General features: G+C 67.9%; 104 protein-coding genes and 1 tRNA gene (2 of these 105 cut by a window edge). 50 read left to right on the forward strand and 55 right to left on the reverse strand.

The window, feature by feature from the left end; translation table 11 throughout:
* Positions 1 to 629, forward strand: partial view of a sigma-54-dependent Fis family transcriptional regulator gene (locus J2S75_RS11020; protein ID WP_307019903.1) — the end only. 1,210 nt of this gene lie to the left of the window's left edge; only the last 629 of its 1,839 coding nucleotides appear in the window; its start codon lies off the left edge, out of view; it ends in the stop codon at positions 627 to 629.
* An 80-nt stretch (positions 630 to 709) separates the two neighbouring features.
* Positions 710 to 967: a hypothetical protein gene (locus J2S75_RS11025; protein WP_307019904.1), complete on the forward strand. Its 258-nt coding sequence runs from the start codon at positions 710 to 712 to the stop codon at positions 965 to 967.
* Between the two features lie 6 nt (positions 968 to 973).
* On the opposite strand, the gene mnhG is transcribed toward J2S75_RS11025, so the two are convergent.
* Genes mnhG through J2S75_RS11055 form a run of 6 tightly spaced genes read right to left on the reverse strand, consistent with a single transcriptional unit; the run spans position 974 to position 7,037 of the window.
* Entirely contained in the window at positions 974 to 1,336 is a 363-nt protein-coding gene (gene mnhG, locus J2S75_RS11030; protein ID WP_307019905.1) for a monovalent cation/H(+) antiporter subunit G, read from the reverse strand.
* A complete protein-coding gene (locus J2S75_RS11035; RefSeq protein WP_244375772.1) occupies positions 1,333 to 1,614 on the reverse strand; it encodes a K+/H+ antiporter subunit F in 282 nt (93 codons plus the stop codon). Before J2S75_RS11035 ends, mnhG begins: the two co-directional genes overlap by 4 nt.
* Positions 1,611 to 2,108 (reverse strand): Na+/H+ antiporter subunit E, encoded by a 498-nt coding sequence (locus J2S75_RS11040; RefSeq protein WP_307019906.1) that lies wholly within the window; start codon positions 2,106 to 2,108, stop codon positions 1,611 to 1,613. Before J2S75_RS11040 ends, J2S75_RS11035 begins: the two co-directional genes overlap by 4 nt.
* Positions 2,105 to 3,781, reverse strand: coding sequence for a monovalent cation/H+ antiporter subunit D (locus J2S75_RS11045; protein WP_307019907.1), 1,677 nt, complete (start codon positions 3,779 to 3,781; stop codon positions 2,105 to 2,107). Before J2S75_RS11045 ends, J2S75_RS11040 begins: the two co-directional genes overlap by 4 nt.
* Positions 3,781 to 4,128, reverse strand: coding sequence for a Na+/H+ antiporter subunit C (locus J2S75_RS11050; RefSeq protein ID WP_307019908.1), 348 nt, complete (start codon positions 4,126 to 4,128; stop codon positions 3,781 to 3,783). The genes J2S75_RS11045 and J2S75_RS11050 overlap by 1 nt, the downstream gene beginning before the upstream one ends.
* Entirely contained in the window at positions 4,128 to 7,037 is a 2,910-nt protein-coding gene (locus tag J2S75_RS11055; protein ID WP_307019909.1) for a monovalent cation/H+ antiporter subunit A, read from the reverse strand. The genes J2S75_RS11050 and J2S75_RS11055 overlap by 1 nt, the downstream gene beginning before the upstream one ends.
* A 97-nt stretch (positions 7,038 to 7,134) precedes the next feature.
* On the opposite strand from J2S75_RS11055, the gene J2S75_RS11060 reads away from it, so the two are divergent.
* Complete coding sequence (locus J2S75_RS11060; RefSeq protein ID WP_244375782.1) at positions 7,135 to 7,362, forward strand: helix-turn-helix domain-containing protein; 228 nt, start codon at positions 7,135 to 7,137, stop codon at positions 7,360 to 7,362.
* Positions 7,363 to 7,368: 6 nt separating this feature from the next.
* On the opposite strand, the gene J2S75_RS11065 is transcribed toward J2S75_RS11060, so the two are convergent.
* The 9 genes from J2S75_RS11065 to J2S75_RS11105 all read right to left on the reverse strand — a co-directional run bounded on the left by J2S75_RS11065 (position 7,369) and on the right by J2S75_RS11105 (position 16,062).
* Entirely contained in the window at positions 7,369 to 9,441 is a 2,073-nt protein-coding gene (locus J2S75_RS11065) for an ATP-dependent helicase (protein ID WP_307019910.1), read from the reverse strand.
* Between the two features lie 144 nt (positions 9,442 to 9,585).
* Positions 9,586 to 9,921 carry a hypothetical protein gene (locus J2S75_RS11070; RefSeq protein WP_307019911.1) on the reverse strand — a complete coding sequence of 112 codons (336 nt, stop codon included), beginning with the start codon at positions 9,919 to 9,921 and terminating at the stop codon, positions 9,586 to 9,588.
* A 216-nt stretch (positions 9,922 to 10,137) separates the two neighbouring features.
* Entirely contained in the window at positions 10,138 to 10,452 is a 315-nt protein-coding gene (locus J2S75_RS11075; protein ID WP_307019912.1) for an HdeA/HdeB family chaperone, read from the reverse strand.
* A 74-nt stretch (positions 10,453 to 10,526) separates the two neighbouring features.
* Positions 10,527 to 10,832 carry an alkylphosphonate utilization protein gene (locus tag J2S75_RS11080; protein ID WP_307019914.1) on the reverse strand — a complete coding sequence of 102 codons (306 nt, stop codon included), beginning with the start codon at positions 10,830 to 10,832 and terminating at the stop codon, positions 10,527 to 10,529.
* 100 nt (positions 10,833 to 10,932) lie between these two features.
* A complete protein-coding gene (gene ilvD, locus J2S75_RS11085) occupies positions 10,933 to 12,765 on the reverse strand; it encodes a dihydroxy-acid dehydratase (RefSeq protein ID WP_307019915.1) in 1,833 nt (610 codons plus the stop codon).
* Positions 12,766 to 12,863: 98 nt separating this feature from the next.
* On the reverse strand, positions 12,864 to 13,172 hold the full coding sequence (locus J2S75_RS11090; protein WP_307019916.1) for a hypothetical protein: 309 nt from the start codon (positions 13,170 to 13,172) through the stop codon (positions 12,864 to 12,866).
* A gap of 150 nt (positions 13,173 to 13,322) precedes the next feature.
* Positions 13,323 to 14,480: an MFS transporter gene (locus tag J2S75_RS11095; protein ID WP_307019917.1), complete on the reverse strand. Its 1,158-nt coding sequence runs from the start codon at positions 14,478 to 14,480 to the stop codon at positions 13,323 to 13,325.
* The gene (locus J2S75_RS11100; RefSeq protein WP_307019918.1) at positions 14,477 to 15,811 is read right to left on the reverse strand and encodes an HdeD family acid-resistance protein; all 1,335 of its coding nucleotides are present in this window, start codon (positions 15,809 to 15,811) and stop codon (positions 14,477 to 14,479) included. The genes J2S75_RS11095 and J2S75_RS11100 overlap by 4 nt, the downstream gene beginning before the upstream one ends.
* 175 nt (positions 15,812 to 15,986) lie before the next feature.
* Positions 15,987 to 16,062: transfer RNA gene (locus J2S75_RS11105), tRNA-Ile, on the reverse strand.
* Between the two features lie 274 nt (positions 16,063 to 16,336).
* Between J2S75_RS11105 and J2S75_RS11110 the strand changes: the two genes are divergently transcribed.
* Positions 16,337 to 17,074: an SIMPL domain-containing protein gene (locus J2S75_RS11110; RefSeq protein WP_307019919.1), complete on the forward strand. Its 738-nt coding sequence runs from the start codon at positions 16,337 to 16,339 to the stop codon at positions 17,072 to 17,074.
* Here the strand turns inward: J2S75_RS11110 and J2S75_RS11115 are convergent.
* Both J2S75_RS11115 and J2S75_RS11120 read right to left on the reverse strand, forming a co-directional pair.
* Positions 17,053 to 18,024 carry a diacylglycerol/lipid kinase family protein gene (locus J2S75_RS11115; RefSeq protein WP_307019920.1) on the reverse strand — a complete coding sequence of 324 codons (972 nt, stop codon included), beginning with the start codon at positions 18,022 to 18,024 and terminating at the stop codon, positions 17,053 to 17,055. The two genes, J2S75_RS11110 and J2S75_RS11115, sit on opposite strands and share 22 nt — an antisense overlap.
* Before the next feature lie 150 nt (positions 18,025 to 18,174).
* On the reverse strand, positions 18,175 to 19,380 hold the full coding sequence (locus J2S75_RS11120) for a TrbL/VirB6 family protein (RefSeq protein WP_307019921.1): 1,206 nt from the start codon (positions 19,378 to 19,380) through the stop codon (positions 18,175 to 18,177).
* A gap of 385 nt (positions 19,381 to 19,765) precedes the next feature.
* Between J2S75_RS11120 and J2S75_RS11125 the strand changes: the two genes are divergently transcribed.
* Complete coding sequence (locus J2S75_RS11125; RefSeq protein ID WP_307019922.1) at positions 19,766 to 20,131, forward strand: DMT family protein; 366 nt, start codon at positions 19,766 to 19,768, stop codon at positions 20,129 to 20,131.
* Positions 20,132 to 20,134: 3 nt separating this feature from the next.
* On the opposite strand, the gene J2S75_RS11130 is transcribed toward J2S75_RS11125, so the two are convergent.
* From J2S75_RS11130 to J2S75_RS11140, 3 genes are all read right to left on the reverse strand, one after another.
* Positions 20,135 to 21,271 (reverse strand): PQQ-dependent sugar dehydrogenase, encoded by a 1,137-nt coding sequence (locus J2S75_RS11130; RefSeq protein WP_370874123.1) that lies wholly within the window; start codon positions 21,269 to 21,271, stop codon positions 20,135 to 20,137.
* Between the two features lie 195 nt (positions 21,272 to 21,466).
* A complete protein-coding gene (locus J2S75_RS11135; protein ID WP_307019923.1) occupies positions 21,467 to 21,814 on the reverse strand; it encodes a hypothetical protein in 348 nt (115 codons plus the stop codon).
* 129 nt (positions 21,815 to 21,943) lie between these two features.
* Positions 21,944 to 22,597 (reverse strand): glutathione S-transferase family protein, encoded by a 654-nt coding sequence (locus J2S75_RS11140; protein WP_307019924.1) that lies wholly within the window; start codon positions 22,595 to 22,597, stop codon positions 21,944 to 21,946.
* A gap of 143 nt (positions 22,598 to 22,740) precedes the next feature.
* Between J2S75_RS11140 and J2S75_RS11145 the strand changes: the two genes are divergently transcribed.
* The 4 genes from J2S75_RS11145 (at position 22,741) to J2S75_RS11160 (ending at position 26,586) form a co-directional block, all read left to right on the forward strand.
* Positions 22,741 to 23,943, forward strand: coding sequence for a pyridoxal phosphate-dependent aminotransferase (locus J2S75_RS11145; RefSeq protein WP_307019925.1), 1,203 nt, complete (start codon positions 22,741 to 22,743; stop codon positions 23,941 to 23,943).
* Positions 23,944 to 24,051: 108 nt separating this feature from the next.
* Positions 24,052 to 24,543: a DUF992 domain-containing protein gene (locus J2S75_RS11150; RefSeq protein ID WP_244375813.1), complete on the forward strand. Its 492-nt coding sequence runs from the start codon at positions 24,052 to 24,054 to the stop codon at positions 24,541 to 24,543.
* A gap of 185 nt (positions 24,544 to 24,728) precedes the next feature.
* Positions 24,729 to 25,727 (forward strand): protein-methionine-sulfoxide reductase catalytic subunit MsrP, encoded by a 999-nt coding sequence (msrP, locus tag J2S75_RS11155; protein ID WP_307019926.1) that lies wholly within the window; start codon positions 24,729 to 24,731, stop codon positions 25,725 to 25,727.
* A 343-nt stretch (positions 25,728 to 26,070) separates the two neighbouring features.
* Positions 26,071 to 26,586 carry a DUF2380 domain-containing protein gene (locus J2S75_RS11160; protein ID WP_307019927.1) on the forward strand — a complete coding sequence of 172 codons (516 nt, stop codon included), beginning with the start codon at positions 26,071 to 26,073 and terminating at the stop codon, positions 26,584 to 26,586.
* A gap of 18 nt (positions 26,587 to 26,604) precedes the next feature.
* Here J2S75_RS11160 and J2S75_RS11165 read toward each other — a convergent pair whose 3' ends face one another.
* Together J2S75_RS11165 and trxB are read right to left on the reverse strand one after the other, a co-directional pair.
* A complete protein-coding gene (locus tag J2S75_RS11165) occupies positions 26,605 to 27,504 on the reverse strand; it encodes a LysR family transcriptional regulator (RefSeq protein ID WP_162841762.1) in 900 nt (299 codons plus the stop codon).
* A gap of 47 nt (positions 27,505 to 27,551) precedes the next feature.
* Positions 27,552 to 28,532 carry a thioredoxin-disulfide reductase gene (gene trxB, locus J2S75_RS11170; protein WP_307019928.1) on the reverse strand — a complete coding sequence of 327 codons (981 nt, stop codon included), beginning with the start codon at positions 28,530 to 28,532 and terminating at the stop codon, positions 27,552 to 27,554.
* Positions 28,533 to 28,797: 265 nt separating this feature from the next.
* Between trxB and J2S75_RS11175 the strand changes: the two genes are divergently transcribed.
* The 4 genes from J2S75_RS11175 to J2S75_RS11190 are packed head-to-tail and all read left to right on the forward strand — an operon-like array spanning position 28,798 to position 31,863.
* Positions 28,798 to 29,274, forward strand: a complete 477-nt coding sequence (locus J2S75_RS11175) for an Lrp/AsnC family transcriptional regulator (RefSeq protein WP_244375821.1) — start codon at positions 28,798 to 28,800, stop codon at positions 29,272 to 29,274.
* The gene (locus J2S75_RS11180) at positions 29,271 to 30,167 is read left to right on the forward strand and encodes a glycosyltransferase family 8 protein (protein ID WP_307019929.1); all 897 of its coding nucleotides are present in this window, start codon (positions 29,271 to 29,273) and stop codon (positions 30,165 to 30,167) included. Before J2S75_RS11175 ends, J2S75_RS11180 begins: the two co-directional genes overlap by 4 nt.
* A gap of 2 nt (positions 30,168 to 30,169) precedes the next feature.
* Positions 30,170 to 30,808, forward strand: coding sequence for a methyltransferase domain-containing protein (locus J2S75_RS11185; RefSeq protein ID WP_307019930.1), 639 nt, complete (start codon positions 30,170 to 30,172; stop codon positions 30,806 to 30,808).
* A complete protein-coding gene (locus J2S75_RS11190; RefSeq protein WP_307019931.1) occupies positions 30,805 to 31,863 on the forward strand; it encodes an ELM1/GtrOC1 family putative glycosyltransferase in 1,059 nt (352 codons plus the stop codon). Before J2S75_RS11185 ends, J2S75_RS11190 begins: the two co-directional genes overlap by 4 nt.
* Here the strand turns inward: J2S75_RS11190 and J2S75_RS11195 are convergent.
* From J2S75_RS11195 to carA, 7 genes are all read right to left on the reverse strand, one after another.
* Positions 31,836 to 32,912 carry a glycosyltransferase family 4 protein gene (locus tag J2S75_RS11195; protein ID WP_307019932.1) on the reverse strand — a complete coding sequence of 359 codons (1,077 nt, stop codon included), beginning with the start codon at positions 32,910 to 32,912 and terminating at the stop codon, positions 31,836 to 31,838. The genes J2S75_RS11190 and J2S75_RS11195 overlap by 28 nt on opposite strands.
* A gap of 17 nt (positions 32,913 to 32,929) precedes the next feature.
* The gene (greA, locus tag J2S75_RS11200) at positions 32,930 to 33,403 is read right to left on the reverse strand and encodes a transcription elongation factor GreA (protein ID WP_244375831.1); all 474 of its coding nucleotides are present in this window, start codon (positions 33,401 to 33,403) and stop codon (positions 32,930 to 32,932) included.
* Between the two features lie 146 nt (positions 33,404 to 33,549).
* Positions 33,550 to 36,870, reverse strand: coding sequence for a carbamoyl-phosphate synthase large subunit (gene carB, locus J2S75_RS11205; protein WP_307019933.1), 3,321 nt, complete (start codon positions 36,868 to 36,870; stop codon positions 33,550 to 33,552).
* Positions 36,871 to 37,062: 192 nt separating this feature from the next.
* A complete protein-coding gene (locus J2S75_RS11210) occupies positions 37,063 to 37,560 on the reverse strand; it encodes a cupin (protein ID WP_307019935.1) in 498 nt (165 codons plus the stop codon).
* A 55-nt stretch (positions 37,561 to 37,615) separates the two neighbouring features.
* Positions 37,616 to 39,097, reverse strand: a complete 1,482-nt coding sequence (locus tag J2S75_RS11215; protein ID WP_307019936.1) for a UdgX family uracil-DNA binding protein — start codon at positions 39,095 to 39,097, stop codon at positions 37,616 to 37,618.
* Positions 39,094 to 40,308 (reverse strand): putative DNA modification/repair radical SAM protein, encoded by a 1,215-nt coding sequence (locus J2S75_RS11220; protein WP_307019937.1) that lies wholly within the window; start codon positions 40,306 to 40,308, stop codon positions 39,094 to 39,096. The genes J2S75_RS11215 and J2S75_RS11220 overlap by 4 nt, the downstream gene beginning before the upstream one ends.
* A 179-nt stretch (positions 40,309 to 40,487) precedes the next feature.
* The gene (gene carA, locus J2S75_RS11225) at positions 40,488 to 41,690 is read right to left on the reverse strand and encodes a glutamine-hydrolyzing carbamoyl-phosphate synthase small subunit (protein WP_307019938.1); all 1,203 of its coding nucleotides are present in this window, start codon (positions 41,688 to 41,690) and stop codon (positions 40,488 to 40,490) included.
* 253 nt (positions 41,691 to 41,943) lie between these two features.
* Here carA and J2S75_RS11230 point away from each other — a divergent pair, with 253 nt between their 5' ends.
* The 5 genes from J2S75_RS11230 (at position 41,944) to rpoD (ending at position 47,692) form a co-directional block, all read left to right on the forward strand.
* Positions 41,944 to 42,399, forward strand: a complete 456-nt coding sequence (locus tag J2S75_RS11230; protein ID WP_307019940.1) for a GatB/YqeY domain-containing protein — start codon at positions 41,944 to 41,946, stop codon at positions 42,397 to 42,399.
* A 41-nt stretch (positions 42,400 to 42,440) separates the two neighbouring features.
* On the forward strand, positions 42,441 to 43,163 hold the full coding sequence (locus tag J2S75_RS11235; RefSeq protein WP_307019941.1) for an AzlC family ABC transporter permease: 723 nt from the start codon (positions 42,441 to 42,443) through the stop codon (positions 43,161 to 43,163).
* Complete coding sequence (locus tag J2S75_RS11240) at positions 43,160 to 43,468, forward strand: AzlD family protein (protein WP_307019942.1); 309 nt, start codon at positions 43,160 to 43,162, stop codon at positions 43,466 to 43,468. Before J2S75_RS11235 ends, J2S75_RS11240 begins: the two co-directional genes overlap by 4 nt.
* A 107-nt stretch (positions 43,469 to 43,575) precedes the next feature.
* Entirely contained in the window at positions 43,576 to 45,516 is a 1,941-nt protein-coding gene (gene dnaG / locus J2S75_RS11245) for a DNA primase (protein WP_307019943.1), read from the forward strand.
* A gap of 175 nt (positions 45,517 to 45,691) precedes the next feature.
* Positions 45,692 to 47,692: an RNA polymerase sigma factor RpoD gene (rpoD, locus tag J2S75_RS11250; protein ID WP_244375850.1), complete on the forward strand. Its 2,001-nt coding sequence runs from the start codon at positions 45,692 to 45,694 to the stop codon at positions 47,690 to 47,692.
* 71 nt (positions 47,693 to 47,763) lie between these two features.
* On the opposite strand, the gene J2S75_RS11255 is transcribed toward rpoD, so the two are convergent.
* The gene (locus J2S75_RS11255; protein ID WP_370874120.1) at positions 47,764 to 48,027 is read right to left on the reverse strand and encodes a DUF2798 domain-containing protein; all 264 of its coding nucleotides are present in this window, start codon (positions 48,025 to 48,027) and stop codon (positions 47,764 to 47,766) included.
* A gap of 238 nt (positions 48,028 to 48,265) precedes the next feature.
* Here J2S75_RS11255 and J2S75_RS11260 point away from each other — a divergent pair, with 238 nt between their 5' ends.
* Complete coding sequence (locus J2S75_RS11260) at positions 48,266 to 49,519, forward strand: glycosyl hydrolase 108 family protein (protein ID WP_307019945.1); 1,254 nt, start codon at positions 48,266 to 48,268, stop codon at positions 49,517 to 49,519.
* 28 nt (positions 49,520 to 49,547) lie between these two features.
* Here the strand turns inward: J2S75_RS11260 and J2S75_RS11265 are convergent, their stop codons facing one another.
* From J2S75_RS11265 to J2S75_RS11280, 4 genes are all read right to left on the reverse strand, one after another.
* On the reverse strand, positions 49,548 to 49,679 hold the full coding sequence (locus J2S75_RS11265; protein ID WP_307019946.1) for a hypothetical protein: 132 nt from the start codon (positions 49,677 to 49,679) through the stop codon (positions 49,548 to 49,550).
* A gap of 223 nt (positions 49,680 to 49,902) precedes the next feature.
* The gene (locus tag J2S75_RS11270) at positions 49,903 to 50,997 is read right to left on the reverse strand and encodes a hypothetical protein (RefSeq protein ID WP_307019947.1); all 1,095 of its coding nucleotides are present in this window, start codon (positions 50,995 to 50,997) and stop codon (positions 49,903 to 49,905) included.
* Positions 50,998 to 51,234: 237 nt separating this feature from the next.
* A complete protein-coding gene (locus tag J2S75_RS11275; RefSeq protein ID WP_307019948.1) occupies positions 51,235 to 51,414 on the reverse strand; it encodes a DUF1328 family protein in 180 nt (59 codons plus the stop codon).
* 69 nt (positions 51,415 to 51,483) lie between these two features.
* The gene (locus J2S75_RS11280; RefSeq protein WP_307019949.1) at positions 51,484 to 52,911 is read right to left on the reverse strand and encodes an MFS transporter; all 1,428 of its coding nucleotides are present in this window, start codon (positions 52,909 to 52,911) and stop codon (positions 51,484 to 51,486) included.
* Between the two features lie 98 nt (positions 52,912 to 53,009).
* Between J2S75_RS11280 and J2S75_RS11285 the strand changes: the two genes are divergently transcribed.
* Together J2S75_RS11285 and J2S75_RS11290 are read left to right on the forward strand one after the other, a co-directional pair.
* Positions 53,010 to 53,924, forward strand: coding sequence for an aldose 1-epimerase family protein (locus tag J2S75_RS11285; protein WP_307019950.1), 915 nt, complete (start codon positions 53,010 to 53,012; stop codon positions 53,922 to 53,924).
* A gap of 137 nt (positions 53,925 to 54,061) precedes the next feature.
* Positions 54,062 to 55,093, forward strand: a complete 1,032-nt coding sequence (locus tag J2S75_RS11290) for a c-type cytochrome (RefSeq protein WP_370874124.1) — start codon at positions 54,062 to 54,064, stop codon at positions 55,091 to 55,093.
* Positions 55,094 to 55,111: 18 nt separating this feature from the next.
* Here J2S75_RS11290 and otsA read toward each other — a convergent pair whose 3' ends face one another.
* From otsA to otsB, 3 genes are read right to left on the reverse strand one after another with little or no spacing between them, the layout of a single operon-like run.
* Positions 55,112 to 56,533 carry an alpha,alpha-trehalose-phosphate synthase (UDP-forming) gene (gene otsA, locus J2S75_RS11295; RefSeq protein WP_307019952.1) on the reverse strand — a complete coding sequence of 474 codons (1,422 nt, stop codon included), beginning with the start codon at positions 56,531 to 56,533 and terminating at the stop codon, positions 55,112 to 55,114.
* Positions 56,518 to 58,314: a glycoside hydrolase family 15 protein gene (locus tag J2S75_RS11300; protein ID WP_307019953.1), complete on the reverse strand. Its 1,797-nt coding sequence runs from the start codon at positions 58,312 to 58,314 to the stop codon at positions 56,518 to 56,520. Before J2S75_RS11300 ends, otsA begins: the two co-directional genes overlap by 16 nt.
* A complete protein-coding gene (otsB, locus tag J2S75_RS11305) occupies positions 58,311 to 59,081 on the reverse strand; it encodes a trehalose-phosphatase (protein WP_307019954.1) in 771 nt (256 codons plus the stop codon). Before otsB ends, J2S75_RS11300 begins: the two co-directional genes overlap by 4 nt.
* A 284-nt stretch (positions 59,082 to 59,365) precedes the next feature.
* On the opposite strand from otsB, the gene ettA reads away from it, so the two are divergent.
* Both ettA and tam read left to right on the forward strand, forming a co-directional pair.
* Positions 59,366 to 61,018 (forward strand): energy-dependent translational throttle protein EttA, encoded by a 1,653-nt coding sequence (gene ettA / locus J2S75_RS11310; protein WP_307019956.1) that lies wholly within the window; start codon positions 59,366 to 59,368, stop codon positions 61,016 to 61,018.
* A gap of 25 nt (positions 61,019 to 61,043) precedes the next feature.
* The gene (gene tam, locus J2S75_RS11315; RefSeq protein WP_307019957.1) at positions 61,044 to 61,811 is read left to right on the forward strand and encodes a trans-aconitate 2-methyltransferase; all 768 of its coding nucleotides are present in this window, start codon (positions 61,044 to 61,046) and stop codon (positions 61,809 to 61,811) included.
* A 63-nt stretch (positions 61,812 to 61,874) separates the two neighbouring features.
* Here tam and J2S75_RS11320 read toward each other — a convergent pair whose 3' ends face one another.
* The gene (locus J2S75_RS11320; RefSeq protein ID WP_307019958.1) at positions 61,875 to 62,300 is read right to left on the reverse strand and encodes a hypothetical protein; all 426 of its coding nucleotides are present in this window, start codon (positions 62,298 to 62,300) and stop codon (positions 61,875 to 61,877) included.
* 167 nt (positions 62,301 to 62,467) lie between these two features.
* Between J2S75_RS11320 and J2S75_RS11325 the strand changes: the two genes are divergently transcribed.
* Positions 62,468 to 63,706: a lytic murein transglycosylase gene (locus J2S75_RS11325; RefSeq protein ID WP_307019959.1), complete on the forward strand. Its 1,239-nt coding sequence runs from the start codon at positions 62,468 to 62,470 to the stop codon at positions 63,704 to 63,706.
* Between the two features lie 3 nt (positions 63,707 to 63,709).
* Here J2S75_RS11325 and prmB read toward each other — a convergent pair whose 3' ends face one another.
* On the reverse strand, positions 63,710 to 64,651 hold the full coding sequence (gene prmB / locus J2S75_RS11330; RefSeq protein WP_307019960.1) for a 50S ribosomal protein L3 N(5)-glutamine methyltransferase: 942 nt from the start codon (positions 64,649 to 64,651) through the stop codon (positions 63,710 to 63,712).
* A gap of 194 nt (positions 64,652 to 64,845) precedes the next feature.
* Here prmB and J2S75_RS11335 point away from each other — a divergent pair, with 194 nt between their 5' ends.
* Complete coding sequence (locus J2S75_RS11335) at positions 64,846 to 65,130, forward strand: hypothetical protein (protein WP_307019961.1); 285 nt, start codon at positions 64,846 to 64,848, stop codon at positions 65,128 to 65,130.
* Positions 65,131 to 65,160: 30 nt separating this feature from the next.
* Here the strand turns inward: J2S75_RS11335 and J2S75_RS11340 are convergent, their stop codons facing one another.
* From J2S75_RS11340 to J2S75_RS11355, 4 genes are all read right to left on the reverse strand, one after another.
* Entirely contained in the window at positions 65,161 to 66,021 is an 861-nt protein-coding gene (locus J2S75_RS11340) for an SGNH/GDSL hydrolase family protein (protein ID WP_307019962.1), read from the reverse strand.
* A complete protein-coding gene (locus J2S75_RS11345) occupies positions 66,022 to 66,738 on the reverse strand; it encodes an SGNH/GDSL hydrolase family protein (RefSeq protein WP_307019963.1) in 717 nt (238 codons plus the stop codon). It lies immediately after the preceding gene.
* Between the two features lie 71 nt (positions 66,739 to 66,809).
* Entirely contained in the window at positions 66,810 to 68,003 is a 1,194-nt protein-coding gene (locus J2S75_RS11350) for an OpgC family protein (protein WP_307019964.1), read from the reverse strand.
* Between the two features lie 9 nt (positions 68,004 to 68,012).
* Positions 68,013 to 68,591 (reverse strand): HdeD family acid-resistance protein, encoded by a 579-nt coding sequence (locus J2S75_RS11355; RefSeq protein ID WP_244375884.1) that lies wholly within the window; start codon positions 68,589 to 68,591, stop codon positions 68,013 to 68,015.
* A gap of 136 nt (positions 68,592 to 68,727) precedes the next feature.
* Here J2S75_RS11355 and J2S75_RS11360 point away from each other — a divergent pair, with 136 nt between their 5' ends.
* A complete protein-coding gene (locus J2S75_RS11360) occupies positions 68,728 to 69,351 on the forward strand; it encodes an MOSC domain-containing protein (RefSeq protein WP_307019965.1) in 624 nt (207 codons plus the stop codon).
* Between the two features lie 67 nt (positions 69,352 to 69,418).
* Here J2S75_RS11360 and J2S75_RS11365 read toward each other — a convergent pair whose 3' ends face one another.
* On the reverse strand, positions 69,419 to 70,588 hold the full coding sequence (locus tag J2S75_RS11365) for a L,D-transpeptidase family protein (protein WP_307019966.1): 1,170 nt from the start codon (positions 70,586 to 70,588) through the stop codon (positions 69,419 to 69,421).
* A 160-nt stretch (positions 70,589 to 70,748) separates the two neighbouring features.
* Positions 70,749 to 71,285, reverse strand: a complete 537-nt coding sequence (gene tsaA / locus J2S75_RS11370; RefSeq protein ID WP_307020076.1) for a tRNA (N6-threonylcarbamoyladenosine(37)-N6)-methyltransferase TrmO — start codon at positions 71,283 to 71,285, stop codon at positions 70,749 to 70,751.
* A 106-nt stretch (positions 71,286 to 71,391) separates the two neighbouring features.
* On the opposite strand from tsaA, the gene J2S75_RS11375 reads away from it, so the two are divergent.
* The 6 genes from J2S75_RS11375 (at position 71,392) to J2S75_RS11405 (ending at position 78,743) form a co-directional block, all read left to right on the forward strand.
* Positions 71,392 to 72,405: an ArsR/SmtB family transcription factor gene (locus tag J2S75_RS11375; RefSeq protein WP_307019967.1), complete on the forward strand. Its 1,014-nt coding sequence runs from the start codon at positions 71,392 to 71,394 to the stop codon at positions 72,403 to 72,405.
* Positions 72,405 to 73,340, forward strand: coding sequence for a methylenetetrahydrofolate reductase [NAD(P)H] (gene metF / locus J2S75_RS11380; RefSeq protein ID WP_307019968.1), 936 nt, complete (start codon positions 72,405 to 72,407; stop codon positions 73,338 to 73,340). Before J2S75_RS11375 ends, metF begins: the two co-directional genes overlap by 1 nt.
* A 51-nt stretch (positions 73,341 to 73,391) precedes the next feature.
* A complete protein-coding gene (locus tag J2S75_RS11385; protein ID WP_307019969.1) occupies positions 73,392 to 73,643 on the forward strand; it encodes a hypothetical protein in 252 nt (83 codons plus the stop codon).
* Positions 73,644 to 73,852: 209 nt separating this feature from the next.
* A complete protein-coding gene (locus J2S75_RS11395) occupies positions 73,853 to 74,188 on the forward strand; it encodes a DUF559 domain-containing protein (RefSeq protein ID WP_442320030.1) in 336 nt (111 codons plus the stop codon).
* 5 nt (positions 74,189 to 74,193) lie between these two features.
* Positions 74,194 to 77,928, forward strand: a complete 3,735-nt coding sequence (gene metH / locus J2S75_RS11400; RefSeq protein ID WP_307019970.1) for a methionine synthase — start codon at positions 74,194 to 74,196, stop codon at positions 77,926 to 77,928.
* A 5-nt stretch (positions 77,929 to 77,933) separates the two neighbouring features.
* A complete protein-coding gene (locus tag J2S75_RS11405) occupies positions 77,934 to 78,743 on the forward strand; it encodes an LssY C-terminal domain-containing protein (protein ID WP_307019971.1) in 810 nt (269 codons plus the stop codon).
* Between the two features lie 73 nt (positions 78,744 to 78,816).
* Here J2S75_RS11405 and J2S75_RS11410 read toward each other — a convergent pair whose 3' ends face one another.
* Positions 78,817 to 79,581, reverse strand: a complete 765-nt coding sequence (locus tag J2S75_RS11410) for an outer membrane protein (RefSeq protein WP_307019972.1) — start codon at positions 79,579 to 79,581, stop codon at positions 78,817 to 78,819.
* 151 nt (positions 79,582 to 79,732) lie between these two features.
* A complete protein-coding gene (locus tag J2S75_RS11415) occupies positions 79,733 to 81,001 on the reverse strand; it encodes an amidase (RefSeq protein WP_307019973.1) in 1,269 nt (422 codons plus the stop codon).
* A gap of 154 nt (positions 81,002 to 81,155) precedes the next feature.
* Between J2S75_RS11415 and pdxY the strand changes: the two genes are divergently transcribed.
* The 8 genes from pdxY to J2S75_RS11455 all read left to right on the forward strand — a co-directional run bounded on the left by pdxY (position 81,156) and on the right by J2S75_RS11455 (position 90,036).
* Positions 81,156 to 82,004, forward strand: a complete 849-nt coding sequence (pdxY, locus tag J2S75_RS11420) for a pyridoxal kinase PdxY (protein ID WP_307019974.1) — start codon at positions 81,156 to 81,158, stop codon at positions 82,002 to 82,004.
* A gap of 4 nt (positions 82,005 to 82,008) precedes the next feature.
* Positions 82,009 to 82,905 carry a PhzF family phenazine biosynthesis protein gene (locus J2S75_RS11425; protein ID WP_307019975.1) on the forward strand — a complete coding sequence of 299 codons (897 nt, stop codon included), beginning with the start codon at positions 82,009 to 82,011 and terminating at the stop codon, positions 82,903 to 82,905.
* Between the two features lie 33 nt (positions 82,906 to 82,938).
* Complete coding sequence (locus tag J2S75_RS11430; RefSeq protein ID WP_307019976.1) at positions 82,939 to 83,694, forward strand: NUDIX domain-containing protein; 756 nt, start codon at positions 82,939 to 82,941, stop codon at positions 83,692 to 83,694.
* A 119-nt stretch (positions 83,695 to 83,813) separates the two neighbouring features.
* Positions 83,814 to 84,854, forward strand: coding sequence for a BMP family protein (locus J2S75_RS11435; RefSeq protein WP_307019977.1), 1,041 nt, complete (start codon positions 83,814 to 83,816; stop codon positions 84,852 to 84,854).
* A 261-nt stretch (positions 84,855 to 85,115) separates the two neighbouring features.
* Positions 85,116 to 86,678, forward strand: a complete 1,563-nt coding sequence (locus tag J2S75_RS11440; protein ID WP_307019978.1) for an ABC transporter ATP-binding protein — start codon at positions 85,116 to 85,118, stop codon at positions 86,676 to 86,678.
* 37 nt (positions 86,679 to 86,715) lie between these two features.
* On the forward strand, positions 86,716 to 87,783 hold the full coding sequence (locus tag J2S75_RS11445) for an ABC transporter permease (RefSeq protein ID WP_307019979.1): 1,068 nt from the start codon (positions 86,716 to 86,718) through the stop codon (positions 87,781 to 87,783).
* The gene (locus tag J2S75_RS11450) at positions 87,783 to 88,727 is read left to right on the forward strand and encodes an ABC transporter permease (protein ID WP_307019980.1); all 945 of its coding nucleotides are present in this window, start codon (positions 87,783 to 87,785) and stop codon (positions 88,725 to 88,727) included. Before J2S75_RS11445 ends, J2S75_RS11450 begins: the two co-directional genes overlap by 1 nt.
* A 13-nt stretch (positions 88,728 to 88,740) precedes the next feature.
* Complete coding sequence (locus J2S75_RS11455) at positions 88,741 to 90,036, forward strand: amidohydrolase family protein (protein WP_307019981.1); 1,296 nt, start codon at positions 88,741 to 88,743, stop codon at positions 90,034 to 90,036.
* Positions 90,037 to 90,044: 8 nt separating this feature from the next.
* Here the strand turns inward: J2S75_RS11455 and J2S75_RS11460 are convergent, their stop codons facing one another.
* Together J2S75_RS11460 and J2S75_RS11465 are read right to left on the reverse strand one after the other, a co-directional pair.
* Positions 90,045 to 90,881: an MBL fold metallo-hydrolase gene (locus J2S75_RS11460; RefSeq protein ID WP_307019982.1), complete on the reverse strand. Its 837-nt coding sequence runs from the start codon at positions 90,879 to 90,881 to the stop codon at positions 90,045 to 90,047.
* Between the two features lie 117 nt (positions 90,882 to 90,998).
* The gene (locus J2S75_RS11465) at positions 90,999 to 91,634 is read right to left on the reverse strand and encodes an MBL fold metallo-hydrolase (protein WP_307019983.1); all 636 of its coding nucleotides are present in this window, start codon (positions 91,632 to 91,634) and stop codon (positions 90,999 to 91,001) included.
* A 101-nt stretch (positions 91,635 to 91,735) separates the two neighbouring features.
* On the opposite strand from J2S75_RS11465, the gene lepA reads away from it, so the two are divergent.
* Positions 91,736 to 93,541 carry a translation elongation factor 4 gene (gene lepA / locus J2S75_RS11470; RefSeq protein ID WP_307019984.1) on the forward strand — a complete coding sequence of 602 codons (1,806 nt, stop codon included), beginning with the start codon at positions 91,736 to 91,738 and terminating at the stop codon, positions 93,539 to 93,541.
* Between the two features lie 132 nt (positions 93,542 to 93,673).
* Positions 93,674 to 94,123 carry a hypothetical protein gene (locus J2S75_RS11475; RefSeq protein ID WP_307019985.1) on the forward strand — a complete coding sequence of 150 codons (450 nt, stop codon included), beginning with the start codon at positions 93,674 to 93,676 and terminating at the stop codon, positions 94,121 to 94,123.
* An 82-nt stretch (positions 94,124 to 94,205) separates the two neighbouring features.
* On the opposite strand, the gene J2S75_RS11480 is transcribed toward J2S75_RS11475, so the two are convergent.
* Entirely contained in the window at positions 94,206 to 94,589 is a 384-nt protein-coding gene (locus J2S75_RS11480; protein ID WP_307019986.1) for a PRC-barrel domain-containing protein, read from the reverse strand.
* A gap of 165 nt (positions 94,590 to 94,754) precedes the next feature.
* Between J2S75_RS11480 and J2S75_RS11485 the strand changes: the two genes are divergently transcribed.
* Positions 94,755 to 95,768, forward strand: a complete 1,014-nt coding sequence (locus tag J2S75_RS11485) for a L,D-transpeptidase (protein WP_307019987.1) — start codon at positions 94,755 to 94,757, stop codon at positions 95,766 to 95,768.
* Positions 95,768 to 96,664, forward strand: a complete 897-nt coding sequence (gene mepA / locus J2S75_RS11490; RefSeq protein WP_307019988.1) for a penicillin-insensitive murein endopeptidase — start codon at positions 95,768 to 95,770, stop codon at positions 96,662 to 96,664. The genes J2S75_RS11485 and mepA overlap by 1 nt, the downstream gene beginning before the upstream one ends.
* A gap of 184 nt (positions 96,665 to 96,848) precedes the next feature.
* Here the strand turns inward: mepA and J2S75_RS11495 are convergent, their stop codons facing one another.
* The 4 genes from J2S75_RS11495 to J2S75_RS11510 all read right to left on the reverse strand — a co-directional run bounded on the left by J2S75_RS11495 (position 96,849) and on the right by J2S75_RS11510 (position 101,346).
* Positions 96,849 to 98,480, reverse strand: coding sequence for a GMC family oxidoreductase (locus J2S75_RS11495; protein ID WP_307019989.1), 1,632 nt, complete (start codon positions 98,478 to 98,480; stop codon positions 96,849 to 96,851).
* Between the two features lie 111 nt (positions 98,481 to 98,591).
* Positions 98,592 to 99,308, reverse strand: a complete 717-nt coding sequence (locus J2S75_RS11500) for an outer membrane protein (RefSeq protein ID WP_307019990.1) — start codon at positions 99,306 to 99,308, stop codon at positions 98,592 to 98,594.
* Between the two features lie 233 nt (positions 99,309 to 99,541).
* The gene (locus J2S75_RS11505) at positions 99,542 to 100,369 is read right to left on the reverse strand and encodes a lytic murein transglycosylase (RefSeq protein ID WP_307019991.1); all 828 of its coding nucleotides are present in this window, start codon (positions 100,367 to 100,369) and stop codon (positions 99,542 to 99,544) included.
* 233 nt (positions 100,370 to 100,602) lie between these two features.
* Positions 100,603 to 101,346, reverse strand: coding sequence for a DUF3750 domain-containing protein (locus J2S75_RS11510; RefSeq protein ID WP_307019992.1), 744 nt, complete (start codon positions 101,344 to 101,346; stop codon positions 100,603 to 100,605).
* A gap of 173 nt (positions 101,347 to 101,519) precedes the next feature.
* Between J2S75_RS11510 and J2S75_RS11515 the strand changes: the two genes are divergently transcribed.
* From J2S75_RS11515 to J2S75_RS11525, 3 genes are all read left to right on the forward strand, one after another.
* Positions 101,520 to 102,902: a malonyl-CoA decarboxylase gene (locus J2S75_RS11515; protein WP_307019993.1), complete on the forward strand. Its 1,383-nt coding sequence runs from the start codon at positions 101,520 to 101,522 to the stop codon at positions 102,900 to 102,902.
* A gap of 102 nt (positions 102,903 to 103,004) precedes the next feature.
* Positions 103,005 to 104,231, forward strand: a complete 1,227-nt coding sequence (locus tag J2S75_RS11520; RefSeq protein ID WP_307019994.1) for an SAM-dependent methyltransferase — start codon at positions 103,005 to 103,007, stop codon at positions 104,229 to 104,231.
* Positions 104,232 to 104,462: 231 nt separating this feature from the next.
* Entirely contained in the window at positions 104,463 to 107,015 is a 2,553-nt protein-coding gene (locus tag J2S75_RS11525; protein ID WP_307019995.1) for an HWE histidine kinase domain-containing protein, read from the forward strand.
* Positions 107,016 to 107,059: 44 nt separating this feature from the next.
* Here J2S75_RS11525 and J2S75_RS11530 read toward each other — a convergent pair whose 3' ends face one another.
* Positions 107,060 to 107,725 (reverse strand): TetR/AcrR family transcriptional regulator, encoded by a 666-nt coding sequence (locus J2S75_RS11530; protein WP_307019996.1) that lies wholly within the window; start codon positions 107,723 to 107,725, stop codon positions 107,060 to 107,062.
* 126 nt (positions 107,726 to 107,851) lie between these two features.
* On the opposite strand from J2S75_RS11530, the gene J2S75_RS11535 reads away from it, so the two are divergent.
* The 3 genes from J2S75_RS11535 to J2S75_RS11545 form a co-directional block, all read left to right on the forward strand.
* Positions 107,852 to 109,021, forward strand: a complete 1,170-nt coding sequence (locus J2S75_RS11535) for an HlyD family secretion protein (RefSeq protein ID WP_307019997.1) — start codon at positions 107,852 to 107,854, stop codon at positions 109,019 to 109,021.
* 17 nt (positions 109,022 to 109,038) lie between these two features.
* The gene (locus tag J2S75_RS11540) at positions 109,039 to 110,610 is read left to right on the forward strand and encodes a DHA2 family efflux MFS transporter permease subunit (protein ID WP_307019998.1); all 1,572 of its coding nucleotides are present in this window, start codon (positions 109,039 to 109,041) and stop codon (positions 110,608 to 110,610) included.
* A gap of 490 nt (positions 110,611 to 111,100) precedes the next feature.
* Positions 111,101 to 111,879, forward strand: partial view of a 2-isopropylmalate synthase gene (locus J2S75_RS11545; protein ID WP_307019999.1) — the beginning only. It continues 787 nt past the right edge of the window; the window shows 779 of its 1,566 coding nt (coding positions 1–779); the start codon lies at positions 111,101 to 111,103; its stop codon lies off the right edge, out of view.

The raw sequence follows: 111,879 nt of genomic DNA on the forward strand, positions 1-111,879 counted from the left end.
TGCTGCGCGAGGCCGATGGCGGCATTCTGTTTCTCGACGAGATCGGCGACATGCCGCTGGCGCTGCAATCGCGCCTGTTGCGTGTGCTGCAGGAGCGCGAGGTCGCCCCGCTCGGTGGCGGCCGGCCGGTGAAGATCGATGTGGCGCTGCTCTGCGCCACACATCGCGATCTGCGCCTGCTGGTGGAGGCCGGCAGCTTCCGCCAGGACCTGTATTTCCGCATCGCCCATTACACCGTCGAATTGCCGCCGCTGCGCCGCCTGCCGGACCGGGCGGGGATCGTCCGCGCGCTGTGGGGGCGGCTGGTGGCGGATGAACGGCTGACGCTGTCGGAGGCGTGCGAGGCGCGCCTTGCCGCCTATGACTGGCCGGGCAATTTCCGCCAGTTGGCCGGCACGCTCAAGGCGCTGGCGGCGCTGGCCGATCCGTTCCGCCCGGTGGGTGAGGACATGCTGCCGCCGGACATTCTCGCCGCACCCGCCGCGTCGCCGCCCATCGGCACGCTCGACGCGCTCACCGTGGAGGCGATGCGCCAGGCGGTGGAGGCCTGCGGCGGCAATGTCTCGCAGGCCGCGCGCCGGCTGGGCGTCAACCGCTCCACCCTCTACCGGCGGCTGTTCCACGCCTGAGCCGGTATTCGCGGCGGGACTGAAGGGAACCGCAGGCGGCCCCGCTTGTTGCCTCTGGCAACACTCATGGAGGCCCTACGATGGTGCGCGATCCCCGCACGCTCGACCAGAACCCCGTCGTCATCGACCCCGCCAATGTCGATGCCGTGCTCGATGACCGCACCACGGCGGTCTCGAACCCGCTGAACCCGCCGCTGGACGAGGTGGATAACGACAATTCCCCGGTCGATGGCGAGCCGGCCCGGCGCGACGGTGGCCGCTTCGCGCCTGAGACGCTGAACACAATGGATGGCTCGGCGGACGGCACGCCGAAGAAGCCGGACGATGCGCGCCGCTAAAGGCGCTTACGGCTCGGTCGGCGCCGGGTCTTCCTTGGGCGCGGCGTCGTTGCCTTCCACCCGGTCGCGGTAGAGCGAGGCGCTGGCGAGCAGCATCAGCGTGACCGGGGTGGTGATGGTGACGAACAGGCCGATCAGCACTTCGTGGATCAGCGGCCGCTGCTGAAGCACGGAGAAGCAGATGATCGACCCGACCAGCATCGCCCCGGTGCCCAGCGTGGCGCCGAGCGAGGGGGCGTGCAGGCGGGCGTAGAAGTCCGGCAGGCGCCACAGCCCGATGGAGCCGATGAGCGTCACCAGCGCGCCGGTGACGACGAAGAACGAGACGAGAATCGCCGCCCAGAGCGGCAGGTCGGGAGCGGCGCTCATTCGATCACCTCGCCGCGCATGAGGAACTTCGCCAGCGCCACCGTGCCGACGAAGCCGAGCAGGCCGATGACCAGCGCCGCCTCGAAATAGAGCGTGGTGCCGCTGCGGATGCCGAGCGTGACCAGAAGCAGCATGGCGTTCACATAGAAGGTGTCGAGGCCGATGATGCGGTCCTGCGCGCGTGGGCCGCGAATGAAGCGCAACGCGGCGCAGCCCATGGCGAGGGTCAGCAGCACCTGCGCCAGCGTGATCGACCAGCCGAGGATGGCGACGCTCATTCGAAGATCTCCATCAGCAGCCCCTCATAACGCCCCTTGATGGTGCGCACCCACTCCTTGTCGTCGACGAGATCGAGCACATGCAGCAGCAGAAGCCCGGTGGCGGGATCGTAGCGCACCCATTGCGTGCCGGGCGTGCAGGTGAGCACGATGGCGAGGACGGCGAGGCCATAGGGGCTTTTCAAATCCAGCTTCAGGCGCATGAAGCCGGCATGGGTGCGCCGGTCCTCACTGCCGAGAATGATGCTGCCGACCGCGACATTGGAGCGGAACACGTCGACGAACACGCGCCCCGCCAGACGTGCGGCGGCGGCGGGGCGACGCAGCCGGGCCGGCGGCGGATCGAGCGCGGTCATGGCCCAGCAGCCACCGAGCGCTACCACCGCGCCGAGCAGAAGCTGGCCCAGCGACAGGCTCTGCGTCATCAAGAGCCACATGACGAGCAAAGCGAGAAACAGCAGCGGGTAGGGGATGACGCGGCGCAGCCCGTTCATGGCGTGGCTCCCGTCGGGTTGGGCCCGGAGGGGCCGTGGCCGCTGGAGCGGGAATCGCTCGTGCTATGGCCCGCCGGCTGGCTGCCGAGCACATCGCGCGCATATTCGCTCGGCCAATAGAGGATCTGCGCAGTGGCTTCCATATAGCGCATGGTCGGGCCGCCGGCGAAGGTCATCACCGCGCAGAGCAGCAGCAGCACCCCGACCGGAATGGCCTCGATAGCGCGCACGCGCGGAATGTCCGTCTCGGCCGGCACCCACAGGGTGCGGATGCCGTTGCGGGTCATGGCGATGAGGGTTGCGAGGCCGGAGAGCATCAGCAGCGCGACGAACAGCCAGTGGTAGAATGGGATTTCGCCCGCCTCGTTCAGCAGCGCCGACAGCATGGCAAACTTGCCGATGAAGCCGGAGAGCGGCGGCAGGCCGGCCAGCACGGCGGTGCAGGCGACGAAGCCGCCGCCGAGCACGGCGATGGTGGCGGGAATGGCGACGCCGACCTCCTCGTCCTCGTCCTCAATGTCCTCCTCCGGATCGCCGAAAATCTCCAGCGTGACGGCGAGCACGTCGGCACCGGCGGCCTGGCCGCGTTCGATCAACTCCACCAGCAGGAAATAGGCGCTGATGGCGAAGGTGGAGGCGACGAGATAATAGAGCGCGCCGGATATCACCGCGCTGTTGCCGGTGCCGATGGCGGCGAGCAGCGTGCCGGAGGAGATGAGCACGCTATAGCCGCCGAGCCGCTGCATGGATTGCGAGGCGAGCACGCCGATGCCGCCGAACAGCAGCGTCGCCATGCCGCCATAATAGAGCCAGGCGGCGCCGAAATCCTCGGAAGCGCCGGCCTCGTCGCCGAAGCACAGCAGGAACAGCCGCAGGATCACATAGATGCCGACCTTGGTCATGATCGCGAACATGGCGGCGACGGGCGCGCAGGCGGCGGCATAGGTGGTGGGCAGCCAGAAGCTGAGCGGCCACATGCCGGCCTTGACCAGAAAGGCGATGCCAAGCACCGCCGCGCCCGCCTCCATGAGGGTGCGCGACTCCGGCGGCAGCGTCGGCACGATCCGGCTGAGGTCGGCCATGTTGAGCGTGCCGGTCACGCCATAGATCACCGCCACGCCGACGAGGAACAGCGAGGAGGCGACGAGGTTGATCGGGATATAGTGCAGCCCCGCCCGCACCCGCGCCGTGCCCGAGCCGTGCAGCACCAGCCCGTAAGAGGCGGCGAGCAGGATTTCGAAGAACACGAACAGGTTGAACAGATCGCCGGTCAGAAAGGCGCCGTTGAGCCCGGTGAGCAGCAGCAGGAACAGCGTGTGGAAGCGCGGCCCCGCCGTGTGCCAGCGCGCGAGGGCGAAGAGCAGGGTGGTGCAGCCCAGCACGGCGGTCATCAGCAGCATGAGCGCCGCCAGCCGGTCCACCACCAGCACGATGCCGAAGGGCGGCGGCCAGTTGCCGAGCGGGTAGACGATGAGGGTCGACCAGCGATCGCTCGAGGGCAGGCCGACCATCACCACCATCGTCACCGCGATGGCGAGCAGGGCGAAGACCGTGGCGAGGCTGAGCGTCATTTTCAGCCGCCGCCGCCGCTCGTCGAACAGCAGCATGAGGGCGCCGACGGCCAGCGGCAGCACGATCGGAAGAATGGCGAGGTGGTCGAGGGCGGGGGTCATCAGTCCGGCTCCCGCCCGTCGACATGGTCGGTGCCGGTGCGTCCGCGCGCGGCCAGCAGCACGACCAGGAACAGCGCCGTCATGGCGAAGCCGATGACGATGGCGGTGAGCACCAGCGCCTGCGGGATCGGATCGGCGATCTTCGCGGGGTCGCCGACGCCGCCGGGCGCGAGGATGGGCGGCCCGTCGACGCGCAGCCCGCCGCCGGCCATGGCGAAGATGAACAGGTTCACCGCATAGGAGAGAAGCGACAGGCCGATGATGACCTGATAGGTGCGCGGGCGCAGCAGCAGCCACACGCCGGAGGCGGTGAAGAGGCCGATGCCGATGGAGAGGACGATTTCCATCACTCGCCTCCCTCGCTGGCCTGCGCCGCGCGCGAACTGCGCAGCGACTGATGCGCGAGGGCGATGAGGATCAGCACCGTGGCGCCGACCACCAGGGCGAACACGCCAAGATCGAACACCAGTGCGGAGGCCGCCGGCACCTTGCCGATATAGGGCAGCTCCACATACTGGAAATGCGAGGTGAGGAAGGGATAGCCGAACCACCAGGAACCCATGCCGGTGGCGCAGGAGGTGAGCAGGCCCATGCCCATCCAGCGCAGAGGCAGCACCCGCAAATGATCCTCCACCCAGCGGGTGCCGCTGGCCATGTACTGCACCACGAAGGCGATGGAGAGGGTGATGCCGGCGGCGAAGCCGCCGCCCGGCAGGTCATGGCCGCGCATGAACAGATACACCGCCATGACCGCGATCACCGGGAACAGCCAGTGCATGATCAGCCGGGGGATCAGCATGTAGTCCGCCACCGTGTCGCCGGGCGAGCGGTCAGGCGTGGCGACATCGTAGGCGTGCTGGATGCGCTGCTGCTCCGGCTGCTCGATGCTCTCCGGCGCGGGGCGGAAACGGCGCAGCAGGGCGAAGACGGTGAGGCCGGCGAGGCACAGCACGACGATCTCGCCCATCGTGTCGAAGCCGCGGAAATCGACCAGGATGACGTTGATGATGTTGGTGCCGCCGCCTTCGGAATAGGCGCGCTCGACAAAGAAGCGCGAGACGCTCTGGGTCAGCGGACGGGTCATCAGGCAATAGGCGAGGAACGCCATCAGCCCGCCAAGCGCGCAGGCGATGGTGAGGTCGATATAGCGGCGCAGCAGCACTTTCAGCGGCGGGCGGCTGGGATAGACATTCTCGATGCGCTTGGGCAGCCAGCGCAGGCCGAGCAGCAGCAGCACCGTGGTGACGATCTCCACCAGAAGCTGCGTCACCGCGAGGTCCGGCGCCGACAGCCAGGCAAAGGTCACGCAGGTGACGAGGCCGGCCCCGCCGACCAGTACCAGCGCGGCGAAGCGGTGATACTTCGCCTGATAGGCGGCACCGAGCGCGCAGATGCCGCCAACCAGCCAGAGCAGGGCGAAGCCCGGCGGCAGCGGCGTGCCGGGCATGTCGCCCGTGCCCACCGCGCCATTGGCGATGAAGGGCGCCAGCGCCGCCACCACGGCGAGCGTTATGACGATGCGCATCTGCGGCTGCAGGCGCCGCGTGCCGAGCGTCGCCTCGCCGGCGCGCGCCCATTGCCAGGACAGCGTCGCCAGCACCTTCTCGAAAATGCGCTGGCCCTTGAAGTCACGCAGGATCGGCGGGCCCTCGATGCCGCTTTCGAGATAGCGGCGCAGGCCGAGATAGAGCACCACGCCGCCGGCCATGGCGATGAGGCTCATCATCAGCGGCAGGTTGAAGCCGTGCCACAGCGCCAGGCTGTAATAGGGCGGGGTGGCGTCGAGCAGGCCCTTGACGGCGGTAGCGAGGAGCGGGCCGACGGTGAGGCTTGGCACGATGCCGATCAGCAGGCAGATCAGCACCAAAAGCTCGATGGGAAAGCGCATCCAGTGCGCCGGTTCGTGCGGCCGGTGCGGCAGGTTCACCGGCGGCGGGCCGAAGAACACGCCGAGGATGAAGCGCAGCGAATAGGTGACGCTGAACACGCCGGCGAGCGTCGCCCAATAGGGCAGGCTGTCATCGAGCAGCGAGCCCGTATGCTCCGCCACCGCTTCGGCGAAGAACATTTCCTTGGAAATGAAGCCGTTGACGAGAGGCACACCGGCCATGGCGGCGGCGGCGACCATGGCGAGCGTGGCGGTGATCGGCATGTAGCGGTAGAGCCCGCTCAGCTTGCGCAGGTCGCGCGTGCCGGTCTCATGGTCGATGATGCCGGCGGCCATGAACAGCGACGCCTTGAAGATGGCGTGGTTCAGCGTGTGGAAGATCGCCGCCACCGCCGCCAGCGGGCTGCCGAGGCCGAGCAGCAGCGTGATCAGGCCGAGATGGCTGATGGTGGAGTAGGCCAGCAGCCCCTTCAGGTCCTGCTGGAAGATGGCGATGAAGGCGCCGAGCAGCAGCGTCACCAGACCGGCCGGCACGACGAGATAGAACCACGCATCCGTGCCGGACATGACCGGCCACAGCCGCATCAAAAGGAAGATGCCGGCCTTCACCATGGTGGCGGAATGCAGATAGGCCGACACCGGCGTCGGCGCCGTCATGGCGTGCGGCAGCCAGAAATGGAATGGGAACTGCGCGCTTTTGGTGAAGGCGCCGAGCAGGATCAACACCAGCGCCGGCACATAGAGATCGCTCTGGATGATGAGATCGCGCGATTCCAGCACCTGGTCGATGTCGTAGCTGCCGACGATGCGGCCAATCAGCAGCACGCCGACCAGCAGGCACAGCCCGCCCGTGCCGGTGACGGTGAGCGCCATGCGGGCACCGTCGCGCGCACTGGCGGTGTGGTGCCAGTAGCCGATGAGCAGGAAGGAGAACAGGCTGGTCAGTTCCCAGAAGAACACCAGCTGGATGAGATTGCCCGACAGCACGATGCCGACCATCGAGCCCATGAAGGCGAGCAGAAAGGAGAAGAAGCGCGGCACCGGGTCTTCGCGCGACATGTAGTAGCGGGCATAAAGCACGACGAGCGCGCCGATGCCGAAGATCAGCAGGGCGAACAGCCAGGCGAGGCCGTCCAGCCGCAGGGTGAAGTCCAGTCCCAGCATGGGCAGCCAGGACAGCCAGAACTGAACCGGTGCCCCATCGGCAAGCGAGGTGTAGAGCCAGACGCTTATGCCGATCCCCGCCACCGCCACGCTGCCGGCCAGGATCGCGGCAGTGTTGCGCGCGTGGGTCGGCAGAAACCCCGCAGCGAGGCTGCCGATGAACGGCAGAAGCAGCGCGACGAGGAGCAGCGTGCCATGGGACATAGGTAGCGGGGGCCTCCCTGCGGGCGGTTAATCCTCGAGTCTTGCGATATGTCGCCCATTATGGTTGATTTGGCTGTCGTTACGCAAGGCAGAAGCGATGGATTTGGCGCCCGAACAATGCCGCGCCGCACGCGGGCTTCTCGACTGGACGCAGGAACATCTGGCCGAGCGCGCGGGCGTCTCGCGCAGCACGGTGCGCGATTTCGAGCGTCACCGCCATGTGCTCCACCGCGCCACGGAAGCGCTGCTTATCACCACGCTCGAACAGGCCGGGATTATGCTGTTGCCGCCCGGCGAGCATGGGCCGGGCGTGCGGATACGCTAAACCCCGTTATTTCCACATCGCCCGCATCCGCGCCCCGATGTCGATGGGGGCCTGCGGCGCGGCCCGCGTTCCCGCCGGTTCCGCCATCGCCGGCGGCCAGCTCGCCATGGCGAAGCGGGAGAGGATGGTGGGCGGGATGAAGCGGGTACGCGCGGCGTAGACATGCCGGTCGCCGCGCGCGGACTGCCCATGGGTGAAGAAGCGCTGCGGCAGCATCAGATGCAGGCTGTCCTTCGCCCGCGTCATCGCGACATAGAGAAGGCGCCGTTCCTCCTCGATCTCCTCGCGCGTGCCGGTGCCGAGATCGCTGGGGATGCAGCCATCGACCGCGTTGAGCACGAAGACCGATTTCCACTCCTGCCCCTTGGCGGAATGGATGGTGGAGAGGATGAGGTAATCCTCGTCGCGGTGCGGTGGCCCGGCCTCGGCGCTGGTGGCGTCCGGCGGGTCGAGCGTCAATTCGGTGAGGAAGCGGGCGCGGGAGGGGTAGCTCGCCGCGATCTGCGCCAGTTGCACCAGATCGGCCTGCCGGCTGCCCGCATCCTCGTGCAGCCGCTCCAGCAGCGGCTCGTACCAGGCGCGCACAAGGTCAAGCTCGCCCGGCCAGCCCGCATTGTTCGCCTTCAATTCGCGCGCCAGGGCGAGGAAGGCGGGCCATTCCTGCTCGGCGCGGGCCGGGGGCGTCACCGCTTCCAGCGCCGGCAGCAGCATGCCGGCGGCGTCGACCGCGTCAAGAATGCGGCCTGCCGTGGCCGGGCCGAGGCCGGAGAGCAGGCGCAGCACGCGGAAGCCGGCGACGCGGTCGCGCGGGTTCTCGACGAAGCGCAGCACGCCGAGCACGTCCTTCACATGGGCGGAATCGAGGAATTTCAGCCCGCCGAACTTGACGAAGGGTATGTTGCGGCGGGTCAGCTCCACTTCCAGCGGTCCGCTGTGGTGGGCGGCCCGGAACAGCACGGCCTGCTGCTTCAGCGCCATGCCGTCCTCGCGGTTTTCCAGCACGCGGGTGGCGATGAAATTGGCCTGCTCGATCTCGTCGCGCACGCTCACCAGCACCGGCCGTTCGGCAGAGGTGCGCTCGGACCAGAGATTCTTGGCGTAGCGCTCGCTGGCGAAGTCGATCACCGCATTGGCGGCGGCGAGGATGGGCTGGGTGGAGCGGTAATTCTGCTCCAGCATGATGGTGTCGGCGCGGGGCGTGAAGTGGCCTGGGAAGTCGAGAATGTTGCGCACCGTCGCGGCGCGGAAGGAATAGATCGACTGCGCATCGTCGCCGACCACGGTGAGGCCGCGCCCGTCCGGCTTCAGCCCGAGCAGGATGGTGGACTGAAGCCGGTTGGTGTCCTGATATTCGTCCACCAGCACATGATCGAAGCGGCTGGCCACCGTGGCCGCCAGCGTCGGCTCGCTCATCATCTGCGCCCAGTAGAGCAGCAAATCGTCGTAATCGAGCACGTTCTGGCGCTGCTTGGCTTCGACATAGGCGGCGAACAGCGTCTTCAACTCGCTGTTCCACCCCGCGCACCACGGAAACGCGCGGCCGATCACCTCTTCCAGCTTCTGCTCGGCATTCACCGCGCGTGAATAGATGGCGAGCAGCGTGCCCTTGGTGGGAAAGCGCTTTTCGGTGCGGCTGAAACCGAGCTCGTGACGGATGAGATTGATGAGGTCGGCGCTGTCTTCGCGGTCATGGATGGTGAAGGCGGGGTCGAGGCCGATGTCGAGCGCGTGGTCGCGCAGCAGCCGGGCGCCGATGCCGTGGAAGGTGCCCGCCCAGTTCAGCCCCTCGGTCAGTACCCGTGCTTCCGGCCCCAGCACCTTGGCAGCGATGCGCTCGACCCGCCGCGCCATCTCCGCCGCCGCCCGGCGCGAGAAGGTAAGCAGCAGGATGCGGCGTGGATCGGCACGGTTGACGATGAGGTGGGCGACGCGATGGGCCAGCGTGTCGGTCTTGCCCGAGCCGGCACCGGCGATCACCAGAAGCGGCCCGGCAAGGGTGTCGCCGGGTCCCTGGATTCCATGCTCGACCGCCCGCCGCTGCTGCGGATTGAGCGTGTCGAGATAGGCGGCGGGCTGCATGGACGGGCGAATCTCCGGCGCGGATCAGCAAACCAGAGAGCACGTTTCGCGTTTTGTTCGCAACTCGGCGTGTCGCTGCCGCACGCATGAGAAAAGGCCGCCCCGGGGGAGTGGGCGGCCTTTCCCATGTCACGACGGCGCGGGTCAGCAGGGGGTCTGCGTGCTCGAGCAGTCGCGGTTGGACTTGGTGTCGCCCGGCTGGTCGGTGGTGGCGCCGACATTGTCGGTGCTGCTGGTGCCGGTGGTCGTATTCCGACCTTCCGGCGCGTTCATGCCGGAACCCGAGGTCGCGTTGGACGGAGCGCCGGTGCGGCTTTCGGTGCTGTTGGTGCCGGCATCGTTGCCCATGCCCGCGCCGGAATCCGACGCACCCGCGCTCGATGAGGAGCCACCCGTCCCGCTGGACTGGGCAAGGGCGGGGCCGCTGAGGGCGAGCATGGCGGCGAGAACGGCAGCGGAAGCTGTCTTGGCGTTGATCATCGGCTGTATCCTCCTGTTGAGTGAAGGAATAAGCCCGACGATCTCCCAGAGTTCCGCGACATCAACTTGTGCGGCAGCGTAGTGAGCTACCGTTCTACGGTAAATATGGGTGATCTTCCGTCAGAAGAGGTTCATTTTAACCGTCCGATCCGACGATAATACCGGATCGGACCCTGTAGGCCCCTGTCGCTCACGAAGGCGTGACAGCGGCGGCGCTCACTCGCCGAACAATTCATCGGCGGCGGTGATCAGCCCGATGGTGGGGTTGGCCGCGCAATACTCGCCGAGCTTGCCGGCATTCTCGATGAACTTCTCGGTGTCGATGACCGGCGGCGCGTCGACATCCTTGTAATAGGCGTCGAGCCAGGCCAGCGTCAGCATGATCTCGGTCTTGTCGCTTTCCAGGAACTGGCCGCAGGTGGTGGTGGAGAGGTCGATCTTCTCCGCCAGGGCGGCGTGCGGCAGGCCCGCGAGGACGGGCGCGGCGAGGGAGAGGGCGAGAAAGAGCTTTCTCAGGACGGGCTTTCGCATGGAGAACCTGCGCAGTGGAGGGCACGGCGGACGCTACCATGCCACCGTGCCGCGCGCCACGCCGTCCCCCGTGCTCAGCCGCGCTTGCGCACGAATTCCGTGCGCAGCACCAGCCCCTTGATCGCCTCGTGCCGGCAATCGATTTCCTCCGGGTTGTCGGTGAGGCGAATGGTCTTGATGACCGTGCCCTGCTTCAGCGTCTGGCCGGCGCCCTTCACCTTCAGGTCCTTGATCAGCACGACGGAATCACCGTCGGCGAGCCGGTTGCCGGAGGCGTCGCGCACCTCAAGCGCGGCCGCGGCGGCCGCCTTCACCTCGGAGGCCGGACGCCATTCGCCGGTGGCTTCGTCATAGACATAGGAATCGTCGTCATCGGCCATGTCGGCCTCCCTGCGGGATCGTGAAGGGGGATGCAAAAAGGCGGAGCCTGCGGCCCCGCCTCCGTTTCGTCTGCCGGCCTTGTGCCGCGCGATCGGCCGCTCAGGGCACCTGACGCACGGCGCCCTTGGCGGCGCTGGTGGCGAGCGCGGCATAGGCCCTGAGGGCGGTGGTGACGTTGCGCTTGCGCGGCGCCGCCGGCACCCAGCCCTTGGCCTGCTGCTCCTCGCGGCGGGCGGCAAGTTCGGCCTCATCCACGGCGAGGTGGATGCGGCGGTTGGGGATGTCGATCTCGATCACGTCGCCCTCACGCACCAGCCCGACCGTGCCGCCCTCCGCCGCTTCCGGCGAGACATGGCCGATGGACAGGCCCGAGGAGCCGCCGGAGAAGCGGCCATCGGTGACGAGCGCGCAGGCCTTGCCGAGACCCTTCGACTTCAGATAGCTCGTGGGGTAGAGCATTTCCTGCATGCCCGGCCCGCCGCGCGGCCCCTCATAGCGGATGAGCACGATCTGGCCGGGCTTCACCCGGTTGCCGAGAATGGCGGACACCGCGTCGTCCTGGCTCTCAAACACGGTGGCGGTGCCGGTGAATTTGAGGATGCTCTCGTCCACGCCCGCCGTCTTCACGATGCAGCCATCCTCGGCGAGATTGCCGAACAGAACGGCGAGGCCGCCATCCCTGGAATAGGCATGCGCGGCGTCGCGGATGACGCCGGCTTCGCGGTCGAGGTCGAGATCGTCCCAGCGGCGGGACTGGCTGAACGCCACCTGCGTCGGCACCCCGCCCGGTGCCGCACGGTAGAAGGTCTGCACCTGCTCGCTCTTGGTCCGCACCACATCCCAGCGCTCCAGCGCGTCGCCCAGCGTGGGGGCGTGGACGGTCGGCAGATCGGTGTGGATGAGGCCGGCGCGGTCGAGCTCGCCGAGAATGGCCATGATGCCGCCGGCGCGGTGCACGTCTTCCATGTGAATGTTGGCGACCGCCGGGGCCACCTTGCACAGCACCGGCACGCGGCGCGACAGCCGGTCGATATCGGCCATGGTGAAGGGCACCTCGCCCTCATGCGCGGCGGCGAGCAGGTGCAGCACCGTGTTGGTGGAGCCGCCCATGGAGATGTCGAGCGTCATGGCGTTCTCGAACGCCTTGAACGAGGCGACCGCGCGCGGCAGCACGCTGGCGTCCTCCTGCTCGTAATAGCGGCGGGCGAGATCGACGATGAGATGGCCGGCCTCGACGAACAGCCGCTCGCGATCGGCATGGGTGGCGAGCACCGAGCCATTGCCCGGCAAAGCGAGGCCCAGCGCCTCGGTGAGGCAGTTCATGGAATTGGCGGTGAACATGCCGGAGCAGGAGCCGCAGGTCGGGCAGGCCGAACGCTCCATCACCGTCACATCCGCGTCGCTCACCCGGTCGTCGGCGGCGGCGACCATGGCGTCGATGAGGTCCACCTTCTTCTCGCCGGTGGAGAGCAGCACCTTGCCCGCCTCCATCGGCCCGCCGGAAACGAAGACGGCCGGAATATTGAGCCGCAGCGCCGCCATCAGCATGCCGGGCGTGATCTTGTCGCAATTGGAGATGCAGACCATGGCGTCGGCGCAATGGGCGTTGACCATATACTCCACGCTGTCGGCGATGATCTCGCGCGAGGGCAGCGAATAGAGCATGCCGTCATGGCCCATGGCGATGCCGTCATCCACCGCAATGGTGTTGAATTCCTTGGCGACGCCGCCCGCCTTCTCGATCTCCCGCGCCACCAGCTGGCCGAGATCCTTCAGGTGGACATGGCCGGGCACGAACTGGGTGAAGGAGTTGACCACGGCGATGATCGGCTTGCCGAAATCGCCATCCTTCATGCCGGTGGCGCGCCAGAGGCCGCGGGCTCCGGCCATGTTGCGGCCATGGGTGGACGTGCGCGAGCGATAGGCGGGCATGGAATTCCTCCAAACTCTTTGCCGCGCTTATGCCCCCCGTGCGCGTATCGCGCAACCGTCTCGCCGTTGTGGTGGGCCGCGTGGGTCGGTGGCGGGGCTCACCGCCAGCGGATGCGCCGCTCGCGGCATTCCTGACCGACGAGGCATTGCGGATCGTCGCGCGTGGGAATCCAGGCGGGCCTGGAGCGCTGCGATTGGCAATAGCTGGGATTGGTGACGTAGCGGTCGAAAAGGTCCGGCCCGGTCCGGATCACCACCGCCCCCTCGCGCGCGACCAGCGCCCGCGCCTGGGCGCAGCTCATGGTCAGCGAGTTCGGCATCGCCTGCGCGGAGGCGGGAAGCGGGAGGAGCAGGCTGGTAGCGATGGCGGATGCCGAAAGGGCGGGTGTGGCAAACATAGGTTTCATGATCGGGCCTCGGCGGCGCGCTCTCCGGCGGCGGGGCGCTTCGCCCTCGGAAATGACGCGGCCGCGCCGGCGGTCAAGGCCGGAGGGGACCACGACGCCGTGAGGAGCGCCCCGCTGCCATGGCGCCCGCCGCCCGTCGCGAAAAGCCTTTCAGCTGCCGCCCCGGCCCTTGAGCGTCACGAACAGGGTGAAGGCGCCGCAGATGGCGGCGGTGAAGAAGGCGAGGCCGTGCAGGGTGGCGTTCATCGCGAAGCCCGCCAGCAGCGGCCCGAGCAGCGCGCCGAGCCCCCACATCAGCCCCATGGCGGCATAGATGCCGACGAGTTCCGACCCCTTGAAGCGGCTGCCGACCAAAGTGAGCATGATGGTGTAGATGCCGACAAAGGCGCCGCCCCAGAGGAACAGCAGCGTATAGGTGGCGATCTCGTTCTGCAGGGCGAACGGCCAGGCCAGCGCGCCCAGCATGGAGGCGGCGGCGAGCGCGATCACCAGCTTCACCCGGTCCAACTTGTCGCCGAGCCAGCCGATGGGCAGTTGCAGCAGGATGGCGCCGATCATCATGCACGACATCAGCCGTGTGGCCCCGCTCTCCTCCCAGCCGAGATTGACGGCATAGATGGCGAGGAAGGACAGACCGGCGGTCTCGATCGCCGCGTTCAGCATCACCGCGGAAATGGCGACCGGCGCCAGACGGATGAAGCGCAGCGGGCTGCCCGTGGCGGGTTCATCGAACACCGGCGCCTGCACCTTCGGCGAGGCGATGAACCCGGCGGCGACCAGCGAAATGCCGGCGCCGACGAGATAGGGCAGGGCCCCGCCCGAGCCGACGACGGAGAGGATCAGCGGCCCGAGGGCGAAACCGACCGAGAGCGCGGCGGTGTAGGCCGCCATGGCGCGGGCGCGGGTGGATTCGGTGCTCAGGCTGTTGGTCCAGGTCTCTGAGAGCACGAACAGGATCTCCGACGCCATGCCGAGCACGAGGCGCAACGGAAACCACAGCCAGATCAGCGGGATGGCCGGGAAGGCACTCAGCACCAGCGCCGCCACCACCAGGGCGATGATGACCAGCCGGCGTATGCCGAAAAACGCGACGATGCGCGGCAGGATCATCGCGGTGACGAGCACGCCGACCGCGTGCATGGCCGCATTAGCCCCGATCAGGCTCTCGCTCAGGCCGCGCGCGGTCAGGTCGAGCGCGATCAGCGCCGCGCTCAGGCTGTAGGTGAGCCCGAACATCATGGCGGTCATGATGACGGCGCCGCGCGCGAGCAGGCTGGCGGGGTGTTCGGCGGAAACCGGCGTCGTCATGCGGGGCGAACCTCGTTGCCATCCATCGGGCCGTGCCGGCCCCGCTTGAGAAAGCCGAGCAGGCGCGTGCTCCAGGCGACATCGCCCTGTTCGACGATCCGCGCCAGGGTGCGGGCATAGTCCAGCACCAGACCCGGCGTCCAGGTCGCCGAATGGGCCCGGGTGCGGATCATCGCCGCCACCCAGATATCGGGATTGGACAGCAGGCTGAGGAGGCGCAGCCAGGGGAAGCGGCTCGCCAGCGCGCCTTCGAGCGCGGCGTCGAGCGCCTGCGCCACCACCACGGAGCAGTTGCGGTTGGTGAGATTATACGTGTCGTCCTGCTTGTAGCCGGCCCAGAACACCCTCAGGCGGCGCGGGCTGTAAATGCGGAATTCGACATTCTGGTCCGCCGGGCACCACCAGTCCGACTCATAGGCATAGGAAGGCTGGAAGCGGCCCTTGAGGTCGTTTTCGCCGCTGGCGCGCAGCGAGGCGATAAAGTCGCCGCTGGAGCGCTCCACCTCCATGGCGGGGTAATGGCTGATATAGAGGTCCGGCGGCATTTCCAGCGCGGCGTGGCCGGTGGAGATCACCCCGTGCCCATCGACGGCGGCGATGTAGCGGTCGACCAGCAGCCGCCGCTCCGGCGCATAGGCGGAGCCGACCGGCGTCCACACATGCACGATCATCGGCTGTTCCGGCGCCGGCTCGTCGCCGGCGTCGATCATGACAGGGGCGTTGTCGTACCAGCCGCGCCCGCCGAAGATGGGCAGGGCGAGAATGGCCGCTTCGCTTTCCAGCGTGCGGAACATGAAGCCGATGCGCAGCAGCAGCCAGCCCGACAGTGCCAGCAGCAGGGCGATACAGAAGGGGATGTTGCGGTTATGCGGCAGCGGCCATTCCGTGATGATGAGCCCCGCCACCGCGATTTCCAGCGCGCCGATCAGCGCCATCGTCCGCCAGCCGGAAAAACGCACCACCAGCCCGGTGGCGATCCGCCCGATGCCGTCGAGCGCGAAAGCGAGGCCGAACAGCAGGGCGAGCGCCCATTCGGTCGAGACCGGCGGCTGGATGATGAGCACCCCCAGCAGCATCAGCGCGGCGGCCTTCAGGAAGAGCAGCGACCGCGCCGCCCCGCGCATCCGCCCCAGCAGGACCAGCAGCGCCGCCAGCCCGTTGACGATGAAGATGAGGCCCAGAGCCTCGCGCGTGACAAAGGTGACGCCATCCGATGCGTCGATGGCCAGCAGGGTGGCGAGCGTCACGAGGACCCCGCCGAGAATCGCGATGACATACCACCGGGCACGGAACGAGGGCGCACCGATGAGAAGAAAGCACAGTTTGAGCATGGAAGAGGATGTAGACCCAACGCGAAGGCCGGCACAGTGCCATTTTGCCGCCGGCATTGGAAGCGGCGGGTTGGGGAGGGGGTGGGGAGCGAGCGAAGAGCGGCGCGCATTGGGGGTTTCGTTGGGGGGGCACCGACCGGATCGTTGCGCAGCCCCACTAACCTGTTGAGCGATTTGGTGGGCCCGGCAGGACTCGAACCTGCAACCAGACCGTTATGAGCGGTCGGCTCTAACCATTGAGCTACAGGCCCGGCCGGCGGCGCGCGGTGGCGCGGCGGGCGGGGGAAACTAGCAAAGCGTGGCGTCGGCGCCAACCGCCTTGCACCGGTCGTCCACCCCGGCGTCCAGCGGGACGGGTGCCTTCCCCGGCGCGTGGCATGGGCAGCGCCGGGGAAGGCTTCGCCCGCCGCCGCATTCCCGCCGCCTTCGCGCGGTGCTCTGGCGTGCCGCATCGTCAGTCTGCCGGCATGAGGGCGGGCGGGCGCTTAAGCCTCTGTCCCGGCCGGTTTCAGGAAAGAAAACGACATGAAGCTCCTCCGCGCCACCGCGTGCGCCGCCGTTCTCGGCACCGCCGCGCTGTTCGCCAGCCTGTCGCCGCTCGCCGCGCAGGATCTCGCGCCCAATGCCCGGCGGGCGACGCTCGCGGTTTCCGGCGAAGGCACGGCCAGCGCCGTTCCCGACCGGGCGACGCTGACCTCCGGCGTGGTGAGCGAGGGCAAGACCGCGCGCGAGGCGCTCGACGCCAATTCCGCCGCCGTGGCGACGATGATCGCTGCGATCAAGGCCGCCGGTGTCGAGGGGCGCGATGTCTCGACCTCCGGCTTCTCCGTGCAGCCGCAATACGCGCCACAGAAGAAGGACGGCGATCCGCTGCGTATCGCCTCCTATCAGGTGACCAATTCCGTCACCGTGCGGCTGCGTGACCTCGCCAAGCTCGGCGATCTGCTCGACCAGCTGGTGACCAATGGCGCCAACCAGATCAACGGTATCGCCTTCGACCTCGCCGAGCCCGGCAAGCTGGAGGATGCCGCCCGCGCCGAGGCGGTGAAGGACGCCCGCCACCAGGCCGAGATCATCGCCGGCGCCGCGGGCGTGCGGCTGGTGCGGGTGGTGTCGATCTCCAGCGAGGCCGGCCCGCAGCCCATGCCGCGCATGATGATGATGGCCGCGCGGGCGGAGAAGATGGATTCGGTGCCGGTGGAAGCCGGCGAGACGCAGGTGCGCGCCGGCGTCACCGTGGTCTACGAGATTGAGCCGCTCTGAAGCGCCTCGGCGCGCGTCGTGGCCGCCGCGGTGGCCTCGACGACGGCGCTCTCGCCCTTGGCGGCGAGCGGGATGAGGACCTTCAGCCCGCGCGGCACGATCCGGTAGGTGAGCGGCATCTCCTCCCGCCCGAGCTCGCCATCGGTGGATACCCACACGCGGGCGCGGTTGGCGCGGCGCAGCACGATTTCCCGGCCGGTCAGGCTGATGATGCCGGGATTGTCGCGCCAATTGTCGGTGACCATGTCGGCGCCGGCCTTCAGCAGGGCGAGCCCGCCGCGATCTTCCGCCACATGCAGTTCGAGCACGCCTTCGTCCAGCCGGCCACGGCGCCAGCCCGGCCCGGTGAAGCGGTTGATCGAGGCGAGCGCGGCGAAGGCCTGGAAATGATGGTCGTTGCCGTCCACCGTCACATCGAGATCGAAACGGCCGCTGCGGCGCAGGGCGAAGACGGCGGCGATGGCGACCGCGAAAAAGCGCCAGAGCTTCCAGCGCCGGGCGGTTTCGCGGGCGCGGGCCATCTGGCTGAAGAAGCCCATGCCGGAAATGGTGTGGAAGCGGCGCCCGTTCAGTGTCGCCAGGTCGATCTCGCCCACCCGCGCGTCGCTGAGCGCCGCTAAGGCCGCGTCGAGGTCGCGCGGCATGCCGAGATCGGTGGCGAGGAGGTTGAGCGTGCCGAGCGGCAGGATGCCGAGCGTCTTGCCGGAGCCTTCGAGGCTCTGCACCGCCAGGCTGACGCTGCCATCGCCGCCGCCGACGATAACGGTGTCATGCTCGCCGCTGCCGGAGGCGCGGATGGCCTTCACCAGTTCCTTGCCGCGCAGCAGGCGGACCTCGACGGTGCGGCCCCCGCCATCGAGCGCATCGGCGATGTGGCGCCGAACCTCCTCCGCGTCGCGGTCCAGCAGCGTGCCGGCATTGGCGTTGAGAAGGACGAGAAGCTGGGCCATGGGGAAAACCGGATTGGAGGAGCCGCGGAATACTCCTCTGCAATCGCGGCCGCGCGAAGACGTTCCCTATCGAAAAGTGGCGGGCCTCGGGACGGCCCCGGTCAAAAGCGAAGGCCGCCCCGGATCCGGGACGGCCTCCCGTTCCATGGATCAGCCGCCGATGAGGTCGCGGCACAGGGCGACGATGCCGGCATCATAGGCGCGCGGCTCGGAGAGGACGCCGGTGCAGCGGGTCTTCTTCGCCGCCATGTCGGAACGGTTGGCGTTGCCGCCCGTCGCCGACCCGCCGCCCCCGGCGGAGGGGCCGCCGGGCGCGCCCGGACCGCCCGGACCGCCCGGACCACCCGGGCCACCAGGACCGCCGGGGCCTCCGCCGCCGATGCCGATATCCACACCCACCGCCGCGGCCGTCTCGCCGCCGACATCGACATCCGCATTGGCGCGCAGGCCGCGCGGGCCGCCGAGCGTGGTGCGGCTCGCCACATCCACGGCCTGCCGGCCGCCAAGGGTGGCGCGGTTGGTGCTGTTCAACCCGCGCGGACCGAGCGCGCCGACGCGCGCATCGACGCCGAGCGGGCGCTGGCGCGAGGTGCCGACCGCGACATCGGCCTTGACGCCGCGTCGGCCCAGAACATTCGCGTTCACATCCGCAATATTGCCGCTGGTGCTGCGGCCGAAGCCGAGCGGGCGCTGGCCGCGCTTGAACAGCTCGATCTGCAGGCCGACCACATTGGCGGCGACCGGCGCGCGCCCGGTCAGAGAGGTGGTCGCGTCGCCTCTTGAGGGCTGCGGTCCCACCGCGCCGACGCCGCTCGTCGCCGCGCCGAGGCCGGAGCCGAGCCCGCCCACCGCGCCGCCAAGGCCGCTCGTGGCGCCGGAGACGCCGCTGCCGATGCCCGACACCGCGCGACCGGCGCCGCTCACCGCTCTGCCGACCGCACCGCCCAAGCCGGTGCCGCCGCGGCTGGCGCTCGCGGCATCGCCGGCCCGGCTGACGCCGTCACCCACGCCCGACAGCGCGCCGCCGGCCGCCCGGCCGACGCCCGAGACGGCGCCGCCGACGGACCGGCCGACGCCGGACGCCGCGCGCCCGACCGAGCCGCCGAGCCCGCCGCTGCGGCCGCTCGCGCTCTTGCCGCCGCCATCGCTCTTGCCGCCGCCATCGCTCTTGCTGCGGCCGCTTGCGCTCCTGCCGCCGCTATCGCTCTTGCCGCTGGCCGACGAGCCGCCATCACGGCCGCCGCCGAGCCCGCCCAGGCGGGCATCGGCCGGGGCGGTCGCCATCACAAGGCAGACCGCGAGCACGCCGGTGCTGAGCAGGGCCAATCCATGTCGTGCCGTCTCGGTTCGCTTCATAACGCTCTCCCTGTTCAAGAAAGTGGCGTCATGGCGTGGAGCCCGGCGCCGCTAGAAAAAGGCGGCTCTTGGGGCAAAAGTTGCTGAGATGACGGTGCGTAAAGACTGGAATACGGCATTCCATCGACGACGCTCCCGTCGCCGGTAACCTGCGGCCGGCGGTCGGTGTTCCAGTAATATCGGCTGTTTAAATGTAACTTATTTGTGAAGTGCGGCAGAGGCGCGTGGAGTGCCTGTTTCCCGCTGTCCGGCGAGGCGGCAGGCGAGCGGGAGGCGCGGCTCGCGCGAGGCGTGCGGCGGATTGCGCCGCAAGGCATGGCCGGGCGAGCCATTGACGGAAGCGGGCAGCCGGTGATGCTCCGAGCATCGCAACCGGATTCCCCCCATGCCGTTCTTCTCGTCGCTGCTTCCGCCCACGCTGATGCCGATCGTGCTGCTGTTTGCCTCGAACATCTTCATGACCTTCGCCTGGTATGGGCACCTCAAGCACAAATCCTCGCCGCTGCTCATCGCCATTTTGGCGAGCTGGGGCATCGCTTTCTTCGAATATTGCCTCGCCGTGCCGGCCAACCGCTATGGCTCCGCCGTCTATTCGACGGTGGAACTCAAGACCATGCAGGAGGTGATCACGCTGGTGGTGTTCGCCGGATTCTCCGTGCTGTGGCTGAAAGAGCCGTTCCACTGGAACCATCTGATCGGCTTCGCGCTGATCGCGCTCGGAGCGTTCTTCATCTTCCAGAAATGGTCGTGAGCCTCAGTCGGCGGGGGCGACGCGCAGCAGGCGGCCATTGGAGGGATCGTCGGTGAGCAGCCACAGCGCGCCGTCCGGTCCCTGGCGCACATCGCGGATGCGGGCGTTGAGGTCGGTCAGCAGCACTTCCTCCTCGGTCACGCTGCCGCGCGCGGTGTCGAGCCGCAGCCGCACCAGCCGCGTGCCGGCAAGGCCGCCGGCGAACAGGTCGCCCTTCCATTTCGGCATCAGCGTGCCGGTGTAGAAGGCGAGGCCGGACGGGGCGAAAGACGGGTCCCAATATTTCACCGGCTGTTCCATCCCGGCCTTCTCCGTGCCCTCGCCAATGGCGGCGCCGGAATAATCGCGGCCATAGGAGATGACCGGCCAGCCATAATTCTTGCCGGCTTCGGGATGGTTCAACTCGTCGCCGCCGCGCGCACCGTGCTCGATGGTCCACAGCCGGCCGGTGGCGGGGTCGAGCGCGGCGCCCTGCACATTGCGGTGGCCAATGCTCCAGATTTCCGGCCGGGCGCCGTTCTTCTGGCGGAACGGGTTATCGGCCGGCACATCGCCATTGCCGGCGATGCGGACGATCTTGCCGATATGGGTGGAGAGATTCTGCGCCTGCTCGCGCTGGGAGTAGCGGTCGCCGAGGGTGACGAACAGCGTCCCGTCGCGGGCGAAGACGAGCCGCGCGCCATAGTGGTTGCTGCCGCCAGAGGCCGGCGACTGGCGGAAGACGACCTCGACATTCTCCAGCCGCGCATCGCCGTTTTCTTCCATCAGCCGGCCGCGCGCCACCGAGGTGCCGGAGGCGCCTTCGCGCGGCTCGGCATAGGCGAGATAGACGAGCCGGCTGCGGTCGAAATCCGGGGCCAGCGCGACATCGAGCAGACCGCCCTGGCCACGGGCGAAGACCGGCGGCACGCCGGCGACCGGGGCGGAGACGGTGCCGCTCGGGCTGACGAGGCGCAGCGTGCCGGGACGCTCGGTCACCAGCATGCGGCCATCGGGCAGGAAGGCGAGACCCCAGGGGCTGCGCAGGCCGGCGGCGACGGTCTCGACGCTCAGCGGGCCGATAGAGGAGGGGGCCTCGATCGGCGCGCTTTCCGACTGCTGTGCCTGGGCCGCGGTGGCGACGATCAGTGCCGCCAGCAGGCCGGCGAAGGCGGAAGCGGTCCGACGCGACGAGAGGCGCCAGGAGAGGGAAGGGTGAGGCACGGCGCGCTCCGGGGTTCGGTTGCGAGCCGTATGGTTAGAGCACACGGCGCGGCAGGCCAATCGCCTGTCGTGCACGATGCCGTTAGGTCAGAGGCTGCCCCCGCCCACGCCGAAGATGCCCGGCGGGGAAGCTCAGCCCCGGCCCCGCCGCGACTCCTGCGGGCTCGCCTCGCCGGCCGCCTGCAGCGTGCTGCGCAGCATGAAGGTGGTGAGGCCGGAGAGGCCGACAAAGGCGGCCAGCAGCACCGCGCCGATGGCGAGGCGCTCATCCGAGGCGGTGCCCTGCACCAGCTCGAAGGCCGAGGCCCGCTGCAGGCCGAACAGGCACAGAACGGCGACGATGGCCACGGTCAGCGACAGGACGACGCCGGCCTCCAGCGCGGCGCGGCGCAGCCGGCGGACCGCCGTATAGCGCTTGGTCGCCACCATGCCGGTGTGCGGCAGGGCGGCGGGGAACTGGTTCGACATCGGATCGGTCATGACGAACTCCCTTCAATCGGTCCGGGCGGGTGCCCTTGGCTGACGGTAAGTTCGTGCGGGAAGGCGGCCGGGCGGGGACGCCGGTTTGGGCGACCCGGTGCCATTTCGGGGCGATTTCAGGGCAAGGGGTTAAGCCCCGTTAACCTGTTCATTAACCGGCTGAAGAATCGGCGCCGGGCGCCAGTCGATCGTCACATGGCCGGGCTGCGCCTCGACCCGCTTCAGCCATTCGCCTACCGCCGGAAAGGGGCGCAGGTCGAAGTCGCCTTCATGCGCCAGATGGGTATGGGCGTAGAGCGCGATGTCGGCGACGCTGAGCGTGCCGTCGATGAAAAACGGCCGGCGCGCGAGGTGGCGTTCCATCACGCCGAGCGCGGCATAGCCCTCTTCCATCCAGCGGTCGATATCGTGAGTGCGCAGCTCGCGCCCGCCGCGCACCAGCTTCAGCCAGAAGCGCGCATGGCCGATGGAGGAATCGACGCTGTGCTGTTCGAAGAACATCCAGCGCAGCGCCTCCGCCCGCCCCAGAGGATCGTTCGGCAGAAGCGGCGTGCCATCGGCGAGATAGAACAGGATGGCGTTCGATTCCGGCAGATAGCGCCCGCCCGGCAGTTCCAGCAGCGGCACCCGGCCTTCCGGGTTCTTCATCAGGAAATCCGGGGTGCGGTTCTCCCCGCGCAGCAGGTCGACATCGATGAGCTCGAAGGGCAGGCCGAGCCGGGCCAGCAGCAGGCGTACCTTGTAGGAGTTGCCGGAGCTTTGCATGGCGTGGAGCTTCAGCATGCAGGAATTCCCGGCAGAGGGCGCTGGTGGACGGCCGCGTCAGGAAAACGCAGCGCGGGTGCCGCCCGCAGGTAGGGAATCGCTTGCCGGGGCGCAAGGGCTCGACTAGTTGTCGCGCGCAAAACCCTCAAGGGAGACCGGCCATGAGCCTGATATCCGCCGCCCTGAAGCGCATCAATCCCTCCCAGACCATCGCCATTTCCAACAAGGCGCGGGAGCTGAAAGCGGCCGGACGTGACGTGATCGCGCTCGCGGCCGGCGAGCCCGATTTCGAGACGCCCGACAACATCAAGGAAGCCGCGATCAAGGCGATCCGCGATGGCCAGACCCGTTATACCGCCGTGGACGGCATTCCCGAGCTGAAGGCGGCCATCGTCGCCAAGTTCAAGCGCGAGAACGGCCTCACCTACAAGCCGAGCCAGGTCACGGTCGGCACCGGCGGCAAGCAGGTGCTGTTCAACGCGCTCGTCGCCACCGTCGACGCGGGCGACGAGGTGATCATCCCGGCGCCGTACTGGGTCAGCTACCCCGATATCGTCCAGTTCTGCGGCGGCACGCCGGTGCCAGTCGAGACCAAGCTCGAGGACAATTTCAAGCTGAAGCCCGAGGCGCTGGAAGCGGCGATCACCCCGAAGACCAAGTGGCTGATCTTCAACTCGCCGTCCAACCCGACCGGCTCGGCCTATTCGCGCGAGGAGATGAAGGCGCTCACCGACGTGCTGGTGAAGCATCCGCATGTGTGGATCCTCACCGACGACATGTATGAGCACCTCGTCTATGACGACTTCGAGTTCGTCACCCCGGCGCAGGTCGAGCCCGCGCTCTATGACCGCACGCTGACGATGAACGGCGTCTCCAAGGCCTATTGCATGACCGGCTGGCGCATCGGCTACGCCGCCGGGCCGGAGCCGCTGATCAAGGCCATCGGTACGCTGCAGTCGCAGTCGACCTCCAACCCCAACTCCATCGCCCAGTGGGCGGCGGTCGAGGCGCTGAACGGGCCGCAGGACTTCATCGCCGCCAACAACAAGGTGTTCAAGGAGCGCCGCGACCTCGTGGTCTCGATGCTCAACCAGGCGTCGGGCCTCACCTGCCCGAAGCCGGAAGGCGCGTTCTACGTCTATCCCTCCTGCGCCGGGCTGATCGGCAAGTCGACGCCGGCGGGCAAGGTGATCGACACGGACGAGGCCTTCGCCTCCGAACTGCTGGAGGCCGAGGGCGTGGCGGTGGTGCATGGCTCGGCCTTCGGCCTCGGCCCGGCCTTCCGCATCTCCTACGCCACCGCGACCAAGGATCTGGAAGAGGCCTGCCTGCGAATCCAGCGCTTCTGCGGTTCGCTCCGCTGAGGTAGAAGGGTATTGACCGGCCGGGCGGCGCGCCCCGGCCGGCAAGCGCCATAGGGCGGGGGCGCCGGTTCCCGAGAGCCGGCAGCGCGTCATCGTCAGGAGATCTGAATGTTCCGTACTGTTCTGTCGCGCGGCCTGCTCGCCACCGCGCTTGTCGCCGGTGCCGCCACCCTCGTCGCCGCGCCGGCCTCGGCCCAGACCAAGCGCGTCGAGGCTGGCTCGCTGGCCTGCACGGGTTCCAAGTCGGTGAGCTTCATCATCGGCTCCAAGCGGACGCTGGAGTGCACCTTCACCACCGTGCGCGGCAAGAAGTTCGCCTATGAGGGCTCGATCCACCGCTGGGGCCTCGACCTCGGCATCACCGGTCGCAACATCCTGCTGTGGACCGTGCTCGCGCCGTCCAAGGGCGTGCGCTCGTCCGATCTCGACGGCACCTATGTCGGCGTGTCCGGCAGCGTGGCGCTCGGCGTGGGCGTGGCCGGCAACGTGCTGGTCGGCGGCTCCAACAAGACCATCGCCCTTCAGCCGATCAGCGTCGAAGGCCAGACCGGCGTGAACGTCGCGCTCGGCGTGGGCGATCTGCACCTCGTCTCCAAGTGAGCCGCGTCTCCAAGTGAGTTTCGTCTCCAAGTGAGCCGCACGGCGCCGCGGCGCCGTCGAGAGACAGACAAGCCCGGCGGCACCCCGCCGGGCTTTTTTCATATCCGCACGAGAAGTTGACGCGGCAGGTGAAATAAAGGGCGGGCTTCCGGCGTACTCTCCGCAGCATCCAAGAGGAGCCCGCCATGCACATACGCCGTCGTCGGTCCTGGGAACTGCCGGAGAGCGCGGTCACGCCGGAAGCCACCTATCTCTCGCGCCGAAACCTTCTTGGCGCCGGGGTGGGGCTGCTCGGTGTCGCCGGCCTGTCCGCCGCGCTCGCGCCTTTCGCGGACGCTGCCCCGGCCCCGGGCGATCCTGCCAACGACCCCACGCGCGACCTTTACCCCGCGAAGAAGAACACCGCCTTCACCGCCGGTGACCGGCCGATCACCCCGGAGGAGATTTCCGGCAATTACAACAATTTCTACGAGTTCGGCTCGGAGCGCTCCGCCTATCAGATCGCCGATGTGGCCGCGCGCATGCCCCGCCGGCCGTGGATGGTGAAGATCGACGGGCTGGTGGAGCAGCCGCGCGAGGTCGGGATCGACGATCTGATCCGCGCCATGGCGCTGGAAGAGCGCATCTATCGCCACCGCTGCGTCGAGGCCTGGTCGATGACCGTGCCGTGGACCGGCTTCCCGGTGAAGGACCTCGTGGCCTATGCCAAGCCGCTCTCCGGCGCCAAATATGTACGCTTCGAGACCTTCATGAACCCGGAAGTGGCGCTCGGCCAGCGCCGCTTCATCTACCCCTGGCCCTATATTGACGGGTTGACCATGGCCGAGGCGAATAACGACCTCGCCTTCCTCGTCACCGGCATCTACGGCAAGCCGGCGCCGAACCAGTATGGCGCGCCTTTGCGTCTCGCCCTGCCGTGGAAATACGGCTTCAAATCGGTGAAGTCGATCGTGCGCATCTCCTTCGTCGCGGAGCGGCCTGTGGGGCTGTGGGAGCAGGTGCAGGGCCGCGAATATGGCTTCTGGGCCAATGTGAACCCCGAGGTGCCGCACCCGCGCTGGAGCCAGGCTTCGGAGCGCGACATCGGCACCGGCGAGCGGCGGCCGACGCTGCTCTATAACGGCTATGGCGAGCAGGTCGCGGGTCTCTACAAGGGAATGTCGGGCGAGAAGCTGTTCATGTGAGGCGCTGCGGCGCGCCACCGTCTGAAAGAAAAATGGCCGGGTCCCAAAAGGGCCCGGCCAAAGTTTTCGCTGCCGAAGCAGCGAACCTTCCAGAGGGGAACAGCCGAAACGCAAGGCGCCTCGGCGTCTGGTCCTCATATGCTCACATCTCGGGCATTCTGCAATAATGTATGCCTGCATGGCAGGCATGCGTAATTGCATCGGGCGTTTCTTACTGCTGTCACTGCCTGCGAATTGGGCGCAGGCATTACCTCCGTGAGTCGTTTCGCCTGTCTCAAAATGGCGGCGCCGCGTATATTTCCGGCCCATCCGCCGCAGAGCGGATGCCTCACGGAGGAGTGCCATGCCGGTGTCCCGTCGTGCCCCGCGTCTGCCGATTGCCCTTTTGTCGCTCGCTGTCGTCGCGCTCGCCGCGCCCACCGCCCGCGCCGCTGCGCCGGAACTGGTGGCGGTGGCCGATATCGGCTTCACCGATTCCTCCGGAGAGCCCGCCGACCAGCGCGCCGCGCATGAGACGCGGCGGATCGCGCTGACGCAGGAGGTGCGCGGCGGCATCGGGCAGGATGGCAAGCTGCGCAGCCTGCCGCTCGGCTGCGACGGTGCCTGCCGGCTCGATGCGGAGGGGGTGGAGGCGCTGCGCCAGCGGGCGAAGGCGGAAGGCGCGCGATTTCTGCTGGTGGGCAGCGTGCACAAGATGAGCACGCTGGTGCTGTCGATGCGGGTGGCGGTGCTCGACACCGCGACCGGCAAGCTGCTGTTCGAGCGGCTGCTCAGCTTTCGCGGCGACAATGACGCGGGCTGGCAGCATGCCGGCGACTATGTCGCCCGCGAGGTGGCGCAGGCCCTGCCGCCGGCGTGACGCCGGCAGCGCTCCCGCTCAGAAGCTCCAGCGCTGCGCCTTGGCGACCAGGAAGTCGCGGAACACCTGGATGCGCGCCACCGAGCGCATTTCCTGCGGATAGACGAAATAGGCTTCCAGCGTCGGCGTGGTCCGCTCGGGGAAGAGCTGCACCAGCGTGGCGGAATCCTCCAGGAGATAATCCGGCACGATGCCGATGCCGACGCCGCGTTCCACCGCGCGCTTGAGGCCGAGCACGTTGTTGACCGAGAGCGAGGGCACGCGGCCTTCTTGGTCGTCTTCCAGCCCGGCGCGCTCCAGCCAGTTCAGCCCCTGGAAATAGGAGGGGATCGGCCCGCCGAGCAGGATGATGCGGTGCTTGTCCTTGTCGAGCTCGTCGAGCGAGCGCGGATGGCCGTTGCGCTTGAGATATTCCGCCGAGGCGAAGGCGTGGAAATGCACGGTGAACAGCTTGCGCTGGATCAGGTCCGGCTGCACCGGCTGGCGCAGGCGAATGGCCACGTCCGCCTCGCGCATGGCGAGGTCGAGCTCGTCATCGGTGAGGATGAGGGTGATGCGGATATCGGGATAGAGTTCGAGGAACTCGCCGATGCGGGCGGTCAGCCAATGGGTGCCGAGGCCCATGGTGGTGGTGACGCGCAATTCGCCATTCGGCTTCTCGCGCGAATCCGTCAGCTTGGCCCGTGCCGCCTCCAGCTTCATGAACACTTCATGCGCGGTGCGGTACAGTAGGTCGCCCTGTTCGGTCAGGATCAGCCCGCGCGCATGGCGGTGGAACAGCGGGATGTTGAGCTCCTGCTCCAGCGCCGAGACCTGCCGGCTTACCGCCGATTGCGACAGGCCGAGCGCTTCACCCGCATGGGTGAACGAACCCGCCTCAGCCGCGACGTGGAACACTTTCAGCTTGTCCCAGTCCATGTCACGGGCGCGATTGGCCTTGTTGTCCATCCGACGGGTGCCCTCGTTCATTCGGCGGCTTGGGCGAGCGGCTCGCGGGCGGCGAGGAAGCGCTCGGCCTCCAGCGCCGCCATGCAGCCCATGCCGGCGGCGGTCACCGCCTGGCGGAAAATGTCGTCGGCGACATCGCCGGCGGCGAACACGCCTTCCACCGAGGTCTGGGTGGAGTGCGGCGCGGTCCAGACATAGCCGCTGGGCTTCAGCGTCAGCTGGCCCTGCACGAGATCGGTCGCCGGCGCATGGCCGATGGCGATGAACACACCGTCGGCCCGCCGCTCGGACAGCGCGCCGGTGATCACATCCTTCAGCACCACGCCGGTGACGTGCGGCGGTTCCTGCTCGCCCTTCACCTCATGCAGGGCGGCGTTCCACACCACTTCCACCTTGGGATGGGCGAACAGCCGCTCCTGCAGGATCTTCTCGGCGCGGAAGCTGTCGCGCCGGTGCACCACCGTGACCTTGGAGGCGAAATTGGTGAGGAACAGCGCTTCCTCGACCGCGGTGTTGCCGCCGCCGATCACCATCACTTCCTTGCCGCGATAGAAGAAGCCGTCGCAGGTGGCGCAGGCGGAAACGCCGTGGCCGCGATAGGCCTGCTCGGAGTCGAGGTCGAGCCAGCGCGCCTGGGCGCCGGTGGCGAGGATGACGGTCTCGGCGATCCACACCGTGCCGGAATCGGTCTCGGCCCGGAACGGGCGGGAGGAGAGGTCGAGCCGCGTCACCAGATCGTTGACGATGCGGGTGCCCATCTTCTCGGCCTGCGCCTGCATCTGCTCCATCAGCCAGGGGCCCTGGATCGGGTCGGCGAAGCCGGGATAGTTCTCCACATCGGTGGTGATGGTGAGTTGCCCGCCGGGCTGGATGCCCTGGATCAGCACCGGCTCCAGCATCGCGCGTGCGGCATAGACGGCGGCGGTGTAGCCCGCCGGGCCCGAACCGATGATCAGGACCTTGACGTGGTTGGCCGGGCGGGCGGAAGAGGCCGACATGACAAGCTCACTAAAGTTGCGGCAGGGGGAAAGCGCGGCGTGGAACGCGGCCGACACATGAGCACCGTGCACGGGCCGCTGCGTTAGCCATGCGAAAATGTAGGAGCTGACCTTGGCAACCGCAAGGCAGGCGGGTCCTATCCATTAGTTTTCCAGAAGGAAGATTGCGCGGGGCTCGCGCGCAAGATAATTGCTCTGGCCGGCGGCGGCACTCGCGTCGCGGCCGAGGGCGCGCCACGGCGCGCCGCACACGGAGATACCCCTCTTGGTTCGCCGCATCGACGCGATCGACTGGAACATCCTTCGCGAGCTTCAGGGCGATGGCCGCATCACCAATGTGGAGCTTTCCCAGCGGGTCGGCATTTCCGCCCCGCCCTGCCTGCGCCGCGTGCGTGCGCTGGAGGAGGAAGGCATCATCAAGGGCTACCGCGCGCTGCTCGACGAGAAGAAGCTCGGTTTCGACCTGATGGCCTTCGCCATGGTGCATCTGATCAGCCAGGCCGAGGCCGACCTTTCCGCCTTCGCCGCGCAGGTCGAGCGCTGGCCGCTGGTGCGGGCGTGCTGGATGCTTTCCGGCGAGACCGATTTCATTCTGCTCTGCGTCGCGCCGGACCTGCGGACCTTCCAGAACTTCGTGCTGGAACTGACCGGCGCGCCGAATGTGCGCAATGTGAAGACCGCGCTGACGCTGCAACAGTCGAAGGACGCTGCGGTGGTGCCCATGGAAGGGAATGTCCCTTGATCGTCGCCACCGCCACCGACACCGCCTATGTCGAACTGACCGCCGTCCTCCTCGCCTCGATCGCCGACCGGGCGGGGGATGCGGTGAGCGCCGTCTGCGTGTTCTGCGACCGTGTGTCGGACGAGGACAAGCGGCGGATGGCTGCCAGCTATGGCCGACCGGACCTGCGCTTCCTCGATATTGACGACGACATGGTCCGGCATTTCGCCTCCGGCCCGGTGAACAACCATCTCTCGCGCACCGCCTATGCCCGCATACTCATGCCGCTGACGCTGGCCGAAGCGGCGGGGCGGCTGCTCTATGTCGATTGCGACACGCTGATCGCCGCGCCGCTGGCGCCGCTGGCGACCCTGCCGATGCAAGGCTTCGCGGTGGCGGCGGTGGACGATGTCGCCCGGCTGGTGCCGCAGCGCCACATCACCCGCAACCGCGCCATCGGCCTGCCGGACGAGATGCGCTATTTCAACAGCGGCGTGCTGCTGATCGATCTCGACGCCTGGCGGCGGGAGCGGGTGACCGAGCGCACGCTGGAATTCATCGCCTCGCGGCCCTCGCTGCCGATGATGGACCAGGACGCGCTCAACGGCGCGCTGCGGGGCGAGTGGCTTCCGCTCGACGAGAGCTGGAACATGCACCACCGGCTGGAAAAGGGTGTCTACAAGGCCGATCCCGCCGTGTGGGAGGGCGCCCGCATCGTCCACTTCATCGGTCAGGTGAAACCCAATTACACCGACTGCAATCACCCGCGGCGCGACCTGTTCATGGCCTATCGCGCCCGCACGCCCTTCGCCAATGCGCCGCTGAAGACCAAACTCGGCCGCAAGGTGGAGAAGCGCGCGCGCAAGCTGCGGCGTTTCTTCGGCAAGCTCAAGCGTCGCCTTTTCGGAGCCTAGGGATGGCACACAGCCTCGTCGACGAATATGCGAAGCTCCATGCCCGCCACCGCTACGGCGCCACGGCGCGGCATGCGCTGGCGGACATGCTGCCGCACATCATGGCGCTGAAGCCCGCCTCGCTGATCGATTTCGGCTGCGGGCAGAGCAACCTCGCCTATCTCATCGCCGCCAAGGCGGGGATTGGCGAGATCCACCGCTATGACCCCGCCATTCCCGCCATATCCACCCTGCCCAACAAGCGGGTGGAACTGGCGGTCAATGTCGATGTGATGGAGCACATACCGGACGAGGAAATCGACGCGGTGCTGGCCTCCATCGCCGCGACCGCGACGCAGGCCCTGTTCGTCATCGACACCGGCCCGGCCAAGATGCTGCTTTCCGACGGGCGCAACGCCCATGTCTCGCAGCACGGTGCGGCGTGGTGGCTGGCGCGGCTGAAGCCGCATTTCCCCACCATCCGCGAAATGCCGATCCACCGCCGCGCCCGTATCGCCTTCAAGACCTGGGACGGCGAGGTGAGGGGGCTCACCGGCCTTGCCGTGCGGGCGCGCGAGCGGGTGATCTACCGCACGCAGAAGCTGACCCGCACCGCGCATCGCAAGCTGTTCGGCACCAAGCCGCGCGGGGGCGCCCGGTGAAGCTGCTGGTCCTGCGCGACAAGAAGCCGGGGCATTTCAACCAGGCGGAAGGTGTCGCGCTGGCCATCGAACGGCTGGCCCCGACGGAGGTGACGCGGCTCGACATCCGCCCGACATGGTTCGCCCATGATGATGTGCGCAAATTCATCATGCGCCGCTATGGCCGCGACGCCGGCAGATGGCTGCGCTCCATGTATGCCATCGAGGCGTCGACCCTGGAGAAGCCGGATGTCATCGTCGGTTCCGGCCGGCCGACCATCGCCGCCGGCATTCTGCTGAGCCGGTTCTTCGGCGGCGTGCCCTTCGTCTATTCCGGCGGCATCGGCGGCTACGACACGCGCGAGGTCAGCCTGATGATCGTCGCCTCGCCGCGCGCCGCCGGCAATCCGCGTTCGGCTTGGGCGCCGATCCCCTCCATCGTCGATCCCGCCGACTATCCCGCCCCGCGCCGGCTTTCGACGCTTGCCGACCTGAAGGGCGCCGACATCGCGCTGCTGGTCGGCGGCACCGCCTATCGCAAGGAATGGCCGGCGGGTGAGTGGGACGCGCTGCTGCGGCTGGTGCGCGACGTGGCGCGCGAATATGGCGTGCGCTGGCGGGTCACCACCTCGCGCCGCACGCCGGACGAGGTCGGGGCGCGCCTCGCGGCGCTGGCGGGGGAGGGCGTGCTCGCCGAGTTCATCGACTACCGCACCGCCGGGCCGGGCTCGGTGCGGGCGCTGTTCGGCGCCGATGCGGTGGCGGTCACGGAAGATTCGATGAGCATGCTGGTGGAAGGGCTCACGGCGCAGCGGCCGGTGATCGGCCTGCGCTCGGCCAAGGTGCATGACGGCTATGCCAGCGAGGCGATTTCCGCCTGGGCGGCCAAGAGCTGGGCCGCGCCGTCCTTCGCGCCGAGCCTCGCCATCCTGCCGCTCGGCACGGTGAATGCGGACCAGTTCGCCCGCACCCTGGTCACGCTGGAGCCGCCGACGCTGGATGTGCGCGGCGCGATCGCCGCTCTCATCGCTCCGGTGCTCGGGCTGGCTCAGAACCGCGACCACACGTCTTCATAGACGGCGTTGATCCGCCGCGCCTCGGTCTCGATCGAGTGGTTGTCGACGACATGGCGGCGGGAGGCTTCGGCCATCGCCGCGCGGGCGGTCTCGTCCCGCTGCACGAAGGCCGCCACCGCCTCGGCCATGGCCGGGACATCGCCGGGCGGGATGATGGCGCCGGTGTGGCCCTCGACCACCAGTTCCTCGAAGGCGCCGACGCGGGTGGCGACGACCGGCACGGCGCAGGCCATCGCCTCCAGCGGGGTGACGCCAAAACCCTCCCAGCGCTGGGGCGCGACATAGAGGTCGAGCGCCCGGTACCAGCGGGCAATGTCCGAGGTGGCGACCTCGCCGGGGAAGAGGATGCGGTCCGTGAGGCCGGCCTTTTCCACCTTGGCGCGCTGCTCGGCGAAGAAGGCGGTATGCGCCCCCGTCGCCCGCCCCAGCACCACGCCGCCCCAGCCGGGATGGTCGGGCAGCACGCGGATCAGCGCATCGACGAACACGTCGGTGCCCTTCTGCGCGCGGATGCGGCCGAAGCAGCCGATCATATTGAGGTTCTCGGGCAGGCCCACGGCGCGCCGCGCCGCTGGCTTGTCGGGCGCGGGGGCGAAACTGCCCATGTCGATGCCGTGGTGGATGACGGTCGAGGCGCGCTTGAGATAGTCGGCGGTCTTGGCGGAGGTCGATATCACCGCGTCCATGCGGGCGATGAGGAAGCGGCTCCAGCGCGTGTGCCGGCGCTGCGAGGCGGAGGTGAAGACCAGCGCCAGCCGCATCCGCAGCACATCGCGCAGCACCACGCCGCCGAGCATTTCGACATTGCGGCGGGCGTGCCAGATGCGGCAGGGCCGGCGCGCCGGCCGGCCCCAGAAGTGGCGGAACATGCCGAGGCCGATGCGCGGCACATGCGCCGCGAGGCCCGGACCGAAGGCGGCGATGCCGACCTCGCGCGCCTGGTAGGGCAGGACGCGCTCAAGGGTGGAGGTGACACCGGAGAGGCGGCGCTTGAAATTCGGCGCCACGACTTCGAGCCGGGCCGGTTCGATCGCCGCCTTCTCCGTCATGTCAGGCCTTGCCGCGATCAGGCGAAGCGGACGGCGGCGATCTCGTAGGAGCGGGCGCCCTTGGGCGTCACCACTTCCACCGACGAGCCGAGCTTCTTGCCGATCAGCGCACGGGCCATGGGCGAGGAAATGGAGATGCGGCCGGCCTTGGCATCGGCTTCCATGTCGCCGACGATCTGCCACACGCGCTCTTCCTCGGTGTCCTCGTCAATGAGCTTGACGGTGGCGCCGAACATCACGGTGTCGCCGGTGAGCTTGGCGACATCGATGATCTCGGCGCGCGACAGCTTGTCCTCGAGCTCGGCGATGCGGCCCTCATTGAGCGCCTGCTGCTCCTTGGCGGCGTGGTACTCCGCATTCTCGGACAGGTCGCCATGGGCGCGCGCTTCCGAGATCGCCTCGATGATGCGGGGACGATCCACCTGCTGGCGGCGCTTGAGTTCGTCTTCCAGTGCGGCATGGCCGCCGGCGGTCATCGGAATCTTGTCCATTGGTCTGTTCTTGACCTCCCAAAAGCAAAGGAAGCCCCCGCGGGTGTTCCATCGGGGCCATCTGCCTCAACGAAACGCCCGCGCGGGCTTGGTCCGGTCTTCCGTGAACCCGAGGCGCCGTGAGGCGCCGTCGGGCCCGGTCCGGGTTAGAAGTAGTCCTGCAGGGCGCGCACTTCCAGATCGCCGCCAATATAGGCCTTGATTCCGCGCGCCGCCGCGATCGCTCCCGATAGCGTGGTGTAGTACGGCACTTTATGCAAGAGGGCCGCGCGGCGCAGCGAACGCGAGTCCGCGAGCGCCTGCGCGCCCTCGGTCGTGTTGAAGACGAGCTGCACCTCGCCATTCTTGATGGAATCGACGATATGCGGCCGTCCTTCCAGCACCTTGTTGATCTTGGTGCTGGGCACGCCGTTTTCCGCCAGGAAGCGCTGGGTGCCCGAGGTGGCGATCACCTTGAAGCCGAGCGAGACAAGAAGCCGCGCCGTATCCAGAATGCGCGCCTTGTCGGCCTCGCGCACGGAGATGAACACCGTGCCCGAGGTCGGCACCTTGGTGCCGCCGCCGAGCTGGCTCTTGGCGAAGGCGACGGCGAAGGAGCGGTCGAGCCCCATCACCTCGCCGGTGGAGCGCATTTCCGGGCCGAGCACCGTGTCGACGCCGGGGAAGCGGGCGAAGGGGAACACCGCCTCCTTCACCGCCACATGGTCGCCGGCGAAGGGCGTGAGCCCGAAGGAGGCAAGCGCCTCGCCGGCCATGACGCGGGCCGCGATCTTGGCGATCGGCTGGCCCACCACCTTGGCGACGAAAGGCACGGTGCGCGAGGCGCGCGGGTTGACCTCCAGCACGAAGATCTTGCCGTCCTTGATGGCGTACTGAACGTTCATCAGGCCGCCGACTTCCAGCGCCAGCGCCATTTTGCGGGTCTGCGCCTCCAGCTCGGCGATCATCTCCGGGCTGAGCGAATAGGGCGGCAGCGAGCAGGCCGAGTCGCCGGAATGGATGCCGGCTTCCTCGATATGCTCCATGATGCCGCAGATGAAGGTGTCGCGGCCATCGGCCAGGCAGTCGACATCCACCTCAATGGCGTCGGAGAGGTAGCGGTCGAACAGCAGCGGGTTCTTGCCCAGCAGCGTGTTGATCTGCCCGGTCTTGTCGTTGGGGTAGCGCGCCTTGATGTCGTTCGGCACCAGCCCCGGCAGCGTCTCCAGGAGGTAGTCGCCGAGCTGGCTTTCCTCGTGGATGATCTGCATGGCGCGCCCGCCCAGCACATAGGAGGGGCGAACGACAAGGGGATAGCCGAGCTCGGCCGTCACCAGCCTGGCCTGCTCCACGGAATAGGCGATGCCGTTCGCAGGCTGGCGCAGCTTCAGCTTGTCCAGCAGGCTCTTGAAGCGGTCGCGGTCCTCGGCGAGGTCGATCGCGTCCGGCGAGGTGCCCAGAATCGGGATTTCCGCCTCTTCCAGCGCGCGGGCGAGCTTGAGCGGGGTCTGGCCGCCGAACTGCACGATGACGCCGTGCAGCGTGCCGGCGGAGCGCTCGCGCTCCAGGATCTCGATCACGTCTTCCGCGGTCAGCGGCTCGAAATAGAGCCGGTCGGAGGTGTCGTAGTCGGTCGACACGGTCTCCGGGTTGCAGTTGACCATGATGGTCTCATAGCCCGCATCCTTCAGCGCGAAGGCGGCGTGGCAGCAGCAATAGTCGAACTCGATGCCCTGACCGATGCGGTTCGGCCCGCCGCCGAGAATGGCGACCTTTTTGCCGTTCGAGGGCCGTGACTCATCGGCCGGGACGCCGGCGAAGGGCATCTCGTAGGACGAGTACATATAGGCGGTGGGGGCGGCGAACTCGGCGGCGCAGGTGTCGATGCGCTTATAGACCGGGCGCACATCGAGCGCGCGGCGGCGGGCGGCGACTTCCGCCTCGGTGAGGCGGGCGAGACCGGCGAGGCGCGAATCCGAGAAGCCCATGGCCTTCAGCCGGCGGAAGGCGCCTGCCGTCTTCGGCAGGCCGTGCGCCCGCACCTTGGCTTCCGTGTCGACGATCTCGCGGATCTGTTCGAGGAACCACGGGTCGATCTTGCAGCCGGCATGGATGGCGGCGTCGTCGAGGCCGAGGCGCATGGCCTGCGCCACCTTCAGCAGCCGGTCCGGGGTCGGGGTGCCGAGCGCGGCGCGCACCGCATTCTTGTCGTCGCCGAGGCCGAGGCCCTCGATCTCGATTTCGTCGAGGCCGGTGAGGCCGGTCTCCAGCGAGCGCAGCGCCTTCTGCAGCGATTCCTGGAAGGTGCGGCCGATCGCCATCGCCTCGCCCACCGACTTCATCGAGGTGGTCAGAGTCGGCTCGGCGCCGGGGAACTTCTCGAAGGCGAAGCGCGGGATCTTGGTGACGACATAGTCGATGGTCGGCTCGAACGAGGCCGGGGTGGCGCCGCCGGTGATGTCGTTGGCGATCTCGTCCAGCGTGTAGCCGACGGCAAGACGCGCCGCGACCTTGGCGATGGGGAAGCCCGTCGCCTTGGAGGCGAGCGCCGAGGAGCGCGAGACGCGCGGATTCATCTCGATGACGATCATCCGGCCCGTTTCCGGGTCGATGGCGAACTGCACGTTCGAGCCGCCGGTCTCGACGCCGATCTCGCGCAGCACGGCGAGCGAGGCGTCGCGCATGCGCTGATATTCCTTGTCGGTCAGCGTCAGCGCCGGGGCGACGGTGATGGAATCGCCGGTATGGACGCCCATCGGGTCGATATTCTCGATGGAGCAGACGATGATGCAGTTGTCCGCCTTGTCGCGGACGACCTCCATCTCATACTCCTTCCAGCCCAGCACGCTCTCTTCCACCAGCACTTCATTGGTGGGGGAGGCGTCGATGCCGCGCTCGATGATCTCGATATATTCCGACTTGTTGTAGGCGATGCCGCCGCCTAGCCCGCCCATGGTGAAGGAGGGGCGGATGATGGCCGGCAAGCCGACCTCTTCCAGCGCTTCCAGCGCCTGAGGCAGGGTCTTGATCTGGCGCGAGCGCGGCGTGTCGAGGCCGATCTTGGTCATCGCGTCGCGGAACAGCTCGCGATCCTCGGCCTTGTCGATGGCCTCGGCAGTGGCGCCGATCATCTCGACATCATATTCGTCGAGCACGCCCATCTTGCGCAGCGACAGCGCGCAGTTGAGCGCGGTCTGGCCGCCCATGGTGGGCAGCAGGGCGAAACCGCCGGGGATCGCGTGGCGTTCCTTGGCGATGATCTTGGCGACGATCTCCGGGGTGATCGGCTCGATATAGGTGGCGTCGGCCAGGTCCGGGTCCGTCATGATCGTCGCCGGATTGGAGTTGACCAGCACGACGCGATAGCCCTCGGCCTTCAGCGTCTTGCACGCCTGGGTGCCGGAATAATCGAACTCGCAGGCCTGCCCGATAACGATAGGGCCGGCGCCGATGATGAGGATGGTGGAGATATCTGTGCGTTTCGGCATCGGATCCCGTGCGGCTCGCGCATTGGTCCGGGCGCACGAAAAAGGACGCGTTGTGCGACGCGTCCTTGGGCGGACCCGGATTGAACTTTCTGGGCGAGGTCACGCCCCGCAATTGGGGGCTTCCCTTAAACCAGATTCCCTCGGGGGGGAAGAGTTGAGTCGGGAGGTAGCCCTGCGCGCCGCGCGCAGCGCTCATCCCTTCCACAGACGGGTGAGCGCGCCCTGGGCCCCCTCGGCCGGATCACTGACCGGCAGGGGCACCCGCGCGATGGCCTCGCGCGCGCGGCCGAGCGAAGCGGCGTCGGGCTTTTCGATCGCGTAATCCTGCCCGGGCGGGTAGGCGCCGACGATGACAAGATCGGGGCTGGCGGACATCCGTTTATGGCCGGTGCCGGCGGGCAGCACCAGCACATCGCCGGCTGCCAGTTCCAGTTCCGCCCCGCCGTCGCCACCAATGAGAAGACGCGCCGAGCCGCGGGCCAGCGCCAGCGCTTCATGCGCGGTAGAGTGGAAGTGATGGAAATCGAACACGCCGTCCCGCCAGCGGCAGTCCCAGCCATTTTCCGTGAGGCGCCGCTCGATGTCGTCGGCATTGGCAGGCAGGGCGGCGCGGTAGATCAGGACCGGAAGTGTCGGGTTGTTCGGCACGCCGCCGGACGGCGGGAACAGGCGGGCTTCGGGAACGGTCATGGCGATCTCCGGTCTGGCCAGATTCAACCGCCGCCCGGGCGACCCGGTTCCCCGCTCACGCCGCTTCCGCCAGCGCCTTCGCCGCCGCGAGATCGCCGACGAAGGCGGCATAGGCCGCGTTGCGGGCGCTCTCCTCCGGCAGCCGCAGCAGATAGGAGGGGTGGACGGTGAGATAGCCCGCATGCGCGCCCAATTGGCGTGGGCCGCGTTCGCGCGTCACCGCCAGTGCCTTGCCGGTCAGCGCCAGCGCCGCCGTGCCGCCGAGCGCGACGACGAGGCGAGGGCGGACGAAATCCAGCTCCTTTTCCAGCCACCAGCGATAATGTTTCACCTCGCTGGCGGTCGGCTTCTGGTGCAGGCGGCGCGTGCCGCGTGGCACGAATTTGAAGTGCTTGACCGCATTGGTGAGATAGACCGCCTCGCGGCTCAGCCCGGCCTCGGCCATAGCCTTCATCAGCAATTGCCCGGCCGGGCCGACAAAGGGGCGTCCCTCTTCATCCTCCTGGTCGCCCGGCTGCTCGCCCACCAAGGCGAGCCGCGGGTGGAGCGGCCCTTCGCCCAGCACGGCACGGGTGCCGCCGGCGACGAAGGCGGGCGAGGCGGCGATGAGGGCGTTCAATGCCTCAAGGCTGCTTGGTGCCTGCTGCGCCATCGCCGCCACCGCCTTTTGCGGGTCGCGCTTGCGCGGCGCGGCGGCCTCGCGGGCCAGCATCTCGGCGACGCGGGCGGGGGCCTGTTCGAGCAGCGCGGGGATGAGGCGGGCCTCGGGGAGATTCGGCCAGTATTTCCTAGGCATCTCGGTCCTCATCATCGACGGGTTGGCGCGAGCCGGGTTGAAGGCGCTGGCGTAATAGGCGAGCCAGCCTTCCTCGAAGCCGTCGCCTTCCGGCAAGGTGGGCCGGCTTGCGGGCGGGCCGAAGGCGAGAATGTGGTCCTTCCAGCCCACCGTCCCGTGCGGGGTGAGAATCACCCAGTCCATGGCGGGGAAGCGGGTGCGGAAAAACGGCGCGGCGGCTTCCAGGATGAAATGCTCCGGCTCGAACCAGGCGAGGTAGCGCTCGCGCCCGTTCACCGTGCCCAGCGCCTTGAAGCGCACGAAAGCGTGCATCTTGTGGATGTCACGGCGCACCGCCTTCGCCATGCGCCCGAGACGATGCACCAGCGGGTCGGCCGGATTGTCGGCCAGTTGCCGCTCGCCCCGCGTCACGCGCCAGATCAGCGTGTAGAGCAGGGCGAAGCGCGCGGGATCGCTGTGGCAGAGCACGAGATCGGCCAGCGCCGCGACCGCGCGCGGCAGCGCGAGGGCCGGCGCCTCGCCGGACGCGATCCCCGGCCCGGGGCTGCCGAACAGGTCGGCGTTGCCGCCCTCCATAGCCGGCTCGTCCGGGCCGGCCATCCGCCAGACCACGCGCGCCGGCGGCACCTCTGCCGCCACCAGCGCCCGCACGGCGGTGCGGAAACCCGCGCGGTCGGTGCCGTAGCGCAGCGCCACCTCGCGGATGTCGCCCGGCGTGCCGCGCGCCGCCGCCACGCTCACGCGAACAGCTCCAGCTGGCGTGCCGGCGGGGCGAGACGGGCGCGCAGATCGGCACGGTCGGTGAGTTTGAGTGGGTGATTGTCGGCGGTGATAAGGAAGGCGCGCGCCCGCTTCACCCCGGTGCTGAGGCGGGCGATGTCGTCGAGCGTCAGCCTTGTCTGGCGCCGGGCGCGCAGGATGCGCTCCACCGCGCGGGCGCCCAGGCCGGGAACGCGCAGCAGCGCCTCGCGGTCGGCGGCGTTCACATCGACCGGAAACTGCTCGCGGTGCTTCAGCCCCCAGGCGAGCTTGGGGTCGATGTCGAGATCGAGCATGCCGCCCGTGCCGCCAGCGGCGATCTCGTCGACGGAGAAGCCATAGAATCGCAGCAGCCAGTCCGCCTGGTAGAGCCGGTGCTCGCGGCGCAGTGGCGCGGCCTTCACCGGCAGCACGCGGCTCGCCTCGGGAATGGGACTGAAGGCGGAGTAGTAGACGCGCTTCAGACCATAGCCGCCATAGAGACCGGCGCTGGTCTCCAGCACCGCCGCATCGGTGGTGGAATCGGCGCCGACGATCATCTGCGTGCTCTGGCCGGCGGGGGCGAAGCGGCGCTTTTCCGCGCGCGCCTCGGTGATGCGCTCCTGCATCTGGCCCATCGTCGCCTTGATGCTTGGGGCGTCCTTTTCCGGCGCCAGCGCCTTCAGGCTGATATCGGAGGCGAGCTCGACATTTACCGAAAGCCGGTCCGCCCACAGCCCGGCCTGCTCCACCAGCCAGGGGCTGGCCTCGGGAATGGCCTTGAGATGGATATAGCCGGCGAAACCATGCTCCTGCCGCAGCCGCCGGGCGACGAGCATCATCTGCTCCATCGTGTAGTCGGGCGAGCGGATGATGCCGGAAGAGAGGAACAGTCCCTCGATGTAGTTGCGCTTGTAGAAGCCCAGCGTGATCGCCACCACTTCCTCGACGCTGAACCGCGCCCGCCGCACATTGGAGGAGCGCCGGTTGATGCAATAGGCGCAGTCGAACAGGCAGTAATTGGTCAGGAGGATTTTCAGCAGCGACACGCAGCGCCCGTCCGGCGTGTAGGAATGGCAGATGCCCATACCGGTGGTCGAGCCGATGCCGTCCTTCTCCGCCTTGCGGCCGCGCGCGCCGGAAGAGGCGCAGGAGGCATCATATTTGGCGGCGTCGGCGAGAATGCCGAGCTTGGTCCTCAGAGTGTCATCCACGTGGAATTCCTCCCACGTTCACTGTATGTTCTCGGTTTGATCGTATCAACCCGCCAAAAATACCGTCGCCTGTTCCGCCGTTGGTGAACAGCGGCGCATTCCTGATGCGGGCGAGGCCCATGCCCGCGCCATGACCCTCGCCGGCGCGGCGGCCGGCGAGGGTCGGCGCAGGCGGCGCGTCACGCCGCCTTGTTCTTGGCGATCAGCTCGACGAAGCGGTCGAACAGATAGTGGCTGTCCTGCGGGCCGGGGCTGGCTTCCGGGTGGTACTGCACCGAGAACACCGGCTTGTCGGTCAGCGCGATGCCGGCATTGGAGCCGTCGAACAGCGAGACATGGGTTTCGGTGGCGCTGGCCGGCAGGCTGTCGCGGTCGACCGCGAAGCCGTGATTCATCGAGGTGATTTCGACCTTGCCCGTGGTCATGTCCTTGACCGGGTGGTTGGCGCCATGATGCCCTTGGTGCATCTTCACCGTGCGCCCGCCGACGGCGAGGCCGATCATCTGGTGCCCGAGGCAGATGCCGAAGGTCGGCACGCCGCGATCGATGATCTCGCGGATGACCGGCACCGCATATTCCCCCGTCGCCGCCGGGTCGCCGGGGCCGTTGGAGAGGAACACGCCATCGGGCTGCAGCGCCAGGATCTCCTCCGCCGTGGCGGTGGCGGGCACCACCGTCACCTTGCAGCCGGCGCGGGCGAGCAGGCGCAGAATGTTGCGCTTGATGCCGTAATCGACGGCGACGACATGGTGCGCCGGGGCGGTCTGCTGGCCATAGCCCTGCGGCCAGCTCCAGGTGGTCTCGTCCCAGGTGAAGCGCTGGGCGGTGGTCACCATCGGCACCAGGTCCATGCCCTCCAGCCCCGGCCAGGCGGCGGCTTCCGCCTTCAGCGCGGCGAGGTCGAACTGGCCGTTCGGCGCATGGGCGATCACCGCGTTCGGCATGCCGCCGTCGCGGATCAGCGCGGTCAGCGCCCGGGTGTCGATGCCGGAGATGGCGATGATGCCGCGCGCCTTCAGCCAGGCGTCGAAATGCCGGGTGGCGCGGTAGTTCGACGGATCGGTGATGGCGGAATGCAGCACCACGCCGCGCACACCGGAGGCGCCGGCCATGGAGACGGTTTCCACGTCTTCCTCATTGGTGCCGACATTGCCGATATGGGGGAAGGTGAAGGTGATGATCTGCCCGGCATAGGACGGATCGGTCAGCACTTCCTGATAGCCGGTCATGGCGGTGTTGAAGCAAACTTCGCCCACCGCGTGCCCCGTGGCGCCGAGGCCGAAGCCTTCGAGGACCGTGCCATCGGCCAGGACGAGGACGGCGGTCGCGACCGGTTCGGCCCACACGTCATCGCCGGAGTGCTGTTCAGCGCTACCGTTCATTGATCTTGTTCCCTGTCATCGTGTGCCCTAATTAGTCCGTTGCCGCGCCGGATGCCAGTCTCCAGGCTGCGTATCTGGCCCACGAATTGCGGATGGCTGCGCCCGGTTCCGGCGCGCGGCGCCCGTCGCGGAGGGGCGGCAACCGCCGGAGGGGGCTGAAACCCCGCGGGTGAAACATCCATTGGCGCGTGCGGCATGCGGTCCCGAATCGGGCGCAGATGCCGACTCGCGGATTTCAGGAAGGCTGGCCGACGTGCTGCGCGACGACATCAACACCTCGCTGAAAGAGGCCATGAAGGCCCAGGACAAGCGCCGCCTCGGCACGCTGCGCCTCGTCAATGCCGCGATCAAGGACCGCGACATCGAGGCGCGCGGCCATGGCAAGGACCCGCTCTCCGATGAGGAAGTGCTCGGGCTGCTGACCAAGATGATCAAGCAGCGCGAGGAATCGGCGAAGGTCTATGAGGAGGCCGGGCGCGTCGACCTCGCCACGCAGGAGCGTGAGGAGACCGTGATCATCCAGTCCTTCCTGCCGGTGCAGATGACCGAGGCCGAGGCGCAGGCCGCCATCGCCGCCGTCATCGCCGAGATCGGCGCCCATGGCCTCAAGGATATGGGCCGCACCATGGCGGCGCTGAAGGAGCGCCACACCGGGGTGATGGATTTCGGCAAGGCGAGCAGCACGGTGAAGGCGCTGCTCACCGCCTGAGCCGGCCTCCCGGCCGGCTTCCCCTCGCGCGCGTTGGTGCCATGTCTTCAGCCTCCCCTTCGCCCGTGCCGGCCACGCTGACCCTTGCGGGATGCGGGCGCGGGGCACGGGCGATCGTCGCCGTGCTGCCGCCGGTCTTCGTGTTCGGCATCGCCTTCGGCATTGCCGCGCGCGGCGTCGGGCTGGAAGGCTGGATCGCTGCGCTGATGAGCATGGCCGTCTTTGCCGGGGCGGCGCAGTTCGCCGTGCTGGACCTGTGGACCAGCCCGGTGCCGTGGCTGCCGCTGCTGGTGGCGACCTTTGCCATCAATGCCCGCCACATCCTGCTCGGCGCCTCGCTGCGGGCGCTGTGCCGGGGGCTTTCGCCGTGGAAGGTCTATGGCGCGATGACGCTGCTCAGCGATCTCAACTGGGCGGCGCTGATCGCCGCCGAGCGCAAGGGCGAGCGGGACCTCGGCTATCTCGTCGGCGGCGGCCTGCTGATGTGGGTGACCTGGGTGGCGGCGACCATTATCGGCGCCGTCGCCGGCGGGCTCACCCTGGACGATGTGAAGACCTACGCGCTCGATCTGGTGCTGGTGGCGTTCTTCGCCACCACGCTGGTGGGGCTGCGGCGGGGCCGGGTGGACGATCTGCCCTGGCTGGTGGCGGGCGCCGCCGCCATGGGCGCAGTGTGGTTCCTGCCGCCGAACTGGCATGTGATGGTGGGCGGGCTGGCAGGCGGGCTCGCCGGCCTCATCCGCGACGAGCTGAGGCGGTCATGAGCACCTCGCAGGCGCTGCTCGTCGTCTTCGCCATGGCGCTCGTCACCTATGCGACGCGGGCGGGCGGCATCTTCCTCGTCGGCTTCGTGCCGATGTCGGCCCGCACCGAGAATTTCCTGCGCTATCTCGCCGGCGCGGTGCTGGTGGCGCTGGTGGTGCCGGCGACGGTGCGCGGCGGGCCGGAGGGCTATGTCGCGGTCGGCGTCGCCATCCTCGCCCGGCTGGTTTTGCGCCAGGCGCTGCCGGCGATCGCGCTCGGCATCCTCGCGGCGGCGCTGTGGCGCGCCTATATGGGAGCGAGCTGAGGCTGGGGACAGCGGGGACGGCGCCGCCCATGGGCACGGTTCTTGCCGCAGTGCCCGCTGCTCCTGCTAGGCTTTCCGGCCGCCCTAACGGTTGAGTTCACGCCTCCATGCGCTACCCGCCCTCGTTCCTCGACGAGATACGAGCCCGCCTCCCGGTGTCGGAGGTGGTGGGCAAGCGCGTGCAGCTGAAGAAGCAGGGGCGGGAATGGCGCGGCCTGTCGCCGTTCAACCCCGAGAAGACGCCCTCCTTCTATGTCAACGACCAGAAGGGCTTCTATCACTGCTTCTCCTCCGGCAAGCATGGCGACCATTTCGACTTCCTGATGGAGGTCGAGGGCCTGCCCTTTCCGGAGGCGGTGGAGCGGCTCGCCTCCATGGCCGGCGTGCCGATGCCGGTGCAGTCGCGCGAGGAGGAAAAGCGCGAGAGCCGGCGCAAGACGCTGCATGAGGTGATGGAACTCGCCGCGCAGTATTTTGAGGCGACGCTGCAGGGCCGCACCGGCGCCAAGGGGCGCGGCTATCTCGCCGATCGCGGTCTCGGCCCGGCGGTGCAGAAGCGCTTCCGCATTGGCTACGCCCCGCCGGACCGCTTCGCGCTGAAAGAGGCGCTGGGCGGGCGCGGCGTTCCCGTGGAAGATATGGTCGAGGCCGGGCTGCTGATTTCGGCCGAGGACATCGCCATTCCCTATGACCGCTTCCGCGACCGGGTGATGTTCCCCATCACCGATCTGCGCGGGCGCGTCGTCGCTTTTGGCGGGCGGGCGCTGGAAAAGGACGTGCCGGCGAAGTACCTCAACTCGCCGGAAACCCCGCTCTTCCACAAGGGGGCGCTGCTCTACAACGCCTTCAACGCGCGCACGGCGGCGCATAACGGCGCTGCAGTCATTGCGGCGGAAGGCTATGTCGACGTGATCGCCCTGGTCGAGGCCGGCTTTGCCGGGGCGGTGGCCCCCCTCGGCACGGCGCTGACCGAGGAGCAGCTGGCGCTGTTGTGGAAGATGGCGCCCGAGCCGGTGCTGCTATTCGACGGCGACAAGGCCGGGCGGCGCGCCGCCTTCCGGGCGATGGACCTCGCTTTGCCGCACCTCAAGCCCGGCATGAGCCTCTCCTTCGGCCTGCTGCCCGAGGGGCAGGACCCGGACGATCTGGTGCGTGCTGGCGGGCGCGAGGCGGTGGACGCAGTGCTGGCGCAGGCCCGCCCGCTCGCGGACGTGCTGTGGGCGCGCGAGATCGAGGGTGTGAGCGTCGACACGCCGGAGCGCCGGGCGGCGCTGGAGGCGCGGATCGGCGACATCGTGAAAGTGATCGGCGACGAAACCGTGCGCAAGCATTACCGCGCCGAGCTGATGGAGCGCTTCCGCCGGCTGTTCGCCCCGTCCTCGGGGGGCGGGGAGGGCGGGCGGCGCTCGGCCAATGACTATTCCGGCTATTCCGGGCGTGCGGGAGCCAAGGGCGCGCGCCGGCCGGGCAACGGTCGCGGCGGGGCGGGCAGACCGGCGGGCGAAGCCATGCGCCGCTCGGCGCTGGTGCGCGGGGCCGCGGCGGAAATGCCGCGCAACGAGGCGCTGCTGCTGTTCGCACTCATCAACCATTCCTGGCTGATCGACCAATATGCGGAGGAGCTTGCCGGGCTTTCGCTGCAGAACAAGGAGGCGGCGGAACTGCGCCGTGCCTTGCTCGACGCGCATATGGACGGCGATACCGAAGCGCCCGAACGGCTCACCGCGCGGCTCGAAGCGCAGGGGCTGGCGCCGCTGGTCGAACGGCTGGGGCGCATGGCGGTGGCCCGGCACGACTGGCCGGCCTTTTCCGATGCCGGCCGCAGCGATGTGGAGTTGTGGTGGCATCAGCGGCTGGTCTTGCACCGGCGCGGCCATGCCCTATCTAAGGAACTGAAAGAAGCCGAGAAACGCCTGGCGGAAGAGCCCACGGAGATGAATTGGGCGCGCTTTCTCGACGTACAAAGTCAGCTCGCGGCACTTGACGGAACCGAAGCTTTGGTAGAGGGGTTCGGCGCCGCGTCGGGTCGACCGGGGCGGTCGATGTAAGGTCCCTTCGGGCTGCTCGCCCGCGCGTCTTTCGGGCGCGTGGTGCGCGTAGCCCTGTTTGCGTCTCTCGCCTGCCACTGCGCGGGGCGCCGGGTTGAACGATCGAAGGGCGGTGCCGCAAGGACGCCGTCGCACGCCGGGACGCAGGTCTGCGGCGCTTGAGGAGCACAAACGCATGGCGAAGCAGGCAGCGGAAGCGACGGAAGCCCCCGAGAAGGACGGCGACACCCCGGACAGCCCGTTGCTGGACCTTTCGGACGCTGGCGTCCGGAAGATGATCAAGCTCGCCAAGAAGCGCGGTTACGTGACTTATGACGAGCTGAACGAGGTTCTCCCCTCCGAGCAGAACACCTCCGACCAGATCGAAGACATTTACGCGATGCTCAACGAGATGGGCATCAATGTCGTCGAGGCGGAAGAGGCGGAAGCCGAGGCCGAGGGTGAGGAAGCCCCGGCCGAGGCAGCCGAGGAAGAGGAAGAGAGCGGCGGCGAGCTGGCCGAGACCGGCTCGCGCACCGTCATCCGCTCCGAGACCAAGTCCGAGCCGGGCGAGCGCACCGACGACCCCGTGCGGATGTATCTGCGCGAGATGGGCTCGGTGGAACTGCTGTCGCGCGAGGGCGAAATCGCCATCGCCAAGCGCATCGAGGCCGGCCGCGAGGCGATGATCGCCGGCCTGTGCGAAAGCCCGCTGACCTTCCAGGCCATCATCATCTGGCGCGACGAACTCGTCGAAGGCAAGGTGCTGCTGCGCGACATCATCGACCTTGAGGCCACCTATGCCGGCCCCGAGGCGAAGAACGGCCCCATCGTCGAGGGCGGCTCGCTCGCCCCCGAGGCGGAGGAGGAGCGCGAGCCGACCATCGGCGAGACCATCGCCGGCGATGACGATGACGACATGGAGAACTCCCTGTCGCTGGCGGCGATGGAAGCCGAGATCAAGCCGAAGGTGCTGGAAACCTTCGACCGCATCGCCGACGCCTATAAGAAGCTGCGCCGTCTTCAGGACCAGAACGTCGAGTCCAAGCTGAAGAACGAGAGCCTCTCGCCCTCGCAGGACCGCAAATACAAGAGCCTGAAGGACGCGCTGATCCTCGACGTGAAGTCGCTGTCGCTGAACCAGGCGCGCATCGACAACCTCGTCGAGCAGCTCTACGACATCAACAAGCGCCTCGTCTCGCTGGAAGGCCGGCTGATGCGGCTCGCCGAGAGCTTCGGCGTCTCGCGCGAGGACTTCCTGCGCCAGTATCAGGGTTCCGAGCTCGACCCGAAATGGGTCGCCCGGGTGAAGAACCTCACCTCGCGCGGCTGGAAGGGTTTTGTCGGGCAGGAACTCGACGGCATCAAGGATCTGCGCTCGGAAATCCACGCCCTCGCCACCGAGACCGGGCTGGAAATCCAGGAATTCCGCAAGATCGTGCAGATGGTGCAGAAGGGCGAGAAGGAAGCCCGGCAGGCGAAGAAGGAAATGGTGGAGGCGAATCTGCGCCTCGTCATCTCCATCGCCAAGAAGTACACGAACCGCGGCCTGCAGTTCCTCGACCTCATTCAGGAAGGCAATATCGGCCTGATGAAGGCGGTCGACAAGTTCGAGTACCGGCGCGGCTACAAGTTCTCGACCTACGCCACCTGGTGGATCCGGCAGGCGATCACCCGCTCGATCGCCGACCAGGCCCGCACCATCCGCATCCCGGTGCACATGATCGAGACGATCAACAAGATCGTCCGCACCTCGCGCCAGATGCTGCACGAGATCGGCCGCGAGCCGACCCCGGAGGAACTGGCGGAAAAGCTCGGCATGCCGCTGGAGAAGGTGCGCAAGGTGCTGAAGATCGCCAAGGAGCCGATCTCGCTGGAGACGCCCATCGGCGACGAAGAGGACAGCCATCTCGGCGACTTCATCGAGGACAAGAACGCCATCCTGCCGATCGACGCGGCAATCCAGAGCAATCTGCGCGAGACGACCACGCGCGTGCTGGCCTCGCTCACCCCGCGCGAGGAACGCGTGCTGCGCATGCGCTTCGGCATCGGCATGAATACCGACCACACGCTGGAAGAGGTCGGCCAGCAGTTCTCGGTGACGCGCGAGCGTATCCGCCAGATCGAGGCAAAGGCGCTGCGCAAGCTCAAGCACCCCTCGCGCTCGCGCAAGCTGCGCAGCTTCCTCGACAATTGAGGCGCGGGCCTTCCAGGGCTGCAGCGTTCGGAATGCGAAAAGGCGGCCCCTCGGCCGCCTTTTCTTTTGGTTCACCGCCCGGGTGGTTCAACCACGAGGCCGACGATGCGCCGGACAAGCGGTAGCACGAGCAGCAGGGTGGGGAACGCCACCACCCAGGAGAGCGCCCAGGCCGTCGGCCACATCGCGACAAAGGCGGGGCTCGGGCCGAGACTGCGCAGCGTGGCGATGGCCGAGACCACGAAGGTCATCAGCACGGAGAGCACCAGCGGCATGATGAGGCCGGCATAGCGGGCCGGCAGCTTGCGGAAGAGGGGAGAGGCCATGCGGGCCATCCTTCTGGATGGTCGCGGCGGGTCCGGAGCACACGCATCCGGCCGGCCGTGACCGGTTGGACGCGTTGCCTGACGTCGGACGCTTACGGCCGGCACGGGACCGGCGCGCTTCTCTTAACCCCAAGACGGCAGTTGCGCCAGCCCGCCTGCCACCTCCGATCGGCTCCGTAGTCGATTATACAACCTTGACAAGAACAAAGGTATTAAAGCACTCTCAGATTGTGCTGTGGGGGCTGCCATGAATCCCTTGATTGTGCTTGCCGGATCGCTTCTGCCGGACATCCTCAAACTCGCACTCGGATCGAAAGCGGCCCCGGTGGCCGAGGCGGTCGCCAAGGCGTTCGAAAAAGTGACGGGGACCGAAGACCCGGTTGAGGCCGAAGCCAAGATCGAGGCCAATCCCAAGCTTGCTAACAACTTGCGGGTGGAACTGGCGCGGATCGCGGCGGAGGCCGAAGAAAAGCAGCGTCAGGCCGATCTCGAGGCCCAGCGGCTTGCCATTGAGCAAGCGAGCCGCGCTGCGGCGCAGGAACTGGCGCACCGCGAGCGCGACGACAAGGACCGCGAGAGTGCGCGCGGCATGTTCGTGGCGCTGGCCAGCGCGCGCAACCCGCTCGCCTGGGCCCCGATCGTCATCTCGATCATCATCGTCATCGGCTTCTTCTGGGTGCTTTGGTACCTGATCAGTCCGATACCGCAGGGAGCCAACTCACCCTTCACGCGTGATAGCCCGCTGCTGCAGATCATCAACATCGTCATTGGCGGTCTCGTTTCGGCCTTCGCGACGGTGGTGAGCTATTATCTCGGTTCCTCGGCATCCTCGCGCGCCAAGGATACGGCGTCGTTCGAGATTCAGGAGCGGCTCGCTTCACAGACCGGCGAGGTCATCCGCGCGCAGCGGGCGGGCGGTGGCGCCGCAGGGCCGGCGGCTCCGGGCAAGCCGCCGGCGGGGCCATTAAAGGCAGCGAAGTTCCAGCGCTGCGCCGACATCGTGCTCACCGCGGAAGGGGGCTTTGTCGATCATCCCCGGGACCCCGGCGGGGCGACCAATTTCGGCATCACCATCGGCACGCTGCGCGACTGGCGCGGCGAGGAGGTGACCGCCGAGGATGTGCTCAACCTCACCAAGGAAGAGGCGCGCGAAATCTACCGGGTACGCTATTGGAACCCGCTGAACTGCGACGCGCTACCGCCCGGCATCGATCTCGTCGTGTATGATTTCGGGGTCAATGCCGGCCCGGTGCGCGCGGCGAAGATGCTGCAGAAACTGGTCGGCGCGAAGGAGGACGGCGCCATTGGTGCGGTCACCCTCGCGGCGGTCGGCACGCGCGACATTGCCGACCTCATCCGCGCCTTCTCCGCGCGGCGGCTCGACTATTACCGCGCGCTCGACACCTGGGAGACCTTCGGCAAGGGCTGGACCAACCGGACGCTGACCGTGGAGAAGGAAGCCCTGCAGCTCGCCGCTGAGGCGTTCAAGACGGCGGCGTGAGCCGAACAGCCCGCGCCGCCGCTGTGCCTCACTCGCCCGGAAGCGGGTGGTTGTGGCGGCGCACGGCCTTGGTGGACGCTTCCACATAGGCCAGCGTGGCGGCGAAGCCGCTGAAGGCGACGATGGTGGCGGCGACGAAGAACAGGGTTTCGGTCGGCATGGCGTCCTCCTGAGACTTATATCTCCAAGCGTAGGGAGCGCGCGCATCGTCCGCCTTGCGCTAGGTCAAGGTCGATGGGGCCTGCGTGCCGGCGCGGGCCGCGGGAGACGCGGCGGCGGCCGTCGAAAATTCGTGCCATCTTTGCCGGACCGCCGGCATCCATGCGACAGGCTCGGTCGATGCGCGCGGGGGCGGCGCGAGTCAGAGGGCCGGGGCCGGATCTTCACCGTTTCGCCATCAATGCGCTGACATCGAGCCAAAGCCGGCGCGTGGTCTCGTCTGCGCCCTGCCGCAGGTCGATACTGTAGAAAAAGCCGTAGTGATTGGTGTCGACAGACGAGTCCGCTTTGCGCGCTAAATCTAGCCATTCCGCCGGATCGAGCTCCACCGTCCCGGCCAGGCCGTAGCTCGCAAGCCCGGATTTCGCGATCACGATGGCAGGAACCTCCCCGCCGCTCTGGCTCAGGCGCGGATTCGCGGCGGTCCAGATTTCATCTTGACGCTCCTCCGCCCCGGCGGCGCGGGATTCGCGGACGATGCCCGCCCGGATGGCGTCGCGCGGCACGATCATCACCGAACCGGCGACGTTCTCGATGGCAATCTGGTAGTCGAAGGCGAGAACGGTGCGGTCGGCATCGACGCTGACGACCCGTATCACCGGATCGCTCAGGAAATGGATGCGAGATGGCCCGGCTTTCGGCGTCGCCACTTCCTTGAAGGCGGCCGGCACGCTGGCGGAATACGCGCAGAGGGCGAGCATGGCGAAGCAATAGGGCACGATCGCGAGCCATGCGCAGAGGCGCGTCGCCAGACGCCGTTTTCGCAGCGCCCGTCCGGTCCAGCACCACAGGCCCACCGTCGGCATGACGAGAGCGGAGAGCGTGATCGCCAGCGGGCCGAGCAGGAGAAGATTGGCGACCGTCTCGGGCAGGGGCACCGCTTCCAGCCGGAGAATTTCTCTCACCTCCACGCCGAACAGCGCCTTCCCCACGTCGAGCGTAAGGGCGATGACGAAGCCGGAGAGCAGGAGAAGGCATTGGAAGCCGAACAGATAGGCGTTCAGCGCGACGAATTCCTGCCGGCGACGCAGGTCCGGGATCAGGCGTGAGACAAGACCGGTCACCACCGCCGTACAGATCAGAACAGGAAAGGCCGCGAGAAGCAGGCCGCTGACACTGATCGCCTCCTGCCACCTGGCGAGAAGCGCCCGGTTCACCTCCTCGTTGAACCAGATGAGGTTCACCATCCCCAGCAGGCCCTTCGGGTAGACGGAGAGGGTGAGCGCGAAGACAAAGCCGCCGATGGCGAGATAGCTCATCGGACGGACGAAACGGCGGTTGCCGCGTTCGGGCGCCAGCAGCAGGCGCTCGCAGGTAAGCGGGCGAAACAGGATGACGCAGGTCGTTCGCAGGAAGCGGACGACGAAGCGCACGGCGCCTTCGATCGTCTCTTCCACCTTGTCCGACAACGACCGTGACGGATCGACGGACATCGTTGCTCCCCCCGTGGTAGAGGGGTGCAACTTAAGCGAGAAGGTGGCCGGGTGCCACCAAATTTAAGGCGCGGACACCGCGTGGTCGATCAGCACCGCGAAGCCGATGAGCAGCAGGAAGCCGAGAAAGAACAGGCCGAACAGCACCAGCGCGATTTTCCGCGCGAGCTGCGACACGCCGGTCATGCCGATGGCGCCCGCAATCATCGAGATCACCAGGAAGATCACGGCGTATTTGATCATGCGGCGTTTCCCCGGATGGCAGGTGAGGGCGCGGTATCAACGCACGGGCAGCGCCGGAGTTCCGCCGGTTTACGCGCCGTCGGAACGCCCGTCCTGCGCGGTGGGGAAATCGTCATCGCCCTTCATCGGCTGGGGCGCCTGCGGCGGGGGCGGCGTCGTGGCGGCTGCGGGCTTGTCCGAAGCCGGGGGCTTGTCCGAATTCGGCTTGGGTGTGACGGGCTTGGACGTTGGGGGAGACGCGGCCCGGCGCCAGCGGCGCAGACCGGAGAGCGGCGTTTCCGCGCGGCTCTTTTCCGGCCGCGGCACGGTGCCGGTCGCCGCCGAGGCGATGGGTTCGCTCTTGCTGTCGATCTGCCGCCCCTTCTCCTTCAGCAGGATGCGCCAGAGCACGAACAGCAGCAGCAGCGTGTAGGAGCCGGCGGTGAAGAAGAACAGCGCGCCCGGCCCGTAATGCTGCATGCCGAGCGAGGCCAGCGCCGGCCCGACCACCGAGCCGACGCCATAGAGCAGCAGCAGCCCCGCCGCCGTCTCCACCGCCTCGGACGGCGCGGTGCGGTCATAGGCATGCGCCGCCGCCAGCGAATAGGCCGGCAGCGACAGGCCGCCATAGAGCATGCCGAGCAGGCAGAGCCCGAGCAGGTCGAAGGGCAGCGCCCCCAGCGCCAGCCCGGCCAGCAGCGCCCCGACCAGCAGCGCGGCGAGGATGCGCCGACGGTCCATGCGGTCGGAGAGATAGCCCACCGGCCATTGCGCCAAGGCGCCCGCCACCACCACGGCGCTCATGAAGGTCGCGGCGCCGTCGGAAGTGAGGCCGCGCCCGATGCCGAAGATCGGCCCCAGCGACCACAGCGAGCCATTGGTGAGGCCGATGGCGAAGCAGCCGACCATCGCCACCGGCGCCGCCTTGAACAGGCGCGGCAGGCGGATGCGGGCGGTCTCGATCGGCGCCGGCTGGGTGCTGGAGCCGATCGCGACCGGCAGCACCGCCAGCGAGAACAGAATGGCGGCGAGGGCGAACAGATCGAAGGCCCGCACGGGGTAAAGCGTGATCATCATCTGTCCGGCGGTGAGCGCGGCATAGTCGACGATGACATAGGCGCTCATGACGAAGCCGCGCGTCTGGTTGGTGGCGCGGTCGTTGAGCCAGCTTTCGATCACCAGATAGAGCCCGGCGAAGCAGAAGCCGGTGATGGTGCGCAGCGCGAACCAGGTGAAGGGCTCGATGAAAAGCGGATGCGCCATCATCGCTGCCACCACGCCCGAGGTGAGGGCGGCGAAGGCGCGGATATGCCCGGTGCGGCGCACCAGATGAGGCACGGCGAGGCAGCCGACCACGAAGCCGAGATAATAGCTCGACCCCAATATGCCGAGATTGATGGCGCTGAAGCCCTCGAAGGCACCGCGCAGCGGCAGAAGCGTGTTCTGCAGGCCGCTACCGGTTACCAGAAAGAACACGCCGAGCAGGAGCGCGGCGACAGGGCCGAGAGTCTGGGCCATGATGGGAACCGGACGGTGAGGGTGGCGGGCGCGCGGAATCCTTGTTCCGCAAGGTCCGGTTAGACCTGATCTTTGGCGAAGTCGAGACGGGGATTGGTATGAGTGACGGTGCGGTACGGCTGAAGTCGGACTTCCTGGAGGTGGACATTTCGCCTCAGGGCGCGGAGATGGTGGCGCTGAGGGACCGGCACGGGCATGATCTGCTGTGGAATGGCGACCCGGCGTTCTGGACCGGGCGCGCGCCGCTGCTGTTTCCCATCGTCGGGCGCCTGCCCAACGACCAGCTCGTGCATGACGGCAAGGTCTATCCGATGGCGCAGCACGGCTTCGCCCGCCGCCGCGCCTTCACGCTGGAGGAGGCGACGGACCAGGCGGTGCGTCTGGCGCTGCATGACGACGAGGAGACGCGCAAGCAATATCCGTTCGCTTTCTCGCTCACCGTGACCTACCGGCTGGAAGAGGCGACGCTCACCCTCGAGGCGGAGGTGGCGAACACGGGCGCGGGCGTGCTGCCGGCGAGTTTCGGCTTCCACCCGGCCTTCCGCTGGCCGCTGCCCTATGGCGGCACGCGCGCCGACCACCGGCTGGTGTTCGAGAAGGCGGAAGCGGAAGCCATCCACCGGCCGGTGGGTGGGTTGCTTTCCACCGCCACCGAGCCGAACCCGGCGGTGGACGCGATCCTGGAGCCGACCGACGCGCTGTTCGAGCGCGACGCGCTGATCCTTCTCGATCTGCGCTCGCACCATGTGCGCTTCGGCGTGCCGGGCGAGCCGGGGCTGGAAGTGGCCTTCCCCGACATGCCGCATCTCGGCATCTGGTCGAAGCCCGGCGCGCCGTTCCTGTGCATCGAGCCCTGGGCCGGCTATGCCTCGCCCGAGGACGGGCCGGCGGAATTCATCGACAAGCCGGGCCTGTCGCTGCTGGCGCCGGGCGCCTCCAAGCGCTTCGCCATGACGGTGCGCTGGCTGCCCGATGTCGGCCGGCTGATCGGCCCGCATGAGGTGGAGGGCTAGCCATGCGCGGTGCGCCGGTGCGGGCATGGGCCGGGTAAGTCGCCGGCTCCTTCGCGGTGCAGGGCCCCCCTGCGCCGTCATTGCCTCCCACGCGGCGTTCTGAGACCATCGCCGGGCACGAAGGCTCGATGGTGAAGATGGCGCGTCACGGTTTTTCTCGTCTCAGACTGCACGCCTGTCTCGCCGTGGCCCTGGCCGGCTCGGTCCTGCCGGTCCTTGCCCAGGCCGAGCCGCCGCCGGCCGCGCCCACGCCCGTCATCGTCTGGGATGTTCCCGCCTTCAATGCCCTGCCGGACGATGAACAGGGTCGGCTCGCCCGCTATGGCCGCTCGGTCATCGAGGCGACCTATGCCCATATCGGCCCGGCCGTCGCCGATCCCGCCGCCCGCTTCGCCGGCAATAATCTGGCGTGCGCGAACTGCCATTTGCAGGCGGGGCTGAAGAAGTTCGGCCTGCCGCTCGTCGCCGCTTCCGCCGACTACCCCGCCTATAGCAGCCGCTCCGGCGCGGTGAGTTCGCTGTTCGACCGCGTCAACCAGTGCCTGAAGCGCAGCATGAACGGCCGGCCGATGGCAGAAGACGACCGGCCCATGCAGGCGATCCTCGCCTATCTCGACGTTCTCGCGACCAACATCCCGCCCGATGCGACGATTGTCGGCGCCGGGGCCGGGGCGATCCCCGAATTGGACCGCGCGGCCGATCCGGTGCGGGGCGCCGCGATCTATGCCGCCAATTGCGCGGAGTGCCACCGTCGCGACGGGCTCGGCGTGCGGCGCAATGAGGCGCAGCCGGATATGGGCTATGCCTTCCCGCCGCTCTGGGGGCCGGACAGTTTCAATGACGGCGCGGGCACGGCGCGGCTGATCACGCTCGCTAATTTCGTCCATGACAACATGCCGAACGGCACGTCCTGGGTGGCGCCGACGCTCGCGCCGCAAGACGCCTGGGACGTGGCGGCTTTCGTGCTGTCGCAGCCCCGGCCGCAATTGGCCGGCATCGACCGGGATTTTCCCGATCTGCTGTTGAAGCCGGTGGATGCGGCCTATCCGCCCTTCGCCGACAGCTTCCCGGCCGAGCAGCACCGCTACGGCCCCTTCGCCCCGATCCGGGCGGAGATCGCCCGGCTGAAACAGGCGCGCGGGACAATCCCTAACCCGAACACGCCCTGACGCGGCCCGCGCCGGTCGTCAGAGCGGCCGGGCGCCGGCGCGCGGGTCGGACGTCTCGCCAAATGTGTCGCCGATACGGGTCAGCTCGTCGATGAAGCGCTGGCACCAATGGTGGATGGTGTTGGTCTCCACCGTCTCCATATTGCTGCGCCAGCGCTCCTGACGTTCCGCGAGCGGCATGGTCAGCGCCCGGTCCATCGCCGCCGCCATGCCTTCGATGTCATAGGGGTTGACCAGTAGCGACCCCTTCAGTTCGTCCGCCGCGCCGGCGAAGCGTGAGAGCACCAGCACGCCGGGGTTTTCGGGGTCCTGCGCCGCCACATATTCCTTGGCGACGAGGTTCATGCCGTCGCGCAGCGGCGTCACCACACCGACCCGGGCACGGCGGTAGATGGCGGCGAGCGTGGCGCGCTGGAACGGGCGGTTGAGATAGCGCAGCGGCACCCAGTCGAATTCGGCGAACTCGCCATTGATCGCGCCGCCCAGCTCCTCCAGCTCGCGCCGCAGCGCCTGATACTCCGCCACCTCGCTGCGCGAGAGCGGCGCCACCTGCATCATCGTCACCTTGGAGCGGTGCTCGGGATAGCTGCGCAACAATTCGCCGAACGCGGCGAACTTGCCGGGCAGGCCCTTGGAATAGTCCAGCCGATCGACGCCGACGGCCAGCATACGGCCGGCGAGGCTCTCGTTAAGCCGTCGCTCCTCGTCCTTGCCGACCGACTTTTGAGCGTCGCTGACGAAGGCGTCGGCGTCGATGCCGATGGGATAGGCGGCGACGCGGAAGCGCCGGTCCTTCAGCCCCACCGTACCGCCCGGCGCGATCCAGCCGCGAATCTCGGAGGAGATGTAGGTCAGCAGCGCCCGCACGTCGTTCTCGGTCTGCAGGCCGACAAGGTCATAATGCGAGAGGTCGTCCACCAGCGCCGCATGCGAGGGCAGGCTGAGATAGACCTCCGGCGTCGGCCAGGGGATGTGGTGGAAATAGCCGATCCGCCCGCCGAAGCCGAGCTTGCGCAGTTCCGCGGCCAGCGGGATGAAATGGTAGTCATGCACCCAGAGGATGTCGTCGGGCTTCAGCAGCGGCATCAGCGCACGGGCGAAATGCTCATTGACCCGGCGATAGCCCTCCCAGTCCGCCTTGCGGAAGGAGAGGAGGCCGAGCCGGTAATGGCACAGCGGCCACAGCGTGCCATTGGCATAGCCGGCATAGTGGGCGCGCTGGTCTTCGGGATCGAGATTGAGCAGGGCGTAGGTGACGCGGCCGGAGCGGAAGACCTTGGGCGCGTCCGGCGGGTTGACCTCGGTTTCCCCGCTCCAGCCGAACCAGAGACCGCCGCGCTGGCTCAGCGCCTCGCGCAGGGCCACCGCCAGTCCGCCCGCCTTGGCGGCGCGCTCCTTGGGCGACGCCACCCGGTTCGAGACGATTACGAGCCGCGCCAAAAGGCTTCCTCCCATGTCTTCGACAGCCGCATGGCCGTATCGATCAGGCCGACCATGGAATAAGTCTGCGGAATATTGCCCCACAGCTCCAGGGTCTGGTTGTCGATGTCTTCCGATAGCAGCCCGGCCGGGTTGCGCCGGGCCAGCAGGCTGGTGAACATCTCCCGCGCCTCGTCGCGGCGGCCGATCAGGTCGAGCGCGCCAGCATACCAGAACGAGCAGATGGTGAAGGAGGTTTCCGGCAGGCCGAAATCGTCCTCGCCGGCATAGCGCATGAGGTAGCCATTGCGCTTCAGTTCGCGGCCGATGGTTTCCACCGTGGCAACGTAGCGCGGATCGTCTGGCCGGACGAAGCCGAGCTCGGCCAGCAGCAACAGGCTGGCGTCGAGCTGGCCGTCCTCCTCCGCATCGACGAAGCTGCCGCGCGCCTCGTCCCAGGCGAAGGCGAGGATGCGGGTGCGGATCTCGTTGGCGTGCCGGGTCCAGAACGCGGCGCGGTCGGGCAGTTCCAGCACGCGGGCGATGCGGGCCAGCCGGTCGCAGGCGGCCCAGCTCATCACGGCGGAAAAGGTGTGCAGCCGGCGCTTGCCACGCAGCTCCCACAACCCGGCATCCGGTTCGAAGGCGAATTCGACCGCGCGCGCCCCGACCCCCTCAAGCAGCTCGAACAGCGCCTTGTCGCCGCGCTTGGGCAGGCGCTCGTCGAAGAACATCTGCGCGGCGGCCAGTACGACATGGCCATAGCCGTCATTCTGCACCTGCTCGCCGGCCTGGTTGCCGACGCGCACCGGCCCCATGCCCTGGAAACCGGAAAGCGCCGGAGCGAAGCGCTCCTCCAGCGGCGTGCCCGGCACGATGGAATAGACCGGCGCCAGCCGACCCGAGGGCTCGGAGGCGATCACCGTGGTGAGGTAGCGGATATAGTCTTCCATGGTGCGGGTGGCGCCGAGCATGTTCAGCGCCCGCACGGTGAAATAGGAATCGCGCAGCCAGCAGTGGCGATAGTCCCAGTTGCGGATCGAATGCGGCGCCTCGGGAATCGAGGTGGTGAGCGCGGCGACGATGCCGCCGGTCTCCTCGAAGGCGCAGAGCTTGAGCGAAATGGCGGCGCGGATCACCGCGTCCTGCCACTCATAGGGAATGGAGAGGTAGCGCACCCATTCGTGCCAATAGTCGCGCGTCTTCTCCTCGAAGCCGCGCGTGGTGTCGGCGATGCTGGCGGGGAAGGGTTCGTCCGGCCCCAGTACCAGCGTCGCCGCCTTGCTGAGCACGAAGGGGCGCTCTTCCATCACATAGACGATGGGCAGGTCGGTGGTGGCGCGCAGCGTCACGTCGTCGCCGGCAAAGCGCATATGGTTGGAGCCGCGCACCGGCGCCGGGCGCTGTTCGCCCCAGTTGAAATGCGGGCGCAGGCGCAGCGTCACCCGGCACATACCGGAGATCGGCTCGATCCGCCGCACCAGCATGGCCGGGCGGTAGATGCGGTCATAGAGCTTGAAGCGCGGCGCGAAGTCGACGATGCGCAGCTTGGCGCCCTGGTCGTTCTCCAGAATGGTCTCGATGATCGCGGTGTTGGTCTGGTAGCGGCGCGTCGCCTTCACCTGGCCTTCCAGCACCACGTCGAAGAAGCCCGCCTCCGGCTCGGTGCCGCCGAGCAGCGAGGAAAACACCGGGTCGCCGTCGATGCGCGGCCAGCAGCACCAGCCGATGCGCCCGTTGCGGTCGATCAGCGCGGCGATGGTGCCGTTGCCGATGGCGGCCAGGTCGAGATGGGTGCTCACGAATTCACGCGCTCCAGTGCCGTGGGAAGGTCGGTCAGCCAGCGCCGCACCTCGGTGGGCGAGGCCAGCTTGTAATCGGCCTGATCGGTCGGGCGGGGCCCGACGGCGAGGGCGAGGCCACCGGCGGCGCGGACGGCGCGGAAGCCGTCCTCATCCGTCACATCGTCGCCGAGGAACACCGGGCGGCGGCCGGCGAACAGCGCCGAGTTCATCAGTTCCGCCACCGCCGTGCCCTTGTTGCGGCCGGCCTGACGGACTTCGATGACGTATTTGCCCTTGAGGAATTCGACCCCGCCATCGATGCCGGTGCCGAGTGCGATCACCCGGTCCATGATCGCCTCGCCGAACTGCGGCACGGCGCGGAAATGCACGGCCAGCGACAGCGGCTTGTGCTCGACGAACACGCCGGGCCAGGTGGCGAGCACTTCGTCCAGCGCCTGTTCCAGCGGCCGGCGCCATTTCGGCAGCGGGATCGGCACGGAGGGCGCGTCCGGCGCGAGCCGCACCTCCGCCCCGTGCTGGCCGGAGGCGGCGAGGCGGGTGGGGGCGAAGCGGCGGTCCATCCAGTCGATGGTCCGCCCGGAGACCAGCGCCACCGCGCCATCGAGCGCGCCCTGCAGCCGCGCCAGAAGGTCGGGCAGGTCGCGCGGAATATCCACCCCTTCCGGGTGGTCCGCATGCTCGATCAGGGTGCCGTCAATGTCGAGGAAGAGAGCCCAGTCGGGGCGTGGAAGCAGGGGGAGGGGTGCGCTGGGTGCTGTCGCCATGCTGTCGTTTGTTCCGCCTGGATCCGGCATAGTGAGGTCAAAAAGAAGCTTCGGCCGCCGGCACGGTCGCCGGCTGCCATTAACGCGCCAGAGCCGGAGGCGTTCCAATACCTCGGTGAAAAAGCCGCGATGGTCTGCCCCTCGCGGGGGCGGATGGCGGGCGTCCGGCGCGTGACGGCCTTGCCGCTCAACGGCGCGCGGTTTACATAGCGCCCAACCCGCACCTTATGACGCCGCGGCAGCGCGGCATGGTCCCGGCTCGCCCGTACGCGCAGGATTTGGACATGGCTTATCAGTTTATCTACCACATGCACGGCATGACCAAGGCCTATCCGGGCGGCAAGAAGGTGCTCGACAATGTGCACCTGTCCTTCTACCCCGATGCCAAAATCGGCATTCTCGGCCCCAACGGCTCGGGTAAGTCCACGCTGCTCAAGATCATGGCCGGCATGGACAAGGACTTCTCGGGCGAGGCCTGGGTCGCGGAAGGCGCGCGCGTCGGCTATCTGCCGCAGGAGCCGCTGCTCGACCCGACCCTTTCCGTGCGCGAGAACGTGATGCTCGGCGTCGCCAAGCAGAAGGCGATCCTTGAGCGCTACAACGAACTCGCCATGAACTATTCCGAGGAGACGGCGGACGAGATGACCGCGCTCCAGGACGAGATCGAAGGCCAGGGCCTGTGGGACCTCGACAGCAAGATCGACCAGGCCATGGACGCGCTCGGCTGCCCGGAAGAGGGTTCGGACGTTTCCAAGCTCTCGGGCGGTGAGCGCCGCCGCGTGGCGCTGTGCCAGCTGCTGCTCTCGCAGCCGGAACTGCTGCTGCTGGACGAGCCGACCAACCATCTCGACGCCGAGACCACCAACTGGCTGGAAGGCCATCTGCGCAACTATCCCGGCGCGATCCTGATCGTCACCCATGACCGCTACTTCCTCGACAATGTGACGGGGTGGATTCTCGAGCTGGATCGCGGCCGCGGCATTCCCTATGAGGGCAACTATTCCTCCTGGCTGGCGCAGAAGGCCAAGCGCATGGCGCAGGAAAATCGCGAGGACGAGGCCCGCCAGCGTGCGATCGCCTCCGAGGCCGAGTGGATGGGGGCCTCCCCGAAGGCCCGTCAGGCCAAGAACAAGGCGCGTATCCAGCGCTATGACGAGCTGGTGAAGAAGGCGTCCGAGAAGGCGCCGACCACCGCCCAGATCGTCATTCCGGTGTCGGAGCGGCTCGGCAACAACGTCATCGAGTTCAACGGCCTCAGCAAGTCGTTCGGCGACAAGCTGCTGATCGACAACCTTTCCTTCAAGCTGCCGCCGGGCGGCATTGTCGGCGTCATCGGGCCGAACGGCGCCGGCAAGACCACGCTGTTCCGCATGATCAACGGGCTGGAGAAGCCCGATGCCGGCTCCATCACCGTCGGCGACAGCGTCCAGCTCGGCTATGTCGACCAGAACCGCGATGCGCTGGACGACAAGAAGACCGTGTGGGAGGAAATCTCCGGCGGCAACGAGGTGCTCTATCTCGGCAAGCGCGAGATCAACTCGCGCGCCTATTGCGGCGCCTTCAACTTCAAGGGCGGCGACCAGCAGAAGAAGGTCGGGATGCTCTCGGGCGGTGAGCGCAACCGCGTGCATCTCGCCCGTATCCTGCAGCAGGGCGCCAACGTCCTTCTGCTCGACGAACCGACCAACGATCTCGACGTGGAAACCCTGCGCGCGCTGGAAGAGGCGCTGGAGGACTTCGCTGGCTGCGCGGTCATCATCTCGCATGACCGCTTTTTCCTCGACCGTATCGCCACCCACATGCTCGCCTTCGAGGGCGAGGGCCATGTCGAGTGGTTCGAGGGCAACTTCCACGACTATGAGGAAGACAAGAAGCGCCGCCTCGGCGTCGACGAGATCGTCCCGCACCGGATGAAGCACAAGAAGCTGATGCGCTGACGCCATGACCGGACGGAGGGCGGCGATGACCGAAGACTGGAACCCCGCCCTCTATCTCGCCTTCGAGGACGAGCGCACCCGCCCGCCGCGCGATCTACTCGCGCGGGTGCCGCTCCTTAAGCCCCGCCGGGTGATCGATCTCGGCTGCGGGCCGGGCAATTCGACCGAGCTGCTGGCCCAGCGCTGGCCAGAGGCCGAGGTGATCGGCGTCGACAATTCCCCCGCCATGCTCGAACAGGCCCGCGCCCGCTTGCCGGGCGCGCGCTTCGAACTGGCGGACCTCGCATCCTGGACGCCGCCCGAAGACACGGACCTGCTCTTCGCCAATGCCGTATTCCAGTGGGTGCCGGAGCATCTCGACGTGCTGGCGCGGCTGCTCGACAAGCTGCCGCCGGGCGGCGTGCTGGCGGTGCAGATGCCGGACAATGTGAGTGAGCCCTCGCATCTCCTGATGGAGGAAGCCGCCGCCGCCGGGCCCTGGGCGGCCCGCGTCGCCGGCGCGGCGCGCGATGTTCTGCCGGCGGTGGGGGCCTATTACGACCGGCTCGCGCCGCTCGCCCGCCAGGTCGATATCTGGCACACGCTGTACAACCACCCGCTGGCGGGGCCGGCGGCCATTGCCGACTGGTTCCGCTCCACCGGGCTGCGGACCTATCTCGCGCCGCTTGACGAGGCCGAGCGCGCCGCTTTCCTCAAAGACTACACCGCGCGGCTGGCCAGGGCCTATCCCGCGCGCGTCGACGGAAAGGTGCTGCTGCGCTTTCCCCGGCTGTTCATCGTCGCGGTGCGCTGACGCCCGGCGCGGCGCGATGGGCGGACGGCGCGGCGGACCGCCCGCGACGTGCCGGCCGGCCGCTCAGATGCCGGACTTCAGGGTGAAGGTCACGACCGCGTCCGGCGGACGCGACGGCGAGGTGAAATCCTCCCAGAACCGGCCCCTGAGATTGCCCGAGGCGTCGCTGACCATCACGAAGTTGTTCTTGCCATTGGTGGTGAAGCTGAAGCCGCCGCCGGCGTCGCGGTGCACGTTCACTTCGACGCACAAGGTCTTGTAGCAATAGACGATGCGATCGCCGTCGGTGAATTGAAGCCGGCTTATGTTCTTCGGGTCGCGCTTGTCCTTCAACGCGCCCTGCCACACCCAGCGGCCCTGAAAATGTTCCAGGCCGGTTTCGATGGTGGGCTTGGCTTGCGCGGTCGCGCTTTGCAGGCCGGCAATCTGCACGGCGGCCATCATGCCCGCGCCGGCAAGCGCCGCGCACCACAAACTCTTCTTCTTCATGGTCCGATCCCGGTGTGTCGCATGCCCTCGACTGGCAACATGGTAGTGTTAAGAGAGTTCCCGCCTTTTGCAAAGCGCCGCGGTGAGTGCCCGATCAGACGGCTTCACATCGGGTCGGATCGCGCTCCAAGGTTCACAGGCGGGGGCGATACGGGTTATCTCAAGCCATGATGTTTCCCGCGCTTCGCCGTTCCCTTGCCGCCGCCGCCCTGGTGCTGGGCCTCCTCCTCGCCGCGCGCCCGGCCCTCGCCGATGCCGGCTTTGACCGCTGGCTGGCGGCGCAATGGCCGGCGGCGCAGGCCATGGGCATTTCCCGCGCCACCTTCGAGCGCGAGACCGCCGGGCTGGAGCCGGACTATGGGCTGCCTGACCTCGCCCTTCCCGGCAAGCCGAAGGCGCCCGACCGGCAGGCGGAATTCGTCCAGACCCCGGCGGCCTATCTCTCCGACAAGGCGATCGCCACCTATGCCGCGCGCGGACGCAAGCTGGCGGCACAGTACCGCGGGCAGCTTGCCGCGCTGGAGCGGCAGTTCGGCGTGCCGGGGCCGATCCTGCTCGCCATCTGGGCGCGCGAGACCTCCTATGGCGGCGCCAAGCTCAACCATGACGCGCTGCGCGTGCTGGCGACGCAGGCCTATGTCGGGCGGCGCAAGGAGGAGTTCCGCGCCGAATTCCTCGCCGCGCTGAAAATCCTCGACGAAGGCCATGTCACCCGCGCGGCGATGAAGAGTTCCTGGGCCGGGGCGATGGGGCTGACCCAGTTCATGCCCACCGGCTATCTCGAATATGGCGTCGATCTCGACGGCGACGGCACCGCCAATATCTGGACCGATGTGCCGGAGGCGCTGGCCGCCACGGCGAGCCTTTTGAAGGAGAAGGGCTGGCAGGCGGGAAAGCGCTGGGCCTATGAGATCACCGTGCCGCCGGGCTTCGACTGCACGCTGGCCGAGCCGGAGACGCGGCTGCCGATCGGCGAATGGCTGAAGCGCGGCGTCAGAATCGCCGACGGGCGCCGCGTGCCGCCGGCCGCGCTGCGCGACGAAGCCTCCATCATCATGCCGGCGGGGCCCTATGGGCCGGCCTTCCTCACCCCGGCCAACTATTTCGTGCTCAAGAGCTACAATTTCGCCGACCTCTACGTCCTCTATGTCGGCCATCTCGCTGACCGCATCGAGGACGACAGGCCCTTCGCCCGCGACTGGGCGGAGATCGCGTTGGTGAAGACGCGCGATCTCGAATTCATGCAGAAAGTGCTCACCCGCGAGGGCTTCTACGCCGAGAAGATCGACGGCAAGGCGGGGATGAAGACCCGCGCCGCGCTCGGCGCCTATCAGAAGGCCAACGGCCTCGCCGTCGACTGCTGGCCCGACGCCGCCGTGCTGGCGCATATGAAGAAAGGCGGCTGAGCCTCAGCGCGGCATGCGGTTGATCACGCGCAGATCCGCGTTGACCGTCAGATCGGCGGCGGAGAGCCAGAACACCTCGCCCTCGCTTTCCTCGGTGTCGAGCCAGAGAAAGGGCAGATGCGGGTATTCGGCCTGCAAGATTTCCTTGCCGGTGCCGAATTCGCAGATGAGGCCGCCGCCGGGGCTGAGATGGGCCGGCGCGTCGGCCAGGATGCGGCGCACGATGTCGAGCCCGTCCGGTCCGCCGGCAAAGGCGAGGCTCGGCTCGTGGCGGTATTCCGCCGGCAGCGCGGCCATCGCCTCTTCATCGACATAGGGCGGGTTGGTGATGATGAGGTCATAGACCTCGCCCTTGAGCGGGCCGAACAGATCGCCTTCCAGCAGCCGAACCCGGTCTTCGAGCCCGTGCTCGGCGACGTTCTCCGCCGCCAGCGTCAGCGCTTCGGGAGAGAGGTCCACCGCGTCGATCTCGGCATTGGGGAAGGTCATGGCGGCGAGAATGGCGAGGCAGCCCGAACCGGTGCAGAGGTCGAGCACGCGGCCGACCGTCTCCGGTTGCGGCACCAGCGAATAATCGCCGCCGGTGAACAGTTCGCCCGCCATCAATTCGCCGATGAAGGAGCGCGGCACGATGGCGCGCTTGTCGGAGCGGAACGGCACGCCGCCAATATAGGTGCGGCCGAGCAGATAGGCGGCGGGCTGCCGGGTGGTGCAGCGCTGCTCGATGAGGTTGGCAAGGCGCAGGCGCTCCTCATGGGTCAGTCGGGCGTCGAGCCACGGCGCGAGGTCGTCCACCGGCAGGTTCAACCCTTCCAGCACCATGAAGGCGGCCTCGTCCAGCGGTTCGCTGGTGCCATGGCCGAAGGCGATGCCGGCCTTGGCAAAGCGGCTCACCGCATAGCGCACGAAATCCCTGACCGTCTTCAGATCGTCCGCCGCCGTCATCGTGCCTCTCCCCGTTGTCGCGCCAAGGGTCAGCACGGCAGGGCGCCGAATGCAAGCTGCGGGCTCGTCATCGCGGCGTGACAGCCGCGCGAAGCCGGGCTTGTCATCGCGGCGTGACAGCCGCGCGAAGCCGGGCTTGTCATCGCCCTGTGACGGGACGATAGGAAGGAGACACGCTCGCAAGGGGACATGGCATGGCCGAGGCGCCGGACGACGAAATCACCTTGGTCATCGACCGCTCCGTCGCGGTCGTGCTATTCGAGTTCCTCTCGCGCACGGTCGACGATGCCGATGGCGAGGCGATGGCCGAGTTCATCGAGGATGAAGCGGAGATTCCCGCGCTGTGGGCGCTGCTCGCCGGGCTGGAAAGCGTTCTCACCGAGCCGATGGCCGAGGACTACGAGCGCCGTGTGCTGAAAGCGCGCGAAGCGGTGATGAAGCGCTTCGGCGGCGCCTTCTCCGACAAGGGCGACGACTGAGCGCGAGCCCTCGCCGCCGAGCGCCAACGTTCAGGGCGCGGCGGCGGCCGGCACCGGCAGGGCGGCGGCCGCGGCCGGAAGGCCGGCGGACTTCGCCGCCGCGCCACCCGTATTGCCCATGTCCGCCGAGCGCTGCTGCGATTCCACATTGGCGACCACGGCCCGGCCGAGATCGCGGGCGAAGCAATTATAGCCCCAGTCGTTCATGTGGAACTTGTCCTTCCAGAGGAAGGAGTCGAAGCCCATCGCCGCCTTTTCGTGCCAGTCGCGCATCAGCGCGAAGCGGTGATAGACCGCCACGCCTTCCTCCGCCCCCACCTGGTCGATGAGGCGGACCATCGGCCCGCTATCGTCATCGGCGAGCACGCGCGGGGCATATTGCGGATCGACCAGCACCAGATCGGCACCGATCGCCTTCACCCGGGCAATGGCGTCGTGCAGCAGATCGTCGGCGGAGGCGAGGCCGCCCTCGCGGAACAGGGCGTTCACCCCGGACTGCCAGATCACCAGCGTCGGCTTCAGCGCGGCGACATCGCTGTCGAAGCGCGCCAGCATTTCCGGTGCGTCCTGCCCGTTAATGCCGCGGTTGAGCACGGTGATGTCGGCGGCGGGGAAGCGCTCGCGCAGCATGGCCTGCAGGCGGGCGGGATAGCTCGCCTCCTCGCTGCTGGCGCCGGCCCCGGCGGTGGAGGACGAGCCGATGGCGACGATCACCACCTTGTCGCCGGCCCTGAGCGCGGCGGCGGTGCGGGCGAGCGGCGCGTTGAGCTTGGCCAGCGTCTTGGGGGTGGGGCAACCGGCCGGGATCACCGTCTGCGCGAGGGCCGGTAATGCGGCGGGCACCAGAAAGGCGGCGGCAAGGGCGAAAGGGAGCAGGCGGCGCAGCAGCATTTAGCGGGAACCGAGTGTTCGCAGGTCGACGCCATCGACGATCATGGTCACGAGAAGGCGGCCAATGCAGCTATGCACATCGTCGAACAGCGTAGGGGAGGGCCGGGCGGTGTCGAGATCGAAAACGCCATCGTCTTCCCAGAACCGCATGATGGCGTAGCGGTCGAAGAATGGCACCCCTTCGAGCCGCGCGGTCCAGCGCAGGGCGTTGGTATAGGCGCCGATATCGAAGGCGAGGGCGGTGCGCGGGCTGTATTGCGGGCTGACGAGAATGACATCGGCGCCGGCCGTATGGGCATAGCCGATGCCGGTGCCGACCGCGTCGGAGAAAATGGAGGTCTCGGCGCTGAGAATGGCGTCGAACGTGCCGGTCTGCCAGATCATCAGCGCTGGCTTGGTTTCCGCCAGCATGGCCGGCAGATCGTCGAGCATCGCCGCGGCGGTGGCGCGCGGCTGGCTGCGGGTGGTCACCACCACGCCGCCATCGGGATAACGGGCGCGCAGCGTCTCCTCGATGTAGCTGGGGAAGCTGCGCCGCGCGACCGTCTTGCCGCTGTCGGTCGTGGAGGGGAGCTTGGCGGTGCTGGCGCTGTTCACCACCAGAATGGTGGTGGGTTCCTTCTTCTCCAGCGAGCGGGCGAGGCGCGGCAGGGCAAAGCCGGCGCGGGTGAGGGCGGAGGGCGCCGCGCACATCTTGCCGGTCTCGGCGGCGGCCACAGGGGCGCCGTCCCAGGCAAGGACGCTTGCGAAGACAACACCCAGAATCCAGCGTTTCACGTCGAACCGCGCTAGCCAGCCTTCTTGCGCGCCATACGGTCACGCTCCGCGCGAGCATACCACGACAGCAATGCCGAGAGACCTACCATTAAGGCGATGCCGGACACGCTCATGGTCAGCTGCATGAGCACTGTGCCGGAGACCTCGTTCAGCACGAAATGTGCGGCAAAAGAAAGGAAGACGCCGAAACAGAACACCTCAAGTGAGTGCTGGCCGCACATGATGAGCGGTTTCAGTAACTCCCAGCGCAGAAAGGCGGCGTGCACCGGTATCAGCCTGACGACGACAACCGCCAGCGCGAGAAAGTGCACGAAGCGCAGCACGGAAAGGTCGGTCTTGCTGATGGGGTAGATGATGTCGCCGATGGCCGGCGGCACGAAACCTTCCATCGGCGGCCAGTACCAGCTGGTGACCACCGCCAGCGACAGCGCGAGATAGAGAACGGAAAGTGCCAGCACGAGGCGCGAATGCACCAGCACGGACAGCCGGTCGCTGCCGCCCAGCCCGCACCAGCCGCCGAACACGAACATCAGCTGCCAGGCGAAGGGGTTGAAAAACCACATCCGGTCGTCGGGATAGCCCGGCAGGTTGAAGCCGAGGAACTGCACGGCGAGCCAGAGCAGGAAGGAGGCGAAGAGCGTGGCGTCGGGCCAGCGCTTCAGCGCCCACAGGATCGGCGGAAAGGTGGCCAGCAGCACGATGTAGAGCGGCAGCACGTCCATATTGGCCGGCCGGAACTTGAGGAGCAGCGCCTGCACCAGCGCCACGTCCGGCTCGGCCAGGAACTGCAGCGCGCCCATCTCCTCGGCATAGAGCGGGTTCTCGAAGCTGCCGACGACATAGGAGATTTCGGCGAGATAGATGACGAACAGGAAGATGAAGGCGACATAGAGCTGCCACGCCCGCCGCAGGATGCGGGCGGACGTCACCATCGCGCCGCTGGAATCGAGCTGGCGCCCATAGACCATGGCGGCGGTGTAGCCGGAGATGAAGACGAAGATCTCGGTGGCGTCGGAAAAGCCGAAATTGCGGTTGGTGATCCAGTTGCCGACATTGTTGGGCACATGGTTCAGGAAGATGAACCACAGCGCCAGCCCGCGGAACAGGTCGAGCCGCAGATCGCGCCCGGAGGCGGGTGGGGGCGGGGCCGGCCGCTCGGCCGGCTCCGCATGCGTGTTCGCCGTGGCGGCGACGGGCGCAGGCACCGTTCCGGGCTATTTCTTCAGGCCGAAGCCGAGGAACAGCACGGCGATGCCGTTGAACACCAGGTCGATGCCGAGCAGCAGGCCGAGCACCCACAGCCCGCTCACCGGCCAGCCGGCGATGATCTCGATGCCGAGCAGAATGGCGATGACGGCGGAAAAGGCGATCCAGCCCCAGCCCTCGGCCGGGCGCAGCCGGAAGGCGGCGACCAGACGGAACACGCCGCCGACGATCAGCGATACGCCGAGAAACAGGGTGAGGAATTCCGCCGCGACCATCGGCACGAAGATGCAGACGAGTCCGGCGGCGAGAAACAGCAGGCCGTCGAGCAGCCAGAAAGCGAAGGCGCCCCAGGTCTTCACCTGGAAGGCGTGAATGACCTGGGCGCCGCCGGAAATGGCCATCATCACGCCGATATACAGCACCGAGACCACGGTGCTGAGCACGAGATTGCCGAGCGCGATGGCGCCGGCCATGACCATCAACAGGCCGAGCGCGACGAACCAGCCCCATTTGGCGCGCAGTTCGGAAAGGTGCCCGGCGACCATGCCGCCCGGCGTCGGCGAGAGGGAACCCGATTGCGAAGACATGTGGTCGATCCTCATTCTTGCCCGCCACGCCGGCAGCGCGGTAACGCGATCCCGCCTCCCGGAGTTCCAGCGACTCGTGTTGAACGAGCGCCCTAACGTATAGGCTGGCGCCGCCCTGTCGTCATGGAAGAACCGGATGCCCTCCCGATCCCCCGCGCCGCCGGCGCCTGACCTGTTCGGCGCGCCGGTGGCGCGGTCCGGCCGCCGCCTCACCGCGCACCTCGCCCGAACCTTGATTGCCGATGGGCCGGGCTTCGCCACCCGTGCGGTGGCGGAACTCGCGGTCACGCTTGAAGGCATTGCGGGCGATCGCCATGCCGGCTTTGCCCGCCGGGCGGATTCGCGCGTGCCCTGGTATCCGCGCGGGGCGCCGATCCGCAACAGCCGGCAGCTGTCTCTGGTGGCGCCCGACGAACTCGCCGAGATCGCCCGCCGGCTCGGCGTGCCGGCGGTGGAGCCGGACTGGATCGGTGCCAATCTGGTGATCGAGGCCGTGCCGGATCTCACCGGTCTGCCGCCGGGCACGCGGCTGCATTTCACCGGCGGCGCGGCGCTGGTGGTGGAGGGGGCGAACGCGCCCTGCCGCCATGCCGGGGCGGCGATCGCGGCGGCGACCGGGAACAGCGCGGCGGAGCTGGACTTCGCCAAGGTGGCGAAGGGTCTGCGCGGGCTGGTCGCCTGGGTTGAGCGCGCCGGTACGCTCACGGCCGGCACCGAGGTCAGCCTGCGTGTTCCGCCCCAGCGCCTCTGGGGCGGCTGAATGAAAACGGCCGGATCGCGGGGGCGATCCGGCCGTTGGAGACTCATCGGTCCTGCGCGGCGTCCGCTCAGCGGACGGCGAAGCCGGTCTCGGCGACGGGTGCGGCGGCGGTGGGCGGCACGCCGCCGGCATTGGCGGTGGCGGGCGGGTTGCCCGGCAGCACCACCACCTTGGTGCCGACCTTCACCTTGTCATACAGCGCTTCCACATCCTCGTTCAGCATGCGGATGCAGCCCGACGACATGAACTGGCCGATGGTGGAGGGCTGGTTGGTGCCGTGGATGCGGTAGATCGTGCCGCCGAGATACATGGTGCGGGCGCCGAGCGGGTTGCCCGGGCCGCCGGCCATGAAGCGCGGCAGATAAGGCTGGCGCTCGATCATTTCCGCCGGCGGGCGCCAATCGGCCCATTCCGCCTTGCGGCTGATCTTCTCCGTGCCGGCCCAGGTGAAGCCTTCGCGGCCGACGCCGATGCCGTAGCGCTCGGCCTTGCCGCCGGGCAGCACGTAATAGAGATAGGTGTTCGGGGTGTCGATGACGATGGTGCCCGGGGGTTCCTTGGTCACATAGTCCACCACCTGCCGCTTCAGATTGGCCGGCAGTTCCTTGGGCGGGCCTTCCTCCGGCTGGTCCTCGGGCGGCAGCATGGCAACGCTGGAGCCGTTGGCGCCAGCGGTGTTGGCGCCATTGCTCACCGGCGCGGGCGGCTGACCATAGGCCGGCGGCTGGCCGTAATTGGGCTGGCTGTAGGCCGGCTGCGGCGCCGCGGCCTGGTTGCCATAGGGCGAGGCCATGCCGGCGGGCGGCTGGCCGGAATAGGCGCCGGCGGGGTAGCCGGACGGCTGGCGCGACGGGTCCGCATAGGGGGCATTGGCCACCGGCGGCACACCGGGGGCCTGCGGCTGGCCGGGAACGCCGGGCGCCGCCGGGGCATAGGGGTCGCGCACGCCGGGGGGAGGCGCGCCATAGGCGGCCTGCGGCTGGCCATAGGCGCCGGGCTGGCCATAGGCCCCAGAAGGCGCCGCCGCCGTACCGGGGGCCTGTGTGCCATAGGGATCATAGGCGGCCGGCACTTCGACATTCTCTATCGCGCGGCTGCCCGCCGCGTCATAGGCCGATCCACCCTGCGCGGCCGGGTCCTGACCCTCGACGGGGTAGTACTGGGCTGCGGCGGTGCCGACCGATGCCAGTACCGAGAAGGCGACAGCGGGAACGAAACCGAGGCGAACGACCATCATCAAGCCTTAATCGAATCTGTCGGCGCGGAACTGCGCCAAAATGTTCTGCCGAGGGACATGACGCAGGATCAAGGCAGGTTCAAGACCATAAGTCCTCACGAAAACGCGGGTTCCGGCCTGCCATGCGTGTGGCGCGGGGCTGATGCAGCGGCGCCACACGTCACCCAGCGGCAGGGCCGGCGGTGTCCGCGCGCTCGCGGCGCCAGCCGACGGTCGCGTCCGGGTGGCAGTCGGTGGAGGCGAAATAGGGCTTGATGTCGATGAGCGGCGTGCCGTCGAGACAGTCGGGGCCGATCACGGTCAGCGTGCCGCCGTCGATGCCGAGCAGCCGCACCGCGCTCAGGGCGATGGGGTTGGGCCGCGCCGGGCTGCGCAGGGCGAAGGTGCCATGTGCGGTGCCGGAGCGCCGCGGCACCTGCACCACCAGGTTGCGCGGCGCCTGATCCATGAAATAGAGCAGCCAGAGATGGGTCGTTCCCTCAAGTCCCTGCAGCGCGGGCCGGAAGGGCGGGTCGATCTCCACCGTGCACACATCCTGCCGCGCCAGGGCCTCGCCGGCATTTTTCGGGCAGTCGGCGCGCTGCGTCCACGGGGTGCGGATGCGGCCGATGAAATAGAGCCCGGCGTCCGGCTGCGCCGGCAGGTCCACCGTCACCTCGCCGGGGCGCACGCCGAAATCGCCGGCTGCGCCTGTCATCCCGTGTGCGGTGTCGTCGTTCTCAACGCTCATGATGCGTCGCGGCCCCTTGCGTCGGGTCGGAATAAGACATAAACATATCTTTATATCTTTCTTGGAGGTTTCTTTGTCCGCTTCCCCGCTCGGTTTCGCGTTGCTGCTCGACGGCCTCAAGGCGGCCGGCGAGGACACGCGGCTGCGCCTGCTGGCGCTGATCGGCGAGGGCGAACTGACCGTTTCCGAGCTTACCGAGATTCTGGGCCAGTCGCAGCCGCGAATCTCGCGCCATCTCAAGCTGCTGGCCGAGGCCGGGCTTGTCGAGCGCTTCCGCGAGGCGAGCTGGGTGTTCTACCGCCGCGCCGTCGACGCGCCCGGCGCCGCACTCACCGATGCGCTGCTGGAACTCATGGCGCCCGATGACGAGGTGCTGCTGCGCGACCGTGAGCGGCTGGAGGCGGTGCGCGCCGCCCGTGCCGCCCACGCGCAGGCCTATTTCCGCGCTCATGCGCATGAATGGGACGCCATCCGCCGGCTGCACGTGCCGGAGGAGCAGGTGGAGGCGGCGATCCATGCCGCCCTGTCCGGGGGGCGCATCGGCAGCCTGCTCGATCTCGGCACCGGCACCGGGCGCATTCTCGAACTGTTCGCGGACGAGATGGAGCGCGGCGTCGGCATCGACCTCTCCGCCGAAATGCTGGCGGTGGCGCGGGCCAATCTCGACCGCGCCGGCGTGCGCAATGCCACGGTGCGCCAGGGCGACATTTACAGTCTCGCTCTGCCGCGCGACGCCTTCGACGTGGTGATCGTGCATCAGGTGCTGCATTTTCTTGAAGACGCGCCGCGCGCCATCAAGGAAGCGGCGCGGGTGCTGCGCCCCGGCGGGCGGCTGCTGGTGGTCGATTTCGACCCGCACGATCTCGAATTCCTGCGCGAGCAGCACGCCCATCGCCGGCTCGGCTTCGCGCCGGAGATCATGGAAAGCTGGCTCGCCCAGGCCGGCCTCGTGCCGCAATCCCATCGCCTGCTCGCCCCCAAGGACCATGGAAAGTCCGGGGAGGGCCGGCTCACCGTGTCGCTCTGGCTCGCCCGCGATCCCCGCATCGTGCGGGCGGAAGCCCAACACAACAAGGAGGTCGCCTGATGTCGTCGGATGTCGAGCGCCGCAGCCGCCGCGCCGGCGGGCGGCCCATTTCGGTGTCGTTCGAGTTTTTCCCGCCGAAGACGGCCGAGATGGAGACCACACTGTGGAACTCCATCACCCGGCTGGCGCCGCTGGCGCCGAAATTCGTCTCGGTGACCTATGGCGCCGGTGGCTCCACCCGCGAGCGCACCCACGCCACGGTGGAGCGCATCGTCAAGGAAACCCGCCTCGCGCCGGCGGCGCATCTCACCTGCGTCTCCGCCACCAGGGCCGAGGTGGACGAGGTGGTGCGCGGCTATTGGGACGCCGGGGTCCGTCACATCGTAGCGCTGCGCGGCGATCCGCCGGGCGGGGTCGGTCATACCTATGAGCCGCACCCGGAAGGCTACCGCACCACGGCGGAGCTGGTCGCCGGCATTCGCCGCATCGCCAATTTCGAAGTGTCGGTTTCGGCCTATCCGGAAAAGCACCCGGAGAGCCCCTCGCTCGACACCGATCTCGACATTCTTGCCGCCAAGGTGGAGGCCGGGGCGACCCGTGCCATCACCCAGTGCTTCTTCGACAATGACCTCTACTTCGCCTATCTCGACAAGGTGCGGGCGCGCGGCATCGACGTGCCGATCGTGCCGGGCATCCTGCCCGTCTCGAACTTCAAGCAGGCGAAGAATTTCTCGGAGAAGACCGGCACCTTCATGCCGGACTGGCTGGCCGCCCGTTTCGAGGGGCTCGACAACGACCCCGAGACCCGCAAGCTGATCGCCGCCGCCGTGGCGGCCGAGCAGGTGTTCGATCTCGTGGATCGCGGCGTCACCGAGTTCCATTTCTACACGCTCAACCGCGCCGATCTCGTCTATGCCGTGTGTCACCTCTTGGGCATCCGCCCGCCGCAGGAGGTCAATGGCGCGGGCGACGGCAAGGGACAGGCGGCGGCGTGAGAAATTCGCAGTGGGATGCCCTATAGTAGGGGCCTTCCACGGAGACGGTCGATGAGCGAGCCGGACACCTTCATCCTGACGTTGCTGCGCGAGATCCGCGCGGAGATTGCGAATACCAAAACGGAAGTCGCGGAAAGCCGCCGAGAGACCCGTGCGGGCTTCGAATCGGTCAATAAGAAGATCGAAAGCCTCAAGCAGGCCATGCATGGTGAATCCGTGCTCGGCCGTTACGCCTCCGCCGAGTTTGAAGACCGCATCGAAGCCATCGAGAAGCGTCTCGAAAAGCTCGAAAAGGGGCATTGAACCGCGCGATGGCGGGGCGGCGTCGGCCCCATGGGTTCGCGCCGCAGCCCCTCACCCCAACCCTCTCCCCGCCGGGGAGAGGGAATGGAAGGCTGGTCGAAAGCTGATTTAACCTCTCCCCGTGGGGGAGAGGTCGGCGCGCAGCGCCGGGTGAGGGGAGATGAACGGTCGGATCGAGCGGGCGCGGCGGCTGAGACGCGATCAGACGGATGCCGAAGCTCTCCTCTGATCGTGCCTGCGCGACCGCCGCCTCGACGGTTGGAAGTTTCGCCGGCAGGCGCCGGTTGATAGATACATCGTCGATTTCCTCTGCGTCGATGCAAGGCTGGGTCGTCGAACTTGACGGCGGCCAGCATAGGGCGACGAGCGACGAGGCAACGACGCGGACGATCGAAGCCAGTGGCTATCTGGTCATCCGTTTCTGGAATAACGACGTGCCGATGAACATGGACGGGGTTCTTGTACGCATTCTTGAAGCCTTGCGTGCAGCGGCCCCTCACCCCAGCCCTCTCCCCGACGGGGAGAGGGAGCAAGAGCGACGGTGACTCCTATGACCCTGGCCGCCTCCGACACCCTCGACGCCCTGCACCAGGCCGCGCGCGAGCGCATCCTTGTGCTCGACGGCGCCATGGGCACGATGATCCAGCAATTGAAGCTGGACGAGGCCGGCTATCGCGGCGAGCGGTTCAAGGCGTGGAACCGCGACCTCAAGGGCAATAACGACCTGCTCAACCTCACCGCCCCCGACGCGGTGCGCGACATCCACCTCGCCTATTTCATGGCCGGGGCGGACATCGTCGAGACCAACACCTTCTCCGGCACCACCATCGCCATGGCCGATTACGGCATGGAGAGCCTGGTGCATGAGATCAATTTCGAGGGCGCCCGCCTCGCCAAGGAGGCCGCGCGCCTCGCGCAGGAAAAGGACGGCCGCCGCCGCTTCGTGGCCGGCGCCATCGGGCCGACCAACCGCACCGCCTCGATCTCGCCCGATGTGAACGATCCCGGCTTCCGCGCCACCTCCTTCGACGAACTGGCCACCGCCTATGGCGAGCAGGCCGCCGCGCTGCTGGATGGCGGGGCGGACCTGCTGCTGATCGAGACCATTTTCGATACGCTCAACGCCAAGGCGGCGGTGTTCGCCATTGAGCGGCTGTTCGAGCAACGCGGCCTCCGCGTGCCGGTCATGATCTCCGGCACCATCACCGATCTCTCCGGCCGCACCCTGTCGGGCCAGACCCCGGCGGCGTTCTGGAATTCGCTGCGCCACGCCCAGCCCTTCTCCATCGGGCTGAACTGCGCGCTCGGCGCCAAGGAGATGCGCGCCCATATCGACGAGCTGTCGCGCCTCGCCGACACGCTGGTCTGCGCCTATCCCAATGCCGGCCTGCCCAACGAATTCGGTCTCTATGACGAGAGCCCGGCGGCGATGGCGAAGCTGGTCGGCGAGTTCGCCGCTTCCGGCCTCGTCAACATCGTCGGCGGCTGCTGCGGCACCACGCCGGACCATATCCGCGCCATTGCCGAGGCGGTCGCGCCGCACGCGCCGCGCGTGGTGCCGGACGTCGAGCCGATGCTGCGCCTCTCGGGGCTGGAGCCGTTCGAGCTCACCCCGATCATCCCCTTCGTCAATGTCGGCGAGCGCACCAACGTCACCGGCTCGGCCCGTTTCCGCAAGCTCATCACCAATGGCGACTACACCGCCGCGCTGGCGGTGGCGCGCGACCAGGTGGAGAACGGCGCCCAGGTCATCGACATCAACATGGATGAGGGCCTGCTCGATTCCGAGAAGGCGATGGTGACGTTCCTCAACCTGCTCGCCGCCGAGCCGGACATCGCCCGCGTGCCGGTCATGGTCGACAGCTCCAAATGGAGCGTCATCGAGGCCGGGCTGAAGTGCATTCAGGGCAAGGGCATCGTCAATTCCATCTCCATGAAGGAAGGCGAGGAGGCGTTCCGCCACCATGCGCGCCTCGTGCGCGCCTATGGCGCGGCCGTGGTGGTGATGGCCTTTGACGAGAAGGGCCAGGCGGACACGTTCGAGCGCAAGATCGAGATCTGCTCGCGCGCCTACCGCATCCTCGTGGATGAGGTCGGCTTTCCCCCCGAGGACATCATCTTCGATCCCAACATCTTCGCGGTGGCGACCGGCATCGAGGAGCATGCGGGTTATGGCGTCGCCTTCATCGAGGCGACCCGCGCCATCCGCCAGCAGCTGCCGCACGCCCATATCTCCGGCGGCGTCTCGAACCTGTCCTTCTCCTTCCGCGGCAATGAGCAGGTGCGCGAGGCGATGCACGCCGTGTTCCTGTACCACGCCATCGCGGCGGGCATGGATATGGGCATCGTCAATGCCGGCCAGCTCGCGCCCTATTCCGAGATCGAACCGGAACTGCGCGAGGCCTGCGAGGACGTGGTGCTCAACCGCCGCGAGGACGCCACCGAGCGCCTTCTCGCCCTGGCGGAGCGCTTCAAGGGCGGCGGGCGCGAGAAGAAGGAAGCCGATCTCACCTGGCGCACATGGGCCGTGGAAAAGCGGCTGGAACACGCGCTGGTCAACGGCATCACCGAATTCGTCGAGGTGGACACGGAGGAGGCCCGCCAGTCGGTCGCCCGGCCGCTGCATGTCATCGAAGGCCCGCTGATGGCCGGCATGAACGTGGTCGGCGACCTGTTCGGCTCCGGCAAGATGTTCCTGCCGCAGGTGGTGAAGTCCGCCCGGGTGATGAAGCAGGCGGTGGCCTATCTCATGCCCTTCATGGAGCAGGAGAAGATCGACAACGGCACGACCGGGGATTCCTCCGCCGGCAAGGTGCTGATGGCGACGGTCAAGGGCGACGTGCACGACATCGGCAAGAACATCGTCGGCGTCGTGTTGCAGTGCAACAATTACGAGGTGATCGACCTCGGCGTCATGGTGCCGGCGGCGAAGATCCTTGAGGTGGCCAAGGCCGAGAAGGTGGATGTGATCGGCCTGTCCGGCCTCATCACCCCTTCGCTGGACGAAATGGTGCATGTCGCCGCCGAGATGGAGCGCGAAGGCTTCGACGTGCCGCTGCTGATCGGCGGGGCGACGACCTCGCGCGTGCACACGGCGGTGAAGATCGCCCCGCAATATGTGCGCGGGCAGGCCGTCTACGTCACCGACGCCAGCCGCGCGGTGGGCGTGGTTTCCAACCTGCTCAACGACAATACCCGCGCCGATTATGTCGCCAGCCTGCGCGCCGAATACGCCAAGGTGGCGGATGCCCATGCCAAGAGCGACCGCAACAAGGTGCGGGTGAAGCTGGCGGAGGCGCGCGCCAACCGGCTGGCGCTGGATTTCGCCAGCTACACGGCGCCGGTGCCGAGCTTCCTCGGGACAAAGGTGTTCAGCGATTACGATCTCGCCGAACTCGTGCCCTATATCGACTGGACGCCCTTCTTCCAGTCCTGGGAACTGGCGGGCCACTACCCCGCCATTCTCGACGACCCCAAGGTCGGCGTCGCCGCGCGTGCGCTCTATGACGATGCGCGCAAGATGCTGGACAGGATCGTTTCGGAGAAATGGCTCACCGCCCGCGCCGTGGTCGGCTTCTGGCCGGCGGGCGCGGTGGGCGACGACATCGTGCTGTTCGCGGATGACAGCCGGGCGCAGGAGCGCGCCACGCTGCACACGCTGCGCCAGCAGATGGCCAAGCGCGAGGGCCGCACCAATCTGGCGCTGGCCGATTTCATCGCCCCGACCTCGACCGGCGTGCCCGACTATATCGGCGGCTTCTGCGTTTCCACCGGCTTTGGCGAGCAGGAGCGCTCCGACGCCTTCAAGGCGGCGAATGACGACTATTCCTCGATTCTTCTCAAGGCCTTGGCGGACCGTCTTGCCGAAGCGTTTGCGGAGCGCATGCATGAGCGGGTGCGCCGGGAATTCTGGGCCTATGCGCCGGACGAACAGCTGGAGAATGACAAGCTCATCCAGGAAGCCTATCGCGGCATCCGCCCGGCGCCGGGCTATCCCGCCCAACCCGACCACACGGAAAAGGCGACTCTTTTCAACCTGCTCGACGCCACGGCTGAGATCGGAGTCGAGCTGACGGAAAGCTTCGCCATGTGGCCGGGGGCGGCGGTGTCGGGGCTGTATTTCGCCCATCCCGAGGCCGCCTATTTCGGCGTCGGCCGCATCGAGCGCGACCAGGTCGAGGATTATGCCGCGCGCAAGGGCATGAGCGTGGAGGAGACCGAGCGCTGGCTGGCCCCGGTGCTCAATTATGACCCGCTCAGCCTGCGGTCGCAGGCGGCGGAGTAGGGGCGATGAGCGTGCTGGACGGCGAGACGCGCAAAGTGCTGATGTGGGCGCTGGTCGCGCTCGTGATCTGGGCCGCGCTCGCCTATGTGATGCTGCCGCGGCTGTGGACGCATCACGAGCACCAGCCCGGCATCAAGCACATGCCGATGGTGACGCAGACCAAGCAGGGCATTCCCGGCGATCCCATCGATGTCGGGCTTGTCGGCACCAGGGAGGACATCCTCCACGCCATGAACGCCGCCGGCTGGCTTCCCGCCGATCCGATCACGCTGAAATCGAGCCTCGACATTGTCGGCTCGGTGCTGCTGCGCCGGCCGGACCCGCAGGCGCCGGTGAGCCCGCTCTATTATGACGGGCGGGTGGAAGACCTCGCCTTCGAGAAGGAGGTCGGCCGCAGCGCCGACCGGCGCGACCATGTGCGCTTCTGGAAGGTGCTGGTCAGCGGCAAGGAAGGCGCCCCGGTGTGGCTCGGCTCGGCCACCTATGACAAGGGCGTCGGGCTCAGCCATTACACCGGCGCCGTGACCCACCATATCGGCGCCAATGTCGATGCGGTGCGCGACCTGCTGATCGACGATCTGAAGGCCGCCGGCATGGTGCGCACGGTCTATCAGGTCACCGGCCTCGGCCCCACTTTGTTCGGCCGCAATGGCGGTGGCGACCGTTACTATACCGATGGCGAGGTCACCTTCGCCCGGCTGACCACCAATGGCGAGAAGAACCCCAACCCGCCCACCATCGTCGCTTCGCCGCCGGGCGTCGGGGTGAAGAACGCGGTCTGGGGCGCGGCGGCGTCGCTGCTCGGGGTGGAGTGAGCGCCGCAGGCGCATCATGCAAAAAGCCCCGGACGTTGCCGTCCGGGGCCTTGTGGCAGGTGGTCGCCGTGGATCAGAACTTGTAGTTCACGCCGGCCTTGAGGGTGGACATGGACATGTCCAGCTTGGTGTTGGAGGCGCCGTCCCAGGTGATGTCGCCGAGGTCGATGTAGAGATATTCGGCCTTTACGGTCCAGTTGTCGGTGATGGCGTATTCCACGCCGCCGCCCAGCGTCCAGCCCCACAGCGTGTCGCTGCGCGAGGCGCCGCCGAACGCGGCGAGGTTGCCGTCGGTATAGGCGTTCCAGCCTTCGCTCACCTTCACATTGCCCCAGGCGAGACCGCCGGTGACATAGGGGAGGAAGCGGTCCATGGAATAGCCGACGCGGGCGCGCACGGTACCGAAGGACTCGATCTTGGTGTCGATCGAGCCGAACTGCTGGATCGTCGGGGTGCCGATGGCGGTGGCGGTGTAGTTCAGCGTGTCGGTCATCGAGCCGAAGTTGAAGTCGGCTTCACCGCCGAGAACGACATTGTTCGCGAGCTGGTAGTTGTAGCCGATCTGCGCGCCGCCGAACCAGCCGCTCGGGTTGGAACCGCCATTGGCGGCGACGGAATCGTAGCCGCTGTAGTTGAACAGCAGGTAGTTGTTCCACGGCGCGGAGCCGTCGCCCCAGCCATAGCCGAGATTGCCGCCGAGATAGACGCCGGTCCAGGTGAAGGCCGGCACATAGGCGACGGGCGCCGCCTTGACGGGATAGGAGAGGTCGGCCGCGAGGGCCGGAGCGGCGAGAGCCGCCGCTGCGACGGTGCCGAGGAGGAGAGACTTGATACGCATGAGGAACGCCCCCGAAGGAAAATGGAATGGGGGCAACCTAGTCCTGCGTACTTAACAAAGCCTCTGCCGGTGTCGTTAACAAACCGTTTTCTGCGACCCAAACGGCGTCAACTTTTTGTCAGGGCGCAGGCGCTTGGGCCGGAAACGCGTCTCAGGCGGCGACGATGGCCCGCTCCAGGAACCGGCCGATCTGCATCAGCTCGCGGTCGCGACCGAAGCGACCGACGAGTTGCACGCCGATCGGGAGGCCTGTGGCGCCGGTGAGGCCGGCAATGTTCAGGCACGGTCCGCCGGTGAGGGTCCACAGCCTATTGAAGGCCGGCGAGCCGGTGCTGGCGAAGCCTTCCGGCGCTTCGCCCGCCACCGAGAAGGTCAGCAGCGCGTCGTAATCCGCATAGAGATCGGCAAGGGCGTGCCGCGCGCGGCGGGCGGTGCGCCGGGCGGCGTCGTACTGTTCCGGGGTGAGGGCGGCGGCGCCTTGCAGATAGGTCGAAAGCGTCGGCGACAGGGCGTCGCGGTGGCGGTCCCATTCATCGGCGAAGGCGAGCGCGGCCTCATAGCCCTGCACCACCCCATGCGCCTCGTCCGCCGCCTCGACCGCGTCCGGCAAATCGAGCACCGTAACATGCGCACCGGCCTTGCCGGCGGCAGCGGCGGCGGCATCGAGCGCGGCATGGGCGTCAGCCGCGGCCAGCGGCGCGCGCGCCGTCTTCACCACGGCGATGCGCGGGGCCGGCATGTCATCGCCGAGCGCGAAGTCGCGCCCGGTCAGCGCCCCGGCGGCGAAGGCGACATCCGCGACATGGGCGCCGAACAGGCCGATCGTGTCGAGCGACCAGGAAAACGGCTTGAGGCCGAGCACGGGCAGCAGCTTGAAGGACGGCTTGTAGCCCGTGACCCCGCAAAAGGAGGCGGGGCGGATGACCGAGCCGCCGGTCTGGGTGCCGATCGTCACCGGCAGCATGCCCGCCGCCACCGCCGCCGCCGATCCGGCGGACGAACCGCCCGGCGTATGGGTGAGCCGGCGCGGGTTGCGGGTGACGCTCGGCTGCAGGAAGGCGAATTCCGTCGTCACCAGTTTGCCGGCAATGAGCCCGCCCGCCCGCGCCGCCATGCGCACGATGGCCGCATCCGTTGTAGGACGGTAGCCGGCAAAGAGTTTCGAGCCGCGTTCGGTGGGAAAGTCCACCGTGTCGAGAATATCCTTGACCCCGACCGGCAGGCCGGCCAGCGGCGTTTGCGCAAGGCCCGGCCGCGCGGCGGCGGTGAGCAGCGCCGGCAGGTCGAGGCTGGCGAAGGCCTGCACCTCTTCCTCGCGGGCGCGGATCGCCTCCGCGCAGCGTTCGGCGACATCGACCGGGGAGAGGCGTCCGGCGTGGACGGCCTGGGCGAGGGCGGCGGCGGAGAGCATCTCTGTCATGGCCTTTAGCCTGTCGCATGGGCGGGGATTCGCGACAAGAGCCCGCGTGCCGGCGACGCATCGATTCCGCTTATGGGAGCCGCGCGGAATTTCGTTTGAGCGCTTGCCTTCGGGGCGCTAAGCGCGGATCGTCAGCAAAGGTGGGGCGCGTCGCATGAATATTCTGTCGATCCAGTCCTGGGTGGCCTATGGGCATGTCGGCAACGCGTCCGCCATGTTTCCCATGCAGCGGCTCGGGCATGAGGTGTGGGGCCTGCACACGGTGCAGTTCTCTAACCACACCGGCTATGGCGCCTGGCGCGGCGAGGTCTTCGGCGCCGATCTGATCCGCGAGCTGGTCGGAGGGCTGGAGGACCGCAACGTTCTGCCGCGCTGCGACGGCGTGCTGTCCGGCTATATGGGCTCGGCCGAGATCGGCGATGCCATTCTCGACACGGTGGGCCGGGTGAAGGCGGCCAACGCCGAAGCGCATTATTGCTGCGACCCGGTGATCGGCGATGTCGGGCGCGGCGTGTTCGTGCGGCCGGGAATCCCTGAATTCATGCGCGACCGGGCGGTGCCGGCGGCCGATCTCATCACCCCCAACCAGTTCGAACTGGACTATCTCTCCGGCCGCTCCTCCACCACGCTCAATGAGGCGGCGGCGGCCTGCGACGCGGTGCATGCCAGCGGGCCGCGCGTCATCATGGTCACGAGCCTCCACACCGAGGACACGCCGGAGGATTCCATCGACCTGATGGCGTCCGGCCCGGACGGGCGCTTCCGTCTGCGCACGCCCAAGCTCGACATTTCGGTGAATGGCGCGGGCGACGCCATCGCGGCGCTGTTCTTCGTGCACTGGAAGGCGACGCATTCGACCGCCGAGGCGCTCGCCAAGGCGGCCTCCTCCGCCTATGGGCTGCTCGCCCGCACCGCGGCGGCGGGATCGCGCGAAATCCTCACCGTCGCCGCCCAGGACGAATTCGTCACCCCGTCCCGTCTCTTCACCCCGGAGAAGATCTGACCCCATGGCCCGCCGCTTCGTTGTGCTCGACGTCTTCACCGACCGGACACTCTCCGGCAATCCGCTGGCCGTCGTGCTCGACACGGAGGGGCTCGACGGCAACCACATGCAGGCGATCACCCGCGAGTTCAATCTCTCGGAAACGGTGTTCATCCTGCCGCCGCAAGACGAGGCGAACCGGGCGCGGCTGCGCATCTTCACCACCAGCCACGAACTGCCCTTCGCCGGGCACCCGACCGTGGGGGCGGCGGTGCTGCTGGCGCTGCGCGACGGCGTGACCACCAGCGACGATTTCGTGCTGGAGGAGAATGTCGGGCCGGTGGCCTGCCATGTCACGGTGCGCGGGGAGCGTTCCGGCAGCGCCACCTTCACCGTGCCACGCATCCCGGAAATCCTCGATGCCGCGCCGATGACGCGGGAGGCCTGCGCCCAGGCGCTCGGCCTCGACCCGTCAGATATCGGCTTTGACGGCTATGGCCCGTTCATCGCCTCCGCCGGCGTTCCCTTTGTCTGCGTGCCGCTGGCCTCGCGCTCGGCGCTGGCGCGCATCAGCCCGAGTGCGGCGCGGCTCATCTCCACCTTCGGCGGCGGCGCCGATTCCGTCTATGTGTTCTGCCGCGACGAGGATGGCGAGGGCGATTTCCGCGCCCGCATGTTCGCCGCCAATATGGGCATCGACGAGGACCCCGCGACCGGCTCGGCCGCCGCGTCGCTGGCGGCGGCGCTGCTGGCCGGCGAGCAGCCGGGTGATGGATTCCATGCCTATGATATTCTGCAGGGCGTCGAGATGGGCCGTCCCAGCCTGGTGCGGCTCGGCCTCAAGGTGGAGGACGGCGCGCTGACCGCCGTCACCATCGGCGGCGGCGCGGTCATCGTCTCCGAAGGCGTGCTGCATGTCTGAGCCCCGCGCCGGGCGCCCGGCAGGCCGGTGAGCATGGCGGCAGAGCCGGACGGGCTGACGCTGCGGACGCTCGACCATGTCGAGGGGCGGCTCGCGCCGGCGCCGCTCACCTTCACGCCCGAGGAGCGGGCGGCGATCGACGCGCATTATGCCGCCCGCAAGGCGGCCAATCCGGCTTTGTGGAACGGCCGCGTGCTGCTGCTCGACGCCCACCGCTTCGAGGAGCGGCGGCTGGTGGCGGACTATGCTGAGGCCGATTATGCCGCGCTGCTCTGGCTGCTGTCGGGCGAGCGCGCGCATCCGCGCCTGCGCGTCTCTTTCGCCATGGGCGCGCTGCGCGGGGCGGATGGCGGCTTCGTCCTTATCCGCATGGCGCAATGGACCGCCAATGCCGGGCGTATCTATTTCGCCGCCGGCACGCCGGACCTCGCGGACCTCACCCCCGATGGGCAGGTCGACCTTGAAGGCAGCGTCCGGCGCGAGCTCGCCGAGGAAACCGGCCTCACCGCCGAGGACATCACGCTCGCCCCCGGCTGGACGGCGCTGCACGATGCGCGCCGGCTGGCGCTGCTGCGCGAGGTGCGCGCGCATGAGGAGGCGGAGGCGCTCGCCGCCCGCATCCGCCGTTTCGGGGCGCGCGAGCAAAAGCCGGAATTCGACGAGGTGCTGGTGGTTCGCGGCCCGGAGGATCTGGCCGAGGGCATGTCGCCCCTCATTCGCCGCTATCTCGCGCAGGCTTGGGCGGAGGAGCCGACGCCCGCCATGGGAACAGGGCAGGGGACAGGGTAGAATGAGGCCGTGACTTTTCGGACCAATCAGTTCGAAAATGGCATGGCCCTCGCATGGGCAGGGTCATCGCGGCGCTGAGCTGGGGCCGGTCGCCGGGGCTTATTCGGGGAGTACAGGAAATGCTGCGCAAGTCGTCTGGGAGCCTGCCGCTTTTTTCGTCAGGCGTGCTCGATCGGCGGCAATTGCTGGCGCTCGGCGCGGCCGCGCTGGCGCTGACCGCCGCCGGCCGCGAGGCCTTCGCCGCCGGCAAGGCCAAGCCGATCAAGGTTGCCGCCATCTATACCGTGCCGGTGGAGCAGCAATGGGTGTCGCGCATCCACAAGGCGCTCAAGGCCGCCGAGGCGCGCGGCGACATCACCTATAAATTCTCCGAGAACGTCGCCAACACCGATTATGAGCGCGTGATGCGCCAATATTCGGAAGAGGGCGCGGACCTCGTGGTCGGCGAAGTCTTCGCGGTGGAGCGCCCGGCCCGCAAGGTGGCGGCCGACTATCCCAAGACCGCCTATCTCATGGGCTCGTCCTTCGGCCCGACCAAGCCGAACTTCTCGGTGTTCGACAATTTCATCCATGAGCCGTCCTTCCTCACCGGCATGGTGGCGGGCAAGACGACCAAGTCGAACATCATTGGCCTTGTCGGCGGCTATGCCATTCCGGAAGTGAACCGGCTGATGCAGGCCTTCATGGAAGGCGCCGTCTCGGTGAACCCGAACGTCAAGTTCATCGTCACCTTCATCAACTCCTGGTACGACCCGCCCAAGGCCAAGGAGGCCGCCTTCGCCCAGATCGACAAGGGCGCGGACGTGCTCTACGCCGAGCGCTTCGGCGTCTCCGACGCCGCCAAGGAGCGCGGCGTGAAGGCGATCGGCAACGTCATCGACACGTCGAGCCAGTACCCCGGCACGATCATCGCCTCCGCCCTGTGGCAGATGGAGCCGACCATCGACAAGGCGATCAAGGAAGTGATGGACGGCACCTTCGTCGCCGCCGATTACGGCCCCTACAGTTACATGGCCGAAGGTGGCGCCAGCCTCGCCCCGCTCGACCCCAAGCTGGTGCCGCCTGAGGTGATCGAGATGGTGCTGGTGAAGGAAAAGGAGATCAAGGACGGTCTCTTCCGCGTCAACGTCAACGACGCCGAGCCCAAATCGACGCTGTGAGGCGGGACGACAGCGCCGCCTTCTTCCCTCTCCCCGTCGGGGAGAGGGTCAGGGTGAGGGGGCTGTGGCGCCTCGCCCAAACAGCCGTCATTCCGGACGGCCATAAGTCGTTCCGGGAGCGCTGACCGACCACCCTTCCTCCCTCATCCCCGGGCTTGACCGGGGGATCCAGGGGGCGGGTGGGCACCACCGCTGGGTGCCCGGATCAAGCCCGGGCATGAGGGCCTGTCAGTAGGGCCGCTTTCCTTACATGGACATTCCATGCACCCCGATTCTCGGCATCCCGATCCCCGCCCGCTCGTCCTCTCGCTCACGGGCATCACCAAGCGGTTTGGGTCGCTGGTGGCGAATGACGCCATCGACCTCGATGTGCGCGCCGGGGAGATCGTGGCGCTGCTGGGCGAGAACGGGGCCGGCAAGACCACGCTGATGAGCATCCTGTTCGGCCATTACATCGCCGATGAGGGCAGTGTCTCGATCGCCGACGCCGACGGAAAGCTCGCCCCGCTGCCGGGCGGCTCGGCGCAGGCGGCGCTGGCGGCCGGCATCGGCATGGTGCACCAGCATTTCGCCCTCGCCGAGAACCTCACCGGCTTCGAGAACATCGTGCTCGGCACGCAATCGCTGTGGAGCCTCAAGCTCCGGGGGCGCGGCGCGCGGGCGAAGATCAGCCGGCTGATGGCGGAGAGCGGCCTTGCCGTCGATCTCGACGTGCCGGTGGCGCGGCTGTCGGTCGGCGAGCAGCAGCGCATCGAAATCCTGAAAGCGCTTTATCGCGATGTGCGGGTGCTGATCCTCGACGAGCCGACCGCCGTGCTCACCCCGCAGGAGGCGGACAGCCTCGCCGCCACGGTGCGGGCGCTGGCGGGGAAGGGGCTGGCGGTCATCTTCATCAGCCACAAGCTGCACGAGGTGCTGGCCCTGTGCGAGCGGGTGGTGGTGCTGCGCGGCGGCGCCAAGGTCGCCGATCGCCCGACCGCCGGGGCGGACCGCGCGACCCTTGCCGAACTCATGGTCGGCCGCGCCATTCCCCCGCGCGAGCGCCCGCCGTCGATCCCCGGCGCGCCGGTGCTGAGTCTCAAGAGCGTCAGCGTCGGTGCTCCTTCCGCGCGCGACCGGCTGGAAGACGCCGATCTTGAGGTCTGCGGCGGCGAAATCGTCGGCATTGCCGGCGTCTCCGGCAATGGGCAGGGGGCGCTGGCGGCGCTGGTCGCCGGCCTCGCGGCGCCCCGTGCCGGCGAGGCGCTGCTCGACGGGGCGCGCCTCGCGGCCGCCGATCCGGCCGGGCGTGTCGCCGCCGGGGTCGGCCGAATCCCTGAGGACCGCCACCGCGACGGCACCATCGGCGCGCTCACCGTGGCGGAGAATTTCGTGCTGGAGACCATCGCCGCGCCGGAGAACCAGCGCGCCGGCCTCCTCCGCCGCGCCGCCATCCGCGCCCGCGCGGCCGAGGCGATCAAGGCCTATGATGTGCGCTGCCCCGGCCCGGAGGCGGCGATCCGCGCGCTGTCGGGCGGCAATATGCAGAAAGTGGTGCTGGCCCGGGTATTGGAGCGGGCGCCGCGTCTCGTGCTCGCGCATCAGCCGACGCGCGGGCTGGACATCGGCGCCACGACGGATGTGCACCGAAGGCTCATCGCCGCGCGCGGGCGCGGGGCGGCGGTGCTGCTGATCTCCGAGGATCTCGACGAATTGTTCGCCCTTTCCGACCGCATCGCCGTGGTCCATGCCGGGCATCTCTCACCGGCCTTGCCGGCCGAGGGGCTGGATGTGCGTACGGTCGGGCTGATGATGGCTGGCCATGGCGTGGGGGAGGCGGCGTGATGACGACAGCCATGAAGTCCCTGCCCGGAGCCTCCGCATGATCCGCTTCGTGCCCCGCGCCCGCACCCCGCTCTGGCTCACCCTTGCCGTCTCCATCGGCGCCGGGCTGGCGGCGCTGGCGCTCACCGCCATTCCGCTGGCGCTCACCGGCGCCCCGGTCTTCACCGCCTTCGCCCTGATGGCGCAGGGCGCGGCCGGCAACGGCTTCGCCCTGGCGGAAACGCTGACGCGGGCGACGCCGCTCATCTTCACCGGCCTCGCCGCCGCCGTCGCCTTCCGCGCCAAGCTGTGGAACATCGGCGCCGAGGGCCAGCTCTATGCCGGGGCGCTCGCCACCGTGGCGCTGGGCGCCGGGCTGATCGAGGCGCCGGCCTATGTGCTGGTGCCTTTGGTGCTGATCGGCGCCGCGCTGGCCGGGGCGGTTCTGCTGCTGGTGCCGGTGCTGTTCAAGACCCGCTTCGGCGCCGACGAGGTGGTGGTGACGCTGCTGCTCAATTTCATCGTGCTCCTGTTCGTGCAGATGATGCTGGAAGGGCCGATGAAGGACGAGATGGCGCTCGGCTGGCCGCAATCGGCGCCGGTGCTGGATGAGGCGACACTGCCCAAGCTGGTCGCCGGCTGGCGCCTGCATTGGGGGCTGGTGCTCGCCATACTCGCCGCGGTGGGGCTGCACATCTTCATCACCCGCACCGTCTGGGGCTTCCGCTTGCGGGCGGTGGGCGAGAATGCCCGCGCCGCGCGCTATGCCGGCCTGCCCGTGGGCAAGGCGATGGCGCTGGTCGGCCTGCTCTCCGGCGGGCTCGCGGGCCTTGCCGGGGCGAGCGAGGTCGCGGGGCTGAAGGGCTATCTGACCGCCGACCTCTCGCCCGGTTTCGGCTATGCCGGCATCGTGGTGGCGACGCTGGCCAATCTCTCGCCGCTCGGCGTCATTCCCGCCGCGATCTTCGTCGCCGGCGTGTTCGTCGGCGCGGATTCGATGAGCCGGGCCATCGGCGTCTCCAACTATCTCGCCGATCTCGTCGTCGCCTTCGCCCTGCTCAGCGTGCTGGTCGGCGGGCTGCTGACGCGCTTTCGCATCGTCTTCGTCCGCCGGGGGACCGCCTGATGTGGGAGGCGCTGGATATTCTCACCCAGGCCAATTTCTGGGCCGCGACGCTGCGCATCGCCACGCCGCTGATCTTCGGCGTGCTCGGCGCGCTGCTGTGCGAGCGGGCCGGGGTGCTCAATCTCGGCATTGAGGGCATCTTCGTCGCCGGCGCGCTGTCGGGCTGGCTGGCGGTCTATCTCGGCCTGCCGCTCTGGGGCGGGGTTCTGGTCGCGGCCGGCGTGGGGGCGGCGTTCGGGCTGCTGCACGGCGTGCTCACCGTGCCGCTCGGCTTGTCGCAGCACGTCACCGGCATCGGGGTGACGCTGCTCGCCACCTCGCTCGCCTATTTCGGCTACCGCGTGGCCTTTCCCAATGTGGCGACGCCGCCGCGCATCGAACCTTTCGCCCCGCTCGACGTGCCGGTGCTGGGGGAGTTGCCCTTCATCGGGCCGATCCTCGCGCAGCAGACCGGCTTCACCGTGCTGGCCTTTGCCTGTGTCGGCGGGCTCGCCTTCGTGCTTGCCCGCACGCCGCTCGGCCTCGCGCTCCGGGCGGTGGGCGACAATCCGGAAGCGGTGGAAGCGCAGGGGCTTTCCGTCGTCGGGCTGCGCATCGGCGCGGTCATGGCCGGCTCGGCGCTGATGGCGCTGGGCGGGGCGTTTCTCACTTTATCCGCCTTCAACGCCTTCTATTTCGGCATGATCAACGGGCGCGGCTGGGTGTGCATCGCGCTCACCGTCTTCGCCTCCTGGCGGCCGGGCAAGGCGCTGCTGGGCGCCCTGCTGTTCGGCGCGCTCGACGCCTATCAGCTGCGGGTGCAGACCATCGCCGGTGGCGTGGTGCCGAGCCAGATTTTCCTCATGCTGCCCTATATCTTCTCCATCGCCGCGCTGGTGCTGGTCGCCCGCCGCGCGGATTACCCGCGCGCGCTGATGAAGCCCTATTTCAAGGGCCAAAGGTGAGTCTGGAGTTCCCATGAGCATCGACCTTCTCGTCAAGAATGCCCGCCTGCCGGATGGGCGCGCCGGCATGGACATCGCCTGCGAGGGCGGCCGCATCACCGCCGTCGAGCCGGGCATCGAGGCCGAGGCCGGGCGCGTCATCGAGGCGGATGGCCGGCTGGTCACGCCGCCCTTTGTCGATGCGCATTTCCACATGGACGCCACGCTCTCGCTTGGCCTGCCGCGGCTCAACCAGTCCGGCACGCTGCTGGAAGGCATCGCGCTGTGGGGCGAGCTGAAGCCGCTGCTGACGCATGAGGCGGTGATCGAGCGGGCGCTGCGCTATTGCGACCTCGCGGTGAGCCAGGGCCTGCTCGCCATCCGCTCCCATGTCGACATCTGCGACGACCGGCTGCTGGCGGTCGAGGCGCTGCTCGACGTGAAGGAGCGGGTGAAGGACTATATCGACCTGCAACTCGTCGCCTTCCCGCAGGACGGCTATTACCGCTCGCCGAATGCGGCGGAGAATCTCGACCGCGCGCTCGACATGGGCGTCGACGTGGTCGGCGGCATCCCGCATTTCGAGCGCAGCATGGCCGATGGCGCAGCCTCGCTGAAGGCGCTGTGCGAGATCGCCGCCGCGCGCGGGCTGCGGGTCGATATCCATTGCGACGAGAGCGACGATCCCCTCTCGCGCCATATCGAAACGCTGGCCTATGAAACCCAGCGCCTGGGGCTGCAGGGCCGGGTGGCGGGGTCGCACCTCACCTCCATGCACTCCATGGACAATTACTATGTCTCCAAGCTCATTCCGCTGATCGCGGAAGCGGGCGTGCACGCCATCGCCAATCCGCTGATCAACATCACCTTGCAGGGCCGGCACGACACCTACCCGAAGCGGCGGGGCATGACCCGGGTGCCGGAGCTGCGCGCGGCCGGCGTGAATGTCGCCTTCGGCCATGACTGCGTGATGGACCCCTGGTACTCGCTCGGCTCCGGCGACATGCTGGAAGTGGCGCATATGGCGCTGCATGTCGGCCAGATGACCTCGCGCGAAGCGATGACCTGGTGCCTGGAAGCCGTCACCACCAATCCGGCGGCGATCATAGGGCTGGAGGGCTACGGCCTCGCGCCCGGCTGCAACGCCGATTTCGTGCTGCTGCAGGCGGCCGATGCGATCGAGGCGATCCGGCTGAAGGCGGTGCGGATGTTCGTGGTGCGGCGCGGCCGGGTGATCGCCGAGGGCATGCCGCGTGTCTCTGTGCTCGATCTGCCCGGCCGGCCGGGGCTGGTCGATCCGGCCGCCTATGCGCCGGTGGCGGCGGGCTGACGCCCGCCTCACCCGCCCGGCGGCAGCACGATCACCGTCGGCTTTTTCGGCAGCGTCGCGCGCGAGAGCACGAGTTCCGGGCTCTCGCGTCGCTCGATCGCATAGTCCCGCCCGGCGAAGCGGGTGAGGAAGTGGTTCAGCGTGCCCTCGTTGAAATAGTGCATCGGGATGATGACGGGGACTTCCAGCGCTTTCAGCACCTCGATCACGCCGTCAATGTCGAGCGTGTAGCTGCCATCGACCGGCGCCAGCACCACATCGAGCCGGCCGAGCGCGCCGATATCCTCTTGCGTGAGCGTGTGGTGCAGATGGCCGAGATGGGCGATGCACAGATCGGCGGCGCGGAAGACGAAGATCGAATTGCCGTTGCGGATCGTCTCGCCCTGCCAGTCGCGGATATTGGTCGGCAGATTGCCGACCCAGAGGTCGCCGATGTCGAGATCGTAGCGCGCCGGCTCGCGGTCTTCGCGCCAGCCCTTGAGCACATATTCGATACCGGGATCGGGGTTCAGCGAATAATGGGTGGAGTGCGCCCGGTTCATGGTGGCGACGCGCGGCACCACGGAGGGGCGGACATAGTCATTATAGTCGGTCGCCACCGTCACCCCGCCGGCGGTCTCGATGAGAAAGGTGGAGTGGCCGATATAGGTCAGCCCCACCTGGCGCGGGCCCACATAGGCGGCGGGCAGGGCGCGCGGCGCGAGGCGCTGCAGAAACGGGTTCTCCGCCACCAGCTTCGGGCAGCGTTCCGCCTGGGCGTGGGCGGGGCTCGCGGCGATGAGCGCGGCGAGGCCGAGGAGCAGGGCGGAGCCGAGAGCGGCGATACGCGGCAGGGGGCACGGCATGGGCGGGGCTCCGGGCTGGCGTCCGGAGCATCATCAGCCCTCCCTTGCGTCAGGGCGAGTCACAGTTCCGTGGCGGTGCGGCCGTGGCCGGTCACGGCCGCCCTCCGGCCGGGCGGCTCAGCGCAGGAACGGATTGGTGCGCTTTTCCAGCGCGATATTGGTGGCGCTGCCATGGCCCGGCAGCACGGTGAAGGCGTCGCCGAGCGGCAGGATCTTCTCCTTGATGCCCTTGATGAGCAGCGGCCCGTCGCCATAGGGGAAATCGGTGCGGCCCACCGAGCGCTGGAACAGCGTGTCGCCGACAATGGCGAGGCGGTTGTCGCGGTTGACCAGCACGATATGGCCGGGCGTGTGGCCGGGCACATGCAGCACCTCGAACACCACGCCGCCAATATCGACCGTCTGGCCTTCCTCCAGCCAGCGGTCCGGCGTCACCACCCGGCCGGGAATGCCGGTGCGCTCGCCATCGGCGGGCAGGTTGTCGAGCAGGAACTTGTCGCCCTTATGCGGGCCTTCCACCGGAATCTTCAGCGTTTCCGCCAGTTCCGCCGCGCCGGCGGCGTGGTCGATATGGCCATGGGTGAGCACGATCTTCTCGGCCGTGACTTCCAGTTCCTCCAGCGCGGCGAGAATGCGCGGCAGGTCGCCGCCCGGGTCGATCACCGCGCCCCGCTTGGTGGTCTCGTCCCAGACGATGGAGCAGTTCTGCTGGAACGGAGTGACGGGAACGAGGGCGACCTTGAGTTCGGGCATGGGGGCTCCTTGGCGACAGGCGGCGCGAATGTGGTCGAACACGCCCCGCCACGCAAGGCGGCGCCTTGTGGCGTAACGGCGCCAATGCTATCCCGCCCGGCATGAGCACCGAGCCGATTTCCAACATCCGCAACTTCTCCATCGTCGCCCATATCGACCATGGGAAGTCGACCCTTGCCGACCGCCTGATCCAGATCACCGGCGGATTGTCGGAACGCGAGATGTCCGAGCAGGTGCTCGACAATATGGATATCGAGCGCGAGCGCGGCATCACCATCAAGGCGCAGACGGTGCGCCTGTCCTACAAGGCCAAGGACGGGCAGGATTATGTGCTCAACCTCATCGACACGCCCGGCCATGTCGACTTCGCCTATGAGGTGAACCGCTCGCTCGCCGCCGTCGAGGGCTCGCTCCTGGTGGTCGACGCCTCCCAGGGCGTCGAGGCGCAGACGCTGGCCAATGTCTATCAGGCCATCGACAATAATCACGAGATCGTGCCGGTCCTCAACAAGGTCGACCTGCCGGCCGCCGAGCCGGAAAAGGTGAAGGCGCAGATCGAGGACGTGATCGGCCTCGATGCGTCCGATGCCATCCTCATCTCGGCCAAGACCGGCATCGGCATCCCGGACGTGCTGGAAGCCATCGTCACCCGCCTGCCGCCGCCCAAGGGCGACCGCGAGGCGCCGCTGAAGGCGCTGCTGGTGGATAGCTGGTACGATGTCTATCTCGGCGTCGTCGTGCTGGTGCGCATCGTCGACGGCGTGATGAAGAAGGGCCAGCGCATCAAGATGATGCAGACCGGCGCCGTCTACGAGGTCGACCGCGTCGGCGTGTTCACGCCCAAGCTCACCGTGATGTCGGAACTCGGCACCGGCGAGATCGGCTTCCTCACCGGCTCGATCAAGGAAGTGGCGGATACGCGCGTCGGCGATACCATCACCGAGGAAAAGCGCCCCACCGCCGAGGCGCTGCCGGGCTTCAAGCCGGCGCAGCCGGTGGTGTTCTGCGGCCTGTTCCCGGTCGACGCCGCCGATTTCGAGGATCTGCGCGCCGCCATGGGCAAGCTGCGCCTCAACGATGCCAGCTTCTCCTTCGAGATGGAAACCAGCGCCGCGCTCGGCTTCGGCTTCCGCTGCGGCTTCCTCGGCCTGCTGCATCTGGAAATCATCCAGGAGCGGCTGGAGCGCGAGTTCAATCTCGACCTGATCGCCACCGCCCCCTCGGTCATCTACGAGATCGAGATGAACGACGGCAGCGTGCTGGAACTGCACAATCCCGCCGACATGCCGGATGTGGTGAAGATCAAGGAAATCCGCGAGCCGTGGATCCGCGCCACCATCCTCACCCCGGACGACTATCTCGGCTCGGTGATCAAGCTGTGCCAGGACCGGCGCGGCAGCCAGATCGAGCTGACCTATGTCGGCGCACGCGCCATGCTGACCTATGACCTGCCGCTGAACGAGGTGGTGTTCGACTTCTACGACCGGCTGAAGTCGATCTCCAAGGGCTACGCCTCGTTCGACTACCACATCACCGATTACCGCGTCGGCGACCTCGTGAAGATGTCGATCCTGGTCAATGCCGAGCCGGTGGACGCGCTCTCCATGCTGGTGCACCGCACCCGCGCCGAATATCGCGGCCGCGCCATGTGCGAGAAGCTGAAGGACCTGATCCCGCAGCATCTGTTCCAGATTCCGATCCAGGCCTCGATCGGCGCCAAGATCATTGCCCGCGAAACCATCCGCGCGCTGCGCAAGGACGTGACCGCCAAATGCTATGGCGGCGACATCACGCGTAAGCGCAAGCTTCTGGAGAAGCAGAAGGAAGGCAAGAAGAAGATGCGCCAGTTCGGCCGCGTCGAGATTCCGCAGGAAGCCTTCATCGCCGCGCTGAAGGTCGACGACTGAGTCGCACCCGACGCGCCGCGATCGGCTCGTTATTTCCGTAAATGCTGATACGCTGAATGTCCGAACGTTTTTGCGCTAAGGGCAATTCGTTCGTGTGCGTATTAGTTACGGAAAATAAACGGGGGGCTAACAGTGATTACGATTACGGTCAGCAAGAACTCTGCGTCGGCATCCATTTCCGGTGGCGATGGTGGTCCGGGGACCATCGTCGGTACGGTGGGAATTTCGTATAATTGGTCTCTTCCCATCGGCCAGCTAACAAATGAAACCGATAGCGCCATGGTGGTCCAGACCTTGAACAGCGTCATGGAAACGGTCGGCGGCGTGACGCAGACCACCTCCCAGTCGCTGCCGCTGGACGCCGGGGGCGGCTATGACGGTGACGGCATCACGCTCGGCGGCACGGGTCTCGGCGCCGATCCCGGCGGCGGGCAGTTGCAGGTTCATGGAAGTTATATCGACCTCTCCGACGTGTTCGATCCGAATTTCGCTGATTTGTCCTGTCTTCCCGTCGGCAGTTTCTTCGCAACGCCCGTCGCCGGCGTCACGAAGCACAACGTCGTGCTTGTCATCACCGAGTGAAATCCGGAGGGCGAACCTCTGAAAGCAACGCGGCCGGGCGTCGAGCCCGGCCGCGGAGATGTGTGACTGTCGCGCCGCCGCGTCAGATGACGTAGGGCGGCACGTTGTAATAATCATCGACCTTGCGGCCCCAGTCGCGCTCCGACCATGAACGGTCGTCGGAACTGGCATGGTGCGGGGCGCCTGTCAGCTGCTCCTCGGTGAGATCCACGACATAGCCGTCGAGGGTCTCGTCATATTTGAGCAGCGACCAGGGCAGCGGGTAATAGTCCTCGCCGAAGCCGAGGAAGCCGCCGAAGCTCATCACCGCATAGGCGGTCTGGCCGGTCAGCTTGTCGATCATCACCCGCTCGATGCCGCCGATCCGCTCGCCATTCGGGCGGTAGACCGCCGTGCCTTCCACCTTGTCGCTGCCGATCAGCGTGCGGGTCTCGCGCGCGTCGACATTCTGCTGCGTCGTCTGCATGTTGGCCTCCCATGTTGACAGTCTCGTTCTGTCAACGGCTTGAGCCCGCCCCGGTTCCTCCGCGTCGCCGGCGGCGTGTGGGGCGATGCGACCAGAAATCGGCGGTTGGCGTGGGCACCCGGTGCCCGATATCGTCGCGCCGGCTTCAGCACAGGGAGAATCACCATGACGGACGGGACGAGCGGCTGGCGCGCGGATCGCCGCGCGGTGCTGTTGGGCGGCGCGGCGGCCCTGCTGACGGCGGCCGGAGGCTGGCCGGCGCAGGCGCAGCAGGTGGCCGAGACCGAGGTGGACAAACTGAAGCCCGGCCAGTTCGCCTGGTTTCCCGACCGCGCGCCGGAGGGCTTCGTCGCCATCATCGTCTCGCTGCCGGACCAGCGCTGCTATGTCTACCGCAACGGTGTGCGCATCGGCGTCTCCACCGTCTCGACCGGGCGGGAAGGGCACGAAACCCCGGTCGGCGTGTTCGTCATCCTTGAGAAGGATGTCGACCACCATTCCTCGCTCTATAACGACGCCTCCATGCCCTATACGGAAATGCTCACCTGGTCCGGGGTGGCGCTGCATGCGGGCGGGCTGCCGGGCTACCCGTCCTCGCATGGCTGCGTGCACCTGCCGCTCGACTTCGCCAAGCTGCTGTTTTCCATCACCCATTACGGCACGCCGGTGATTATCGCCGACTCGCATTCCGAGCCGGTGGATGTGCTGCATCCCGGCCTCGTGCTGCCGGCCGATGCCACGGCGGCGATCGCCAAGGCCGACCCCAAGAATAGCAACGGCACGCCCGACACCGAGGCGGCGCCCGACCCGGCGCAGGACGCGGTGACGATGATCGTCAGCCAGGCCGACATGGCGCTGACCGTGCTCAAGGACAGCGCGGTGGCGTTCACCGCCCCGGTGACGATCCGCGACCCGCAGACCCCGCTCGGCAATGTCGTCTATGTCCTGAAGAATGTCGGCGGCGAGGTGTCGTGGACGGCGCTGTCCTTCGAGGGCTATGGCGCGACGGGGGGCAAGGCCGCCGCCGCCATCGACCGCGTGACCGTGGCGGCGAGCGCCAACCAGCAACTGGCCAAGCTGCTGGTGCCCGGCTCCACCCTGTTCGTCACCGAGCTTTCCGCCAAGCCGGACACGCGCTCGGACAAGGACTTCGTCATCCTCTCGCAGGCGGCGAACTGATGCGGCGGCTGCGGCGCGCGGGGCTCGCCGCGCTGGCCCTTGTCCTCGCGGCGGGCGCGGCGCAGGGGCAGACGCCGGAGGCCGGCCGGCTCGACACGCTGCCGGCCAAGCAGGTCTTCGGCGCGGCCAAGGCGCCGGCGCCGCTGGAAGCCCGCGCCATCGGCTTCTATTCCAAGGGCTGCCTCGCCGGCGCGCAGGCGCTGCCGGTCAATGGCGCGACCTGGCAGGCGATGCGCCTGTCGCGCAACCGCAATTGGGGCCATCCGAACCTCATCGCCTTCCTGGAGCGCTTCGCCGCCGCCGTGCCCGGCGTCTCGCAATGGCCGGGCATACTGGTGGGGGACATGTCGCAGCCGCGCGGCGGGCCGATGCTCACCGGCCATGCCTCGCACCAGATCGGCCTCGACGCCGACATCTGGCTGACCCCGATGCCGAAGCGCGAATTCACTCGCGACGAGCGCGAGAAGGTCGCCGCCACCATGATCGTGCGGAAAGACCGGCTCGATGTGGATGCGGCGGTGTGGACGCAATCGCACGTCGCCGTCATCAAGGCGGCGGCGCAGGACCCGGAGGTCGAGCGCGTGCTGGTCAACGCCGCGATCAAGAAGGCGCTGTGCCGGGATGCGAAGGGCGACCGCGCCTGGCTGCAGAAAGTGCGGCCCTATTGGGGGCACGACTACCACATGCATGTGCGGCTCTCCTGCCCGGAAGGGGCGAAGGACTGCCGCCCGCAGGATCCGGTGACGCCGGGCGAGGGCTGCGGGCCGGAGCTCGACTGGTGGTTCTCCGACGCCAATCTCCACCCCAAGCCTCCGGCGACCCCGCCCAAGCCCAAGCCGCCCATGCTGATGAAAGACCTGCCCGACGCCTGCCGGCAGGTGGTGCTGGCGCCGTAGGAGATCTCGGCAAGGCTGCCGGCGCACATGAAGGTCATCGCTCCCTCTCCCCGTCGGGGAGAGGGGTGGGGTGAGAGGAATCTGAAGCTTGCCGGATCGTGGCCTCTCACCGACCCGCTTCGCGGGCCACCTCTCCCCAGCGGGAAGAGGGAGAGTGATCCGGTCTTACCGGAAGGACCGGCAACTACCCCCGCCCGTCCGCGAGGATCATCCCCGCCGCCTTCTCCGCGATCATGATGGTCGGCGAATTGGTGTTGCCGGAGACGATGGTCGGCATGATCGAGGCGTCGGCGACGCGCAGGCCGCGAACACCGAAAACACGCAGCCGCGAATCCACCACCGCCAGCGGGTCGGAGGCAAGGCCCATCTTCGCCGTGCCGACCGGATGGAAGATGGTGGTGCCGATATCCCCGGCGGCGCGGGCCAGCGCCTCCTCGCTGTCGTCGATGGACGGGCCGGGCAGAAACTCCTCCGGGGCGAAGGGCGCCAGCGCCTTCTGGCGGACGATGCGCCGTCCGGTGCGCAGGCTGTCGGCGGCGACGCGCCGGTCCTCTTCGGTGGCGAGATAGTTCGGCTGGATGCGCGGGGGGGTGGCGCTGTCGGCGCTCGCCAGCGTCAGCGTGCCCCGGCTTGTGGGGCGCAGATTGCACACGCTCATGGTGAAGGCGGGGAAATTGTGCAGCGGCTCGCCGAATTTGCCGAGCGAGAGCGGCTGAACGTGGAATTCGAGGTCGGCACGTTCCAGCTCGGCACGCGAGCGGGTGAAGATGCCGAGCTGCGAAGGCGCCATGGTCAGCGGCCCGCGCTGGAACAGGGCGAAGTCGAGCCCCATCTTCGCCCGGCCGAACAGCGAATGGTACTGTTCGTTCAGCGTCGGCACGCCGGACACCTTGTAGATCATCCGCAATTGCAGATGGTCCTGCAGATTGGCGCCGACGCCGGGGAGTGCGCGCGCCACGGCGATTCCATGGCGTGCCAGCTCCTCGCCCGGCCCGATGCCGGAGAGCTTGAGCAGATGCGGCGAGCCGATGGCGCCGGCGGCGAGGATCACCTCGCCCTGCGCCCGCGCCACCTTGGTGACGCCGTTCTGCCGGTAGACCACGCCGGCGGCGCGGCCGTCCTCGATCAGCACCCGCTCGGTGTGGCAGGAGGTTTCCAGCCGCAGATTGGGGCGGGAGAGCACGGGTTTCAGGAAGCCGCGCGCGGCGCTCCAGCGAAAGCCGCGCTTCTGGTTCACCTGGAAATAGGACGAGCCTTCATTATCGCCGGTGTTGAAGTCCGGAATCGGGGGAATGCCCGCCTGTTCGGCCGCCACCCGCACCGTGTCCAGCAGCTTCCAGGTAAGGCGCGGCGCCTCCACCCGCCATTCGCCGCCGCCGCCATGGAATTCGCCCGCGCCGAGATAATGGTCCTCATGCCGCTTGAACACGGGCAGCACGTCGTCCCAGCCCCAGCCGTCGAGCCCGAGCTGGCGCCAATGGTCGTAATCCGCCGCCTGGCCGCGCATATAGATCATGGCATTGATGGCGGAGGAGCCGCCAAGGGTCTTGCCGCGCGGGTAGTTCAGCGCCCGCCCATTCAGCCCGGCTTCCGTCTCGGTCTTGAAGCACCAGTCGGCGCGCGGGTTGCCGATGGCGAAGAGATAGCCGACCGGGATGTGGAACCAGATCCAGTTGTCGCGCCCGCCGGCCTCCAGCACCAGCACCCGGTTCTTCGGGTCGGCGGAGAGCCGGTTCGCCAGCACGCAGCCGGCCGAGCCGGCGCCGACCACGATGTAGTCATAGGTTTCGGAAGAGGCGGGGCTGACGGCGGACATGAAACACCTGCGGGGGAAAGTGGTGTCGGCAACCTGCCGCCCGCCACCGCCCCCCGCAATGTGAAAATCCGCGCAACCGCTGTGGTCGGGGCCGTGTCGCCCCGTCGGGCGTCAGAACTTGTAGCTCAGGCCAAGACGAAGGTCGTTGGTGCTGTAGCTCTGGTTCACCGTCAGATTGGAATAATAGGGAAGTAAGGAGGATACGTCGCCATAGTCGGTGTAGCGATACTCGATACGGGCCAGGATGTTATCGGTGACGGCGTATTCGAGCCCGCCGCCGACCGTCCATCCCGACACGCTTTCCGAAGGCGACACCCGGTCGCCCGGCGCCATGAAGGAGCTCTCGACCGAGCCGAAGGCATAGCCGGCGGTCACGAAAGGCAGGAACCGGTCGAAGGCGTAGCCGACACGCGCGCGCACCGAGCCGAACCATTGCAGCTCGTGCTTCGCCGAGACCTCCCAGGCCGCGGGACCGAAGATCGAGGAGACGGAACCGGAGGAGTCCAGACTCCCGCCATTGATGTCCGCCTCGATGCCGACGACCAGATTGGAGGCGAACTGGTAATTATAACCGGCGAAGCCGCCGCCGAAGACGCCGTTCGGGCTGCCGGAGGCGGAGAGGTAGTCGGGCAATCCGGGCAGGGAGAGCGAGCTTTCGGCATCGCCCCAGCTGTAACCGACCTGCCCGCCGAGATAGAGGCCGGTCCAGCTGAAGGCGGGCACATAGGCCACCGCCTTCAGCACCGGCGCGGGCGCCGGCGGCAGGTCCGCCGCGAAAGCGGACCCCGAGGCAACAAGCAACGTCGCAGCGATAGCCAAGGCCTTCATGACGTCCCCCAACGTTCGTCGCGGCTCCCCACGAAGCCTGCGGAACAATGCCTTCGGCAGGGTTGGCCTCGCCTTGCCTCCGGGTGAAGAGAAGAACCTTCGCAACCATGGCGTCAAGCATTACCATCCGGAAACACGTGCGACCGCGCGTTTACGAGGCAGCGTGACGTTAGGGCATCACTGTTGCCGCCTTCCGGTCCGTCATCCGTCAACGAGGGCGGGCGTGGCCGGGCCTATTGCTTCAGCTTGCTGGCGAACAGGCCGATGGTCTTCACATAGACCTCCGCCTTGTTCCAGCCGAGCAGAGCCTGATAGTTCGGCTCGCCCGGCCCCCAGCCGGCGCCGGGGCGCCAGCCATGGCCGCGCAGATAATTGGCGGTGGAGGCCAGCACGTCCGGCGCGCTGCGCACGAGATCGGCGCGGCCGTCGCCGTCGAAATCGACGGCGTATTTCACATAGGACGAGGCGAGGAACTGGGTCTGGCCGATCTCCCCGGCCCAGGCGCCGCGCATCTCGTCGAGGGTGAGGTCCCCATGCTGGTAGATGCGCAGCGCGTCGAGGAGCTGCGCGGTGAAGAAGTCGGAACGCCGGCAGTCATAGGACAGGGTAGCGAGCGAACGCAGGATCGGCATCTTGCCCTTGTTGACGCCGTAATCGGTCTCCAGCCCCCAGATCGCCACCAGCACCTCGCCGGGCACGCCATAGCGCTGCTCGATGCGCGCGAGGGTGGAGGCGTATTGCTGCATCTTCTTCTTGCCGGTGGAGATGCGCCCGGCGCTGATGCGGCTGGCGGCGAACTGCTCGAAGCTCACCTTGAAATGCTTCTGGTTGCGGTCGAGCCGGATAACGGTCGTGTCGTAGGTCACGCCGTCGAGCGCGCGCAGCGCGCCGGCGGAAATCCCCTGCGCCTGCGCCTCGCGCTTGAAGGCCGGCAGCCAGGCGGAAAAGCCCGAGGCGTCATTGCCGCAGGGCGCGGCCCCGGCCGGAGCCAGTGCCACGGGAACAAGACACAGGGCGGCGATGCCACCCCGCCAGAACCGCTTGAACATGCCTGCGATCATCCTCGTCTCCCGCGCGACCCCGTGCCCCAGCATGACGCAGGGGAGTGAACGGGTCGTTTCACCTTGGCGTCAACGGGCGTACTGCGGGCCCGTTTGAAAATCCCTTGGGAGGCCGTCATCCCGGCCGCAGCCGAAGGCTTCGAGCCGGGATCGTCCACCCCGATACCGAGCGATCCCGGACAGGACCTGCGGTCCTTCCGGGATGACGCCAGGAGAAAGCTCCCGGCAGGCCCTCAAATGCCGATGCGGCCGAATCCCGGCAGCTTGATGCCCGGCCGGCGCAGGTCGAGCCCGGCGACGGCGCCGAGGAAATTGACCTCGATGCCTTCCACCCAGGCGACGGTGAACCCGAGATAGCCGTCGAGCGTCACCCGGAGGCCGGTGCGCGAGGGCGCGAGCCCGAACCAGTCGCCATCGACGGGATAGTCCTTGCCGATGGCTGTCGGGGGCAGGGTAACGCCGAGTTCCGGCACCTGCCCGATCACATGGGCAGTGAAGCTGTTGGAGTTCGGCCCCGGCCAGACATGGTAGTCGCCGGCCTTGCCATAGGGATAGGAGGCGACCGCCGCCCGCAGCTTCGGAATCAGCCGCTCGGCCTCTTCGCCGGTCGCCTCGAACACGATTTCCGGGTCGTTGCCATACCAGCGCCCGTCCGGTGCATAGCCATTATGCCGGATCGGCCGGCCCCAGCCGACCTTGTCGTAGCGCTCATAGGCCCCCGCGCCCGGCTCCTTGAACACGATCCAGCTATGCACGGCGAAGATGCCGCGCCAGCGCCCGACGCGGGCGGCATAGATGCGCACCATCGCTTGCGGGTGGGCGTCGGCCGCCGGCAGCGTGCCGGTGCTGGACCAGTCGGCGCTGCCCCAACTGCGCGACCAGTCGGCCGTCTGCCACTGCACCAGCGCATGCGCGCCGAGCGGCAGGATGAAGAGCAACAGGAAACCGAGGAGCATGAGACGGAGGGCTTTCAGCATCGGCCGCGAACATGGCTCCCAAGCCTAGGCATTTAAAGGGGAAGCGCCGGCCGCGCGCGAAAACGTGTCCGCCCTAGCGGTCCATGTCGGTGCCGCGCGCGCCCGCTCTGTCTTGCGCGCGTCGCCCCATAGGGGTCAGATGGCGCGGCGTGCGGTTCGAAAGGGGAGGCGGCATGGACGGCGGAACCAGCTTCTTCGGCGAGCTTCTCGGCAGCATTGCCGAGCGCGGACGTGCGCTGCTGGATCTCGGCCGCGAGCGCCGGTCCACCGGCGAGGCGCGGACCGCCAGCGTTGCCGAACTGTGCGAGCGGCTGCTCTCCGGGCAGGGGGAAGCCTCCGGCGTCGCGCTGGCGCAGGAGATTCTTGCCGCCTATGCCGGGCTGCGCAGCGGCGAGCGCATCGCCTTCTTTGAAACCTTGGCGCAGGATTTCGGCCCCGATGCCGCCCGGCTGGACAAGGCGCTGGCGGCCTACGCCGCCCATCCCGGCGCGCGCAGCGTGGCGGAGATTCATTTTGCCAGCGAGCCGCGCCGGCAGGAACTGATCCGCCGCTTCAACCTTGCCCCCGGCGCCACGGCCCGGCTGGTGGCGATGCGGGCCGATCTTCTCGGTTTCCTGCGGCGCCGCCCCGACCTCGCCGAGGTCGACCGCGACTTCGTTCACCTCTTTGCTTCCTGGTTCAATCGGGGGTTCCTCGTGCTGCGCCGGATCGACTGGTCGACCCCCGCCAATGTCCTGGAAAAGATCATCCGCTACGAGGCGGTGCACGAAATTCGCGACTGGAACGATCTGCGCGCCCGCGTCGACTCACCCGACCGGCGCTGCTATGCCTTCTTCCATCCCGCACTGGTCGACGAGCCGCTGATCTTCGTCGAAGTGGCGCTGACGCGCGAGACGCCCTCCGCCATTGCCCCGATCCTCGACACCGCCCGCACGCCGCTGGCGCCGGAGACCGCACGCACGGCCGTGTTCTATTCCATCTCCAACTGCCAGACCGGGCTTGGCGGCGTCAGCTTCGGCAATTTCCTCATCAAGCAGGTGGTGGCGGAAATCTCCCGCGAATTCCCCAATCTGAAGGAGTTCGTCACCCTCTCCCCCGTGCCCGGCTTCCGCGCCTGGGTGGAGGCGCAGCTTGCCGACCCGGCCTCCACCGTGCTCACGGCGGAGCAGCGCACCGCGCTCGCAGGCATTGAGGGCACGCAGGCGCCCGAGGCTGCGGCGCGTGAGGCGCTGCGCCCGGTGATCGAGACGCTGGCGGCGCATTATTTCCTGATCGCACGCTCGCCGAAGGGAAAGCCGGTCGATCCCGTGGCGCGCTTCCACCTCGGCAATGGCGCGCGGCTGGAGCGTCTCAACCCGTTCGGCGACCTCTCGGCGCGCGGCATGGCGCAGTCCTACGGGCTGATGGTGAATTACCGCTACATCGCCGAGGACATCGAGAAGAACCACGAGGCATTCTTCGATCGCGGCACCATCGTCGCCAGCCCGCAGGTGCGCAAACTCGCCCGCGCCGAGGAGACGCCGAAGCCGCCGGCGCTGCGCGAGGTGGCCGGTTAACGACAGGCGGCACCGGCCCCGCGCGCTTGACAGGGCGGCAGCCCTTATGCCCGATGCCGCAAGGCGGACCGGCGGGGGCTCGCCGTGCAGGCGGAGCGTTCCATGCGGTTTCTACCCCATCTCCTCAAGCGGTTCGTCCATAAGGGCCAGCTGACGGTCATCGAGCCCAATGGCACGCGCACCGTCTTCGGCAGCGGCGAGGACGGGCCGAATGTGGTGATGCGGCTGAAGGACGAGAAGCTCGACCGCGAGCTGTTCTTCAACCCCGAGCTCGTCTCGGCCGAAGCCTATATGGACGGAAGGCTGACCTTCGAGGACGGCTCCACCGTCTATGATTTCCTCATGCTGTTCTCGGTCAACCGGCGCGGCCTCGCCTCGCATCCGGTGCAGCAGGCGCTGCGGCGCTCCTGGCGCGCGCTCAAGCGCTGGCACCAGTCCAACCCGCTGGGCCGTTCGGCCAGCAATGCCCAGAGCCATTACGACCACCCGCCCGAGTTCTACCGGCTGTGGCTCGATTCGCGCATGATCTATTCCTGCGCCTATTTCCCCACGCCCGAGGCTTCGCTGGAAGAAGCGCAGGAGGCCAAGCTGCGCCACATCGCCGCCAAGCTGAAGCTGGAGCCGGGGATGAAGGTGGCCGAGATCGGGTCGGGCTGGGGCGCGCTCGCCATCTATCTCGCTGAACTCGGCGTGCATGTCACCGCGATCAACGTCGCCACCGAACAGCTCGCCGAATCGAAGAAGCGCGCCGAGGCGGCCGGCGTCGCCGACCGCATCACCTTCTTCGAGCGCGACTATCGCGAGCTCACCGGCCGCTTCGACCGCATCGTCTCCGTCGGCATGATGGAGCATGTCGGCGTCAATCATTTCGACGACTATTTCAACACCATCAAGCGGCTGCTGGCGCCGGGCGGCTTCGCCATGATCCATGCCATCGGCCGCATGTCGCCGCCCGGCTCGACCGCGCCGTTCATCCGCAAATACATCTTCCCCGGCGGCTATGTGCCGGCCATGTCGGAAGTGTTCACCTCGCTGGAGCGGGTCGGGCTGTGGACGGCCGACTGCGAGATCCTGCGCCTGCACTATTACTGGACCATCCGCCACTGGCGGCAGAACTTCGAGGCCAAGCGCGGCGAGGTGGTGGCGATGATGGGCGAGCGCTTCGCCCGCATGTGGGAGTTCTACCTCGTGGCGGTGGAACTCGGCTTCCTGCATGGCTCGAACATGGTGTTCCAGCTGCTGCTCTCCAATGAGCGCGACGACGTGCCTGTTATCCGCGACTTCATCACCGATGGCGAAAGGGCGCTGGCGGCGCGGCCGGTTCCCTAGACGGGCGAAATTGGGCGGACGGAACGGGGAACCCGGCGAGGGGTATTGCGTTCATCGTAGTTACTGACCGCCTGTGCAAGTTGAGAAGTTCCCGCATGTCCTTCGCCTTGTGTCGTCCGTCGCCCCGTTCGCGGCCCCGCCGCCCTGGTCCGCAGCCCCTGGCGGCGGGCATGTTCCTTCCCGCTTCCGGTCCTTGCCGCCCGGCCGCGCGCGCGAAGGCCGGGGCGTTTCATGTCGGTGGGTGAGCGCGTCGACCTTTCCAATTGCGATCGCGAGCCGATCCACATTCCCGGCAGCGTGCAGTGCCATGGCTGCCTGATCGCCTGCGATCCGCAGGGCGGGGTGGTGCAGCGCCATTCCAGCAATGCGGCCGAGATGCTCGCGCTGTCGGGCCCGCTCATCGGCCGCGATCTCGCCGATCTGCTCGGCTCCCGAGCCGCCACCCGCATCCGCGAGGCGCTGGCGCGGGGTTCGGACCCGTCGTCTCCGGCGCTGCTGTTCAATGTCGAACTGGCGTCCGGCGGGCGGTTCGACGTGTCCGCCCATGTGTTCAGGGGCGTCAGCCTCATCGAGTTCGAGGTCGCCTCGGCCGAGGACGGGCCGGCGCTCGACCTCGCCCGCTCTATGTTCGCCCGGGTGCGGGGTGAGAAGGACATCGACAGGCTGCTCGAACATTCCTCGCGGCTGATCCGCAGCCTGCTCGGCTATGACCGGGTGATGATCTACCAGTTCGCCGAGGACGGCGCCGGGCAGGTGGTGAGCGAGGACAGGCGCGAGGATCTGGAGAGCTTCCTGCACCAGTGGTTCCCCGCCAGCGACATTCCCCAGCAGGCGCGCTCCCTCTATGTCCGCAACATCGTCCGCGTCATCGGCGATGCCAATGGCGAGCGCTGCCCGCTGGTGCCGGAGGAAACCCCGCTCGACGACCCGCTGGACCTGTCCTTCGCGCATCTGCGCTCGGTGTCGCCGATCCATCTCGAATATCTGCGCAATATGGGGGTGGCCGCCTCCATGTCGATTTCCGTCATCGTCGACGGCCAGCTCTGGGGGCTGGTGGCGTGCCATCATTACGCGCCGCGCGTGCTGCCCATGGCGGAGCGGGTGGCGGCGGAGATGTTCGGCGCCTTCTTCGCCCTGCATCTGCAGGCGCTGAAGCAGAAGCGCACGCTCGATGTCGCCACCATGGCGCGCCGCGCGCTCGACCGCGTGCTGGGCCTCGCCTCGCAGGAGGAGGATATTGGCGGATTGCTGCGCACCAATCTCGCCGACTTCGCCAAGCTGATGCCCTGCGACGGCATCGGCCTGTGGCTCGGCGGGCAGTGGAGCGCGGATGGCGCGGTGCCTCCGGCCTCGGACATTCCGGGGCTTGCCAATTTCATCGGCGAGCGGGCCGAGGGCAAGGTGTGGGCGAGCCACGAGCTCTCCGCCATCTGGCCGCGCGCGGAAACGTTCTGCGCCGAGGCGTCCGGCGTGCTGGCGCTGCCGCTGTCGCAGCTGCCGCGCGACTATCTCTTGTTCTTCCGCAAAGAGATCGTCCACACGCTGGACTGGGCCGGCCGGCCGGAAAAGACCTATGAGACCGGCCCGCTCGGCGACCGGCTGACCCCGCGCAAGAGCTTCGCCATCTGGAAGGAAACGGTGCGCGGCAAGGCGAGCCCGTGGACCGATGCCGACCGCGAGATCGCCGAGGCGGCGCGCTCCACGCTGGTGGAAATCGTGCTGCGCCATAATGAACTGATGGCCGATGAGCGCGACAAGGCCGATACCCGCCAGCGCCTGCTCAATGAAGAGCTGAACCACCGGGTGAAGAACATTCTCGCGGTCATTAAGTCGCTGGTGGAGCACTCGCTGCGCGACGGCCGCAGCACGCAGGATTATGTCGAGAGCCTGCGCGGCCGGGTGCAGGCGCTGGCCATCGCCCATGACCAGGTGGTGCGCGGGGCGGGCGGCGGATCGCTCGGCGACCTCTTGCGCGCCGAACTCTCGCCCTATGGCGGCGACGGGTCCCGGCTGACGCTGAGCGGCCCCACCGTCTGGCTCGACGCGCGCGCCTTCTCGGTCATGGCGCTGGTGCTGCACGAACTTTCCACCAACGCCGCCAAATATGGCGCGCTCTCGCGGCTCGGCGGCCGGCTGGAGGTGGCGTGGCGCGTCACCCCGGAGGGCGATTGCGAGGTGATGTGGCGCGAGCAGGGCGGCCCGGAGGTGGTGGCCACCGGAAGGCGCGGCTTCGGCATGGCGCTGATCGAGCGCAGCGTGCCCTATGATCTCGGCGGCACCAGCCGGCTGGAATTCGCCCCCGCCGGGCTGGTGGCGCATCTGCGCCTGCCTGCCCGCCATATCTCCACCTCGTCGGGCGAGGCGGGGGAGGGGTTGGAGGGTGACAATCTCGGCGCCGCCCCGGCGCAGCCGGAGCCGCTGTCGGAGCTGGGCGTGCTGCTGGTGGAAGACCAGATGCTCATCGCCATGGATGTGGAGATGATGCTGAACGATGCCGGCATCGACAATGTGGTGACGGCGCCTTCCGCCGCCGAGGCGCTGCGCCGGCTGCAGGATTTCACGCCCGATGTGGCGGTGCTCGATGTCAATCTCGGCGCCGGCACCTCGGCCCCGGTGGCGCAGGAACTCCAGCGCCTCGGCGTGCCCTTCCTCTTCGCCACCGGCTATGGCGACCGTTCGATGATTCCGGCGGGCTGCGAGGGCGTGCCGGTGCTGCCCAAGCCTTATGAGAGCGAACCGCTGATGAAGGCGTTGCGCGAGATCTGGGAGCGCCGGGCGGCGTAAATCGTTGACGTCTCGAAAGCCGACGGCCTTTCGCGCCAAGCGCTCTAAGCGCGCTTCTTCTCGACCGGCTCCGTGCCGTAATAGGCGAGGAAGATCGCGACGGCCCGGTCCACCGTGGCTTCGATCTGCGCGGGTGTGGGCTGCTGCTCGGTGCCGAACAGCAGGCCCTTCACCTGATTGCTCTGGCACAGATTGAAGAACACATAGGCGGCAGCGAGATCGTCATCGATGGCGAGCCGGCCGAGATCGGCCTGCTGGCGCAGCAGTTCGCCCAGCCGCTGGCCGCCATGGCAGGGGCCGGCCTCAAAGAAGGTGCGGCCCACGCGCGGAAACCGCTCCGCCACCGCGATCACCATGCGCACCAGACGAATATGGTCCGGCTGCACCATCATGCTCATGAAGGAAATGCCGATCCGGCGCAGCAGGCTCGCCACATCGTCGATCGAAGGGTCGACCACGAACAGGTGCTCGGCGGAGCGGGCGCGGTCATTGTGCACCAGCGCCTCGAACAGCTCTTCCTTGCTGTTGAAATAGACATAGATCGTCGCCTTGGAGACGCTGGCCGCCTTGGCCACCTCGTCCATGCTGGCCGCGTCGAAGCCCTTTTCGAAAAAGACCTTCCGCGCGCCGTCGATGATGTCGCGGCGCTTGGACGATTCCGGCTCGGTGCGCGCAGGCGCGGCGGGCGTTTCGATGTCTGTCATGCTCATGGCTATCCCCTGCCCCTGATAGGGCGCGCGGAACGCTGTTGTCAAAGCTCTTGACTAAACTGTTTAGTTTGATATGTAAAGCGTCAGAGTGAACTGAACGGTTTAGTTACGTTACGGAGGGTGGTCATGGCGCAGGCTGAGATCAGGGCAGTGCCGGAGACGGCGGCGCGTGAATCCGCCGAGCCGATCCCGCTCACCGCGCGCAAGCCGGCGCCGGACGCGGCCACGCGCGTCTCATCTTCCACTGACGCGGCACCCAAGCCGCCGCGCTCGCGCAAGAAGCTGATCCTTGGAGCGATCCTGCTCGCCGTGCTGGCGGGCGGGGGCTTTTATGGTGCCGATTGGTGGCGCGTGGGCCGGTTCATGGTCTCCACCGACGATGCCTATGTCGGTGCCGACACCTCGATCCTCGCCGCCAAGGTGGCGGGCCATGTCGTCGCGCTCGATGTCGAGACCAACCAGAACGTCAAGGCCGGCGATGTCATCGCCCGCATCGACGATGGCGACTACCGGCTCGCCCTCAAGGCGGCGGAGGACAAGATCGCCACCCAACAGGCGACGATCGACCGCTATGGCCAGCAGATGGAGGCGGCGCGGGCGGAGATCGACCAGGCGCAGGCGGAACTCGCCTCCCAGCAGGCCGAACTTCAGCGCGCCGATCTCGAACTCACCCGCCAGACCCAGCTGATGAAGGACCAGTTCTCCAGCCGCGCCACGCTGGAGACGGCGCGCGCCGATCGCGACAAGGCGCAGGCCGCCGTCGATGCCGCCAAGGCCAAGGTGGTCTCCGCCCAGGCCAATGTCGCCGTGCTCGACGCCCAGCGCACCGAGGCGCTGCGCACGCTGGATGAGCTGAATACCGCCCGCGAGCAGGCCCAGCGCGACCTCGACTTCACCGTCGTCAAGGCGCCGTTCGATGGCGTCGTCGGCAATCGCGCGGTGCAGCTCGGCCAGCTGGTGCAGGCCGGCACGCGCATCGCCGCGCTGGTGCCGATGGCGCAGGTCTATGTCGACGCCAATTTCAAGGAGACCCAGCTCGGCCGGCTGCATCCCGGCCAGAAGGTCGATGTCGCGGTCGATGCCTATCCCGACGAGACCTTCCACGGCCGCGTGATCAGCGTCGCCCCGGCCTCCGGCTCGGTGTTCAGCCTGCTGCCGCCGGAAAACGCCACCGGCAATTTCACCAAGATCGTCCAGCGCGTCCCGGTGCGGATCGAGCTGGATGAGGCCGCCCGCGACAAGGCGGAGCTGCGCCCGGGCATGTCGGTGGTCGCCACCGTCGACACCCGCGGCTGAGCCTTCAGGAGGCGCGCATGTCCGACATCACAGCAACGCCCGGCGCCGCGCCGCGCGCGGCCTCCAGCGACGGGAGGCGCATGTTCGCCTTCCTGTGCATGGTGTTCGGCATGTTCATGGCGATCCTGGACATCCAGATCGTCTCCGCCTCGCTCTCGGAAATCCAGGCCGGCCTCGCCGCGTCCTCCGACGAAATCTCCTGGGTGCAGACCAGCTACCTCATCGCCGAGGTGGTGATGATCCCGCTGTCCGGCTTCCTGTCGCGGGCGCTGTCGACGCGCTGGCTGTTCGCCGCCTCGGCGGTGGGCTTCACCGTCATGAGCTTCATGTGCGCCACCGCGACCTCGATCGACCAGATGATCGTCTATCGCGCGCTGCAGGGCTTTCTCGGCGGCGGCATGATCCCGACCGTGTTCGCCGCCGCCTATTCCGTGTTTCCGCGCGAGAAACAGGGCGTGGTGGCGCCGCTCATCGGCCTGGTGGCGACGCTGGCGCCCACCATCGGCCCGACCATCGGCGGCTATCTCACCGATTTGTTCTCCTGGCACTGGCTGTTTCTCGTCAACATCATCCCCGGCATCTTCGTCGTCATCACCACGGTGACGCTGGTGGATTTCGACGAGCCCGACCTCGCTCTGCTCGACCGCTTCGACTGGTGGGGTCTTTTGTTCATGGCCGGCTTTCTCGGCAGCCTGGAATTCGTGCTGGAGGAGGGGCCGACCAATGACTGGTTCGAGGACCACTGGATCGTCATTTTCGCCGTGCTCGGCGCGGTGTCGGCGGTGGCGTTCTTCGCCCGCGTCTTCATGGCGCGCGAGCCGGTGGTCGATCTGCGCGCCTTCGCCAACCGCAATTTCGCCGTCGGCTCCGCCTTCAGCTTCGTGGTCGGCATCGGGCTTTACGGGCTGACCTATCTCTACCCGCTCTATCTCGCCCGGGTGCGGGGCTATTCGGCGCTGATGATCGGCGAGACCATGTTCGTCTCCGGCCTCGCCATGTTCCTGTGTGCGCCCATCGCCGGCCGGCTGATGGGCAAGGTCGATCCGCGCGCCATGATCGCCTTCGGCTTCGCCGCCTTCGCCCTCGGCACCTGGCAGGTGACCGGGCTGACCAAGGACTGGGATTTCTGGGAGCTGCTGGTGCCGCAGATCCTGCGCGGCGTCGGCATCATGATGGCGATGATCCCGATCAACAACATCTCGCTCGGCACCCTGCCGCCGGACCAGCTGAAGAACGCCTCCGGCCTGTTCAACCTGATGCGCAATCTCGGCGGCGCGGTGGGGCTCGCCCTCATCAATACCGTGCTCAACGACCGCTGGGACCTGCACCTCGCCCGCCTGCACGAGAATGTGCAATGGGCGAATGCGGCGGCGGTGGAACGGCTCGATTCCATGACCCGCGCGCTGTCCGCGCTCGGCTCGGATGCCGGCACGGCGGCGCTGAAGCGGATGGCGGGGCAGGTGCGTATCCAGGCCGAGGTGATGGCGTTTTCCGACGTGTTCCTCGTGCTCACCGTGCTGTTCGTCGCCCTGTTCTTCGCCGCCCCGCTGCTGCGCCGTCCGACGCACAAGGTGGAGGGCGGGCACTGAAGTCTTCGCTTCCCCGTCCGGCCGCACGGACGTGACGGGGGTCGAAGGTCATGGCCGGGCGACGCCCGGTCCACCGCGCCGTCGGGAGGCCGCCCCCTCTTCCTGATGACGCGCGGCCCGGCGACCGCCCGGCCATGACGCACTCGCCTCCCGCTTTCGCCGCCCCAGAGGCTCCGCTTACCCCCGCCCTTGCCGTTTTCCCCGCGCTCGGCTATGACCTTGCGCCAGAGCAACCTCGCGAGAGCCGAGCCGTGACGAATTCGTCCGCCCGCCGTTCTTCCGCGACCCCGACCGCGCTGCGGTTTGCGGGGAAGGTTCTCCTTGCGTCCGGGCTCCTTCTTCTTAGCCGCCCCTGAGGGCCGGCCGGGCTTCGCGCCTGGGCGCTCAGGGGATGACGCCTCCCGCCACACTGTCAGACAGGCAACGGACGATGCCGCACGGGCCAGAAGGCCCTGCCGCTCCCGGTGCCGGAGCCGAGAAGGAAGCCCACATGTCCAACCCTCATGAACGCGTCGTCATTTTCGACACCACGCTGCGCGACGGCGAGCAGTGCCCCGGCGCCTCGATGACGCTGGAAGAGAAGCTGGAAGTTGCCGATCTCCTCGACACGATGGGCGTCGATGTGATCGAGGCCGGCTTCCCCATCGCCTCCAATGGCGATTTCGAGAGCGTCGCCGAGATCGCCCGCCGCACCAAGCGCGCGGTGGTCGCGGGCCTCGCCCGCGCCATCCCCGCCGATATTGCCCGCGCCGGCGAGGCGGTGAAGTTCGCCCAGCGCCCGCGCATCCACACCTTCGTCTCCACCTCGCCGATCCATCTCGAACACCAGATGCGCAAGACGCAGGATCAGGTGATCGACATCATCACCGCGACGGTGACGCAGGCGCGCAACCTCGTCGACAACATCGAATGGTCGGCGATGGACGCCACCCGCACGCCCATCGACTATCTCTCGCGCTGCGTCGAGACGGCGGTGAAGGCCGGCGCCACCACCATCAACCTGCCGGACACGGTGGGCTATGCCACCCCGTCGGAATATGAGGCGATGTTCCGCCAGGTGCGCGCCTACATCCTCGACCGCGTGCCCAATGGCGAGCAGATCATCTTCTCCGCCCATTGCCATGACGATCTCGGCCTCGCCGTGGCCAATTCGCTGGCGGCGCTGGCCGGCGGCGCGCGGCAGATCGAATGCACGATCAACGGCCTCGGCGAACGTGCCGGCAATGCGGCGCTGGAAGAGGTGGTGATGGCCATCCGCACCCGCGGCGA

The organism is Ancylobacter polymorphus (genome assembly GCF_030813495.1).
GTDB lineage: Bacteria > Pseudomonadota > Alphaproteobacteria > Rhizobiales > Xanthobacteraceae > Ancylobacter > Ancylobacter polymorphus.

Bases quoted from the DNA above. Each gene is read 5' to 3' on its own strand.
- J2S75_RS11510 (WP_307019992.1), bottom strand. From the start codon at position 101,346: ATGCTGAAAGCCCTCCGTCTCATGCTCCTCGGTTTCCTGTTGCTCTTC.
- J2S75_RS11440 (WP_307019978.1), top strand. From the start codon at position 85,116: ATGCACCCCGATTCTCGGCATCCCGATCCCCGCCCGCTCGTCCTCTCG.
- J2S75_RS11165 (WP_162841762.1), bottom strand. From the start codon at position 27,504: ATGGACTGGGACAAGCTGAAAGTGTTCCACGTCGCGGCTGAGGCGGGT.
- J2S75_RS11515 (WP_307019993.1), top strand. From the start codon at position 101,520: ATGGACGGCGGAACCAGCTTCTTCGGCGAGCTTCTCGGCAGCATTGCC.
- trxB (WP_307019928.1), bottom strand. From the start codon at position 28,532: ATGTCGGCCTCTTCCGCCCGCCCGGCCAACCACGTCAAGGTCCTGATC.
- J2S75_RS11045 (WP_307019907.1), bottom strand. From the start codon at position 3,781: ATGACCCCCGCCCTCGACCACCTCGCCATTCTTCCGATCGTGCTGCCG.
- J2S75_RS11525 (WP_307019995.1), top strand. From the start codon at position 104,463: ATGTCGGTGGGTGAGCGCGTCGACCTTTCCAATTGCGATCGCGAGCCG.
- J2S75_RS11160 (WP_307019927.1), top strand. From the start codon at position 26,071: ATGCCGGTGTCCCGTCGTGCCCCGCGTCTGCCGATTGCCCTTTTGTCG.
- J2S75_RS11140 (WP_307019924.1), bottom strand. From the start codon at position 22,597: ATGCTGAAGCTCCACGCCATGCAAAGCTCCGGCAACTCCTACAAGGTA.
- J2S75_RS11275 (WP_307019948.1), bottom strand. From the start codon at position 51,414: ATGATCAAATACGCCGTGATCTTCCTGGTGATCTCGATGATTGCGGGC.
- J2S75_RS11235 (WP_307019941.1), top strand. From the start codon at position 42,441: ATGTCTTCAGCCTCCCCTTCGCCCGTGCCGGCCACGCTGACCCTTGCG.
- J2S75_RS11075 (WP_307019912.1), bottom strand. From the start codon at position 10,452: ATGCGAAAGCCCGTCCTGAGAAAGCTCTTTCTCGCCCTCTCCCTCGCC.
- ilvD (WP_307019915.1), bottom strand. From the start codon at position 12,765: ATGCCCGCCTATCGCTCGCGCACGTCCACCCATGGCCGCAACATGGCC.
- J2S75_RS11055 (WP_307019909.1), bottom strand. From the start codon at position 7,037: ATGTCCCATGGCACGCTGCTCCTCGTCGCGCTGCTTCTGCCGTTCATC.
- J2S75_RS11290 (WP_370874124.1), top strand. From the start codon at position 54,062: ATGGCGCGTCACGGTTTTTCTCGTCTCAGACTGCACGCCTGTCTCGCC.
- J2S75_RS11530 (WP_307019996.1), bottom strand. From the start codon at position 107,725: ATGAGCATGACAGACATCGAAACGCCCGCCGCGCCTGCGCGCACCGAG.
- J2S75_RS11410 (WP_307019972.1), bottom strand. From the start codon at position 79,581: ATGCGTATCAAGTCTCTCCTCCTCGGCACCGTCGCAGCGGCGGCTCTC.
- mnhG (WP_307019905.1), bottom strand. From the start codon at position 1,336: ATGAGCGCCGCTCCCGACCTGCCGCTCTGGGCGGCGATTCTCGTCTCG.
- J2S75_RS11185 (WP_307019930.1), top strand. From the start codon at position 30,170: ATGGCACACAGCCTCGTCGACGAATATGCGAAGCTCCATGCCCGCCAC.
- J2S75_RS11040 (WP_307019906.1), bottom strand. From the start codon at position 2,108: ATGAACGGGCTGCGCCGCGTCATCCCCTACCCGCTGCTGTTTCTCGCT.
- J2S75_RS11265 (WP_307019946.1), bottom strand. From the start codon at position 49,679: ATGCCGACCGAAACCCTGTTCTTCGTCGCCGCCACCATCGTCGCCTTC.
- otsB (WP_307019954.1), bottom strand. From the start codon at position 59,081: ATGGCGACAGCACCCAGCGCACCCCTCCCCCTGCTTCCACGCCCCGAC.
- J2S75_RS11150 (WP_244375813.1), top strand. From the start codon at position 24,052: ATGTTCCGTACTGTTCTGTCGCGCGGCCTGCTCGCCACCGCGCTTGTC.
- J2S75_RS11425 (WP_307019975.1), top strand. From the start codon at position 82,009: ATGGCCCGCCGCTTCGTTGTGCTCGACGTCTTCACCGACCGGACACTC.
- prmB (WP_307019960.1), bottom strand. From the start codon at position 64,651: ATGACGGCGGCGGACGATCTGAAGACGGTCAGGGATTTCGTGCGCTAT.
- J2S75_RS11335 (WP_307019961.1), top strand. From the start codon at position 64,846: ATGGCCGAGGCGCCGGACGACGAAATCACCTTGGTCATCGACCGCTCC.
- J2S75_RS11520 (WP_307019994.1), top strand. From the start codon at position 103,005: ATGCGGTTTCTACCCCATCTCCTCAAGCGGTTCGTCCATAAGGGCCAG.
- J2S75_RS11255 (WP_370874120.1), bottom strand. From the start codon at position 48,027: ATGGCCCGCATGGCCTCTCCCCTCTTCCGCAAGCTGCCGGCCCGCTAT.
- J2S75_RS11145 (WP_307019925.1), top strand. From the start codon at position 22,741: ATGAGCCTGATATCCGCCGCCCTGAAGCGCATCAATCCCTCCCAGACC.
- tam (WP_307019957.1), top strand. From the start codon at position 61,044: ATGACCGAAGACTGGAACCCCGCCCTCTATCTCGCCTTCGAGGACGAG.
- J2S75_RS11535 (WP_307019997.1), top strand. From the start codon at position 107,852: ATGGCGCAGGCTGAGATCAGGGCAGTGCCGGAGACGGCGGCGCGTGAA.
- carB (WP_307019933.1), bottom strand. From the start codon at position 36,870: ATGCCGAAACGCACAGATATCTCCACCATCCTCATCATCGGCGCCGGC.
- J2S75_RS11110 (WP_307019919.1), top strand. From the start codon at position 16,337: ATGAAGCTCCTCCGCGCCACCGCGTGCGCCGCCGTTCTCGGCACCGCC.
- J2S75_RS11060 (WP_244375782.1), top strand. From the start codon at position 7,135: ATGGATTTGGCGCCCGAACAATGCCGCGCCGCACGCGGGCTTCTCGAC.
- J2S75_RS11115 (WP_307019920.1), bottom strand. From the start codon at position 18,024: ATGGCCCAGCTTCTCGTCCTTCTCAACGCCAATGCCGGCACGCTGCTG.
- ettA (WP_307019956.1), top strand. From the start codon at position 59,366: ATGGCTTATCAGTTTATCTACCACATGCACGGCATGACCAAGGCCTAT.
- J2S75_RS11355 (WP_244375884.1), bottom strand. From the start codon at position 68,591: ATGTCTTCGCAATCGGGTTCCCTCTCGCCGACGCCGGGCGGCATGGTC.
- metF (WP_307019968.1), top strand. From the start codon at position 72,405: ATGTCGTCGGATGTCGAGCGCCGCAGCCGCCGCGCCGGCGGGCGGCCC.
- J2S75_RS11325 (WP_307019959.1), top strand. From the start codon at position 62,468: ATGATGTTTCCCGCGCTTCGCCGTTCCCTTGCCGCCGCCGCCCTGGTG.
- dnaG (WP_307019943.1), top strand. From the start codon at position 43,576: ATGCGCTACCCGCCCTCGTTCCTCGACGAGATACGAGCCCGCCTCCCG.
- J2S75_RS11260 (WP_307019945.1), top strand. From the start codon at position 48,266: ATGAATCCCTTGATTGTGCTTGCCGGATCGCTTCTGCCGGACATCCTC.
- J2S75_RS11495 (WP_307019989.1), bottom strand. From the start codon at position 98,480: ATGTCCGCCGTCAGCCCCGCCTCTTCCGAAACCTATGACTACATCGTG.
- J2S75_RS11090 (WP_307019916.1), bottom strand. From the start codon at position 13,172: ATGAAACCTATGTTTGCCACACCCGCCCTTTCGGCATCCGCCATCGCT.
- J2S75_RS11095 (WP_307019917.1), bottom strand. From the start codon at position 14,480: ATGACGACGCCGGTTTCCGCCGAACACCCCGCCAGCCTGCTCGCGCGC.
- J2S75_RS11360 (WP_307019965.1), top strand. From the start codon at position 68,728: ATGCCCTCCCGATCCCCCGCGCCGCCGGCGCCTGACCTGTTCGGCGCG.
- J2S75_RS11100 (WP_307019918.1), bottom strand. From the start codon at position 15,811: ATGCTCAAACTGTGCTTTCTTCTCATCGGTGCGCCCTCGTTCCGTGCC.
- J2S75_RS11035 (WP_244375772.1), bottom strand. From the start codon at position 1,614: ATGAGCGTCGCCATCCTCGGCTGGTCGATCACGCTGGCGCAGGTGCTG.
- J2S75_RS11320 (WP_307019958.1), bottom strand. From the start codon at position 62,300: ATGAAGAAGAAGAGTTTGTGGTGCGCGGCGCTTGCCGGCGCGGGCATG.
- rpoD (WP_244375850.1), top strand. From the start codon at position 45,692: ATGGCGAAGCAGGCAGCGGAAGCGACGGAAGCCCCCGAGAAGGACGGC.
- J2S75_RS11445 (WP_307019979.1), top strand. From the start codon at position 86,716: ATGATCCGCTTCGTGCCCCGCGCCCGCACCCCGCTCTGGCTCACCCTT.
- J2S75_RS11435 (WP_307019977.1), top strand. From the start codon at position 83,814: ATGCTGCGCAAGTCGTCTGGGAGCCTGCCGCTTTTTTCGTCAGGCGTG.
- J2S75_RS11505 (WP_307019991.1), bottom strand. From the start codon at position 100,369: ATGATCGCAGGCATGTTCAAGCGGTTCTGGCGGGGTGGCATCGCCGCC.
- greA (WP_244375831.1), bottom strand. From the start codon at position 33,403: ATGGACAAGATTCCGATGACCGCCGGCGGCCATGCCGCACTGGAAGAC.
- J2S75_RS11385 (WP_307019969.1), top strand. From the start codon at position 73,392: ATGAGCGAGCCGGACACCTTCATCCTGACGTTGCTGCGCGAGATCCGC.
- J2S75_RS11455 (WP_307019981.1), top strand. From the start codon at position 88,741: ATGAGCATCGACCTTCTCGTCAAGAATGCCCGCCTGCCGGATGGGCGC.
- J2S75_RS11135 (WP_307019923.1), bottom strand. From the start codon at position 21,814: ATGACCGATCCGATGTCGAACCAGTTCCCCGCCGCCCTGCCGCACACC.
- J2S75_RS11025 (WP_307019904.1), top strand. From the start codon at position 710: ATGGTGCGCGATCCCCGCACGCTCGACCAGAACCCCGTCGTCATCGAC.
- J2S75_RS11270 (WP_307019947.1), bottom strand. From the start codon at position 50,997: ATGAGCTATCTCGCCATCGGCGGCTTTGTCTTCGCGCTCACCCTCTCC.
- J2S75_RS11465 (WP_307019983.1), bottom strand. From the start codon at position 91,634: ATGCCCGAACTCAAGGTCGCCCTCGTTCCCGTCACTCCGTTCCAGCAG.
- J2S75_RS11540 (WP_307019998.1), top strand. From the start codon at position 109,039: ATGTCCGACATCACAGCAACGCCCGGCGCCGCGCCGCGCGCGGCCTCC.
- J2S75_RS11210 (WP_307019935.1), bottom strand. From the start codon at position 37,560: ATGACCGTTCCCGAAGCCCGCCTGTTCCCGCCGTCCGGCGGCGTGCCG.
- J2S75_RS11415 (WP_307019973.1), bottom strand. From the start codon at position 81,001: ATGACAGAGATGCTCTCCGCCGCCGCCCTCGCCCAGGCCGTCCACGCC.
- J2S75_RS11365 (WP_307019966.1), bottom strand. From the start codon at position 70,588: ATGATGGTCGTTCGCCTCGGTTTCGTTCCCGCTGTCGCCTTCTCGGTA.
- J2S75_RS11125 (WP_307019922.1), top strand. From the start codon at position 19,766: ATGCCGTTCTTCTCGTCGCTGCTTCCGCCCACGCTGATGCCGATCGTG.
- mepA (WP_307019988.1), top strand. From the start codon at position 95,768: ATGCGGCGGCTGCGGCGCGCGGGGCTCGCCGCGCTGGCCCTTGTCCTC.
- J2S75_RS11405 (WP_307019971.1), top strand. From the start codon at position 77,934: ATGAGCGTGCTGGACGGCGAGACGCGCAAAGTGCTGATGTGGGCGCTG.
- J2S75_RS11195 (WP_307019932.1), bottom strand. From the start codon at position 32,912: ATGACGGAGAAGGCGGCGATCGAACCGGCCCGGCTCGAAGTCGTGGCG.
- J2S75_RS11240 (WP_307019942.1), top strand. From the start codon at position 43,160: ATGAGCACCTCGCAGGCGCTGCTCGTCGTCTTCGCCATGGCGCTCGTC.
- J2S75_RS11430 (WP_307019976.1), top strand. From the start codon at position 82,939: ATGGCGGCAGAGCCGGACGGGCTGACGCTGCGGACGCTCGACCATGTC.
- J2S75_RS11070 (WP_307019911.1), bottom strand. From the start codon at position 9,921: ATGATCAACGCCAAGACAGCTTCCGCTGCCGTTCTCGCCGCCATGCTC.
- J2S75_RS11065 (WP_307019910.1), bottom strand. From the start codon at position 9,441: ATGCAGCCCGCCGCCTATCTCGACACGCTCAATCCGCAGCAGCGGCGG.
- J2S75_RS11395 (WP_442320030.1), top strand. From the start codon at position 73,853: ATGCCGAAGCTCTCCTCTGATCGTGCCTGCGCGACCGCCGCCTCGACG.
- J2S75_RS11450 (WP_307019980.1), top strand. From the start codon at position 87,783: ATGTGGGAGGCGCTGGATATTCTCACCCAGGCCAATTTCTGGGCCGCG.
- J2S75_RS11080 (WP_307019914.1), bottom strand. From the start codon at position 10,832: ATGGCCGATGACGACGATTCCTATGTCTATGACGAAGCCACCGGCGAA.
- metH (WP_307019970.1), top strand. From the start codon at position 74,194: ATGACCCTGGCCGCCTCCGACACCCTCGACGCCCTGCACCAGGCCGCG.
- lepA (WP_307019984.1), top strand. From the start codon at position 91,736: ATGAGCACCGAGCCGATTTCCAACATCCGCAACTTCTCCATCGTCGCC.
- pdxY (WP_307019974.1), top strand. From the start codon at position 81,156: ATGAATATTCTGTCGATCCAGTCCTGGGTGGCCTATGGGCATGTCGGC.
- msrP (WP_307019926.1), top strand. From the start codon at position 24,729: ATGCACATACGCCGTCGTCGGTCCTGGGAACTGCCGGAGAGCGCGGTC.
- J2S75_RS11485 (WP_307019987.1), top strand. From the start codon at position 94,755: ATGACGGACGGGACGAGCGGCTGGCGCGCGGATCGCCGCGCGGTGCTG.
- J2S75_RS11480 (WP_307019986.1), bottom strand. From the start codon at position 94,589: ATGCAGACGACGCAGCAGAATGTCGACGCGCGCGAGACCCGCACGCTG.
- carA (WP_307019938.1), bottom strand. From the start codon at position 41,690: ATGAACGGTAGCGCTGAACAGCACTCCGGCGATGACGTGTGGGCCGAA.
- J2S75_RS11280 (WP_307019949.1), bottom strand. From the start codon at position 52,911: ATGGCCCAGACTCTCGGCCCTGTCGCCGCGCTCCTGCTCGGCGTGTTC.
- J2S75_RS11050 (WP_307019908.1), bottom strand. From the start codon at position 4,128: ATGGAAATCGTCCTCTCCATCGGCATCGGCCTCTTCACCGCCTCCGGC.
- J2S75_RS11460 (WP_307019982.1), bottom strand. From the start codon at position 90,881: ATGCCGTGCCCCCTGCCGCGTATCGCCGCTCTCGGCTCCGCCCTGCTC.
- J2S75_RS11285 (WP_307019950.1), top strand. From the start codon at position 53,010: ATGAGTGACGGTGCGGTACGGCTGAAGTCGGACTTCCTGGAGGTGGAC.
- J2S75_RS11500 (WP_307019990.1), bottom strand. From the start codon at position 99,308: ATGAAGGCCTTGGCTATCGCTGCGACGTTGCTTGTTGCCTCGGGGTCC.
- J2S75_RS11120 (WP_307019921.1), bottom strand. From the start codon at position 19,380: ATGAAGCGAACCGAGACGGCACGACATGGATTGGCCCTGCTCAGCACC.
- tsaA (WP_307020076.1), bottom strand. From the start codon at position 71,285: ATGACAGGCGCAGCCGGCGATTTCGGCGTGCGCCCCGGCGAGGTGACG.
- J2S75_RS11340 (WP_307019962.1), bottom strand. From the start codon at position 66,021: ATGCTGCTGCGCCGCCTGCTCCCTTTCGCCCTTGCCGCCGCCTTTCTG.